At 45.8% G+C, this 84,290-nt stretch carries 80 protein-coding genes and 1 tRNA gene (1 of these 81 cut by a window edge); 53 read left to right on the top strand and 28 right to left on the bottom strand.

Going from position 1 to position 84,290, the window contains the following annotated elements:
• The first annotated feature begins 29 nt into the window (after positions 1-29).
• A tRNA-Trp gene (locus VNE01S_RS08020) sits at positions 30-106 on the top strand.
• Positions 107-688: 582 nt separating this feature from the next.
• Here the strand turns inward: VNE01S_RS08020 and suhB are convergent.
• Positions 689-1,492, bottom strand: coding sequence for an inositol-1-monophosphatase (gene suhB, locus VNE01S_RS08015; RefSeq protein ID WP_053395351.1), 804 nt, complete (start codon positions 1,490-1,492; stop codon positions 689-691).
• 177 nt (positions 1,493-1,669) lie between these two features.
• Between suhB and trmJ the strand changes: the two genes are divergently transcribed.
• The 12 genes from trmJ (at position 1,670) to fusA (ending at position 12,418) form a co-directional block, all read left to right on the top strand.
• Complete coding sequence (trmJ, locus tag VNE01S_RS08010; RefSeq protein WP_053395350.1) at positions 1,670-2,398, top strand: tRNA (cytosine(32)/uridine(32)-2'-O)-methyltransferase TrmJ; 729 nt, start codon at positions 1,670-1,672, stop codon at positions 2,396-2,398.
• Positions 2,399-2,513: 115 nt separating this feature from the next.
• Complete coding sequence (iscR, locus tag VNE01S_RS08005) at positions 2,514-3,020, top strand: Fe-S cluster assembly transcriptional regulator IscR (protein ID WP_053395349.1); 507 nt, start codon at positions 2,514-2,516, stop codon at positions 3,018-3,020.
• Between the two features lie 29 nt (positions 3,021-3,049).
• Positions 3,050-4,264, top strand: coding sequence for an IscS subfamily cysteine desulfurase (locus VNE01S_RS08000; protein WP_053395348.1), 1,215 nt, complete (start codon positions 3,050-3,052; stop codon positions 4,262-4,264).
• Positions 4,265-4,315: 51 nt separating this feature from the next.
• Positions 4,316-4,699 (top strand): Fe-S cluster assembly scaffold IscU, encoded by a 384-nt coding sequence (iscU, locus tag VNE01S_RS07995; protein WP_053395347.1) that lies wholly within the window; start codon positions 4,316-4,318, stop codon positions 4,697-4,699.
• Between the two features lie 68 nt (positions 4,700-4,767).
• Positions 4,768-5,091, top strand: coding sequence for an iron-sulfur cluster assembly protein IscA (gene iscA / locus VNE01S_RS07990; protein ID WP_053395346.1), 324 nt, complete (start codon positions 4,768-4,770; stop codon positions 5,089-5,091).
• 59 nt (positions 5,092-5,150) lie between these two features.
• Positions 5,151-5,666 (top strand): co-chaperone HscB, encoded by a 516-nt coding sequence (gene hscB, locus VNE01S_RS07985; protein ID WP_053395345.1) that lies wholly within the window; start codon positions 5,151-5,153, stop codon positions 5,664-5,666.
• Positions 5,667-5,685: 19 nt separating this feature from the next.
• A complete protein-coding gene (hscA, locus tag VNE01S_RS07980) occupies positions 5,686-7,539 on the top strand; it encodes a Fe-S protein assembly chaperone HscA (RefSeq protein WP_053395344.1) in 1,854 nt (617 codons plus the stop codon).
• Between the two features lie 13 nt (positions 7,540-7,552).
• Positions 7,553-7,891, top strand: a complete 339-nt coding sequence (fdx, locus tag VNE01S_RS07975; protein ID WP_053395343.1) for an ISC system 2Fe-2S type ferredoxin — start codon at positions 7,553-7,555, stop codon at positions 7,889-7,891.
• A 65-nt stretch (positions 7,892-7,956) separates the two neighbouring features.
• On the top strand, positions 7,957-8,151 hold the full coding sequence (gene iscX / locus VNE01S_RS07970) for a Fe-S cluster assembly protein IscX (protein ID WP_053395342.1): 195 nt from the start codon (positions 7,957-7,959) through the stop codon (positions 8,149-8,151).
• Positions 8,152-8,313: 162 nt separating this feature from the next.
• Positions 8,314-9,612 carry an aminopeptidase PepB gene (gene pepB, locus VNE01S_RS07965; protein WP_053395341.1) on the top strand — a complete coding sequence of 433 codons (1,299 nt, stop codon included), beginning with the start codon at positions 8,314-8,316 and terminating at the stop codon, positions 9,610-9,612.
• 60 nt (positions 9,613-9,672) lie between these two features.
• Entirely contained in the window at positions 9,673-10,098 is a 426-nt protein-coding gene (ndk, locus tag VNE01S_RS07960; protein WP_053395340.1) for a nucleoside-diphosphate kinase, read from the top strand.
• Positions 10,099-10,327: 229 nt separating this feature from the next.
• Positions 10,328-12,418: an elongation factor G gene (fusA, locus tag VNE01S_RS07955; protein ID WP_053395339.1), complete on the top strand. Its 2,091-nt coding sequence runs from the start codon at positions 10,328-10,330 to the stop codon at positions 12,416-12,418.
• An 84-nt stretch (positions 12,419-12,502) separates the two neighbouring features.
• Here the strand turns inward: fusA and VNE01S_RS07950 are convergent, their stop codons facing one another.
• A complete protein-coding gene (locus tag VNE01S_RS07950; RefSeq protein ID WP_053395338.1) occupies positions 12,503-13,435 on the bottom strand; it encodes a LysR substrate-binding domain-containing protein in 933 nt (310 codons plus the stop codon).
• Positions 13,436-13,531: 96 nt separating this feature from the next.
• On the opposite strand from VNE01S_RS07950, the gene VNE01S_RS07945 reads away from it, so the two are divergent.
• Complete coding sequence (locus tag VNE01S_RS07945; RefSeq protein WP_053395337.1) at positions 13,532-13,738, top strand: DUF1127 domain-containing protein; 207 nt, start codon at positions 13,532-13,534, stop codon at positions 13,736-13,738.
• Here VNE01S_RS07945 and VNE01S_RS07940 read toward each other — a convergent pair.
• The 3 genes from VNE01S_RS07940 to VNE01S_RS07930 all read right to left on the bottom strand — a co-directional run bounded on the left by VNE01S_RS07940 (position 13,735) and on the right by VNE01S_RS07930 (position 17,283).
• Positions 13,735-14,640 (bottom strand): LysR substrate-binding domain-containing protein, encoded by a 906-nt coding sequence (locus VNE01S_RS07940; protein WP_053395336.1) that lies wholly within the window; start codon positions 14,638-14,640, stop codon positions 13,735-13,737. The genes VNE01S_RS07945 and VNE01S_RS07940 overlap by 4 nt on opposite strands.
• A 94-nt stretch (positions 14,641-14,734) precedes the next feature.
• Entirely contained in the window at positions 14,735-16,420 is a 1,686-nt protein-coding gene (locus VNE01S_RS07935; RefSeq protein ID WP_053395335.1) for an AMP-binding protein, read from the bottom strand.
• A gap of 131 nt (positions 16,421-16,551) precedes the next feature.
• On the bottom strand, positions 16,552-17,283 hold the full coding sequence (locus VNE01S_RS07930) for a helix-turn-helix domain-containing protein (protein WP_053395334.1): 732 nt from the start codon (positions 17,281-17,283) through the stop codon (positions 16,552-16,554).
• 280 nt (positions 17,284-17,563) lie between these two features.
• Between VNE01S_RS07930 and VNE01S_RS07925 the strand changes: the two genes are divergently transcribed.
• The 14 genes from VNE01S_RS07925 to VNE01S_RS07860 are packed head-to-tail and all read left to right on the top strand — an operon-like array spanning position 17,564 to position 29,961.
• Entirely contained in the window at positions 17,564-17,752 is a 189-nt protein-coding gene (locus tag VNE01S_RS07925) for a Flp family type IVb pilin (RefSeq protein WP_053395333.1), read from the top strand.
• A 12-nt stretch (positions 17,753-17,764) separates the two neighbouring features.
• Positions 17,765-18,325, top strand: coding sequence for an A24 family peptidase (locus VNE01S_RS07920; RefSeq protein ID WP_053395332.1), 561 nt, complete (start codon positions 17,765-17,767; stop codon positions 18,323-18,325).
• A gap of 57 nt (positions 18,326-18,382) precedes the next feature.
• Positions 18,383-19,735: a DUF8689 domain-containing protein gene (locus VNE01S_RS07915; protein WP_053395331.1), complete on the top strand. Its 1,353-nt coding sequence runs from the start codon at positions 18,383-18,385 to the stop codon at positions 19,733-19,735.
• Positions 19,732-20,481: a Flp pilus assembly protein CpaB gene (gene cpaB, locus VNE01S_RS07910; RefSeq protein ID WP_053395330.1), complete on the top strand. Its 750-nt coding sequence runs from the start codon at positions 19,732-19,734 to the stop codon at positions 20,479-20,481. Before VNE01S_RS07915 ends, cpaB begins: the two co-directional genes overlap by 4 nt.
• 8 nt (positions 20,482-20,489) lie before the next feature.
• Positions 20,490-21,959 carry a type II and III secretion system protein family protein gene (locus VNE01S_RS07905; RefSeq protein WP_053395329.1) on the top strand — a complete coding sequence of 490 codons (1,470 nt, stop codon included), beginning with the start codon at positions 20,490-20,492 and terminating at the stop codon, positions 21,957-21,959.
• Between the two features lie 10 nt (positions 21,960-21,969).
• Positions 21,970-22,233: a hypothetical protein gene (locus VNE01S_RS07900; RefSeq protein WP_053395328.1), complete on the top strand. Its 264-nt coding sequence runs from the start codon at positions 21,970-21,972 to the stop codon at positions 22,231-22,233.
• Between the two features lie 15 nt (positions 22,234-22,248).
• Positions 22,249-23,382, top strand: coding sequence for a Tad domain-containing protein (locus VNE01S_RS07895; RefSeq protein WP_053395327.1), 1,134 nt, complete (start codon positions 22,249-22,251; stop codon positions 23,380-23,382).
• Positions 23,383-23,814, top strand: coding sequence for a TadE/TadG family type IV pilus assembly protein (locus tag VNE01S_RS07890; RefSeq protein ID WP_053395326.1), 432 nt, complete (start codon positions 23,383-23,385; stop codon positions 23,812-23,814).
• The gene (locus VNE01S_RS07885; RefSeq protein WP_053395325.1) at positions 23,811-24,290 is read left to right on the top strand and encodes a TadE/TadG family type IV pilus assembly protein; all 480 of its coding nucleotides are present in this window, start codon (positions 23,811-23,813) and stop codon (positions 24,288-24,290) included. Before VNE01S_RS07890 ends, VNE01S_RS07885 begins: the two co-directional genes overlap by 4 nt.
• A 12-nt stretch (positions 24,291-24,302) precedes the next feature.
• Complete coding sequence (locus tag VNE01S_RS07880; protein WP_053395324.1) at positions 24,303-25,526, top strand: CpaE/TadZ family protein; 1,224 nt, start codon at positions 24,303-24,305, stop codon at positions 25,524-25,526.
• Between the two features lie 16 nt (positions 25,527-25,542).
• Entirely contained in the window at positions 25,543-27,006 is a 1,464-nt protein-coding gene (locus VNE01S_RS07875; protein WP_053395323.1) for a TadA family conjugal transfer-associated ATPase, read from the top strand.
• 9 nt (positions 27,007-27,015) lie between these two features.
• Positions 27,016-27,984, top strand: a complete 969-nt coding sequence (locus tag VNE01S_RS07870; protein ID WP_053395322.1) for a type II secretion system F family protein — start codon at positions 27,016-27,018, stop codon at positions 27,982-27,984.
• 3 nt (positions 27,985-27,987) lie between these two features.
• Positions 27,988-28,935 (top strand): type II secretion system F family protein, encoded by a 948-nt coding sequence (locus tag VNE01S_RS07865; RefSeq protein ID WP_053395321.1) that lies wholly within the window; start codon positions 27,988-27,990, stop codon positions 28,933-28,935.
• Between the two features lie 6 nt (positions 28,936-28,941).
• Positions 28,942-29,961: a tetratricopeptide repeat protein gene (locus VNE01S_RS07860; RefSeq protein WP_053395320.1), complete on the top strand. Its 1,020-nt coding sequence runs from the start codon at positions 28,942-28,944 to the stop codon at positions 29,959-29,961.
• Positions 29,962-30,054: 93 nt separating this feature from the next.
• On the opposite strand, the gene chrA is transcribed toward VNE01S_RS07860, so the two are convergent.
• Entirely contained in the window at positions 30,055-31,197 is a 1,143-nt protein-coding gene (chrA, locus tag VNE01S_RS07855; RefSeq protein WP_053395319.1) for a chromate efflux transporter, read from the bottom strand.
• A gap of 112 nt (positions 31,198-31,309) precedes the next feature.
• Here chrA and VNE01S_RS07850 point away from each other — a divergent pair, with 112 nt between their 5' ends.
• Positions 31,310-32,218, top strand: a complete 909-nt coding sequence (locus tag VNE01S_RS07850; protein ID WP_053395318.1) for a LysR family transcriptional regulator — start codon at positions 31,310-31,312, stop codon at positions 32,216-32,218.
• A 57-nt stretch (positions 32,219-32,275) separates the two neighbouring features.
• On the opposite strand, the gene VNE01S_RS07845 is transcribed toward VNE01S_RS07850, so the two are convergent.
• Entirely contained in the window at positions 32,276-32,836 is a 561-nt protein-coding gene (locus tag VNE01S_RS07845; protein WP_053395317.1) for a gamma-glutamylcyclotransferase family protein, read from the bottom strand.
• A gap of 220 nt (positions 32,837-33,056) precedes the next feature.
• On the opposite strand from VNE01S_RS07845, the gene VNE01S_RS07840 reads away from it, so the two are divergent.
• On the top strand, positions 33,057-34,241 hold the full coding sequence (locus VNE01S_RS07840; RefSeq protein WP_053395316.1) for an NnrS family protein: 1,185 nt from the start codon (positions 33,057-33,059) through the stop codon (positions 34,239-34,241).
• A 64-nt stretch (positions 34,242-34,305) separates the two neighbouring features.
• On the opposite strand, the gene glpD is transcribed toward VNE01S_RS07840, so the two are convergent.
• From glpD to VNE01S_RS07815, 5 genes are all read right to left on the bottom strand, one after another.
• Positions 34,306-35,850: a glycerol-3-phosphate dehydrogenase gene (gene glpD / locus VNE01S_RS07835; protein WP_053395315.1), complete on the bottom strand. Its 1,545-nt coding sequence runs from the start codon at positions 35,848-35,850 to the stop codon at positions 34,306-34,308.
• Positions 35,851-36,031: 181 nt separating this feature from the next.
• Positions 36,032-36,802 carry a DeoR/GlpR family transcriptional regulator gene (locus tag VNE01S_RS07830; RefSeq protein ID WP_053395314.1) on the bottom strand — a complete coding sequence of 257 codons (771 nt, stop codon included), beginning with the start codon at positions 36,800-36,802 and terminating at the stop codon, positions 36,032-36,034.
• 191 nt (positions 36,803-36,993) lie between these two features.
• The gene (gene glpK, locus VNE01S_RS07825) at positions 36,994-38,511 is read right to left on the bottom strand and encodes a glycerol kinase GlpK (RefSeq protein WP_061781635.1); all 1,518 of its coding nucleotides are present in this window, start codon (positions 38,509-38,511) and stop codon (positions 36,994-36,996) included.
• A 44-nt stretch (positions 38,512-38,555) separates the two neighbouring features.
• On the bottom strand, positions 38,556-39,407 hold the full coding sequence (locus VNE01S_RS07820; protein ID WP_053395312.1) for an MIP/aquaporin family protein: 852 nt from the start codon (positions 39,405-39,407) through the stop codon (positions 38,556-38,558).
• Between the two features lie 435 nt (positions 39,408-39,842).
• Complete coding sequence (locus tag VNE01S_RS07815; protein WP_053395362.1) at positions 39,843-40,364, bottom strand: TetR/AcrR family transcriptional regulator; 522 nt, start codon at positions 40,362-40,364, stop codon at positions 39,843-39,845.
• 110 nt (positions 40,365-40,474) lie between these two features.
• Here VNE01S_RS07815 and VNE01S_RS07810 point away from each other — a divergent pair, with 110 nt between their 5' ends.
• Positions 40,475-40,693 (top strand): hypothetical protein, encoded by a 219-nt coding sequence (locus tag VNE01S_RS07810; RefSeq protein WP_053395311.1) that lies wholly within the window; start codon positions 40,475-40,477, stop codon positions 40,691-40,693.
• Positions 40,654-41,169, top strand: a complete 516-nt coding sequence (locus VNE01S_RS07805; RefSeq protein WP_053395310.1) for a DUF2867 domain-containing protein — start codon at positions 40,654-40,656, stop codon at positions 41,167-41,169. Before VNE01S_RS07810 ends, VNE01S_RS07805 begins: the two co-directional genes overlap by 40 nt.
• A gap of 28 nt (positions 41,170-41,197) precedes the next feature.
• Here the strand turns inward: VNE01S_RS07805 and dapD are convergent, their stop codons facing one another.
• The gene (gene dapD, locus VNE01S_RS07800; protein WP_053395309.1) at positions 41,198-42,229 is read right to left on the bottom strand and encodes a 2,3,4,5-tetrahydropyridine-2,6-dicarboxylate N-succinyltransferase; all 1,032 of its coding nucleotides are present in this window, start codon (positions 42,227-42,229) and stop codon (positions 41,198-41,200) included.
• Between the two features lie 337 nt (positions 42,230-42,566).
• Positions 42,567-43,178 (bottom strand): peroxiredoxin C, encoded by a 612-nt coding sequence (locus VNE01S_RS07795; RefSeq protein WP_053395308.1) that lies wholly within the window; start codon positions 43,176-43,178, stop codon positions 42,567-42,569.
• 199 nt (positions 43,179-43,377) lie between these two features.
• Between VNE01S_RS07795 and VNE01S_RS07790 the strand changes: the two genes are divergently transcribed.
• The 3 genes from VNE01S_RS07790 to aceA all read left to right on the top strand — a co-directional run bounded on the left by VNE01S_RS07790 (position 43,378) and on the right by aceA (position 47,966).
• Positions 43,378-44,283, top strand: coding sequence for a hydrogen peroxide-inducible genes activator (locus VNE01S_RS07790; RefSeq protein ID WP_053395307.1), 906 nt, complete (start codon positions 43,378-43,380; stop codon positions 44,281-44,283).
• 600 nt (positions 44,284-44,883) lie between these two features.
• Positions 44,884-46,512, top strand: a complete 1,629-nt coding sequence (aceB, locus tag VNE01S_RS07785) for a malate synthase A (protein ID WP_053395306.1) — start codon at positions 44,884-44,886, stop codon at positions 46,510-46,512.
• A gap of 140 nt (positions 46,513-46,652) precedes the next feature.
• On the top strand, positions 46,653-47,966 hold the full coding sequence (gene aceA, locus VNE01S_RS07780; RefSeq protein WP_053395305.1) for an isocitrate lyase: 1,314 nt from the start codon (positions 46,653-46,655) through the stop codon (positions 47,964-47,966).
• Positions 47,967-48,135: 169 nt separating this feature from the next.
• Here aceA and cscK read toward each other — a convergent pair whose 3' ends face one another.
• The 3 genes from cscK to VNE01S_RS07765 all read right to left on the bottom strand — a co-directional run bounded on the left by cscK (position 48,136) and on the right by VNE01S_RS07765 (position 52,131).
• The gene (gene cscK / locus VNE01S_RS07775; RefSeq protein WP_053395304.1) at positions 48,136-49,059 is read right to left on the bottom strand and encodes a fructokinase; all 924 of its coding nucleotides are present in this window, start codon (positions 49,057-49,059) and stop codon (positions 48,136-48,138) included.
• 236 nt (positions 49,060-49,295) lie between these two features.
• Positions 49,296-50,666: a PTS transporter subunit EIIC gene (locus tag VNE01S_RS07770; protein WP_053395303.1), complete on the bottom strand. Its 1,371-nt coding sequence runs from the start codon at positions 50,664-50,666 to the stop codon at positions 49,296-49,298.
• Between the two features lie 16 nt (positions 50,667-50,682).
• Entirely contained in the window at positions 50,683-52,131 is a 1,449-nt protein-coding gene (locus VNE01S_RS07765) for a glycoside hydrolase family 32 protein (protein WP_053395302.1), read from the bottom strand.
• 201 nt (positions 52,132-52,332) lie between these two features.
• On the opposite strand from VNE01S_RS07765, the gene VNE01S_RS07760 reads away from it, so the two are divergent.
• On the top strand, positions 52,333-53,334 hold the full coding sequence (locus VNE01S_RS07760; protein WP_053395361.1) for a LacI family DNA-binding transcriptional regulator: 1,002 nt from the start codon (positions 52,333-52,335) through the stop codon (positions 53,332-53,334).
• Between the two features lie 84 nt (positions 53,335-53,418).
• Here VNE01S_RS07760 and VNE01S_RS07755 read toward each other — a convergent pair whose 3' ends face one another.
• Positions 53,419-53,874: a CBS domain-containing protein gene (locus VNE01S_RS07755; RefSeq protein WP_053395301.1), complete on the bottom strand. Its 456-nt coding sequence runs from the start codon at positions 53,872-53,874 to the stop codon at positions 53,419-53,421.
• A gap of 281 nt (positions 53,875-54,155) precedes the next feature.
• On the opposite strand from VNE01S_RS07755, the gene queA reads away from it, so the two are divergent.
• The 9 genes from queA to VNE01S_RS07710 all read left to right on the top strand — a co-directional run bounded on the left by queA (position 54,156) and on the right by VNE01S_RS07710 (position 62,430).
• On the top strand, positions 54,156-55,208 hold the full coding sequence (gene queA, locus VNE01S_RS07750; protein ID WP_053395300.1) for a tRNA preQ1(34) S-adenosylmethionine ribosyltransferase-isomerase QueA: 1,053 nt from the start codon (positions 54,156-54,158) through the stop codon (positions 55,206-55,208).
• Positions 55,209-55,388: 180 nt separating this feature from the next.
• Complete coding sequence (tgt, locus tag VNE01S_RS07745; protein ID WP_053395299.1) at positions 55,389-56,525, top strand: tRNA guanosine(34) transglycosylase Tgt; 1,137 nt, start codon at positions 55,389-55,391, stop codon at positions 56,523-56,525.
• 158 nt (positions 56,526-56,683) lie between these two features.
• Positions 56,684-57,013, top strand: a complete 330-nt coding sequence (gene yajC, locus VNE01S_RS07740) for a preprotein translocase subunit YajC (protein ID WP_053395298.1) — start codon at positions 56,684-56,686, stop codon at positions 57,011-57,013.
• A 21-nt stretch (positions 57,014-57,034) separates the two neighbouring features.
• Positions 57,035-58,891, top strand: coding sequence for a protein translocase subunit SecD (gene secD / locus VNE01S_RS07735; protein ID WP_082331670.1), 1,857 nt, complete (start codon positions 57,035-57,037; stop codon positions 58,889-58,891).
• 14 nt (positions 58,892-58,905) lie between these two features.
• Positions 58,906-59,853 (top strand): protein translocase subunit SecF, encoded by a 948-nt coding sequence (secF, locus tag VNE01S_RS07730; RefSeq protein ID WP_053395296.1) that lies wholly within the window; start codon positions 58,906-58,908, stop codon positions 59,851-59,853.
• A 65-nt stretch (positions 59,854-59,918) separates the two neighbouring features.
• Positions 59,919-60,458 (top strand): hypothetical protein, encoded by a 540-nt coding sequence (locus VNE01S_RS07725; RefSeq protein WP_053395295.1) that lies wholly within the window; start codon positions 59,919-59,921, stop codon positions 60,456-60,458.
• 116 nt (positions 60,459-60,574) lie between these two features.
• The gene (locus VNE01S_RS07720) at positions 60,575-60,907 is read left to right on the top strand and encodes a DUF1904 domain-containing protein (protein ID WP_053395294.1); all 333 of its coding nucleotides are present in this window, start codon (positions 60,575-60,577) and stop codon (positions 60,905-60,907) included.
• Positions 60,908-60,921: 14 nt separating this feature from the next.
• Positions 60,922-61,788, top strand: a complete 867-nt coding sequence (mepA, locus tag VNE01S_RS07715) for a penicillin-insensitive murein endopeptidase (protein ID WP_082331669.1) — start codon at positions 60,922-60,924, stop codon at positions 61,786-61,788.
• A gap of 333 nt (positions 61,789-62,121) precedes the next feature.
• Positions 62,122-62,430, top strand: a complete 309-nt coding sequence (locus tag VNE01S_RS07710; protein WP_053395359.1) for a hypothetical protein — start codon at positions 62,122-62,124, stop codon at positions 62,428-62,430.
• Between the two features lie 41 nt (positions 62,431-62,471).
• On the opposite strand, the gene VNE01S_RS07705 is transcribed toward VNE01S_RS07710, so the two are convergent.
• The 4 genes from VNE01S_RS07705 to rdgC form a co-directional block, all read right to left on the bottom strand.
• A complete protein-coding gene (locus tag VNE01S_RS07705) occupies positions 62,472-62,726 on the bottom strand; it encodes a YfhL family 4Fe-4S dicluster ferredoxin (protein WP_053395293.1) in 255 nt (84 codons plus the stop codon).
• A gap of 20 nt (positions 62,727-62,746) precedes the next feature.
• On the bottom strand, positions 62,747-64,147 hold the full coding sequence (trhP, locus tag VNE01S_RS07700) for a prephenate-dependent tRNA uridine(34) hydroxylase TrhP (protein WP_053395292.1): 1,401 nt from the start codon (positions 64,145-64,147) through the stop codon (positions 62,747-62,749).
• A 148-nt stretch (positions 64,148-64,295) separates the two neighbouring features.
• On the bottom strand, positions 64,296-64,829 hold the full coding sequence (locus VNE01S_RS07695; RefSeq protein ID WP_053395291.1) for an Ail/Lom family outer membrane beta-barrel protein: 534 nt from the start codon (positions 64,827-64,829) through the stop codon (positions 64,296-64,298).
• A gap of 236 nt (positions 64,830-65,065) precedes the next feature.
• Positions 65,066-65,980, bottom strand: coding sequence for a recombination-associated protein RdgC (rdgC, locus tag VNE01S_RS07690; protein WP_053395290.1), 915 nt, complete (start codon positions 65,978-65,980; stop codon positions 65,066-65,068).
• A gap of 208 nt (positions 65,981-66,188) precedes the next feature.
• Here rdgC and phoB point away from each other — a divergent pair, with 208 nt between their 5' ends.
• Genes phoB through VNE01S_RS07675 form a run of 3 tightly spaced genes read left to right on the top strand, consistent with a single transcriptional unit; the run spans position 66,189 to position 69,169 of the window.
• Positions 66,189-66,878, top strand: coding sequence for a phosphate regulon transcriptional regulator PhoB (gene phoB, locus VNE01S_RS07685; RefSeq protein ID WP_053395289.1), 690 nt, complete (start codon positions 66,189-66,191; stop codon positions 66,876-66,878).
• 18 nt (positions 66,879-66,896) lie between these two features.
• Positions 66,897-68,195 carry a phosphate regulon sensor histidine kinase PhoR gene (phoR, locus tag VNE01S_RS07680; protein ID WP_053395288.1) on the top strand — a complete coding sequence of 433 codons (1,299 nt, stop codon included), beginning with the start codon at positions 66,897-66,899 and terminating at the stop codon, positions 68,193-68,195.
• Positions 68,195-69,169 carry a PstS family phosphate ABC transporter substrate-binding protein gene (locus VNE01S_RS07675; protein WP_053395287.1) on the top strand — a complete coding sequence of 325 codons (975 nt, stop codon included), beginning with the start codon at positions 68,195-68,197 and terminating at the stop codon, positions 69,167-69,169. The genes phoR and VNE01S_RS07675 overlap by 1 nt, the downstream gene beginning before the upstream one ends.
• Positions 69,170-69,259: 90 nt before the next feature.
• Here VNE01S_RS07675 and ppx read toward each other — a convergent pair whose 3' ends face one another.
• Both ppx and ppk1 read right to left on the bottom strand, forming a co-directional pair.
• Positions 69,260-70,783 (bottom strand): exopolyphosphatase, encoded by a 1,524-nt coding sequence (gene ppx, locus VNE01S_RS07670; RefSeq protein ID WP_053395286.1) that lies wholly within the window; start codon positions 70,781-70,783, stop codon positions 69,260-69,262.
• On the bottom strand, positions 70,755-72,866 hold the full coding sequence (ppk1, locus tag VNE01S_RS07665) for a polyphosphate kinase 1 (RefSeq protein WP_053395285.1): 2,112 nt from the start codon (positions 72,864-72,866) through the stop codon (positions 70,755-70,757). The genes ppx and ppk1 overlap by 29 nt, the downstream gene beginning before the upstream one ends.
• A gap of 198 nt (positions 72,867-73,064) precedes the next feature.
• Between ppk1 and VNE01S_RS07660 the strand changes: the two genes are divergently transcribed.
• The 4 genes from VNE01S_RS07660 to phoU are packed head-to-tail and all read left to right on the top strand — an operon-like array spanning position 73,065 to position 78,468.
• On the top strand, positions 73,065-75,248 hold the full coding sequence (locus tag VNE01S_RS07660) for an ABC transporter permease subunit (protein WP_053395284.1): 2,184 nt from the start codon (positions 73,065-73,067) through the stop codon (positions 75,246-75,248).
• A 26-nt stretch (positions 75,249-75,274) separates the two neighbouring features.
• On the top strand, positions 75,275-76,921 hold the full coding sequence (pstA, locus tag VNE01S_RS07655; RefSeq protein WP_053395283.1) for a phosphate ABC transporter permease PstA: 1,647 nt from the start codon (positions 75,275-75,277) through the stop codon (positions 76,919-76,921).
• 2 nt (positions 76,922-76,923) lie between these two features.
• Positions 76,924-77,742 carry a phosphate ABC transporter ATP-binding protein PstB gene (pstB, locus tag VNE01S_RS07650; RefSeq protein WP_053395282.1) on the top strand — a complete coding sequence of 273 codons (819 nt, stop codon included), beginning with the start codon at positions 76,924-76,926 and terminating at the stop codon, positions 77,740-77,742.
• Positions 77,743-77,769: 27 nt separating this feature from the next.
• Entirely contained in the window at positions 77,770-78,468 is a 699-nt protein-coding gene (gene phoU / locus VNE01S_RS07645) for a phosphate signaling complex protein PhoU (RefSeq protein WP_053395281.1), read from the top strand.
• 5 nt (positions 78,469-78,473) lie between these two features.
• Here phoU and ppk2 read toward each other — a convergent pair whose 3' ends face one another.
• The 4 genes from ppk2 to VNE01S_RS07625 form a co-directional block, all read right to left on the bottom strand.
• Positions 78,474-79,256 carry a polyphosphate kinase 2 gene (ppk2, locus tag VNE01S_RS07640; protein WP_053395280.1) on the bottom strand — a complete coding sequence of 261 codons (783 nt, stop codon included), beginning with the start codon at positions 79,254-79,256 and terminating at the stop codon, positions 78,474-78,476.
• 83 nt (positions 79,257-79,339) lie between these two features.
• Positions 79,340-80,086: a copper homeostasis protein CutC gene (locus VNE01S_RS07635; RefSeq protein WP_053395279.1), complete on the bottom strand. Its 747-nt coding sequence runs from the start codon at positions 80,084-80,086 to the stop codon at positions 79,340-79,342.
• Positions 80,087-80,242: 156 nt separating this feature from the next.
• Complete coding sequence (locus tag VNE01S_RS07630) at positions 80,243-80,542, bottom strand: YebG family protein (RefSeq protein WP_053395278.1); 300 nt, start codon at positions 80,540-80,542, stop codon at positions 80,243-80,245.
• Between the two features lie 101 nt (positions 80,543-80,643).
• Positions 80,644-81,537, bottom strand: coding sequence for a LysR substrate-binding domain-containing protein (locus VNE01S_RS07625; protein WP_053395277.1), 894 nt, complete (start codon positions 81,535-81,537; stop codon positions 80,644-80,646).
• A 228-nt stretch (positions 81,538-81,765) separates the two neighbouring features.
• Between VNE01S_RS07625 and recC the strand changes: the two genes are divergently transcribed.
• On the top strand, positions 81,766-84,290 hold the 5' portion of the coding sequence (gene recC, locus VNE01S_RS07620) for an exodeoxyribonuclease V subunit gamma (RefSeq protein WP_053395276.1). It continues 934 nt past the right edge of the window; only the first 2,525 of its 3,459 coding nucleotides appear in the window; its start codon is at positions 81,766-81,768; its stop codon lies off the right edge, out of view.

The following is an 84,290-nucleotide window of genomic DNA, read 5'->3' as shown; positions in this document are numbered from 1 at the left end:
CGAGAGTCGTCTCACTAAACACGAACTACAGGGGTGTAGCTCCAATTGGCAGAGCAGCGGATTCCAAATCCGCGTGTTGGGAGTTCGAATCTCTCCACCCCTGCCATATTTAAGGCTCTAGTCGAAAGACTAGAGCCTTTTTCATTTCATGAGGTTTCAAATTTTAATTAGCAGAGCTGCGGATTACCCGACTTACCAAAAAACAGTGAGTATTGAGGCGAAGCTTTGAATCTCTGGATTGCCAACTCGGTCCACCCAGCCATATATAAAGCCTCAGTCGAAAGGAAGGCTTTTGTAGGTTGGAGGCGTCTTAGTTTAATTACATCGCTATGTCACTATTATAGCCTTCAAATTTCACACCAACCTCATTGACAAAGGTTTTCCCAAAATACTGGCTCCATCACCAGTCTATCCTCGGAAGTGTTTTCTTTTATTCGCTTCAAATCTCATCTATATCTAATGTTCTCTACTTCTCTATACAGAATGTTTCCCGTTTACCTATAGTCGTTTATGACTAGTTTTGCTTGAAGGCCCTAGCGATTTTCTGAGTTAGGATCAGAACGCTTCAAAGCTTAGTCGAGAACTCTGTGACTGGTGGAGTTATTAATGTTTGCAATTAGGCCGTAGTTATTTAGATACAAAAAAAGCCCACTCGAAGAGTGGGCTATTCAGCTGTGACGGAGCTAGATTATTTAAGCATTGCTTCGTTACCGTTTTCACGGATGTGCTTAAGCATGCTTTTAACGCCGCGAGCACTAGAGGCTACAACGTTGCCAGATTTCATGTAATCAGTACCGCCTGCAAAGTCAGTAATGATAGCACCAGCTTCACGTGCAATCAGCTCACCAGCAGCGATATCCCAAGGCTTAAGACCTAGTTCGAAGTAACCATCTACACGGCCTGCTGCAACGTAGCATAGGTCCAGTGCTGCAGAACCTGTACGACGGAAGTCAGAGCAGTCAACGAATAGTGAAGACATGATCTTGAAGTAAGACTCAGAGTGTTGCTTCTGCTTGAATGGGAAACCTGTCGCTAAAACAGTACCTTGAAGATCTTTAAGTTGCTTCACGCGAATACGAGCGTTGTTTAGTTGAGCGCCAGAACCACGCTGTGCTGTGAAGAGCTCGTTCTGCATAGGGTCGTATACACAAGCTACTTCGGTTTTACCTTTAAAGCGAACCGCGATAGATACAGAGAAGTGAGGCAAACCTTTTACAAAGTTTGTTGTGCCATCCAGTGGGTCGATGATCCATTGTACTTCTTTATCTTTACCTTCAATAACACCATTTTCCTCTGCAATAATGCAGTGCTCAGGGTATGAGGCTTTAATAGTGTCAATGATGATAGCTTCTGCTTCTTTGTCTACATTAGTAACAAAGTCGTTCGTGCCTTTTTGAGTAGATTCGATCTTCTCAACATTTTCTAAAGATTTAGCAATATGGTTGCCAGCTTTTCGTGCAGCACGAATAGCGATATTAAGCATTGGATGCATACTAATTTCCCAACGGATGTTAAAGAACAGAAAAACGGGCGGCAGTATAACAGATTAATCCCTAAATGGAAGTGGTGGTTTTTTGAACTTTTAATTTTATTAGTAGTAAGGACCTGACCATTTTACTCAGGTATATGGTAATATCTTGCAGCTCATTTTTTGTCTTGGAAATCATCAATGCTAAACAATGTAAAGGTCGTACTAGTTGGTACCTCACACTCAGGAAATATAGGCTCAGCAGCAAGGGCAATGAAAGTGATGGGACTAACGAATCTGGTACTTGTCGATCCACAATGTGAAGTTGATGAACAGACTCTTGCGTTAGCGGCTGGTGCTGCTGACATCGCAGAAAACGCCATTATTGTTAAGACTCTGAATGAAGCTGTAGCCGATTGCAGCTTAGTTGTTGGTTCAAGCGCACGTTCTCGCACTCTAGAGTGGCCTATGTTAGAGCCTAGAGAGTGCGGCCAAAAATTTGTATCAGAAGGGCAAAGCTCCCCGGTGGCTTTAGTGTTTGGCCGCGAGCGTACTGGCCTGACAAATGAAGAGCTGCAAACTTGTCATTACCACGTTTGTATTCCTGCGAACCCTGATTACAGCTCTTTGAACCTAGCCATGGCAGTTCAGACACTAAGCTATGAAATTCGCATGGCTTATCTAGAGCGTCAGCACAGCCAATACACAGTTGAAGAAGAAAGTGTGTATCCGAGACATAAAGAATTGGAAATGTTCTTTGAACACCTTGAAAAAGTGGCAATTGATACGCAGTTTATTAACCGTGAACAACCGGGCCAAGTGATGAATAAACTACGACGTTTATTCCACCGCGCTCGCCCTGAATCGCAAGAGTTAAATATTCTGCGTGGTGTTTTGAGTTCAATCGAAAAGCGTATCTCTAGCAAATAGAGCCATACTTTTTGTAAGGATGAATACCTGACTAATTTAGTCAATTAAATACTTGACCATTTTACTCAAGTATGAAAAACTTCATACCACATAAACGATGTGGATATGGTGTTATATGAGACTTACATCTAAAGGAAGATACGCAGTGACAGCCATGTTAGATGTGGCTCTGCATTCACAGAAAAGCCCAGTACCGTTGGCTGATATCTCAGAGCGCCAAGGTATTTCTTTGTCTTACCTTGAGCAGCTTTTTTCGAAATTGCGTAAAGCTGGCTTAGTTGCAAGTGTACGTGGACCAGGCGGTGGTTATCGTCTAGGTGCAGAAGCACATACCATTGCTATTGGTACAGTAATTGCGGCGGTAGATGAGTCTGTAGATGCAACCAAGTGTAATGGTAAAGGAGATTGCCAAGGTGGCTCTCGTTGCCTAACACACACATTATGGCGTGACTTAAGCTCACGTATTAGTGACTTCCTGAATAACATCACTCTTGGTGAGTTGATGACTGACAATGAAGTACTAGAAATTTCAGACCGCCAAGATATTGATCTTGCGGTAAACCATGGGTTTACGAACAAGAATACAAGCACCGCACCCATCGGTGTAAACGTCCGCTCTTAAGCGGTCTGCCTGTTACATTGGAGTAGAGAATGAAACTGCCTATTTATTTAGATTATTCAGCGACCTGTCCTGTTGATCCTCGTGTAGCTGAAAAGATGGTTCAGTACATGACTATGGACGGCACATTCGGTAACCCAGCATCACGTTCACATCGTTACGGCTGGCAGGCAGAAGAAGCAGTAGACACTGCGCGTGAGCAAATTGCTGATCTACTAAATGCAGATCCACGTGAAATCGTGTTTACGTCTGGCGCAACAGAATCTGACAACCTTGCAATTAAAGGTGCGGCTCATTTCTATTCAAAGAAAGGTAAGCACATCATTACTTGTAAAACAGAACACAAAGCAGTTCTGGACCCATGCCGTCAGCTAGAGCGTGAAGGTTTTGAAGTCACTTATCTAGAGCCAGAAGCAAACGGTATCATCGATCTTAAAAAGCTTGAAGCTGCGATGCGCGAAGATACAGTTCTTGTGTCCATCATGCACGTAAACAACGAAATTGGTGTAATCCAAGATATCGCATCTATCGGTGAACTGTGCCGTGAACGTAAAATTATCTTCCACGTAGACGCTGCTCAATCAGCAGGTAAATTGCCAATCGACGTGCAAGAGATGAAAGTAGATCTTATCTCACTGTCGGCGCACAAAGTATACGGCCCTAAGGGTATTGGCGCACTTTACGTTCGTCGTAAGCCTCGTATCCGTCTTGAAGCACAAATGCACGGTGGTGGTCATGAGCGTGGTTTCCGTTCAGGCACACTAGCAACTCACCAAATTGTGGGTATGGGTGAAGCGTTCCGCATCGCGAAAGAAGAGATGCAGAAAGATCACGACCACGCATTGGCACTGCGTAACCGTCTACTTGATGGTGTTAAAGATCTTGAAGCGGTAACGATCAACGGTGACCTAGAGCAGCGTGTCCCACAAAATCTAAATATCAGTTTTGCATTCGTAGAGGGTGAATCTCTACTGATGTCACTAAAAGACCTAGCAGTTTCTTCTGGTAGTGCATGTACATCTGCAAGTCTAGAGCCTTCATATGTTCTTCGTGCACTTGGCTTGGATGATGAATTGGCTCATAGCTCAATCCGTTTCTCATTCGGTCGTTTTACAACAGAAGAAGAAATTGACTACGTAATTGAACAAGTACGCGTAGCGGTTAATAAACTACGTGACATGTCTCCTCTATGGGATATGTACAAGGAAGGAATCGACCTGAGCACAGTTGAGTGGGCACACCACTAATCTAAGCGGTTGTTTCTAAGGAATTTAATAGAGGATTCGAGGTAAAATATTATGGCATACAGCGAAAAAGTAATTGATCACTACGAGAACCCACGTAACGTAGGTTCATTTGACAAAGAAGACCCATCGGTAGGTAGCGGCATGGTTGGCGCTCCAGCTTGTGGCGACGTAATGAAACTTCAAATCAAGGTAACACCAGAAGGTATTATCGAAGATGCGAAATTTAAAACTTACGGCTGTGGTAGTGCAATCGCATCAAGCTCACTAGTAACTGAATGGGTTAAAGGTAAGAGTGTTGATGAAGCAGCAGCAATCAAAAATGCTGAAATTGCAGAGGAACTAGAATTGCCTCCAGTGAAAGTTCACTGTTCAATTCTTGCGGAAGATGCAATCAAAGCAGCTGTAGCTGATTACAAGAAAAAACACCAAGAATAAGTAATCTGTATATAATGGGAGTTCAGTACTCCCATTCCATTCGCTAATTAAACAAACTAAGGTGCAGTATGGCCATCACAATGACAGAAAACGCGGCAAGTCGCGTAAAAACATACTTAGAAAACCGTGGAAAAGGTATCGGTTTGCGCTTGGGTGTGAAAACGACTGGTTGTTCTGGCATGGCTTACGTCCTTGAGTTCGTTGATGACCTTAATGAAGAAGACGAAGTGTTTGATTTCTCAGGCGTAAAAATCATTATTGATAAGAAAAGCCTAGTGTATCTCGATGGCACAGAACTCGATTACGTTAAGCAAGGGTTGAACGAAGGCTTTGAGTTCAACAACCCAAATGCGAAAAGTGAATGTGGTTGTGGTGAGAGCTTCAACGTTTAATTGATAGCACCTGCGAGTAGCCACTATTCGCAGGTTGATTACCAAGGACCGAATTCTCCATGAATTACTTTGAATTATTTGGGCTACCAAGTCAGTTTAATCTGGATGGTAGCCTTCTTTCTTCACAATTCCGTGAACTTCAAAAGCGTTTCCATCCTGATAACTTTGCGAGCGGCTCAGAGCGTGATCGTCTGATGGCTGTGCAGAAAGCGTCTGAAATTAATGATGCTTATCAGGTGCTTAAGAACCCAATTTCACGTGCTGAATACATGTTAGCCGAAAATGGGGTGGATATACGCTCAGAGCAGCAGACGATGCAAGATCCTATGTTCTTGATGGAGCAAATGGAGTTACGCGAAGAGTTAGAAGAGATCCCAGGCAGTTCAGATCCTGAAAGTGCACTGTTTGATTTTGATAGTAAAGTCAGCAAAATGTACAAACAGCACATGCAGTCTGTAGAAGAAGAACTTAATAATAACCTTTGGGATCAAGCAGCAAACCGCGTGCGTAAGCTGAAATTTATAGCCAAATTAAAACATGAAATTGAACTGGCCGAAGACAAACTACTTGGCTAGCGAATAACAAGGACCAATCATGGCGTTACTTCAAATTGCAGAACCGGGTCAAAGCTCGGCACCACATGAGCATAAACTGGCGGCAGGTATCGATCTAGGCACAACCAACTCATTGGTTGCTGCTGTTCGAAGCGGCAGTGCCACAACTTTGCAAGATGAACAAGGTCGCAGCATCTTACCTTCAATAGTGCATTACTCTGATGATGCTAAAGAAGTCGGCTATGATGCGAAAGCGAAAGCGGAACTTGACCCGAAAAATACCATCATTTCGGTAAAACGTCTGATCGGTCGCTCTTTAGACGACATTCAATCTCGTTATCCCAACCTCCCTTACCAGTTTAAATCTAGCGATAACGGTCTTCCGGTATTGCAAACAGCTTCAGGCGATAAGAATCCTATCGAAGTCTCTGCGGATATCCTAAAGTCTCTGAACAAACGAGCTGAAGATGCATTAGGTGGTGAGCTTTCTGGTGTAGTTATCACAGTTCCTGCGTATTTTGACGATGCACAGCGCGCAGGCACAAAAGATGCGGCTAAACTTGCGGGTTTGCATGTACTGCGCTTGCTCAATGAGCCAACAGCCGCTGCAATCGCTTACGGTTTAGATTCGGGTCAAGAAGGTGTTATCGCCGTTTATGATTTAGGTGGTGGGACATTTGATATTTCTATCCTTCGTTTGTCGAAAGGTGTCTTTGAAGTATTAGCGACTGGCGGCGACTCTGCTCTTGGTGGCGATGATTTTGATCACCTACTGGCTGATCATCTAATCGAAAAGGCGGGACTGTCTAGCCAATTGAGTGCAGAGCAGCACCGTATGTTGCTTAATGTAGCAACGGAAACCAAGATAGCCTTCTCCGAAAAAGAAGTCGTTGACGTTAATGTTCTTGGTTGGCAAGGCAGTGTGACTCGCGACGAGTTTGAAGATCTGATTCGACCATTAGTTAAAAAGACACTGATGTCTTGCCGCCGTGCTTTGAAAGATTCAGACGTAGACGGTGAAGAAGTGCTTGAAGTGGTTATGGTCGGTGGCTCGACTCGTACCCGTCTTGTGCGAGAAATGGTCGGTGATTTCTTTGGCCGAACACCGCTAACCAGCATTAACCCAGATGAAGTTGTCGCGATTGGTGCAGGCATTCAAGCTGATATCCTAGCGGGTAATAAGCCTGATTCAGAAATGTTACTACTGGATGTTATTCCGCTGTCTTTAGGCATCGAGACTATGGGTGGATTGGTAGAGAAGATCATTCCTCGTAATACCACTATTCCTGTGGCTCGCGCGCAAGAGTTCACCACCTTTAAAGATGGCCAGACCGCGATGAGTGTTCACATCGTTCAGGGCGAGCGTGAGATGGTCGATGATTGTCGTTCACTAGCACGCTTCTCATTGAAAGGCATTCCACCAATGGCTGCAGGTGCGGCTCATATTCGAGTGACTTACCAAGTGGATGCGGATGGATTATTGTCCGTAACAGCGATGGAAAAGAGCACTGGCGTACAGTCTGAAATTCAGGTGAAACCTTCTTACGGCCTGAGCGATGATGAAGTGGCGAACATGCTGCGTGATTCTATGGATCACGCCAAAGATGATATGTTGGCCCGTGCGTTAGCTGAGCAACGTATTGAAGCTGACCGTGTTATTGAAGGGTTGCTTGTAGCAATGCAGGAAGATGGCGATGAGTTGCTGTCTGAACAAGAAAAGCAAGCTCTGGTTAAAGCTATTGAGTCTTTAATTGAGCTACGCAACGGTGAAGATGCAGACGCGATAGAACAAGGTATCAAAGATACTGACAAAGCGAGTCAGGAATTTGCATCACGTCGTATGGATAAATCGATTCGAGCTGCTCTGTCAGGTCAATCAGTAGATGATATTTAAGAGATAAGAAGTTATGCCTAAGATTATTGTATTACCGCATGAAGAGCTTTGCCCTGAAGGCGCTGTCCTAGAGGCGAATTCCGGTGAAACGGTTCTTGATGTAGCGCTTAAAAACGGTATTGGTATTGAGCACGCTTGTGAAAAATCATGTGCTTGTACAACTTGTCACGTGGTTATTCGTGAAGGCTTCGACTCCCTTGAAGAGAGCGACGAGATGGAAGATGACATGCTGGATAAAGCCTGGGGTCTTGAGCCTGAGTCTCGTTTAGGTTGCCAAGCTAAAATCGCTGATGAAGATTTGGTTGTTGAGATCCCGAAATACACGCTAAACCTCGCTTCAGAAGATCACTAATTAAATAGTGGCGTAAGCTGTGGTATTCGATGAAAAATCGCAATAATTAAAAAGGAAGGTGAGCAATGAAATGGACAGATTCAAGAGATATCGCTATTGAACTGTGTGATAAGTTTCCAGAAGTCGATCCAAAAAACGTTCGTTTTACCGATTTGCATCAATGGATCCTTGATCTAGAAGAGTTTGATGACGAGCCGAACCGATCTAACGAAAAAATCCTAGAAGCAGTGATTTTATGCTGGATGGATGAAATGGACTAGTTTGCTCTGCTAAAAACCATCGCAGTTAACAAAATTTACTAAAAATAACGGACCTAAGGGTCCGTTTTTTGATCAACTTGACAATTTCATCGTACAAAATGCTAACATTCTGACGTTTATAGAATAAGGCGTAGGCAGCGCCGCTTAAGACAAGGAGAAACCATGTCTACACAGATGTCAGTATTTATTAGTCAAGAACCCGCCTCTCCTCAGTGGGGTGAAAAAGCCATTCTTTCTTTCTCAGAAAAAGGCGCAACGGTTCACTTGGGTGAAGGCCATGATTTAGGTGCTATCCAGCGTGCATCTCGAAAACTAGAAGCGCAAGGCGTGTCTTTTGCCTCTCTAGAAGGCGAAGGTTGGGATTTAGAAAGCGTTTGGGCGTTCCACCAAGGCTACCGTGATCCAAAGAAAAAGAATCAACTTGTTTGGCAACCTCTAGCTGAAGCAGACCAGGCAGAGCTTGAAGCGCGTATTAAAGCGACAGAGTTTACTCGCGACATTATCAACAAATCAGCGGAAGAAGTTGCGCCTCGCCAACTGGCAACAATGGCGGCTGAATTTATCAAGTCGGTCGCGCCAGAAGGCACAGTGACAGCGCGTATTGTGAAAGATAAAGATCTTCTTTCGGAAGGTTGGGAAGGCATTTATGCCGTAGGTCGTGGTTCGGAGCGTACTTCGGCAATGTTGCAGCTAGACTTCAACCCAACGGGTGATGAAAACGCACCAGTTTACGCGTGTTTGGTTGGTAAAGGCATCACATTTGACTCTGGTGGCTACAGTATCAAACCTTCTGGTTTTATGGCTGCGATGAAAGCTGACATGGGCGGCTCTGGTACTGTTACTGGTGGTTTAGGTCTTGCGATCATGCGCGGTTTGAACAAGCGCGTGAAACTGATCTTATGCTGTGCAGAAAACATGATTTCTGGCCGAGCGCTTAAGCTGGGCGACGTCATCACCTACAAAAACGGTAAGACCGTAGAAATTTTAAATACAGACGCGGAAGGCCGTTTAGTGCTGGCTGATGGTCTAATTTACGCGAGTGAGCAAAAACCGGAACTTATCATTGACTGCGCAACACTGACAGGTGCAGCGAAAAATGCGCTGGGTAATGACTATCACGCACTGATGAGTTTTGATGATGAGTTAGCACATCAAGCACTGAACTCTGCACGTGAAGAGAAAGAAGGCCTATGGCCGCTACCTCTGGCAGATTTCCACCGCGGTATGCTGCCTTCGAGCTTCGCTGATCTGGCAAATATCGGTAGTGGTGACTACTCACCTGGTGCTAGCACGGCTGCGGCATTCCTGTCTTACTTTGTTGAAGACTACAAAAAAGGCTGGTTACACTTCGATTGTGCTGCGACATACCGCAAAACACCGGCAGATAAATGGGCGGCAGGTGCGACAGGTGTTGGTGTTCGTACACTAGCTCGTGTACTGTTGGATCAAGCTCAAAAATAATCTAATAATTCGAGGCCGAAAGGCCTCTTTCAATAATTAATACAAGAGAAAGGACACCCTATGGCTCTAGAAAGAACTTTTTCGATCATTAAGCCTGACGCAGTAGAACGTAACCTTATTGGCGAAATTTATAACCGTATTGAAAAAGCAGGCCTTAGTATTATCGCAGCTAAAATGGTTCGCTTAACAGACGACCAAGCTAGTGGCTTTTACGCAGAACATGAAGGCAAAGAGTTTTTCCCACCACTGAAAGAATTCATGACATCTGGACCGATTATGGTGCAGGTACTTGAAGGTGAAAATGCGATTGCTCGTTATCGTGAACTGATGGGAAAAACCAACCCAGAACAAGCAGCATGTGGTACGATTCGCGCTGATTATGCACTAAGCATGCGTCACAACTCTGTTCATGGTTCTGATAGCCCTGAATCGGCAGCCCGTGAAATTGAATTCTTCTTTCCTGAGTCAGAGATCTGCCCAAGATAAAGGGTGATAACTGATAGCTCCAATTCGGTGCTGTTTACTTTCTAGTAAACAGCATTTTTTATTGGCACAAAGCTAAAATAGGCAATAAAAAATCACAGGAAACTAGAATATTTACTGCTAGTATTGGTGAGGCAAGTTTTTTTTAGCGCAACCGCACGCAAGGGTATCAGTATTGACAGAATGTGATATACTCTGCGCGCACTTTATACCTTATTAACAGAGTAAGACAATGACTGATTTATCAAAATACAGAAACATTGGTATTTTTGCTCACGTAGACGCGGGTAAAACTACCTCTACAGAGCGTATCCTTAAGCTAACTGGTAAAATCCATAAAATGGGTGATACGCACGACGGCGAATCAACTACTGACTTCATGGAGCAGGAAGCTGAGCGTGGTATTACAATCCAGTCTGCAGCAACAACTTGTTTCTGGAACGATCACCGCCTAAACATCATCGATACTCCTGGACACGTTGACTTCACTATCGAAGTTTACCGTTCTCTAAAAGTACTTGACGGTGGTATCGGTGTATTCTGTGGTTCTGGTGGTGTTGAGCCTCAGTCAGAAACTAACTGGCGCTACGCTGACGAATCAAAAGTATCTCGTCTAATCTTCGTTAACAAACTAGACCGCATGGGCGCAGACTTCTACAAAGTTTGTGACCAAGTACAAAACGTACTAGGCGCTACTCCACTAGTGATGACTCTACCTATCGGTATCGAAGATGATTTCTCTGGTGTTGTTGACGTACTAAGCCAAAAAGCTTACGTATGGGATGACTCTGGTCTTCCAGAAAACTACGAAATTCAAGACGTGCCTGCTGATATGGCAGACAAAGCGGCTGAATACCGTGAGATGCTAATCGAAACTGCTCTAGAGCAAGACGAAGATCTAATGATGGCTTACCTAGAAGAAGGCGAAGAGCCATCTCTAGAAGACATCAAGCGTTGTATCCGTAAAGGTACACGTGACCTAGCATTCTTCCCAACTTACTGTGGTTCAGCGTACAAGAACAAAGGCATCCAGCTTGTTCTTGATGCGGTAGTAGATTACCTACCATCTCCGACAGAAGTTGACCCACAGCCTCTAACTGATTCAGAGACTGGTGAACCAACTGGTGAAGTAGCAACTGTATCTGCAAGCGAGCCACTAAAAGCGCTAGCGTTCAAAATCATGGACGACCGCTTCGGTGCACTAACCTTCATCCGTATCTACTCTGGTAAGATGAAGAAAGGTGATACTGTTCTTAACTCTGCAACTGGTAAAACAGAACGTATCGGCCGTATGGTTGAGATGCACGCAGACGAGCGTAACGAGATCGATTCAGCACAAGCTGGTGACATCATCGCTGTAGTTGGTATGAAGAACGTTCAAACTGGTCACACTCTATGTGATCCTAAGCACGAATGTACTCTTGAACCAATGATCTTCCCAGAACCAGTAATCTCTATCGCTGTTAAGCCTAAAGATAAAGGCGGTTCTGAGAAAATGGGTATCGCGATCGGTAAAATGGTTGCAGAAGATCCATCATTCCAGGTTGAGACTGATGAAGATTCAGGTGAAACTATCCTGAAAGGTATGGGTGAACTTCACCTAGACATCAAGGTAGATATCCTTAAGCGTACTTACGGCGTTGAGCTAGAAGTAGGTGCTCCACAGGTAGCTTACCGTGAAACTATCACTCAGCCAGTTGAAGATAGCTACACGCATAAGAAACAGTCTGGTGGTTCTGGTCAGTTCGCGAAAATCGACTACCGTATCAAACCAGGTGAGCCAAACTCTGGCTTCAAGTTCTCTTCATCAGTTGTTGGTGGTAACGTACCTAAAGAATTCTGGCCTGCAGTAGAAAAAGGCTTCGAAGGTATGATGGAGAACGGTGTTCTAGCTGGCTTCCCTACGCTAGACGTTGAAGTTGAGCTATTTGACGGTGGCTTCCACGCAGTTGACTCATCAGCAATCGCGTACGAAATCGCTGCGAAAGGCGCATTCCGTCAATCTATGCCTAAAGCTGGCGCGCAACTTCTTGAGCCAATCATGAAAGTTGACGTGTTCACTCCAGAAGATCACGTTGGTGACGTAATCGGTGACCTTAACCGTCGTCGTGGTATGATCAAAGACCAGCAAGCTGGTACTACTGGCGTACGTATCAAGGGTGATGTACCTCTATCAGAAATGTTTGGTTACATCGGCTCACTACGTACAATGACATCTGGTCGTGGTCAGTTCTCTATGGAGTTCTCTCACTACTCAGCGTGTCCAGCAAACGTTGCTGAAACAGTAATCGCAGAAGTTAAAGAGCGCAACGCTAAGAAGTAATTCTTTAAGTTGACTCAATAGCTCGAAAGCCTCTGAAGTGAAAGCTTCAGGGGCTTTTTTATGGCTGCTACATAACGCTGACGTTTACCTTGGGCTGCGTGTATCAATGATCTCGCAATCAAGAATACAAGACGATCGGCTTCCCTCGACTTGATTGAATATCCACTCACAGAAATTTCGAATCTTCTCGCGTTTAAAATAGGCGCTTGGGGCGCAGAGAAAGTAATTGTAATCTGTTCGCTGGGCAAGGTTCCCAATCCTCACTAATTTACCTTCTTCGATATACCGTTGAGCTAGAGTATGTTTTGCTAGTGCTACCCCTTGTACCGCGAGTGCTCCTTCTAGCACAAAATGTGAACCATTGTATTTTAAGGTAGGTTTGTGAGCCTTGTACCCAACATTTTGTAGCCAGATGCCCCAATCAATATCGCGCCAGTAGTCCTCAATTAAATCTGCACCCGTTAAATCACTTAAGTCATAAATTCCGTGTTGTTGCTGATAAATAGGGTGGCACACAGGATAAAGCAACTCTTCCATCAGGAGCTTTGTTTCAACATTTGGGTAGTGTCCTGGCCCATAGCGGATACAAAGATCGAGGTTAGAGTTTTGGAAGTCAACCAGCTCGCTGGTGGGCTCAATCATTAACTCTTGCTCGGGGTTGAGCTCTCTAAAATGGCCAATGCGAGGAACTAGCCAATGCTGTGCAAATGAAGGCAAAGTAGAAATAGACAGCTGGTTTGGGTTTGGGTCTTGGTTGATTTGCCTGACCCCTTGATGCAAATGCTCGAACCCTTTTTGAGCATGCTGGAATAACAGCGTCCCTTCCTGGGTTAACGCCACTTTTCTGTGTTGGCGTACAAACAGATCCGCACCTAGAAACTCTTCTAGCTGCCTTATTTGCTGGCTGATCGCCGCCGCAGTCACAAACAATTCGTTCGCTGCCTGCTTAAAGCTGCCAAGCTTTGCTGCTGTGTAGAAATAGTATAACCCTTGTAGAGGGGGCAATCGTTCTTTCACTTAAGTTTTCCTTAACTGACTGTTAGGTACTATCGTTTGAGACTTATCCTATCATAGCCGATTATTTACTCATCAAACGCAAAGAGAGTAAAGAAAATGGAAACTTCAGAATTCGGTTACAAAGTGAAATTAACACACACACTTGTTTGGAATAAGAAAATATTAACTAAAGCGAAAAGATGGTGGAGAAATTTCACGACGAGAAAAGACCTGACTCATTTATCAGATCGTCTTCTTGATGATGTAGGCTTGACACAAGAGCAAGCTCATCAGGAGAGTATTAGAACCTTTTGGGATGGTTAAGCTTGCTCAGAGATTTCCTGATGCAGCCAATTGGAAAAAGCGGCAATGCGTTTTCTGCGGGGGGACTCTTCATCATAAATAAGGTTGAAGCGTATACCAGGCGTCATTCCAATATTGAATGGTTTGATGAGTAACCCCCTTTCAATATAGTCGGCAGCTAAAGAGTCAGATGCGAGACAAGCACCGTGACCGGCCATTACGGCATTCATTGCGTGATCGAAAGTGCTGACTTCCATCCACTGTACCGATTCTCGATTCATTGTTACGCCAGCCTGCGCAAACCAGCTTTGCCAAGGGTACCCACCGGATTCATAATGAATAAGCCAGCAGCTTAACAACTGTTCTGGTTTCGTTAAATGGATCGCTTGTGCGAGGTGAGGTGAGCAAAAAGGGTAGATAGTTTCTTCAAAAAGAAACTCTTTGTGGAGTTTTTCAATACCGCTAACTTCTAGATCTTCACCTTGCCAAATGGCGAGGTCAGCTGCACCTTGTTTTAAATTCGGCGCGTCGCAACTGGTTAAGATCCTGATCGGGATGTTTGGATGCTGCGTGGAGAACTTCCATAAACGTGGCAGTAGCCAGCGAGAAGCGAATGACGGTGTAGAACTGACGCAAAGCAAGCCCTCGACGGGTTCACTTTGGATCTGGTTAAGTCCGGTGACGATCTGAGATAGCCCCAGAGAGACATTTTTATAAAGAATTTTGCCTTGCTCAGTTAAGCGCATTTCTCGTCCTTCACGGACAAATAACTTACAGCCTAACCCATCTTCAAGCTGGCGAATTTTTTGGCTAACGGCAGCTTGGCTGACAAACAATTCCTCAGCCGCACGGCTATAACTATTGAGCCGTGCTGCAACTTCAAAATATCGCAGGCCTGGTAAGTGGTGCAGCCTAGAATCCATTCTTTTGCCTTCTTCCCTGATTGATTTGGAGTAGCATCATAAAGGCTATGGTGAGAAAAACAAAGGAGAGCGAAAGGCTCTCCATCGATATCGATCACTCTTCCCAAACAACTAATTTGTCTTTTGGCCAATTGTGTCCGGTTTCATGGTACTTCTGTTCTAACACATGGCGTTTGATTTTGAGTGTTGGTGTCAAAATACCATTCTCAATCGTCCAAGGATATTTGATCATCAGCACACCTTTGATTTGCTCGTGAGACTCTAGCTCGGCATTTATTTTCTCTATCACTTTCTTTGTGGTGCGTTCATAGCGAGCGCGATCAAAGTTAGGAAAATCGTGCGGTACGACCAAAAGAATCGGAGCAGGCAGCCCAAGCCCAATTAAGCACATCATTTCAACGCGACTGTATTCAAAGAGTTTTTTCTCAATCGGAACGGGAGAAACAAATTTACCCTTGGCGGTTTTGAACGTGTCTTTTTTACGGCCTTGAATTGTGAGGTAGCCTTCGGAGTCAATGGCGCCAATGTCTCCCGTATGTAGCCAGCCTTCGGAATCAAAAGATTCCTGAGTAGCGATGTCATTTTTATAGTAACCGTTAAACAGCCCTTGGCTACGAACCATGATCTCATCGTCGTCTGCGATTTTTAATTCGACGCCAGGCCCTGCATTACCCACGCTTCCTATTTTATCCGCTCTAAACGGATAGTTCAGTGTGCTATAAGCGAACGACTCCGTCATCCCCCAAGCTTCGGTGATATTTAGCCCTACACTGTGGTACCACTCCAATAACGCGGGTGATACAGGAGCGGAGCCGCAGCCAAGTACGCGTGCCTTGTCCAACCCGAGTCCATCAGCGAGTTTCTTTTTAATCAGCGTATTAACAAAAGGGATCTTCAGTAAGAAATTGAGCTTTTTCTGTGGCAGTTTGTCCTGGATACGTTGTTGAAACAAGGTCCATAATCTCGGTACGGAGATAAACAGTGTAGGGCGCTGCATTTTGACATCTTCGATAAAGGTATCGAGAGACTCAGGAAAGGCCGTTGGAACACCTCCCATAATCGAGGAGCCGAAAATATACACACGTTCGGTGATATGGGCTAATGGAAGATAAGAAAACAGACGGTCGTCTTCTTGAATGCCGATATGGTTAATCAGTTGCTGCGCTGACCAACTAAATGCACCGTACGTGAGCATCGCGCCTTTAGGCAGCCCTGAGGTACCAGAGGTATAAACCAGTGACATGAGCTTATCATCATAGTGCTGAGGTCTTTCGGTACTTGGTTCTACGTCCGCAATTAACTCTTCATATTGATACTGGCATTTGGCCGCAGAGTCATACGGTAAGGCAATACTGATAATGTCGCTAAGTTGATCCAGAACTTGCGTAGTAGCCATCGCATCATCCAGTTTTCCCACGATCAGTGCCTTACTTTCACTATGGGTTAAGCAGTACTCGATAGTCTCGGCACCCGCGGTAGGGAAAATGGGCACGCTGACGTAATCACCAAGCATTAAAGCCAAGTCAGTGATGAACCATTCAGCACAGTTTTTGGAGATCAGGGCGACTTTGTCACCGGGCTCTATGCCTAAGCTTCGTAACGCACTCACCAGCCTTAGAGCTTGGTCTGCAACGTCTTTGTATGTGAACTCGACAAACTTTCGATTGATAATTTGTCTTAGGTAGACCTCGTTAGGGCGTTCCTGTGCCCATTTTAAGATCATTTCGTTTGGAGGCGGGAGAGCGCAACCAGCAGGTGTATTTTGTTTTGGCTGATTCATGTGAGTGACTCCATGTCATTGGGTGGTTTTATATTTATAGTTGTTAATGCATTGTTAAATTTAGCATGTTTTATATTGAGAAGGGAATGACATGATGAAAATAGCGTGGCTTTATACTCCAATGGCGGGTTTTATTTCCCTTTGAGAATGCGTTGTCGATAGGTAGCAGGAGTCAGGCCAATGCGTTTTTTAAAAATGCGGGCAAAATAGGAGATATCTTGATAACCACATTGATAAGCGATGTACGCAATTTTCACATTTGGCTGCTCTTCTAATAGCATTTTAGCTAAAGTGAGCCTCTGCTCTATTAGGTAATCTCTAAAGCACACCTCCATATGTTTATGAAAATAACGAGAAAAGTAGGTTGTTGAGTAGTGACACATGTTGGCAACGTCGTCTTCTCTGATCTCTCGGTGCAGGTTTTTTTGGATATAGCGCAAGACTTTTTCTATATCATCTGGCAAGAGAGGATTTTTACGGCTTGGCTTATCATTGAAGCCTAAGAAAGGGGCTCGTGTAGAGAAATATTTGTTTTGCACTTGGTTTAACCACAAGGTGAAGCTCTCTGGATCAAAGGTATAGACTTCATCCGTGACTGACTTATCTGGTAATTCCGCCTCACTATCAGCGGTGATCAGTACGATCAATCGTTTGGTCAAATTTTTACACAGTGTGCTAATACATTGTGATGAAACCGCGTTATTCCCCCCAACAAAAAAGATACAAACGTGAACATTGGGATCGCTAAGAATAGAGATATCGTCACCGTACTCTACGATGTTGAACTGCTCTGTAATCCTACTTGAGCATGAACTAGGTAAATCTTTAACTGGTCTTCCTAACCAGTGAATCTGCGGGCTCACCTTTTTACTCCCATTCCATTAGATAGTCTACATGGTTAACAATTGTTCTTTAATAAATGTAGATGAAAAAGAGCGAATTAGTAGCGCCATACATTAGGAGTTTTGAATATTCTTAGTGTTTCAGTGCACAAAAATAAAAGGATCAAAACAATCCTACAAAAAGACAAAAAAGTCCTAACTAACAATTTAAATACTAATCTACCTTTAATTTGTGACTTCGATCTAAAGGATGAAATCACTTAACCAAGTAAAACCTTTAATAGGATGAAGGGGAAAGGAAATGGATAAGTTTACTAAAGTAGCAAAAGAGTTCTGGAATGACGAAGAAGGTCTAACTGCGGTGGAATATGCGGTAGCAGGGGCTTTGATTGTGGCTGGGCTAGCAGCTGCTTTTGGAACATTAGGTGACAGAGCGGAAGCCGTAATCCAGAGTATTGCTGATGAGCTTCCAGAAGCTCCTGCTGGTTAATAAGGACCGATAATGCACATATCAATGACTACTCTCTTCCTTTGGTCTGTGCTGCTTGTTATTGGTGTATCCGATGCGCGTGAGCATCGGATACCTAATAAACTGTTGCTGGCACTGCTTGTCATCGCAACACTGGATGTGTTGTTTACACCACGGTTTGAACAGTGGTCTGAGGTGTTTACCGACAAAGCAACCAGTTTTGTCTTGTGCTTTGCAGTCGGTTTATTGCTTCATTTCATGCGAGTTATGGCAGCAGGTGATGTCAAATTAATAGCGGTTTTAGGGTTTCTTTTGGGTTTAGAGCCACTGACCGATTATTTGTTTTATACCTGTGTCTCAACGGTATTTGTGGGCTCAATGTATTGGGCGTTAAACAAATTACCCTCAAATTTGGGTTCTTTTACTGGTTATAAAAATAGAGGTGACTTTAGTTTGCTTAGTGTATCAGCGGCGGCTTATGTGAGTGGTGAGAAAATCAAGCATACGGTGACCACCCAACAAGGTTTGACCTACATGCCATTTGCACCGGTGCTGATCATCGGTTTAGCGATGTACCAATATTTTTCTTATTAGCACCAGCCACTTTTGGGTGCTTGCTATCATTTTGGAATCGGGGCTAAGGAGTTTGCTATGGCAACAACGGCTCAATCTTCATATCACAGGGACGCGTTAGTACCACAAGCGGAAGCTCCGAGAGTACCAACCTCGGTCGATGAATTGGGTATTCCTTTTGTTGTGCTGGAAAACTTACTTCTGAAACATCTTTCTGCGTATCCGAAATCGGACATTCTTCAACTTACCCGCTTTATGGCGATTGGTAGCCACATGGTGGAGGATGCGCTCGCGAGTTTACGTAAGAAATCACTAGTGGAAGTGTTTCAAGCGGAAACCAACCAATACTACCAAACCGACAATACAGGACACGTAAGATATGGCTTATCGGAAGCCGGATTGTATCAAGCGGAATTAGCCTTTAAGAAAGACGCGTACCTCGGTCCTGCACCAGTCTCTTTGGGGGATTATGAATCCATGGTCCAGGCGCAAGATGTACGTGCTCAACTTATTACCAGACCAGATGTAACGTACGCGATGCGTGATGTGTATGGCGCAGAACGTATGACATCGGTGCTGGGGCCAGCTATTAACTCAGGTCGAGCCTTATTGCTTTATGGTGATGCTGGTACAGGTAAAACCTATGTCGCAACGCGATTACTTAATTCACTCAACACTTCCGTTTATGTTCCTTACGCGGTTTATGCGGCGGGTAATATTATTAAAGTGTTTTCTAAGCAACACCATAAACCGGTTGTTAAGAGCGAAGGAGAAGAAGCGCTTTCTTATAAAGATCAGCATGATAAGCGTTGGGTGTTGTGTGAACGCCCAAGCATTCAGGTCGGTGGTGAGCTGACGATGGAAATGCTAGAGGTGAACCATAGCGAGCATAATCGCGTTTGGATGGCACCTCTGCAAATGATGGCAAATAACGGCATCTTTATTATTGATGACCTGGGGCGCCAACCTATTCCGGTCGATACCATACTAAACCGTTGGATAGTTCCGATGGAGTATTGCTTTGATTACCTCTCGCTACCTAATGGCCAACAGATCACCATACCATTTGTTTTAACCTTGGCTTTCTCTACCAACTTAAACCCAGAAAAAATCAGCGATCCCGCTTTTTTACGTCGCCTTGGCTACAAAATTCAGTTTCATCCGCTAGAGCAAAACGAATACCACGCTTTGTGGGATGAAATGGCTTCAACCAGAGATGTAACCATTCAGTCTGAATCTTTCGAAGAACTTTATAACCTTCATCGTCAACACCAAGTAGGTTTTTACCCTTGTTTACCGAAAGATTTAATAGGAATCAGTCGAGACATCATTGCCTTTGAAGAAATTACTCCTGTCGTCACGCCAGAGATTGTTAAACGTGCTTGGGAGGTGTACTTCACCGCTGATGGCAAAGGAGGAGGTGCGCGATGAGCCGCAGTCAAATTATTTTACTCATACTACTATCCGTCATATTTGGTTTAGGTGCCGTATTTTTTGCCAAACAGTGGATGGATAGCCAAACCCAACCAACAACAGAAGTTGAGGTGGTTGAAAGGCAGCCTGTCGTTGTCGCTGCGTTAGAGATATTGCCTGGTACGGTGATAGAAGAGCAGCATCTCAGCACCAAGCTGCTAGAAAAAGCGTGGACAACTGAGCATCAATTTACGGCGCCTGAAAACGTGTTAGGCAAAGTGGCTTCAACCACTATTTACCCAAACGAGATACTGCTCAATCAAAGGCTAAGTGTTCCTGGTGAGGGGGCCACATTGGCTGCCATTATTCCTGAAGATAAACGTGCTGTTACCATTCGGGTAAATGATGTTATCGGGGTCGCAGGCTTCTTGCTTCCAGGCAACAAAGTCGATGTGTTGAGTACGGTGAAATACAACAAAAACTCAGCAAATACTCTGACGGTGCTTAAAGAGATCAAAGTGCTGGCAGTAGACCAAACCGCAAGAACGAACGACAACAAACCCGTTATTGTACGTGCCGTCACCTTAGAAGTTACGCCTAAAGAAGCAGAAAAACTGCTGACGGCCAAAAGTAAAGGTGACATTCAACTAGCATTGCGTAACCCGCATACCATTGATGAGAAAGTGGTTCGTCGGTATGTAGCACCACCAAGAGTCACCATTATTAAGGGGACAAATTCATCCAGTGTCCGTGTCAGGGAGTGAGGTAAATTATGAAAAGAATAATCACAATATTGGCACTATTTCTGACTTGCAGCAGTTGGGTTATGGCCGCTGCGCAAAGTGGAAAAACAGTGACTGTGCCTCATCACAAATCGACCTTTGTTCAACTTCAAGGAAAAGCTAAACGCGTTTCGTTAGGGGATCCGGAAGTACTAGACATTGTGATGATCAAATCGAACGAATTATTTTTAATCGGTAAGAAGTTGGGTTCAACGAACTTAATGGCTTGGGATAGACGCGGTCGTTTAATTGAATCAATCAACATTGATGTTACTCATGATGTAAACAGCCTAAAAGCGAAGTTGTATGAGTTTTTGCCTAACGAAAAGGTAGCCGTGCATAGCTCTCAAAACCGTTTGATTCTAAGTGGCCAAGTTAGCTCACAAGAGAAGATGAACTTAGCTCTACGCTTAGCTGAAACGTATGCTGCGGGTGAGTCAGCTGATAAAGGGACCGACTCGAGAAATAAAGAAGCCGAAGATACAGGGGTAGTCAACCTGATGAGCATCGGCGGTGCACAGCAAGTGATGTTAGAAGTCACCGTCGCGGAAGTGCAGCGCAGTCTGGTCCGCCGTTTTGACTCTAATTTCCATTTCTTTGAGGGTAACGGTAGCTTCTCATGGGGCGGCACATCTGCTGGTGGTTTCATTGACGATTTGGTCGGTGGTGGTGTTGGTCCTGTATTTAACGTTCCAACCATTGAAAGCACTGGGTTACTTTCCACCTTTATTGATGGGGATACCTTGTTCACTTTAGCGCTAGATATTGCGAAAGAAAATGGTGTGGCCAAAGTGTTGGCTGAACCGAATTTGACCGCACTGAGCGGAGCGAAAGCTGAGTTTCTTGCAGGTGGCGAATTCCCAATTCCAGTGCCAGACGATGATGGCATCACCATTGAATACAAACCTTATGGTGTAGGTTTGAAATTCATACCGACAGTATTGAGTGACAAAAAAATCAACCTCAACCTAGCAGTTGATGTCAGTGAAATTGCTAGCTCAACCACATTGACATTCACACCAAGTGGCTCTAACGCGGCGTACTTTATTCCACCAATCACCCGTCGCAGCGCATCATCAACATTAGAGCTGGCTGACGGTCAAACAATAGGTATTGCAGGGCTGTTGAGTGAAAACGTTCGTGATTCTATCTCAAAAATGCCTGGTTTAGGCGAGATCCCACTACTTGGCCAGCTATTCAACAGCCAAGAGTATATCTCGGGAGAAACTGAGCTGGTGATATTAGTGACCCCACGCTTAGCAAAACCGATAGACCGAGAAAGAGTGACGCTGCCAACCGATGCCTTTGTAAAACCGAACGATCTTGAATACTACTTGCTTGGACGTGGTGCATATTTAGCGAAGCCAACCGATGTTGAGCGTAAGCAAATGAACTCGAAAGAGATGAGAACGACAACGGGTGTCGGAGGAGCTGAAGGCTCATTTGGACATGATCTTTAAGGAGAGCACCATGAAAATGTATCTAACTATAGCGGCTGTTTCGACATTGGTGTTTCTTGGCGGTTGTGCCAATGAGCCAGAAAGCAGTTTGGGTTACCACATGGCGAAGGTCAAAAGTGAGCAAACCTACAACCCCAACGCAACCAGAGACAACATGCATGTGATTCCTGATGGTAATGGTGAACGGATGGAGGATGCCTACAGCTTTTACACTGGTAAAAAAGGTGAAGAGTTGAAAGGCAGTTCGACCAGTCAAGTCATAAAAGGATTTTAGATAGCTGAGGTTACTATGAAAACACAACGCCCACTTCGAGGTGCACACAAGGAACGAGGTTTGGTGGTTGTGATTGTTACCATTGCAATGCTGGTTATTCTTGGTGTTACAGCACTCGCGATTGATATCAACCACGCTTATATGAACCGAACTAAGCTACAAAATGGCGTCGATGCCGCAGCTTTGGCTGCAGCTGTGATACTTGATCAAAGCGGTACAGAGGCACAGGCCGAGACGGCTGCCAATGCGGCATTAACCAAGATGTCAGGCTCAGAGGGCAATGCAGAGCTGGATATGACTACCGCAGATATCAGTGTGACCTTCAATAACAGTTCTGATTTCTCAGGAGGAGCCTGTGTGGTTGGTAGTGATTGCTATGTTCGCGTGGTGGCGACCAACTTAGACCTGAACAGTTTCTTTATGCAGATGTTTAGTGATACCAAACAGGTTGGTGCAACGGCGGTAGCAGGGCCAAGTGCTGGAGGAAATTCGTGTAACGTTGTACCGATGGCAATTTGTGATTTTGATGAAGATTCAGAGGAAGAATTTACTAATGGTAGTAAATATGACCTTAAGTTGTCATCGAATACATCAGAGATGGGGGCGGGTAACTTTCAATTACTTGATTTTGATGTCGATGAAAGTGAAGTCCAAGGAAACAAAGATGATCATATTCGCCATCAGCTTGCTGGCAGTTATGCACAATGTCTTGAGCAAGGAGATATTGTAACCACTAAACCAGGGGGCACCGTTGGTCCTGTTGGACAAGGGTTAAATACTCGTTTTGGTGAGTATAAAGGTGGTGGTTTGAGTAGTTCAGAGTACGACTCTGATGAGGATACCGTGTCGTCAAACTACGAAGATTACATTGGAGAGGTGCACGGGATCGGGAATCTACGTCGAGTTGTCAATGTTCCTATCATTGACTGTTCAGATGCAGCAACCGGTCACCAAGATTTTGAAGTGGTTGAGTTAGGGTGTTTTTTTCTCGTGGATAAGGCACCAACGAACAATAGCGGCAAAGAGGCAATAGTAGGTGAATATTTGTCCGATTGTCCGATTAGGAACAGCAGAAATAATGGTGCTAGTTCTACTGCAGGCCCGTATCGCATTGTTCTCTACAAAGATCCATTTAACGAGGACTCATAAATGAAATATGTGCAACGAAAAGAATCAGGTATTGCTGCGGTTGAATTTACCATTGTTCTGCCGTTGCTGCTGCTATTTCTTGTGGCGATTGGTGAGTTTGGTAATGCGTTTATTCGTTACAATACCTTGAGCAAAGCGGTACAAAACGGTGCGCGCTTTGCTGTCTCAGAAGTTTATGGAACCGCGAAAGCTGAGAATATTGCACCCACGAGTGAAATTCAAAATGCCGTTATGTATGGAAGTCCGAGCCCGGCGGATGGAGCGACGCCAGTGTTGGAATCGTTAACCGTGAATGTGTCTTACGATGATGTGAATAATTACGTGGTGGTGACAGCTGCGTATCCTTACACGCCGATAGTGGGCGCATTTCTGGGAGATGCGCTATCTGACGTGACGTTGACAGCATCGTCAGTGATGAGGGTCGCGCCATGAAAAAAATGAAACGTAGCCAAGCAGGGATAACGTTGGTTGAGTTCACAATTGTCGCTTCTGTGTTATTCCTGATTTTATTTGCCATCATTGAAATTGCCATTTTTGCCTACTCGCTCCAGTCGATGAATGACATTAGCCGCCGTACTGCTCGAATCGCTGCCGTATGTGTAGTCAATGATGCCGATATACGCACTTTAGCGTTGAGTGAAGGCGCACCAAATGGATTTGCCGCAGACAATATTGAAATTGCTTATTTAGATGCGTCTGGTTCGGCTATTGCAGACCCTGTTACTAATCACGTCAACATTCATTATGTGCGTGCGCGGATAATTGATTTTGATTACGGTTTTTCAGGGTTACTTAGCTTTTTAGGAGACAGCGGAATTGTCCCTGTTCCTGACTTTCAAACTATTTTACCAGCGGAATCGCTAGGGGTATTAAGATCTAATGACCCCACAGCTAAGACCGATTGCTAAGGGAGAAGAGCCATGGGTGAAACAATACAGTTAGCAAGAGGTGACAGCAGTCATATACGGCTCAAAACTAACATTTTAATTTGGGTGCTTTACTCAAGTGAGAAGTTTAAGCTCCATATGCAATCGGAACTCTCTCTTTGTGCGAGTATTAGCTATGAAGCAGTCCCTCTTAACGATGCTATGTCCGAGAAAGTAAAAAGCTTGGCGCTACCTGATCTGATTTTTGTTGAGACAGGGCCAGGTTGGGCACAAAAGGTTGTTGAGTTGCAGCAGGGATCGATTCCTGAAATGGCTGAGAGCGAAGCGAATACATCACTGGTGGTGTTTGGTGACGAAAACGACAATGGAGCGCTGAAAATTGCGTTGCGTATAGGGGCCGTTGACTTTGTGTCTGATCGAGCAGAGTTGAATGACTTGGCACCTATACTTAAACACAGTGCTGAGGAAAAAGTCGCAACGAGACAATCCGGACAACTTTTTGTGTTTGTTAATACCAAAGGCGGCTCTGGTGCCACAACTCTTGCGCTAAATACAGCAGTCGAAGTCGCCAGCCAAAATAAGAAAAAAGTGTTGTTGCTTGACTTAGATATCCACTTTGGCGTCGTGGCCGATTATCTCAATGTGAGTCCTACCTACAGCATTAATGATGCCATCGTAAATGCTTCAGATTTGGATGAAATGTCCTTACAAGGACTCGTGACTAAGCACCCGTCGGGGTTGCATATTCTGAGTTTTAAGCACGAAAACCACAACGAGAACTTTGATAAAGCAGCGCAGTTGGGAGCTTTGTTACCAACATTGCTTGAGTTCTATCCTTACGTGTTTGTCGATTTATCCACTGGAGTGGATCGTATGTTTGCTCCAGTGCTTTCACAAGCATCTAAAATATTTATGACCACTCAGCAAAATCTCGTCAGCGTGAAGAACGCGACGCGTATTTTACGTTCATTGATGATGGATTATGGTGTTGCAAAAGATCAAATTGAGTTGATCGTGAATCGTTTTGATAAAAGCCAACAGATAAAAATGAGCGACATCGAAAATACGCTACCCGAGCTTAAGGTTCACGTTATCCCTAATGATTTTAAAGCGGCAATAGAAAGCGCCAACTTGGGTAAGCCGTTTGTTGAAGTGAAGCGAAATAGTGCGATGACGAAATCAATCATCGAATTGTCTCAAATATTAGCGCCAGAAACGCAAGAGCGGAAAGGATGGCTCAAGCGTTTATTTTCCTAAGGAATAGGAGGGTGGTATGTTTTTCAAAAGAAAAAACATCAATGTAGAGTTTCAAGACCAAGATGTTAAAGAAACGCTTGTTTCGCTTGATGACAGTAGTGAAAGGAAAGAGAACGAACTCGTAGATGTAGATAATGAAGCGCTACTAGAGCGTAAACTGCGAGAAGCAGAAAATAAAAACCGCGTTATTGATGATGCGCGTAAACAGCTAGAGCAAGAGCTAGCAGTTAAACACTATTTTCATCAGCGCTTGCTTGAAACTCTCGATTTAACTCTTTTATCGAGCTTAGAAAAAGAACGCGCCAAAAAAGATCTGCATGATGCCGTTGTACAGTTGATGGCCGACGACCAAACCCACGCTTTGAGTGCGGAAGGACGAAAACGCATCATCAAGCAGATTGAAGATGAGGTTTTTGGTCTCGGCCCGTTAGAGCCGCTGCTGCATGATTCCACGGTATCTGACATCTTGGTCAATGGCCCGAAAAGCGTCTACGTAGAACGTAAAGGTAAGTTAGAGCGAACGCCATATACCTTTCTTGATGACCGTCATTTACGCAACATTATTGACCGTATCGTTAGCCAAGTTGGTCGCCGTATTGATGAAGCTTCGCCAATGGTCGATGCGCGTTTGGCTGACGGTTCGCGTGTGAACGCGATCATTCCACCTCTGGCACTGGACGGTCCTTCGGTTTCTATTCGTCGCTTTGCGGTCGACAAGTTGACGATGGATAATTTGTTAGATTTCAACTCCATTTCTGAACCGATGGCGCGTTTCGTTGAAGCGGCGGTGCAAGGTGAGCTTAATATCCTTATATCCGGTGGTACGGGTTCAGGTAAGACTACTACTCTAAATATTTTCTCAGGGTTTATTCCTGTAGAAGACCGCATTATCACCATTGAAGATTCGGCCGAGCTGCAACTACAACAGCCTCACGTGGTGCGCTTAGAAACCCGCCCTGCCAACCTTGAAGGCAAAGGTGAAATTACTCAGCGTGAATTGGTCAAAAACTCACTGCGTATGCGCCCTGATCGTATTGTTCTCGGTGAGGTAAGGGGCAGTGAAGCGGTGGATATGTTGGCGGCAATGAACACGGGTCACGATGGTTCATTAGCAACTATCCACGCGAATACTCCGCGTGATGCATTGAGTCGGGTTGAAAATATGTTTTCAATGGCTGGCTGGAATATCTCTACCAAAAACTTACGTGCGCAGATTGCTTCTGCGATCCATATTGTTGTGCAAATGGAACGCCAAGAGGACGGTAAGCGCCGCATGGTCAATATATCCGAAATTAATGGGATGGAAGGGGATGTCATTACCATGTCTGAGATCTTTAGATTTCAGCGCCAAGGGATTGATGAAGAAGGCAACGTATTAGGATATTACACCGCGACGGGTGTTATTCCACAGTGCCATGATTCGCTATCCAAACGTGGGCACCCTTTACCGTTCGAACTGTTTAATGAGACGCACCGTTAGGAGGTCTCCATGCAAGAGTATTATGTGTACTTCCTTGGGCTTTTGTTTATTGCGGTATTTCTTATATCCCAGGCATTTCTATTGCCTACAGCGGGAAGAAAAGCCAAAAGTACCGCGATTGCGAAGCGTTTGAAGGCCAGCCAATCCAACTTGGATCTTGAAAGCCGAACTTTGCTCAATGAGCATTATTTGCGTAGTTTGTCACCCATTGATCGCAGATTGGTTCGTTGGTCATTCTTTTCAAATATGAAAAAAAACTTAGAGCTAGCGGGTTTGGATTGGTCTTTAACCCAAGTAGTCTCAGTACTTGCTATCTTGCAACTTTTAACCGTGATTATTTTTGTGTTGTTTTTGCAACCGATATATATCGCAGTATTAGCTTCGTTTATTTGGTGGCCGATGCTGTACTTTTACACTGTTAAAAAAACTGCTGCGCGTTTAGCGACTTTTGAAGAGCAGTTTCCTGAAGCGTTAGACATAATGAAACGTATGTTGCTTACAGGTAACCCAATCACTCAAGCGTTCAATGAGGTAGGCAACCAACTTAATGATCCTATAGGGGGTGAGTTTAAGAATACCTTTAACCTACTTAACTACGGTTACGATTTGCGTTTAGCGATCATGCAAATGGTGGAGCGTAACCCTACCGTCTCCATGTTTGCTTTTTCTAGTGCAGTGTTATTACAGAAAGAGACAGGGGGCAATCTTGCGGAAAACCTAGACAAGGTATCGCAGGTACTTCGTTCTCGCTTCAAATTATCACGCAAAATAAAGACACTCTCGGCGGAGAGCCGATTATCGGCTTGGATACTACTCCTAGTTCCTTTTGCGGTGTTTGTGATGCTCAATGTTGTTAATCCGGATTTTGTTGCACCGCTTTACGATGATCCTAGAGGTATAAAAATGATCTTGGTTGGTGTCACGGGTATTGCTATCGGGGCGCTGTGGATCAGAAAAATCATCAACTTTGAGGTATAGCATATGGATACGATATTAACGTTTATTCAAAGCGCTACACTTACGGAAGAGACGCTGATCCTTTCGATGGTTTTGCTGTCTACGGTGACGATTGTTGTTGCTGTGTTTTTAGTTGCTACTGGCAGTAGAACGGAGCTAAGGAAAAGGTTAGACACACTACCAGCGACCGGAACCGAAGGTGCCAAGAAAGAGGCATTGCATGACAAGGTTCACTCTCTGTCTCCACTGCTCACTCCTAAAAATGCCAAAGAGCGAGAGGATGTTCGCTTGAAGTTAATTCAAGCAGGATTCCATCATGAGAGTGCCATATCTTATTTTTACGCCATTAAAATTTTTGCGATGTTTTTAGGGTTACTTATCGCTGCTATCTATTATTTGTTTTCTGGCTCCGATTCTAGCTTATTGATTGTGGCTGGCGTTGGTGCTGGGGTTGGCATGTTCTTACCCAATATTGTTCTCGGCCACTTAGTGAAAAAACGTCAATTTCGAATTAAACGCGGTGTGCCCGATGCACTGGACCTTTTGGTGGTGTGTACTGAGTCGGGCTTGGGCTTGAATATGTCGCTTAATAGAGTGGCAAAAGAGCTGTTCATCTCTCACCCTGATTTGGCAGACGAATTAGATACGGTGTGTTTGAAGATCAAAGCGGGTTATGAAATGCCATTGGCATTCAAAGATATGGTCGAGCGCACAGGTGTGTACGAGCTGTCAGGGTTGGTTGGAATGCTCTCCCATGCTTCAAAGCTGGGTGGTAGTTTGGCCCAGACTCTGCGTGACTATACTGAAGACTACAGGGATAAACGAAATCAGGAAGTCGAGGAAATTGCTGCGAAAATCCCAACTAAAATGGTATTTCCAATGCTAGTGTGTATTTGGCCAGCGTTTTTCATCGTCGTTGTTGGTCCAGCCGCACTTGGTTTGATTGATACATTTAGCTCATTGGGCAATTAGGGAGAGATGCTTATGAACAAACTTTTAGTGATTTGCTCAGTGCTGTTGTTAAGCGCTTGTGCAAACAATAATACTCAGCAGAATGCGTTTGATAGTGAGCTATATGATGGCCGCCCTGTGGAAACCTTTAACACAGATACCGCGCCGACCACCGAGGTAGAAGCGATTAAACGTGGCGATTATGCATTAAATAGTCAGAATACCGATTTAGCGTTGTATGAATATATTCGCTCACTAGAGTTTGAAAACGCCGAGTACAAAGATAAAACGCTTTTCACTATCGGCAGAATTCATCAGTCACGAGGCAACTTAGCACTATCAGAAAAAGCCTATTTACTCGCACTGGAAGCGAACCCTAATAATATTCAAGTGCTTCAGCAATTAGGCTCGAATTACAGTAAGCGAGGAGACGTTGAGCAAGGGGCAAGTTACTTTGTGAGGGCCATCAATGCGGATCAGCTCCGTTTGGCCAGCCGTGAAAAAATCAATCAAGGAGATGTCACGGTCGATGCAATTAATAAGCTCAGCAGTGACACACAATCGCCTGCATTAGCGTATACAGGGTTAGGCGTACTATACGATGTCAAATCTAAGCCTGATATTGCACAAGCCTTTTATGAGCATGCATTGAACATTGAGCCTAACTCAAGTAAAGCGTTAATGAATTTGGGTTACTCTTACTATATGAATGGCGATTATGAGAGCGCCAAACGCTACACTTTGCGAGCTATCGAAAAAGATGGCAACAATGAAAAAGCGCAGAATAATTTGGCTTTGATTTATTTAGCTCAAGATGATGATCAGCGTGCGCTGAATGTCTTTATGCGTTTTATGGGCGCGCCGGAAGCATTGAACAACGTTGGGTATTTTTTGATGTTGCAAGGAAAACCAGAAAAAGCAGTGGCATACCTTCAGCAAGCGATCGATAAAAAACCGACTTACTATAAAGTAGCAAATGAAAACTTAGAGCGAGCGTTATTAGAAGTCAGAGCGAACTCTGCTGATTTGAGAGTGCGTACACAATAGAATTGCTCGATAGAATAGTATTAAAGCCTACCTTTCGTATATGCATCCATTTGAATCATCAAGGAAAGGTAGGCTTTTATTTGTGTCCGAACGCTAGTTAACGTAACCGATTAGGCCTCCGGAAAGAACAAAGAACCCTATCATCCAAAGAATGGATAAATTGAGCTTTTTGAGTAAGTAAAACCCTGTAATGATCAGCGCAACATCTATCGGCGCTGCTACGGCACTGCTAAATACGGGCTGATAGAGTGCTGCAAGCAAAAGGCCGACAACCGAAGCATTAACCCCATTTATCGCGCCTGAAACGATAGGCTTATTCGCTAAGGCTTGCCAGTTTTTGAGTACTCCGAGAAGCAACAAAAAACCCGGAAGAAATACAGCAGCAGTTGCAACCAATGCTCCTAAAATCGGTGTATCGGACAACTCATAACCAATAAAAGTCGCGAAGGTAAACATTGGGCCGGGAACGGCTTGGGCAGCAGCATACCCCGTTAGGAATGCGTCTTGACTCAGTTGATCTCCCACGATGTTCTGCAAAAGTGGTAGCACGACATGGCCGCCACCAAACACTAAGCTACCTGCTTGGAAAAAGTCACTAAACAGACCCAGCATTGGAAGGGTATGGGCAACCAGTGGTAAACCAAACAGTAGAACCGCAAACAATGCCAGCGGCGCGACGGACGGTTTAAATGCATCTGTGTGTTCGGTGGATTGGCTTTTCAGCCATTGCATACCAATCAAGCCCGCGATGACTAAAACAATCATCTGAGTGGCAATACCCGGCGCAACAAGCAGTGCGATGGCTGTTGCGACACACAAGCCCGCCGACAGTTTGTTCTGGCAGAAGTTTTTGTACATTCCCCACGTGGCATCAGCGACCACAACCACCGCCAGTAGCTTCAAGCCATGAACGATACTTTGGAACAGGCTGGTATCGGTAATTTGGCTGCTTGCCGCGGCTAAAGCGAGCATGATCAATACCGAAGGGAGCGTGAAGCCTAAGAATGCCGCGCAAGCACCTCCTAAACCACCACGTTTGTAACCTAACGCAAAGCCAACCTGACTAGAGCCCGGCCCAGGGAGAAACTGGCTAAGCGCGACGATTTGGGCGTACTCACTGTCATTTAGCCATTTGAGCTTCTCAACGAAGGTCTGGCGAAAGTAGCCTATGTGGGCGGCGGGGCCACCAAAACTAATCCAGCCAAGCCAGAAAAACGTTTTGAAAATAGAAAACATTGCTTACTACTCATATCAACCAATTTGCTTGAAATGTACGCAAAAACAGTAAATGACTCAAATTGATAATTTCGATACCCTTTATGAATCAAATGGGATTGGAAAATTCAAGATGAAAGAATTCAATTGGAAAGGGGTAGATTTAAACCTGCTGGTGGCATTTCAGGCGTTGTATCGTGCCAAGAGTGTTAGCTTAGCGGCCGAGCAATGTCACGTCAGCCAGTCTGCAATGAGCCATACGCTGCAACGAATGCGTACCTTATTTGATGATCCGCTCTTTGAGCGTGTTGGGATAAAAATGGAACCCACGCGGTATGCTCAAGAGATAGCTCCCACCATTGATCTGCTACTGGGTTGCATAAAGAATGATTTGTTGAGCAAAAAGCACTTCTCGCCGGACGACTACAGCGGAGTATGGAAAATAGGCCTGACTGACTACGCAGAGCAGCTCTTTGCCCCGCAGATTTATGATGCCATTAAGCAGCACTCGCCTAATGCTCAAGTTAGCTTTTATAACGTTAACCGCAGTAATTACTTAGAGATAGCGGAAAATGAAAAACTGGACGCCATTATCGGTAGCATTGAAAACTTAAATCGACGTTTTCTTTGCGAGCATTTGTATACCGAGCAACACTTATGCCTGTTTGATCCGCAAAGTGTTGCGTTCGATCTGCCGTTAACGCTTGAGCAATTCGTTAAGGTGGAGCATGCCTTAGTGAGCCCTGATGGAAGTTTAAAAACGCAAGTTGATAAGCTGCTTGCTAAGAGAGGGTTAGAGCGTCGCGTTGGTGTCGCATCGCGTCATTTTCTGACCATCAGACGTTTACTGATAGGAAGAGAACTGGTGTGTATTATTCCCAAACGCTTTGCTGAGTTAGAACTGTACAGCCATACGCTCGCGGCCGTTGCCGCACCGATAGAAGTGCCTGATTTTGATATTCGCTTACTGTATTTCAAGTCCAACCAATATGAAGAGAAGAGTGTGTGGATTCGAAAGCTAATCTCGCAGATTGTTAAGTAGATGAACTGGTATCGCTGACCAGTTCATCATCAATCAGTGAGCATAATCGACAACATACTAGGCCACGACATTACCAATCAGTTTATCTATTTGTGCATGGTGTTCTGGCCTGACTCCCGCAAGGTTGCCATATTTGGGCGCGTGGCGATCATTTACCAACGGGTGGTGCCAACCCAGCGTGCTGTCAACAAATTGTTTGGCAAACTGTTCTGAAATTTCCAAGCAGCCTGCTAAAACGGTATCGACGTATGTTTGGACGATAGGGCTTAATTTACAGGGTGGCTCTGGGCTATCTTTAATGTACACCCAGACTTGATCGTCTTTCGTTATATGAAGATCACAGTCAATGTCTGAGGCAGGAACCAGCACGCGATGGTAGCCACGTTCACGGATGTCGAATTCAGCTAACCCTGCTTCATTTACTTGCAGCAAAACACCATTCACGGAACCATGGCCTTTATCGACAACAAGAGGAGAGAGTGTGTAGCTGCTGTCGATTTTACCCCAATGGCGCTGAAACCCAGCTACGATTGCGGGGGTGGCTGCTGAAGTTTGCCCGGTTAATTGGCGGGATGCAGAGTTCATCAAACTGCCATAACCAAAAATATACGTCGTCATCCTGATCTCCTTTAAGTTGATGGTTCTAAGCTACCTATTTAACCGCTAAAAGAGAAGAGTTACCTTTTTACTCTTTGTAGTCTTTTTGACATTATTTTGGGTGTCATTTTGACTCTTTTTTGTGGTTGTTATGTTCGTAAGGTGCTGAAAATAAACGATTGATGAGTTGGACTGAATCTTGCTGTACTTCTATTAGTATTTCGTTATTTGGGGGCAGACAGTGCTCAATATTACAGACAAAAAAGTAGAAGAAGCGATTCCACCACTACTACGTTTAGGCTTTAGACCATTCTTTCTTTTCGGTTCTCTTTATGCGGTTATCGCCATTGTCCTGTGGGTTTGGATGTTTCAGACAGGCCAGCCTTCCATACTTAAAGTCCCTGCACTTTGGTGGCATGTGCATGAAATGTTGTTCGGCTTTGCTATGGCAATCGTGGTGGGCTTTGTTCTGACGGCGGTGCAGAATTGGACCGGCATAAATGGCACAAAACAAGCTCGGTTAGGGCTTTTAGTCGTGCTTTGGCTTTTGCCTAGAATCCTGTTTTGGACGCCTGCGCCACTGTGGTTGATCTCCAGTATTGAAGCGTTGTTTCTTGCCTTTACCGCGTTTGAAGTCGGCACTCGGGTGATTAAAGCAAAAGGGTGGCGAAACCTATTTTTTATCCCACTATTTATTTTGGCGATTATCGCCAATTTCGCTAGTTACGCGACGATCAAAGGTATGCCTCCTTTCCCAGCTTCGGCAGTATGGCAAGCGATGCTATGGTGGTTCACCTTGCTACTGTCAGTAATGGGTAGCCGTGTCATCCCATTTTTTACCGCCAGACGATTCAACTTTGAGAAGCCCCAACCACTGATGGTACTGGAGTGGGCCGCTAACCTGCCGTTAGTGGGATTGTTTGTGCTCAGCTTCTTCCCGATGACGTTTGAACAGTTAGGACAACCCTTGATGCTCGCTTCAGGAATCGCACACTTGATCCGCGTGCTCAGATGGCAGCCTTGGCGCACTTTGAGTGAGCCATTGGTTTGGTCATTGCATGCCGCGTATTTGTGTATTCCAGTCAGCTTGTTGTTGCGTGGGGTGATTGATAATCCGTTTGCAAGCCACAATATGATCCACCTGTTTGCGATTGGTGCGTTAGGGGGCTTAGTTCTCGCGATGATCGCGCGTGTGACCATGGGGCATACCGGACGTGCGATTTACCAAGGGCCAAATATGGCACTCGCATTTTCCGCGCTTATTCTAGCTGCTTTGATTCGTGGTCTTGGCGTTGCGTTCATGCCTGAACATCTGATGATGTGGGTGAATGTTAGTGCAACGCTGTGGGTGTTTGCGTTTGGTATGTACTTATGGCGCTTTGGCTACATGTTAATGACGCCAAGAGCTGATGGGCACCCAGGCTAAATACCTGTTATTGTGTAAAGAGAAAAATCCCTCGATTAGCGAGGGATTTTTACGTTTTGGGGTATTAGCTGGCGGCGGATAAGCGAACCACCTTATCCTTGGGGTGCTTTGCTGCGATATAGTCAGCGATGGCGGTTTGGGTTTGACCATCCAGATACAGCCCCAACTTGGTTCTTCGCCATAACAGGTCATCGATGGTTTTGACATGCTCATGGTCGATCAAATAATCAATTTCACATTGATAAACGCCGTCTGCGAATTGCTGCCCCATTTCTTCTTCAGATCCGATATTGCTGAGCAATTTATGCGTGTAAGTACCAAATTGACGCACATAGCGCATCGCTAATTTATCTGATAGCCAAGGGTATTGCTCAGTTAGCGATCTGACTAATTGCTCACGAGAGCAACTGAAGTTCCCTCCTGGTAAGGCTTGGCTGTCTGTCCAAGGTTTACCCATAGCCGAGAAGAAAGGCTCGAGTTTCTTCATCGCCGCTTCGCCTAACTTACGGTACGTGGTGAGTTTACCGCCGAAGATTGAAAGCAGAGGCGCTTGATCTAGCTCTTGTTCAAGCTCTAAGGTGTAATCACGCGTGATCGCTTGAGGAGAGTCCGACTCATCATCGCATAGCGGACGCACACCGCTGTATGTCCAGACCACATCGTTGGATGAGATCTGTTTAACAAAGTGTTGGTTAACGATATCGACCAAGTATTCCACTTCATCATTGTCAATCGCCACATCGCGAGGATCACCCTGGTATTCCACATCGGTGGTACCAATGATCGAAAAGTCATCCATATAAGGAATAACGAACACAATACGGTTGTCTTTGTTTTGCAGAATATAAGCTTGTTCCTCATCGTGCACCTTTGGCACCACAATGTGTGAACCTTTGATCAAACGAATATTGCGTGGCGATGGGGTGTCTAAGCTATCATCAAAGAACTGCTTAACCCAAGGGCCCGCTGCGTTCACTAACGCTTTTGCTTTTCGTTCAAATTGCTCGCCAGTTAACTGATTGGTGATGGTGATTTTCCAGATCCCTTGTTCACGCACTGCACCATCCACTTTGCAGTAGTTAGCGACTTCAGCACCGTTTTCTTGTGCCGCTAAGATATTGAGCAGCACTAAACGCGCATCATCGACCCAGCAATCCGAATATTCAAAGCCGACTTTCATTTCTTCTTTGAGCAAGCCCGATTTGGCGAGGTTAACCATGTGGCTTGAAGGTAATGTCGTGCGCTTACCCAAGTTATCGTATAGGAACAGACCACAACGGATCATCCACGCTGGGCGAAGGTAAGGGCGGTGAGGTAGACGAAAACGCATCGGCTGAGCGACATGCGGCGCTTTTTTCAATATCACCTCACGCTCGGCGAGTGCTTCCGAAACCAAACGAAACTCATAATGTTCAAGGTAGCGTAAACCGCCGTGAATCAACTTTGAACTGGCTGAAGAAGTGGCTGAAGCAAAGTCATTAGCTTCAAAAAGGGCAACAGACAAGCCGCGTCCTGCAGCATCTGCCGCGATACCTGCACCATTGATGCCACCACCAATGACGAGTAGATCCAACACCTGAGAGTCTTTGTTTTGTTTCTTTGTATACATAGTCACTGACCTAGCTAAAATTGAGCGAACGAACATTTAACAACATAAATAAACTGTAGCTCAACTTTCGTTTTTGGTCATTATTTATTTTCGATAATGTTCGTTTTGTGTGATTTGTGCATAAAAAAACCTCTCCTTGTTGGAGAGGTTTCAGTTTCAATGACTAAACGAGCAAGCTCGCTTAAAGGGGAGATGCGATTTCCACCGGGATCTTATGTTCTTTTAAAATGTCCTGAATCTCGTCTGGTGGCAGCTGGTCGGTGAACAGTGTGTGGATTTGCGTTATGTTGCCCAGCTTCACCATTGCGTTGCGACCAAACTTAGAGTGATCGACTGCTAAGAACACGCTACGGCTGTTTTCTATGATCGCCTGTTTAACGCGAACCTCGTGATAATCAAAATCCAATAAAGAACCGTCGTAATCGATACCGCTGATACCGAGAATGCCGAAATCGAGCCTGAACTGTTTCACAAAGTCGAGTGTTGCTTCGCCGACGATACCGCCATCGCGGTTTCTGACTTCGCCGCCCGCTAAAATCACGGAAATATCGGGGTTAGGCAGCAGAATGCTGGCAACGTTTAAGTTATTGGTGACTACGCGAAGTTGTTTGTGATCTTCACTCAGTGCTCTGGCCACCGCTTCGGGAGTCGTTCCGATATCGATAAACAGTGTTGCACCATTTGGGATATGCTTAACCAGCTCTTCGGCAATCAAGTCTTTTTCGGTGAAGTTCTGCGACTTTCGAGTCGAATAAGCGGTGTTTTCCGAGCTGAGTGGTACGGTAGCCCCACCATGATAGCGTCGGATTTGGTTGGCATCTGCGAGTTCATTTAAATCGCGGCGGATGGTTTGCGGGCTGACATCAAATCGTTCTACGAGCTCTTCGGTGCTGACATAGCCTTGTTTTTTAACCAGTTCAATAATCTGCTGATGCCTTGGGATTTGTTTCACACATGACTCCTTGATGTGTTCGGAAGGCTAAAAAGAACCTTCGAAAATGCGCACTTACGCTATTGTGCGTCAATTTAGGAGCACAGAGAAGCAGCAATCGGCGGGAATCAGGCGTTAGACAGAAAAAAAGAGCATTCTTAGAATGCTCTTTTGCTCATTTTCATGGATGAAGTGGCTAAGTCGTTGTTGTCTTAGTCGTCCATGTCATGCAGTTCTGCCCAAGTTTGCGCACATTTCACCGCACGCTTCCAGCCTTTGTAGCGTCGAGCGCGCTTTTCTTCATCGTGATGAGGGTTAAAGGTGCGATCGAGCTCTGCTTTGTCTTTTAGCTCATCAATGCTATGCCAGAAATCCACGGCCAAACCCGCCAGGTAAGCGGCACCTAATGCAGTCACCTCAGTGACTTTCGGGCGGTGAACTTCGGTATCGAGTACGTCAGATTGGAACTGCATTAAGAAGTTGTTCGCTACTGCACCGCCATCGACGCGAAGGTTGGCCAGTTTTATTCCTGAGTCAGCTTGCATCGCATCCAACACATCGCGAGTCTGATAAGCAATACCTTCCAATGTTGCACGGATAATATGGTTAGAGTTTACGCCTCGGGTTAAGCCAACAATGGTTCCGCGTGCATACGCATCCCAATATGGCGCGCCAAGACCTGTAAAGGCTGGTACTACATACACGCCGTTAGAGGTGTCAACTTTGGTTGCAAAGTATTCAGAGTCTTTCGCATCTGCTAGCAGTTTCATTTCGTCGCGCAACCACTGGATAGACGCGCCACCCATGAATACCGCCCCTTCTAGAGCGTAAGCCGGTTCACCCGCAGGTCCACAAGCTAGCGTGGTCAACAAACCATTGTGGGAGGTAACTTTTTCTTCGCCAGTGTTCATTAGCAAGAAACAACCTGTACCGTATGTATTTTTCGCCTGGCCGGCTTCGACACACATTTGGCCGTAAAGTGCCGCTTGTTGGTCACCGGCAATCCCTGCGATTGGAATACGCGTACCGCCTTTACCACCAATGTTGGTTTTGCCGTACACTTCTGATGAACGTTTTACTTCCGGCATCATTGATGCAGGAATGTTGAGTTCTTTCAGTAGCTTCTCATCCCAGCACAGGTCGTTGATGTTAAACAGCATAGTACGTGATGCGTTGGTGTAGTCGGTCACGTGGACGCGGCCTTGAGTCATTTTCCATACCAGCCAAGTATCCACAGTACCAAACAACAGCTTACCGGCTTCCGCATCTTCACGTGCCCCTTCCACGTTGTCTAGAATCCACTTTACTTTTGTGCCCGAGAAGTAAGGGTCAAGCACTAGGCCTGTGTTATCACGCACATAGTCTTCCAGTCCACGCGCTTTTAAATCTTCACAAATGTCTGCGGTGCGGCGACATTGCCATACGATCGCGTTATAAACAGGTTTGCCGGTTTCTTTGTTCCAAACAATCGTGGTTTCACGCTGGTTAGTAATACCAATTGCGGCAACTTCATCACTGCTGATACCAGATTTATTTAACACTTCCACTAATGTTAAGCTTTGTGTTGCATAGATTTCCATCGGGTCATGTTCAACCCAGCCTGCTTCAGGATAAATCTGAGTGAATTCACGTTGTGAAACGGCAACGATGTTTGCATCGTGATCTAAAACGACAGCGCGTGAGCTCGTGGTACCTTGGTCAAGAGCAACAATGTATTTCGGGTCGGTCATGGTCAGATCCTTTTAGTCTCGTTCTTTATATTTTAGTTAATTGATTAAGCGCGAACTTCTGTCGCTTCTTCCGTTTCGTCACATTGGTTAGGAATAGTACAGCCTTGACCTGTTTGTGGCAGGTAAGCGGCGATTGCTTTCGGGTATAACCAGCCCCCAAAGCATGCACCAGCGATCGGTGCCAAAATTGGTACGATAAAGTAAGGGATATCTTTTGCTCCGCTCAAGGCGTAGTCCCAGCCAGCAAAGTATGCAAACAGCTTAGGGCCAAAATCACGTGCAGGGTTCATCGCAAAACCTGTCAATGGACCTAATGAACCACCGATCACTGCGATAAGAATACCAATCAGAAGTGGGTTCATTGCACCACGAGAGGCGCCATTATTCTCATCACCTAATGCTAGGATGGCGAACATCAGCACAGCCGTAATGACAAACTCAACCGCAAAAGCACCAGAGAAAGACAGTGCGGCATTCGGGTAAGTAGAGAAGATGCCTGCGGTTGCTAAACCTTCTTGGCTTGAACGCACAAAGTTGTGCGCGATTTCGTATTCGCTAAATAAGTTGGCGTATAAGCTGTAGACCAGCGCTGCAGAGCTGAAAGCACCTAAAAGTTGAGCAAGAATGTAAGGGATAACTTTCGCTTTATCAAAACCGTGGAATGCCGCCAACGCAATCGTGACTGCTGGGTTAATGTGTGCGCCGGATACGCCCGCCGTACAATAGATCGCGATAGTGACGCCAAGGCCCCAAACGATACTGATTTCCCATTGGCCAAATTGAGCGCCAGTCAGTACTAGAGCTGCGACACAGCCGACGCCAAAGAAGATTAATAATCCTGTGCCGATGAATTCGGCTAAGCACTCTCCAAAGAGAGTGGGTTGTTTATTGTTCATAGTGAGAGTCCTTAAGTTCCATTTATACGTGTTATCTGTAGTGGTACAACGCACATTCTGCATATCTAAATTCATTCGAAAATAGAAATGCGACAAAAATGAGCGTTCGAGCATCATTTTGATAATGGAAAGTGGTTTTTTTGTTAAATGAGTCATCGTTTTGATGCTTTTGTGAGCGGTTGTGATGTCTGGGCGGAAAGTAAGTGGTCTCAGGGGTAATGCGCAGATGATGATTTGTGAATGAATATATAACTATATGTATAAGCTACATTTTATTAACCATTCTATGCGTGACTTGTTGTTGGTATGTAAGTTTTAGGTGGGGAAGGACAACAATCGTTTGCTGCTATTGATTTTGTTTTATCTGGTCATACCAAATAGAAAGTAATTGAGCGAACGGGATTATGGTGAGTGAATTCGCTCAATAAACGGTCATTATTTATTTAGGATGAGCTGAAGCTTTTCTTCTAGTTCTTGTAAGGCCTCATTCACACAGGGTAAAGGTTTACTCAGGTGGTGGATCAAGGTCATAAAGTAGCAATCCATTAGCAACGGGATTTTGGGGATCAAGTCACAGGGTAAGTCGACAGACTCAAACAGCTGCTGATTAAAATCTTGGTAATAATCGAGATCCCATATCACTTCTTTTAGCAGCGCACGACTCAAATCCACATTGTTAAAGTAGAAGTGGTAATACGTACTGACTAAGTGTTTTCCCAACGCTAAATCACTGTGAGCGCTTTCTTCAAGCGTTTGTTTACTTAGCTGAGCAAGTTGACTCAGCATCCCTTCGCGTAGCATTTCGAGTTTAGTCGGAAAGTGACTGAATACAGTCCCATCGGCCACATTGGCGTGGCGAGCGATTTGCCTGGTTGTGGTCTCTTCATAGCCGTTTTCAGCGAATAATGCCCAAGCGGCGTTGAGAATTCGTTCTCTGGTAATTTGTCGTTTATTCATGGTTAATCCCGCAAATGATTCGCGCTTGATCATACCGTTAGCCGACATATTTGACAAACTGAGCGCGCTCAATTATAAAAAATGAGCATGCTCAATTTAAGGAAAGTCGAATGAAGTATTTAGAGAAGTTGGCGCAGCTCATCATCTTTGCCCCTGCCATTTTTTGTTTTTCGTACGTGTTGAGACCCGTGTTAATGGTGATCTTGATCCCTGGAGGGTTGGTGTTTTTGGCCATCATTGGCGGAAAAGAGGTGAGAAAGGAACTGATTCAGATGATTAAGGAACAATTATGGTCAAGCCAGACAAGCTCCCGCAAGGCAGCGAATTAGTCAGTAAAGTGCATCAAACCGATTTTTGTGATGCGTTAACTTTTGTGATCTCTGAGGAGGGGATGAGCCCGGCGCAGGTTTATGTGGCCATTTTTGGTCAGTTACCTTCGTTTGTGCAGCAACTGATGTCGGTAAGAAACCGGATCGTGAAACCGTTTGGTTTTAAAGTCCAAGATGTTCAAATCTTGCAGTCTGTAGAGTCATTCAAGACAAGTGAAGGGGAGGGGTTATATCAAGTTCAACATATGGATGAACAAGAAATTATTTGTTCCAGTGAAGAGCAGCATATGCAAGTCTGGCTGTCTGTTTTTAAACATTCCGAGTGCCAGTTTACGGTATCAACCATGGTTGCGACGCGTTCGACACTGGGTAAATACTACCTGAAGGCGGTGATTCCTTTTCACAAGGTCGTCGCGATGGCGAGCGTAAGAGCGATGCTAAAAACACCCAATGCAAAACAAGAGCAGGGCAGTTAACCCAGCTCTTTACACTCAATAGGTGATATTAGTTGTTGCTGTGCAGCTCGCTGTTTAGTTCAACGGCGGTCTTGTTAGCCAGACACTCGATTTGACCAGTTACAGAGTTGCGACGGAATAGAAGATCTGAAACACCCGCAAGATCACGTGCTTTCACAACTTCTACTTCGTTGCCGTCTGAATCAAGCATACGAACTTTAGAGCCCGCTGTTACGTAAAGGCCCGATTCAACCGTACAGCGGTCACCTAGAGGGAAGCCAAGGCCAGCGTTTGCGCCTAGCAGTGAGTTTTCACCGATAGAAACGACGACTTTACCGCCGCCAGATAGCGTACCCATAATAGATGCACCACCGCCGATGTCTGAACCGTCACCGACCATAACACCCGCAGAGATACGACCTTCAACCATGCTTACGCCAGTTGTGCCTGCGTTGAAGTTGATGAAACCTTCGTGCATAACGGTAGTGCCTTCACCTACGTGTGCGCCCAAGCGTACGCGAGAGGTATCAGCAATACGGACACCAGCAGGAACCACGTAGTCGACCATTTTCGGGAACTTGTCGACACAGTCTACAGATAGTGCGCGACCTGCTAGGCGAGCTTCGATTTGACGATCGGCGAGCTCAGGTAGATCGATAGGGCCTTCGTTTGTCCACGCGATGTTGTGCAGCAGGCCAAAAATGCCGTCTAGTACTGTGCCGTGTGGCTGAACTAGGCGGTTAGAAATTAATTGCAGTTTTAGGAAACCTTCAGCAACAGACTGTGGTTGCTCGTCGCTTGCAAGAATAACCAAAACTAAAGGTTGAGCAGATTCAGCCGCTTTGTTTGCGAAAGACGCGTTCGCTGCATCACCGTTTGCTTCGAAGGCTGCCGCAAGTTCAGCACTTTGCGCCGCAGAGATCTCGATAGCTTGGTTGCCTTGTTCGTAACCCGCTACTTTTGCTACCGCTTCAACCAAAGCGTCGGAAGGGTTAAGAACTGGATTTGGGAAAAATGCTTCAATGATTTTTCCATCACGGTTTTTGGTTGCCGTACCGAAGGCTAGTGAAAAGTAAGCCATGTTGAATCTCCATGTATGTTTAATCTGTAAAGAGAGAATAATGCGCTCTCATCTGATGTTGATTTCATCATAAAGAGAGCCTTTTCGACTTTAAAGAGCAGAGCTGGATAAAGTCCGTAAGACGATATGTTTTGTCTCTTTGCCGATATCTTGTCTTTTTAGGTATATCCAATCAAGAGAGCCTGACCAGAATGAAAAAAGCCCGAAGCGGTGCTTCGGGCTTTTGAGACTTTACTTAGAACTGATTGGCGCTGTGCTGTGCACTGAGTGCTTTTGTATAATTAGCTTTATATCGTCCAACCATAACACCCGGATGAGCTAGGGTGTGTTAAGCAAATTACTTCTTGCCTAGGTCTTCTGCGTGCTCAGATAGGAACGCTGCAACACCTTTTGGAGATGCGTCCATACCTGCTTTACCTTCTTCCCACTGTGCAGGACATACTTCGCCGTGCTTCTGGTGGAAGTTAAGAGCGTCAACCATGCGTAGCATTTCGTCGATGTTACGACCTAGTGGTAGGTCGTTAACTACTTGGTGACGAACTAGACCGTCTTCGTCGATTAGGAAAGAACCACGGAAAGCAACGCCTGCTTCTGGGTGCTCAACGTCGTAAGCTTTACAGATTTCGTGCTTAACGTCTGCAACTAGTGGGTACTTAACTTGACCGATACCGCCATCTTCGATAGCAGTGTTACGCCATGCGTTGTGAGAGAACTGAGAATCGATAGAAACACCGATTACTTCAACACCTTTAGCTTGGAAATCAGCTAGACGGTTGTCGAATGCGATTAGCTCAGATGGGCAAACGAAAGTGAAATCTAGTGGGTAGAAGAATACTACTGCTTTCTTACCTTTAGTGAACTCTGCAAAGTTGAAGTTTTCAACGATTTCACCGTTACCTAGAACAGCTGCTGCAGTAAAATCAGGGGCTTGACGACCTACTAGTACCATTTTTTTGCTCCTAAAAAGTATGGTTAGTTCCAAACCAAATTCAGTGTGATTGGTTTGGTTCGTGTTTGTACAAGACAAACTATAGTACAGGTTGTAGTATGGAAAAAAGCGAATTAAATAGATTAAGTTAATCGAAAAAAGCGATAAGCGTAAAACTTTTAACTTGGTCAAACTCTCGACAGGTGTAGAAAGTAAAACTATGAATAAATGGCCCAGTCTCAAACAGTTACATTATCTAGTGACTTTGCATGAAACGCGTCATTTTAGTGAAGCAGCAGAAAAGTGTTTCGTTAGTCAATCTACCTTAAGTAAAGGCATCCAAAACCTCGAAGAGCTGATAGGTTGTCCTTTATATGAAAAGAAAGATAAAAAAAGCCCATTGGTGTTTACTCAAACTGGCGAAATGGTTGTACAGCAAGGCCGAGAGTTGCTGGCTAAAGGACAGGATTTGGTTGAGCTGGGCCGACTATGCCAAGGCAGTGAAATGCAAGGGCAGTTAAAAGTAGGCTGTATACCAACCATTGCGCCTTTCTTGTTAAGTAACCTGGTCCAAGAGGTCAACACCCGTTTTCCTCAACTCAACATGTTATTAAGAGAAGACACCACAACCAATTTGCTTGCGGCGCTGCGTCAGGGCGAGTTGGATGTGTTGATTCTGGCGTTACCCGTCAATATCGATGGTATGGAGAGCCGCATTGTAGGGACGGATCCGTTTCGTATGGTGATCAGTCGTAACCAGGCTGACGCGATTAAAGTGCCTATCCGCTATGCTGACTTACCCAATGAGTCTGTGTTTCTGTTAGAAAATGAACACTGCTTAACCGAGCATGCGGTTTCTGCCTGTCAGTTGACGGATAAAGAGAAGATTAACCCATTTTCAGCGACCAGTTTGCACACCCTTGTTCAGATGGTCGCTAATGGCTTAGGTACGACTTTTATCCCACAGATGGCTATCGACCATGGTCTTATCAATAACCAAAATTTAGTGGTGGTGGATCCCCCTGGTCAACAAGCTCACCGACATATTGGTTTAGTTTGGAGGCCGAGTTCATCAAGGGTTAGCACATTTAATCAATTAGCGGATGTCGTGTCAGAGCTACTTTAGCTATTAGTATTAGTCGTCACTTTCCTATTAAGCAGTAAAAAGCACACTAGTTTTGGTGTGCTTTTTAGCATTTTATACTGCCGGTTAACTTTGACTTGTAAAATTTTACAAGTAAATTTTGATGAAGCTTTCATTAAATTGTGAAATTTCACAATGTCAATTTTACAGCTTTCGCAGAGTTGGCTGTTTAATCATCCCCATCTCATTCTCTTGCAAAGTATATAAATAAAGGCCTATGCCATCTTGCTATGTGTTTAAACGCGTGTTTGAAACACTTTTACAGCATGAATTTCACTGTAATTAAATTACGTAACTAGTTACATTTTTTTGGTCATAATAGGGTGTTTTAGCGTTGCGGAATAAAACTTCGAATTTAACTTTTTGTTTACTTGTGGGGTTTTTAATCAGGCGTGGTTGGTATAGCTTAAATACAAGCTTTTTAAGACCTATGTCTAGATTGCAAACCATAACCAGGTTGGCGAAAGTAGAGCCACAGACAGGATAAAGCCGGACACGAGCAACGATTAAGTAGGAAGTTTGATTGTTGTTTGATACTTACAAATGTAACCCGGCGTCAATTACGCTAGTAAGGAAAAAATTATGCTTGCTCAAACACCAGATAGAGAAACAGCAACAGAAGCCCAGGAAGGCAAGCTTGAAGTGATGGGGACCCTTTCACCAGAGCATCAAGCCATTTTCCCTGTTGAAGCCCAAAACCTACTGTCTCTTCTGTGTGCGAAGTTTGCAGGACGCATCGACGGTCTGTTGGCGGCTCGAGAAGAGAAGCAAGCCGCTATCGACGTAGGCGAACTGCCGGACTTTCTCGAAGATACGCAAGATATCAGAGAAGGGAGCTGGAAAATCCAGGGGATCCCACAAGATCTGCAAGATCGCCGAGTCGAAATCACTGGCCCGACGGATCGCAAGATGGTTATCAATGCGCTGAACGCCAATGTGAAAGTATTCATGGCGGACTTTGAAGATTCGATGTCTCCTGCTTGGGAGAAAGTGCTGGATGGCCAAATTAATCTGCGTGATGCAGTCAATGGTGACATTAGCTACACCAATCCGGGCAACGGTAAGCAATACCAGCTAGAAGATGATCCAGCGGTGCTGATCTGCCGTGTACGTGGCTTACATCTAAAAGAAAAACACGTGACGTTTAACGACCAGATCATCCCAGGCGCATTGTTTGATTTTGCACTCTACTTCTACAACAACTACAAAGCGTTGTTGAAAAAAGGCAGTGGTCCTTACTTTTACATTCCGAAACTGCAATCCCACAAGGAAGCACAGTGGTGGAGTGATGTATTCCACTTTACTGAAGATTACTTTGGCTTAGATACAGGCACGATTAAGGCAACGGTATTAATCGAAACATTGCCAGCGGTCTTTGAGATGGACGAGATTCTGTTCGCCCTCAAAGAACACATTGTGGGTCTGAACTGTGGCCGCTGGGACTATATCTTCAGCTACATCAAAACCCTGAAAAAACACCCAGATCGCGTTCTACCGGATCGCCAAGTGGTGACCATGGATAAACCGTTCCTAAATGCATACTCGCGTTTACTTATCCGCACTTGTCATAAACGTGGTGCGTTCGCTATGGGAGGTATGGCCGCCTTCATCCCAGCGAAAAGCCCGGAAGAGAACCAAAAAGTGTTGGATAAAATCTTTAACGATAAATCACTGGAAGCGAACAATGGCCACGATGGCACATGGGTAGCGCACCCTGGTCTGGCTAACACGGCGATGGAAGTATTCGGCAGTGTCTTGGGAGAACGCTCGAACCAACTGGATGTCTCTCGCGAAGAAGATGCACCCATTACGGCCAAAGAGCTACTTGAGCCATGTGACGGTGAAAGAACCGAGCAGGGGATGCGCCATAACATCCGCGTCGCATTGCAATACATCGAAGCGTGGATTTCAGGTAACGGTTGTGTGCCTATCTACGGTCTGATGGAAGATGCCGCGACCGCAGAAATCTCGCGTGCTTCAATTTGGCAATGGATCCAGCACGGCAAAGCATTAGACAACGGCAAGGTGGTGACGAACGAATTGTTTGAACAATACCTGGCTGAAGAAATTGACGTTGTAAAACAGGAAGTCGGAGAAGAACGCTACAACGCAGGCCGATTTGAAGAAGCCGCTGAGTTGATGGCGAAACTGACCACTAGCGAAGAGCTGACCAACTTCTTAACTGTTCCGGGTTACGACTACCTAGATTAAACGTTCACTCGTAAAAATATTATTAGCTAACAACCAATAACGTAAACATTCCAAGGCGGATAAGGATGTACCGCCGAAGAAAAGGAAAATCAGCGCCCACTACTGACAAAAAGAGGCGCTCATCTAAAGAGGGATAGACCATGACTACATTAACTCGCCGCCAACAAATCGAAGCTCTGGAAAAAGACTGGGCAACTAACCCACGCTGGAAGAACGTTAAGCGTCCGTATACTGCTGAAGAAGTCGTAGATCTACGCGGCTCACTGGTTCCGGCTAACACAATTGCACAACGTGGTGCTGATAAGCTGTGGTCACTGGTCAACGGCGATGCGAAAAAAGGCTACGTAAACTGTCTTGGTGCACTAACGGGTGGTCAAGCGGTACAGCAAGCGAAAGCAGGCATCGAAGCTATTTATCTATCTGGCTGGCAGGTAGCAGCGGATAACAATACCGCTTCAACCATGTACCCAGACCAATCACTTTACCCTGTCGACTCTGTACCATCGGTGGTTAAGCGCATTAACAACTCTTTCCGTCGTGCAGACCAAATCCAGTGGGCGGGCGGTAAGTCAGCAGAAGATGAAGGTGGTATCGATTACTTCCTACCTATCGTAGCGGATGCGGAAGCAGGCTTCGGTGGTGTACTTAACGCTTACGAACTGATGCGTTCGATGATTGATGCAGGCGCGGCAGGCGTTCACTTTGAAGACCAGCTAGCTTCAGTGAAGAAGTGTGGTCACATGGGCGGTAAAGTACTGGTTCCAACTCAAGAAGCGGTACAAAAACTGGTAGCGGCACGTCTTGCTGCCGACGTTTCAGGCACAACAACGCTAGTTATCGCTCGTACGGATGCGAACGCAGCAGACCTACTAACATCAGATTGCGACCCATACGATAAAGACTTTATTGAAGGTGAACGTACTCAAGAAGGTTTCTACCGCGTACGTGCCGGTATCGATCAAGCGATCTCGCGCGGCCTAGCGTATGCACCATATGCAGACCTTATCTGGTGTGAAACAGCAACACCATGTTTGGAAGAAGCGCGTAAGTTTGCAGAAGCTATCCACGCTGAATACCCAGACCAGCTACTGGCTTACAACTGTTCACCATCGTTCAACTGGGAGAAGAACCTAGACGCTGAAACTATCGCTAAATTCCAGCAAGAACTTTCAGACATGGGCTACAAGTACCAGTTCATCACGCTGGCGGGTATCCACAACATGTGGTTCAACATGTTCGAGCTAGCGCACGACTACGCGCAAGGTGAAGGTATGCGTCATTACGTTGAGAAAGTACAGCGTCCAGAGTTCCAGGCTGCTGAGAAAGGCTACACATTCGTAGCGCACCAGCAAGAAGTAGGTACTGGTTACTTCGATAAGATGACCAATACGATTCAGGGCGGTAACTCTTCGGTAACAGCACTAACAGGCTCAACTGAAGAAGACCAATTCTAATCCCTAGCCTTAGTACCACGTTGGCGAGTCTAGGAATGCAGGCCTTGGACTCGCCCCTATTTTGGTATTGATATTCTGTTTTAGGCATAAACTTTGACATGCTTTTGAGCGGTGCAGACCGCTCTTTTTTATGCTTGTCTGAAGTTAATCACCTCACGAAAAAGCCGCTTCAGTTTAAAAAATGTTGAAGCAACTGTTCCTTAGTGGGTAGTGCTGTCATCGCCCCTTTCTTGGTGGTCGCTAATGCCCCGCAGTGATTCCCCCACCTAACGGCTTCTAGTATCACTTCTGTATTATTCCATTGCTCATATTGATATAAGTAAGCCAGTAGTCCACATACGAAGGCATCGCCAGCCCCGGTGGTATCTACGGCTTGTACTGGTGAACTCGCAACGCTGTGCTGTTGCCCCAAAAATACAGCCAGCGAACCTTTGGCTCCTAATGTAACCAGCACTAAAGGGAGGTTGAGTGGCTCCAGTGCCGTTAAACCACTTTGTAAAGAGGAGGTGTCAGTCAAAAACAACAACTCTTCTTCAGAGAACTTCACCACGTCTGCCATGGCAATAGCTTGCATCACTACCGGACGAATCTCTTCTGGATTAGCCCACACTTCGTCCCTCAAGTTAGGGTCAAAACTGACGAATCCGCCTGCATGTTTGAGAGCGTTCATTGCGTTTAGCGTGGTACTTCTGCTTGGCTCGTTGGCTAAGGCTATTGAGCAACAGTGCAGCCATTCCCCGTGCGAAAAATTGGGCACATCTTCTGGCTGGGTAAATTGATCGGCACTTGGCTTTACCATGAAGGTAAAAGTACGCTCACCATCGCTATCTAAATCGACTAACACGGTTGAGGTGCGGTGATTGTCATCCAGAGTAAGAAAGCGTGTGTCGACGTTTTCTTCTTTCAATCGATGTTGCATGAAGCGACCGAACGGATCGTTGCCAACTCGACCAAAAAATCCGCAATCACCGCCCAAGCGCGCAATACCGACCGCAACGTTGGCAGGGGCACCACCCGGGCATTTCAGGTATGTATTTGCGCTGTCGGGAATCAGGTCGACAACCGCGTCGCCGGTTAACCACACTTTGTTCATTTTCTGTTTCCTCAAAATCTTTACAAGATGCCGCATTGATGTGTTTAAAAGAGACACCCACCAGAACAGCCTGGTGGGTGGGTGCAGAGTCAGGGTGGGGGGACTCTACCGTTATACCTATCTTCGTAATTATTTATTTAACCTTGGTTGCTAAACGTCGTGATAAGTTTGTCTTTAATTTCATGATCCTTTAGGCGGTGGTTACTCACTTAATCACGATGATTGGTATGAAAGTGCTAAGCGCGCTTAATCGGGTTATACACACGGGTTAAACAAAATGCAGTGGCAAATGCGCTGGCGATTACGGTTAGGTAGCCAAGTACCGATGTTAGCGATTGTGAGTAAAGCAGCACACCAGGAATAAACGTGATGCCCATGCCTGTTGCGCTAATACCGAGTAGGTAAGTCACCAGTCCACCGACCGCTCCCCCTGCCATACCAAAGACAAACACTTTGCCGTATTGTAGGTTGACGCCGAAGAGTAGCGGCTCGGTAATACCAAACAGAGTCGACATTGAAGCGCTGTACGCATTCCCTTTTTTCACTTTATCTTTAAGCAGAGTGGCAACGGCAATCGCTGCGCCAAATTGCCCAGCCATTGATGCGGTCATCAGTGGTTGAATTGGGTTCACACCAGTCTCGTTCAGTAGACCGATTTCAATTACACCCAAAGCGTGGTGCAGGCCAGTAATCACAATCATCTGTTGCAGTGCACCAAACAAGATGTAACCGATGCCCATTGGCAGTTCCAATGCCATGCGAACCAGGGAGGTACAGCCGTGCTCAATGCTTTGTAGAATAGGACCAAAACCAAATAGGATGACAAAAACGGCGATAGTAATGGTTAAAAACGGGGTAAAGACTAAATCCATCATAGCCGGGACAAAGCGTCTTAGGTTACGTTCAAGATAAGAGACAAACCAGCCAGCGAAAATGGCAGGCAGAACGGTACCTTGGTAGCCAATCAGAGGGAAGTCGATACCAAATAGCGACACCATCATCGGCTCTGCGCCGCCACTCGCAACGGCCCATGCATTAGGCAGTTGTGGTGCAACCATCATTAAGCCGACTACGATAGCAATAATGGTGTTACCACCAAACTTTTTCGCTGCCGAGTAGGTGATCAAAACGGGTAAAAAGGCGAAGGCGGTGTCGGTGAGCATGCTAAACAAAGCCAGCAACTCAGGAGAGAACTGCGCACCAGAGTGAAGTAGCATGCCACGCAGCCCCATCAACAAGCCTGTGGTCACAAGAGCTGGGATCAGTGGGATAAGAATATCAGCGAGTGTGCGCACTAACTTTTGGCTTAACGTCATATCGGCAAACGCGTCTTGTTTGAAGTCTTGTGATTCAAACTCGCCCCCCAGTGCTTGCTTTAGCGTGTTGTAGACATGAGAGACTTTACCTGTGCCAATGATAAATTGATGCTGCCCAGATTGGTAAAAGTACCCGCTGATCTGTTCAATATCTTTCGCTTTATCACTGTTTACTTTGTCGTTGTCTTTTAGGATCAGACGTAGTCTCGTCGCGCAGTGCTCTGCGTTACGAATGTTGTCTACTCCACCGATACTGTCGAGTATCTCGTTGACGGTTGCTTGATAGTTCATTCTGTTCACCATTTTATTATATTGTAAGGTACTTAAATTCGATATCTAGTGGTTTATTTTTATCTGAAGAAACCTCGATTTGATGGTCTGTTTCGTCAGGGAAAAATAAACAAGTGAAAACATCCATTCCATCGTTGATGTAGACTTCCAGAATACTTTCATCACTAATTATCTTGATGTTGTTGATTTCGTAATTGGTATCTAATTGACGTTCGTTACCAAACTTCCAATCTGAATTATGGTGGTCATAATTTTTTCTATTTAATATCACTCTATTTTTATTGATTGATATATTGATCTCTCTTCCCTTCTTGTTATTTAAAGAAATGGAAAAATCATTTTGATTAGAATTGACCATCAAATAAAAAGAGAGGTTACTTAACTCAATGGATTGATTGGTTACGTCTTGGAAATTTAATTGATGGTGACTATTCGCAGCATTAAATAGCTGATCTGGAAATTGGCAAAGGCGATGGTTTTTGACTGATAAACGTCTAGGTAGCGTTAAGCAATGAATCCAGCCTAATTCCATACTCGGCAGTTCTTCGTCGGTTCCGGCCCATGCGATTAATGTTGGGCTGTCTGGTGTGTTTGCCAGAGTTTGAGGGGCGTAAAAATCAAACCCTCTATCGAGCTCATCCCAGTGTTTGACTGTGAAAGTCAGTGAGTCAAAATCAATTTGGCCTAAACAGTAGATGACATTAAATTTGTTGTGGAAGCGAAACTCGTTAGGCTCAACCCCTTGCGGAGAAAAGATCAACACATCATGACCGTCAACCTGGAGCAGATCTGGGCACTCAAACATATAGGCGTGTAAGAATGGGGCTGTGACTTTAATGTCTAGTTCGCCTTTAAATACCCAATCAATCATATCATTCGATTGGTAGACAATAATGCAGCCTTGCATGTCTGCTTCACGTTGAGCGCCGAGCAGCATAACGTAGCCTTCACCGTGTTTGACCACTTTTGGATCTCGAACATGTCCGGTATAACCTTGTGGTACCGATTTGATCACCGGGTTGCCCGCGTATTTCGTCACGCTGTTATCCGCGTTTAATAGTGCTAAGCATTGATTGGCATCTCGGTCTGAGTCTAATTTTATATTTCCGGTATAAAATAAAAATGCTTGTTCATCTTCTACAACGGCGGCGCCAGAATAAGCCCCGTGTGACTCGTAGCTTTCTATGGGTGTTATTTTTGAACCGTGTTCTTGCCAATTACAAAGATCGGTTGATGTTAAATGCATCCAGTGCTTCATTCCATGAAAAGTATCGAATGGAAACCACTGGTAAAATAAATGGTATTGATTATTAAAATAACAAAAACCATTCGGGTCATTGAGCAGGCCATGAGGTGGTGTAATATGAAACTTAGGTCGATATTTTGATTTTTCTTTGATTTTTTCAAAATTATCAAAGTCATATTCTGAAGCTAAGTTGATGGTTTTATATTTAAGCTCTTGCACGGTCGGCTACCTAAAAATGTTGCGTTGGAAAAATCATAGTATTTGACCTTTAGAGAGAAAATAGAGGTCGAGTTGTAATCACCTTATTAGTGAGCCAAATAGCTGAATAGGATTTGATTTGTGATGTAACACTAAGTCTTGTTACATGGGTAAGAGCTAAACTTAGCGGGAGATGAATTTTCAGTATGAATGGGTTGCAGTGTGACGATTAGAGAAGTGGCCAAACGCGCTGGCGTGTCGATTGCGACGGTGTCGCGTGTACTCAATAGCAGTGAACGCGTGTCGAGTGATGCCAAGCAAGCGGTTGAATTGGCGATACAAGAACTGAACTACCAGAAGCCTACCGCTAAACGGAAAAAGGCAACCAAATTGTTTGCTGTGGTTGTTCGTAATATGTCTAACCCGTTTTTTGCTCAGTTGATTGATGTATTGGAACAAGAAGCTTACAAGCATGGCCGCAGTATCTTACTGTTCAATAGCCGTAATAACTTGCAGTTAGAGAAGACTTTTTTATCGGAGTGCGTCAATCATAAGGTGGATGGGGTCTTTTTGATCCCTCGTTCACTAAAGCAAGAGCACCTGAGCGAACTGGGTAAGCTGCCTTTTCCTGTCGTACTTCTGACAACCACGATCGCGGGAATGGCGAGCATCGGCACTAATCATAAGCACGGGGGCGAGCAGGCCGCCGAGCACTTTATTAAATGTGGTTATCGTAGGGTCGGATTCATCGGTGCCAGCGATACAGTGTCTGAACGATTTATTGGATTTAGAGACAGACTGGTCCAGAAAGGGATTGAGTTAGCAGAAGAGCGAATTTTAGCGCCTTACACGCTGAAGCAGTTGCAGAGTTACATGCAAGCCAACCTAGTAGAGGCGTCCAATCCAATCGAAGCGGTATTTTGCTCGGATGATATTGCAGCGGGTCATGTCTACAACGAGCTAAAAGTGCTTGATAGTCGAGATACGCTCGCCATCGATCTGGTTGGCTTTGACGATACGGTGATCGCCCAGTCACTGGGATTTTCCAGTATCCAACAGCCTATCAAACAAATCGCGTTGCTGGGTTTTGATACCATGATCGCGGCGCTTAATGCTGGTCAATTAGAGCAGGCTCCCACCTTGTTGGAACCTTCGCTGGTGGTACGTCATGCACCGAAAATCGGTCAAGTTGAACGTACACCGGAAATATTACGGAACGAGTAACCCTTATCGTCATGCGCTATACGAGCATGCCAAGCTCTACAGGAGAGAACGTGATTCTCTCCTTAATCTCACCGGAGGAGGGGATCAATCCATTTCTTCTGGTTCAATCTCTTCAGGTTCCACTTCTTCTTGCAGTTCTAGCAAACTAATAGCAATGGAAACAAAGTCGGTGTCAGTAATAATGCCGACTAAACAGCCTTTATCGACGACAGGTAGACAGCCTACTTTGTGTTTTTGCATGTAGATGGCGCTTTCTTTTAAACCCGCCAGTGGCGACACCGACATAACGCTGTTTTTCATCACCTCCGAAAGAGGTGTGTTGAGTGTATAAGATTGGCTTTCTGGTAATTTTTGCAGACTGGATTCTTGAGCGGCCAGTACATCACGGTGCGACACCACACCGAGGAGTTTTTTCTCGGCATCAACGATAGGCACATGGCGAATATCCTGGGCCTCCATCAAAGTTTTGGCATCAGATAGGTGTTGAGAGCGAAGCAGCGTGTGGGGATTACGCGTCATCATATCTTCGACCTTAATCATGGCAGCCTCCTGAGTTATTATTTTATCCTCTTTTAATATAGTAACTTTTTCCCCCATAGTTTGAGAGCTAGGCGGTCTTTTATCGCTCATCACCCAAAAATTTGTTGCGAATCATGAAAGGTCTGTTTTTCTCACTGGGTAGGGTTTTTTTACGCCGCATGCCTTAGGGATTACAATAATTCACATCTCTTTTCTTGCTATTGCGACGGTGCGACATATACTAGTCGGCTGCGAAAAACGCGCCCTTTTATCGACACAGACCACAGCAGAAGACTAGGAACATGCAAGTATCAGATTTCCACTTTGACCTGCCTGATGAGCTTATTGCTCGTTACCCTCAACCTGAGCGTACCGCGAGCCGCTTGCTACAACTTGATGGCAATACTGGTGAGCTGGTTGATGGCTCCTTCACCGATGTCCTAAGCCAAGTACAGCCAGGCGATTTGGTTGTTTTTAACAATACTCGAGTGATCCCTGCTCGTATGTTTGGCCGTAAAGAGTCAGGTGGCAAACTTGAAGTCCTTGTCGAGCGCATGCTGGATGAAAAAAGTATCTTAGCGCATGTTCGCTGCTCGAAATCACCAAAACCAGGCTCAACAATTATTGTTGGTGAAAATGATGAATACGCAGCAGAAATGGTGGCTCGCCATGACGCACTATTCGAGCTGAAGTTTAAATCGGACAAAACGGTTCTGGAGATTTTGGAAGAGATTGGCCACATGCCACTTCCTCCATATATTGACCGCCCGGATGAAGACGCAGACAAAGAACGCTACCAAACGGTGTACAACCAAAAACCGGGCGCCGTTGCCGCACCAACAGCAGGCCTGCATTTTGATGATGTTCTATTAGAACAAATCAAAGCCAAAGGTGCTGAGTTCGCTTATGTCACCCTTCACGTTGGTGCCGGTACATTCCAGCCAGTGAAAGTTGAGAACATTAACGATCACCATATGCACGCCGAGTACGTTGAAGTGCCACAAGAGGTAGTAGAAGCCATCAATGCGACTAAGGCGCGTGGCGGCCGAATTATTGCGGTTGGTACAACGTCTGTTCGCTCACTAGAGAGTGCCGCTCAAGACGCCTTGAAAAATGGCACTGAGCTTAAACCATTCTTTGGTGATACCGAGATCTTCATTTTCCCAGGTTACGAATACCAGTTGGTGGATTGCTTGATCACTAACTTCCACTTACCAGAATCAACGTTGATCATGTTGGTGAGCGCATTCGCTGGATACGACAATACCATGAACGCCTACAAGCACGCGGTGGAAAACCACTACCGCTTTTTCTCGTACGGCGATTCAATGTTTATCAAAAAGAAAACTGACTAGCGCGTTTGTCGTTAGTCGGCTTGTTGTAGACACAGAAAAAATTTACGAGTGCTAGCAGTAGGCTAGGAAGCAAAGCAGTACGCTGTTTTGCCTCTCGCATGGATAGGCGACCGCTCCTCAGTAGAGCTTGAAGGCTCTGAATTAACCGTCAGACTGTTTCTCTGACACCCCGGAGGCATCGTGAAATTAAAATTCGATCTTAAAAAGAAAGATGGTACGGCTCGTCGTGGTCAATTGACTTTCGAACGTGGCACAGTACAAACCCCTGCTTTTATGCCAGTAGGCACTTACGGCACAGTAAAAGGCATGACGCCAGAAGAAGTGAAAGGCACAGGTGCTGAAATTCTTCTGGGTAACACATTCCACCTTTGGCTACGCCCTGGTCAAGAAGTGATGAAAATGCACGGCGACCTGCACGACTTTATGAACTGGCAAGGTCCTATCCTGACTGATTCAGGCGGTTTCCAAGTCTTTAGTTTGGGTGATATTCGTAAGATCACAGAAGCCGGTGTGCATTTCCGTAACCCGGTAAACGGTGACAAGATTTTCATGGACGCAGAAAAGTCGATGGAAATCCAAAACGACCTAGGCTCTGACATCGTCATGATCTTTGACGAGTGTACGCCTTACCCAGCGACTCACGCAGAAGCGAAGAAATCGATGGAAATGTCACTGCGTTGGGCACAGCGTTCACGCGACCATTTCAACAAACTAGAAAACCCGAACAACCTATTTGGTATTGTGCAGGGTGGTGTTTACGAAGATCTGCGTGATGTTTCTGTTGAAGGCCTAACTAAGATTGGCTTTGACGGCTACGCGGTAGGTGGCTTGGCGGTTGGTGAGCCTAAAGAAGATATGCACCGCATTCTAGAGCACACTTGTCCTCAGCTTCCAGAAGATAAACCACGTTACCTGATGGGCGTAGGCAAACCTGAAGACTTGGTTGAAGGTGTTCGCCGTGGTATCGACATGTTTGACTGCGTAATGCCAACGCGTAACGCGCGTAACGGTCATTTGTTTGTGACTGGTGGTGTGATCAAGATCCGTAATGCGAAACATAAAACAGATACAACGCCTCTAGATCCGCATTGTGACTGTTACACTTGTACCCATTACTCTAAGTCTTACTTGCACCATTTAGACCGTTGTAACGAAATCTTAGGTGCTCGCCTGAATACCATTCATAACCTACGCTACTATCAGCGTTTGATGGAAAGCATTCGTAAGGCGATTGATGAAGATCGTTTTGATGAGTTTGTACAAGAGTTTTATGCGCGTCGTGATCGCGAAGTGCCACCACTAAGTAAAGCAGAATAATTTTAAAGCCTTTGGTATTCGCCAAAGGCTTTTGCTAATAAAGTAAGCGGATGCGCGGAATTTTTGAGAGTGTGCTCTCTAATAATGAGCTCGGCTCTTGAATATAAAGTGCAAAAGCCCCATTTGGATTATTAATAATAAATAATGAGGATATTTTAATGTTTATTTCTCAAGCTCATGCAGCAGCAGAAGGCGGGCCAGCAGGCGGCGGTTTTGAAATGCTAATCATGCTAGGTATGTTTGCGGTAATTTTTTACTTCATGATCTACCGTCCACAAGCTAAGCGTGTAAAAGAGCATAAGAACCTAATGGCTTCTATGGGTAAAGGTGACGAAGTGCTAACAAGCGGTGGTCTTGTGGGTAAAATCACTAAAATCGCAGAAGACAACGATTTTGTTACTATCGAGTTGAACACCAACAACGAAGTAGTGATCAAGAAAGACTTCGTAACTGCAGTGCTACCAAAGGGTACGCTTAAGTCTCTATAAAACAGCAAAAGGGTCATCGCTGTGCTAAACCGCTATCCATTGTGGAAGTATCTGATGGTGGTGTTTACCATCGCTATCGCAGCACTATATGCACTTCCAAATATTTACGGTGAAGATCCGGCTATTCAAATTACAGGGGCGCGTGGCGCCTCTGTCGATATGTCAACGCTGGATACTGTCACTCAAGCTCTTGATAAACAGAGCCTATCTCATAAATCCATTGCTCTTGAAAATGGATCCATTCTTGTCCGTTTTAACGACACTGACACGCAAATCAGTGCCCGCGACATCATCAATGAAGCATTAGGCAAAGACAACATTGTTGCCCTTAATCTTGCTCCATCTACTCCTGACTGGCTGGAATCTATTGGCGCTGCGCCAATGAAATTGGGCTTGGACCTTCGTGGCGGTGTTCACTTCTTAATGGAAGTGGATATGGATGCTGCAATGGACAAACTGGTTGGTCAGCAGGAAGAAGCGTTCCGCAGCGAACTGCGTGAAGAAAAGATTCGTTATCGTTCTATTCGCCCTGTGGGGAAAGACTCTGTCGAAGTGGTTCTTCGTAGCGAAGAGCAGCTGGAACAAGCAAAAACGCTGCTGCGCAAGAACCACCCAGATATGACGTTTGTTGAGTCTGGTTCATCAAGCCGCTTTGCTCTAAAAGCAACATTTACTGAGCAACGACTAACTGAGATTCGTAACTACGCCGTTGAGCAAAACATTACCATTTTGCGTAACCGGGTGAACGAGTTGGGTGTGGCTGAGCCTCTAGTACAACGCCAAGGCGCAAGCCGTATTGTTGTAGAGCTACCGGGTGTACAAGATACTGCTCGAGCAAAAGAGATTCTGGGTGCAACTGCAACGCTTGAGTTCCGCGAAGTCGATGCAAGTGCTGACTTAGCAGCTGCGGCAAGTGGTCGTGCGCCAGCGGGCAGTGAAATCAAACAAGACCGTGATGGTCGCCCTGTGGTACTTAAGAAACGTGTTATTTTAGGCGGTTCAAGTATTACTGATGCAAGTTCAAGTGTGGATGAATATGGCCGTCCTCAGGTGAATATCTCGCTAGATAGCGAAGGTGGCAGCAAGATGTCAACGTTCTCTAAAAAGAACATTGGTAAGCTGATGGCTACGGTATTTGCTGAGTACAAAGACAGCGGTCGCCGTACACCTGAAGGTAAAGTGATTCTGTCTAAGCATGAAGAAGTGATTAACCAAGCCACGATCCAATCTGCGCTTGGCCGTAACTTCCGAATTACGGGTATCGACTCTGCAGCAGAAGCACACAACCTAGCACTGCTACTTCGTGCAGGTGCCTTGATTGCACCGATTTCGATTGTTGAAGAGCGTACTATCGGTCCATCAATGGGTCAGCAGAATATCGATATGGGTATTCAAGCGTGTATCTGGGGCATGGTAGCCGTAATGCTATTTACGCTGCTTTACTACCGTAAGTTTGGCTTTATCGCCAACATGGCTCTAATGGCAAACCTGGTATTGATTATTGGTGTGATGTCGATGATCCCTGGTGCGACGATGACGTTGCCAGGTATTGCCGGTATTGTTCTGACGGTCGGTATGGCGGTCGATGCCAACGTGTTGATATTTGAGCGTATTCGTGAAGAGCTACGTGATGGGCGCAACCCGCAGCAAGCGATTCACCAAGGTTATGCTAACGCATTCAGCACTATCGCCGATGCGAATATCACAACACTGATTACCGCGATTATCCTATTTGCGGTTGGTACAGGCGCGATCAAAGGTTTCGCGGTGACGTTATCAATCGGTATCTTAACCTCAATGTTTACAGCCATTATTGGTACACGCTGCGTCGTGAACCTAGTGTATGGCGGTAAACGTGTAAATAAACTGTCGATCTAAGGCTGGGAATTAGTATGCATCAAATTCTAAAGGCAGACAAAACGATCGGCTTTATGCGTTGGTCGAAAGTTGCATTTGCATTTTCACTCGTAATGATTGCGACAGCGATCTTCACTTTGTCTACCAAGTGGCTGAACTGGGGTCTAGACTTCACTGGTGGTACCTTGATTGAAGTGGGCTTTGAACAGCCTGCTAATCTGCAAGATATCCGTAGTGCTTTGGAAGCGAATGGTTTTGGCGATGCTACCGTGCAAAACTTTGGCAGTGCACGTGATGTTATGGTTCGCTTACGTCCTCGTGATGATATCGCGGGCGAGACACTAGGCAATCAGATCCTCGCTGCTATCCAAGAGGGTACGGGCAAAAGCGTTGAAATGCGTCGTATCGAGTTTGTTGGTCCAAACGTCGGTGATGAGCTTACAGAAGCAGGCGGCTTGGCTATCTTAGCGTCTCTGATCTGTATTCTTCTGTACGTATCAGTCCGATTTGAGTGGCGCCTGGCTGCGGGTGCGGTAATGGCACTAGCGCACGATGTCATTATTACACTTGGTATCTTCTCGATAATGCAAATCGAAGTGGACTTGACGATCGTTGCGGCATTGTTGACCGTTGTCGGTTACTCGCTCAACGATACGATTGTTGTCTTTGACCGTATTCGTGAAAACTTCCGTAAGATGCGTAAAGGCGAACCTGCGGATATTATGAACAGCTCGATCACTCAGACACTGAGCCGTACATTAATCACCTCTGCGACTACCTTGTTCGTAGTGATTGCACTGTTTACTCAAGGCGGTGCGATGATCCACGGTTTTGCTACCGCGCTTCTACTGGGTATCACTGTAGGTACTTACTCATCTATCTACGTTGCTTCGGCACTGGCTCTAAAACTGGGTATTACCAAAGAGCACTTGATGCCACCTCAAGTAGAAAAAGAAGGTGCAGAATTCGACGAGATGCCTTAAATTGCGTTGAAATCTAAATGAAAGCCGCTGCTCGTCAGCGGCTTTGTTTTATCTGGAGGTATGTATTGTTTGACCGTATTCGAGCCACCGCCGCTCTTTTCGCTTTAGCAGTGTCATGGCCTGCGTTGTCCAGTATCTATTCGTTGGCGAACCTGACACCGGAGCAATTGCGCCTAGAGGCGAAAAACGGCACTTGGTATCACTGTTCAGAAAGCAACTATGCATCGACTTGGTGCATGGATGAATTGCGTTACTACAAGCAGACCTATTTTGCTGAACTAGCGACAGAGTCAAACCAAGTACAGCTCACGCTTTTGAAAGCTTACTCACCATTAACGCTGGTCGATTTACAGCTATATCTACGACAAGATGGATTTAAGCTAGAGTACGTAAATATTAATGGTGATGCGTTTGACGTAGAAGGGCGGCTTCTAAAAAACACCAGTGAGACCGAAACCCTTAAGCTAGATAAAGAGCTGATTCTCTTTCTAAATAGCTACCCACAAAGCGCACATCGGCACATGGTTTGGGGTAACAGAAACTGGAGAGTGGATCTTACGAGCGATGGTGAGATGGTAGAAGTAAAACTACATAGCCAGTATTGAATCAAAGAGTAGGGTGGTTAATTTCTGCGCACCACGTTTTAGTTACCGCTATCTAGGCAAGACATCATCGCGTAACTTGGTATGATGACATCAAACATAAAAAAGGAAGCAAAGTTATGCCGCATTTACGTTTTCGAGCTGTAGAGCCGCAAATTGTTCAGAGCCTTTCTAAGTCTTTGATTGATGAGCTCCAGCCACATATGGACTGTCCTCGTGAGGACTTTACCTTTGAGTATATTTACACTACGTTTTACTACGAAGGCGAAGTAAGCCCGGCGTATCCGTTTGTCGAAGTGCTCTGGTTTGACCGTGGGCAGGAAACTCAAGACGCGGTTGCCAGCATCATTACCCAGCAAGTGCGAGGCATGTTTGGCGAAGATGTTGATGTTGCAGTTATTTTCACTGCACTGAATGCAACTGGCTACTATGATAATGGTGAACACTACTAAATAAGGATAAGCCAATGAGAAAGATATTTAGAAACCCCTACCGACATATATCTTTCCTATTATCCTCACTGTTGTTTGCTCCCCTGGCTGTTTCAAGTCCATGGGAGCAAGTTAAAATCCCCTCTACTCAAGCTCCTCAATCCATAGGGAGTTATGCCAATGGCTGCTTAGCTGGTGCGGCTTCCTTGCCACTGCACGGTGAAGGTTATCAAGTCTTACGCAGCGAACGGCTAAGATATTATGGGCATCCAAGTAGCGTAAGTTTTATTCAGCGCTTGGCTGCACTCACCTCTAAACAGCTCGATACCACCCTACTGATTGCCGATATGTCTCTGCCAAAGGGAGGGCGTTTCTCTACGGGACACCGTAGCCATCAAACCGGGTTAGATATTGATATTTGGCTTAAGCTTGCAGACAAAAGGTTATCTGCTCAACAACTCAGTAACCCAAAGCCTCTGAGCGTCGTAAACCTCAAGCAGTATAAATTGCTGAAACAGAACTGGGACTTACGCCACTTTGAATTGATTAAACTGGCCGCCAGCGATGAGGGTGTCGCGAGAATATTTGTTCACCCCGTTATTAAGAATAAACTCTGCACGACTGAAAATGCGGGGGATCGGGAGTGGCTGCGTAAAGTTCGCCCGTGGTGGGGGCATCATTCTCACATGCATGTGCGCCTAAGGTGTCCGGCAGGCAATGACGGGTGCGTAGAGCAAGCGCCGCCACCGAAAGGCGATGGTTGTGGGGCTGAACTGCAAAGCTGGAGGCCGAAACCAGTACAAGCAAAAGCGAATAAACCGAAGTCAAAACCCACAAACAGAGTAAAAAAGAAAAAAGTGATGCCGGAGCAATGCCTACAACTCATCAGACAACAGAGTTAGAAGCGATCGGGCTTTACTGATTTTATGACAGGCTTCTCCTTACTGCTTTCGTTTATTGATTGGATTGTCGTTATGAAACTGGAGAAACATGACTCTATTGTCTAAAGTGATTATTAGACGTAGCAAACTGAAGTTATCTCAGTATCACACTATGGAAGTGCCGCTTGATCAGTCGATTATGAATGTTCCTCTGTTTATGTGAGAACGCATGTGTCGAGTCTTGATACTTGAACTTCCGAGTGAAACCTCGTTGAGTTGGTGGAGTAATCACAACATAAATAAACGGTAAAGTGGGCTGCCATGCCTACTGAAACGTTAATCAAGGACAAGACCATGACGATGATTTGTGCAAAAGAATTTGCAGGGTGGTTGAGACATAGGTTTAGCAGTGAGACAACTGGTGTATCCATCTCTCGAGAAGACATCACCCATCTGACGGGACGGCAGAGACTTGACCCAGGGTTTGTTTCTGATGTGCATTATGAATTGATGCAGTATGGGATGGCATTTGTGACGGATACAAGCCGTGAAAACTTTTACCTTATTCCTGTTTCGGAGGCCTTAAACTGGCGGGAACGACTGGAATACAATTTCGAGAAAGATCTATTTTGCAATATCTATCCGATGGAAAAATCAGGTTAAAAAAAGGTCCAACTTATCTTTAAAGTTGGACCTTTTTATTTTTATGCTAAACCTTGAATAATAACGAATTTTTCCAGCAATTCTTCATCGGTTTCGACATGATTTGGGTCAGTGATAATGCACTTAGTAATTGGACAAACCGACTGACAAGTGGGTTTGTCGTAGTGACCTTTACACTCGGTACATAAGTCCGGGTCGATCTCAAAGATAGAGTCACCCATAGAAATTGCACCATTTGGGCATTCAGGGTCACACATATCACAGTTAATGCACTTATCAGTGATCAGCAGAGCCATTTCTTTTTCCCAAGCAAAGGTTACTTGCCAGTAGGGTTACGAGTATCCTGACCAGCATTTAGGTTACGCATTAGAAGGCCGTATTCTAGATCCATATCTTCTGGAACTGGAATAAACACAAAGTGGCCGTTGCCTTTTGCATCTTCAATCGACTCTGACTTGCGGTTTTCCATTGCTTCTAGGGTGAAGACAACATTACCTTTTGGCGTCATCAGCTCTAGACTGTCACCAACAACGAATTTGTTCTTCACTTCAACTTCTGCCATGTCGCCACGACGTTTGCCAGTGAACTCACCAACGAACTGTTGCGCGTCAGATACTGAGTAGCCGTAGTCGTAGTTTTGGTACGCATCGTGTGTGTGACGGCGTAGGAAACCTTCGGTGTAACCACGGTGCGCTAGGCTTTCTAGCGTACCCATTAGGTTTTCATCAAATGGCTTGCCTGCAACCGCGTCGTCGATCGCTTTACGGTAAACCTGAGCAGTACGTGCACAGTAGTAGAAAGACTTAGTACGGCCTTCGATTTTCAGTGAGTGAACACCCATCTTGGTCAGACGCTCAACGTGTTGAACTGCACGCAGGTCTTTTGAGTTCATGATGTAAGTGCCGTGCTCGTCTTCGTAAGCCGCCATCTTTTCTTCTGGACGATGAGCTTCAGAAAGTAGAACCACTTCATCCGTTGGTTTGCCACGACCGATAGTGGTTTCAGGGCGCTCGTCTTGAACTTCGACAGGCTGCGCTTCAGTTGGGTCAAATTTCTCAACGATGTCGCCAGCGTCGTTTTCTTTGCCTTCTTCAACTTTGTATTCCCAACGACATGCGTTTGTGCATGTACCTTGGTTAGGGTCACGTTTATTGATGTAACCAGACAGTAGGCAGCGGCCAGAGTAGGCCATGCATAGAGCACCGTGAACGAAAACTTCGAGTTCCGTTTCAGGACAGTGCTCACGAATTTCTTCGATTTCTTCTAGAGAAAGCTCGCGAGACACAATCACACGCTCAACGCCGTTTGCCGCCCAGAACTTAACCGTAGCCCAGTTTACCGCGTTTGCCTGTACTGATAGGTGAATTGGCATGTCAGGGAAGGCTTCACGAACCATCATGATCAGGCCAGGGTCAGACATGATTAGCGCGTCTGGGCCCATTTCTACCACGGGTTTTAGGTCACGGATGAAGGTTTTTAGTTTTGAGTTGTGCGGCTGAATGTTGCAAACCACGTAAAGCTTTTTGCCTTGGGCATGAGCTTCGTTGATACCAATTTGTAGGTTTTCGTGGTTGAACTCGTTGTTGCGTACGCGAAGGCTGTAGCGAGGTTGGCCTGCGTATACCGCGTCTGCGCCATAGGCAAATGCGTAACGCATGTTTTTAAGGCTACCTGCTGGTGACAGTAGCTCAGGTACGAATGCTTTCTCAGTAGTCATGTATAATTCTCTTAATCTGATCTCAAGTCAGGGCTATTCCACCACATGGAATAGGGGCGCAAATTTTACGTTAAAACGTGACCTGTGACTACTCGAAATAAGAGAAAGATAAAAAAGCCTGCAGATCAGCAGGCTTAAAAAGTGCAGGTTAGAATCGGTATCCCAACGCTAGAGAGTAGGTCAAGGTACGAGATTCGCTGAGGTGCTCGGTGTATTCCACCCCCGTATTGACCGCAAACGAGCGAGTCACGTTAAACTCAAAACCACCACCAATGGCGAAGTTTTCGTCTTCAATTTTTGATGTGCCTGCACCTACCACTTTGCTCTCGATAGTAAAATCAGAGTAGCCAAGTGTCGCGTACGAGCTGACTAATGGGTTGAAACGGAATGTTGGACCAACATGGATACTGCTGTAGCTACGTGTGGTTTCAGAGACGGTGGTTAGCGTTGGACCTGGATCAACACGTGAAAAGGTATCCACGTCAGCAGTACCTGTCCAACTTGCGATGAACCCAACGGGGCTGTGGCCTTCATATCGATATTTTAATGTCACACCATGCAGTGGATCATTGAATTGTTTGATGTCTGTTTGCGCGTAACCAAGGCTAAAGGTGTGGTCCGCAGCTTGAGCATTAAAAGTCGCTGCGCTGATCAGTGCAGCAAGAGTCAGTATTTTTTGCATTGTTATTCTTGTCTTTAAAAATGAATCAAGATAGTGAGAAAACTATCGCTGATGATCATAAGGCGACAAATAAATGTGACCAATACCTCATATGGTAAAAGTATTGTAATAGTCTTTGAGCAGGGGTTATTACTAACTGATAATGATAACAAGTTTCATTTGTTGGCTGTCAATGTGTAACAGAATTAGTGTAAATATACAAAAACGCCCTCAGGCAGAGGGCGTTTTAAAACAGGTTAAGCGTTCGGGTTTGGCAGGCCGCCGAGTGCTTCATAAAGACTCGGCAAAAAGGCACTTAACTCTCCGCACATAAGCGAAAAGTCCGCATCAAAGCGAGCGGCTTGATCTTCACGGGGAATGTCATCGTTTTGATCTTTTAAATCATCTGAAAATTTAAGACGCTTGATGCTGCCATCTTCAGCCAGAATAAATTCGATGCGCTCTTGCCACCACAAAGACAGCTTAGTTACCATCTTGTCAGCTTCAATATGACTGCGAATTTCATCGGCAGTCAGTTCTTGCTTCTTACAGCGGATCACGCCACCTTCTTCCAGCACCGATTTTAGCTCGGCTTCGTCTAGCATTTGGATGCCAGCAGGTGTATTGCCGGTTTTCACCCATTCCGTCAGAGTCGTTTCAATCGCTTTTTCTGGAATAGCAGGTACCACAGGAAGGCTGCCCATCGTTTTACGCAATAGCGCCAGTACGTCTTCGGCTTTCTTATAGCTGCTCGCATCAACCAGAATGAAACCTTCTTTTGGCAAGATCAGCACGTAAGTGTGGTTGCTACGGCTAAATGCGCGTGGCAGCAAATCCATCACGATGTCTTCTTTCAGGTTGTCTTTCTCTTTCTTTTTCAGAGGGCGACCTTCCTGTGCTTCCATCGCATCAACTTTCGCGTTGAGTGATTCTTTGATCACCGATGCTGGAAGCATTTTTTCTTCTTTTTTAGCGCAGATAAGAATGCGGTTATCAGACACGTGCGTCATCATGTCACCGTGTTTACCCATCGCGGTGACCCAGCCAAATTTTTGCTTATCTTGGCTGCCACAAGGAGTAAAACGAAACTCTTCGAGCTGTTTTTCTAATTGGTCTGCGTTGAATTCGATATCACGGTTAAATCGGTAAACCAGACAGTTTTTAAACCACATATTCTTTCTCTATACCTTAACTTAAGTTGCCAATCATAAAGACTTTTCATGCCGATGTCTTAACCTATCCGCACAATAGTGGGATGAAAGTTATATGAAAATTTGTTTTCAAAGGTCACAAAAGTGTCATAATTGCTAGTGATAATGCTTACCGTTGCACAGGCCTAATGCGCCTTAAATAATTAAATTAACATAAGGTTATTCAATTATGTCTAGAAGGATTCTAGTTGTTGAAGACGAAGCTCCAATCCGTGAAATGTTATGCTTTGTTCTTGAACAGAAAGGTTACCAAGCGGTAGAAGCGGAAGATTATGATACTGCGGTAACTAAACTGGCTGAACCCTTCCCTGATCTCGTGCTTCTCGATTGGATGCTGCCAGGCGGCAGTGGCATTAACTTCATCAAACATATGAAACGTGAAGAGCTAACGCGCAATATTCCTGTTGTGATGTTAACGGCTCGTGGTGAAGAAGAAGATAAAGTACGTGGATTGGAAGTCGGTGCGGATGACTACATCACCAAACCGTTCTCCCCGAAAGAGCTGGTGGCGCGTTTAAAAGCGGTCATTCGTCGAGTGACTCCAACCGCCTTAGAAGATGTCATTGATGTACAAGGCTTAAAGCTAGATCCGGTTTCTCATCGCGTAACGGCCAATGATTTGCCTTTGGAGATGGGACCAACAGAATTCAAAATGCTGCACTTTTTTATGACGCACCAAGAGCGTGTGTATAGCCGAGAGCAGTTGCTTAATAACGTGTGGGGCACCAACGTCTATGTGGAAGACCGTACCGTTGATGTCCATATTCGTCGTTTACGTAAAGCGCTAGAAAATGCAGGTCACGATAAGCTGATCCAGACCGTACGTGGTGCTGGGTATCGCTTCTCTGTTAAGTCGTAATAGCGAGTGGAGAGGTAAGTGGTAGAACGGTTAACTTGGAAAAAGCTAGCCTGGGAGCTGGCTTTTTTTTACACCCCTTGGATAGTGGTCGGGTGGATATTTGGCTACATGCCTTGGCTTTTGTTGGCGGCAACGGTTATTCAGTTGGCTTGGCATCTGAACAACCAAATACGTTTTTCAGCGTGGTTGTTAGATGAAAAAAGGCTGACCCCACCATCAGGCACCGGAAACTGGGAATCGCTGTTTAATGGTATTTATCGAATTCAGCAGCGACAGCGTAAAAAGCGCAAAGAGCTAACCAATCTTATCCGCCGGTTCCGCAACGGTGCGGAATCATTGCCCGATGCGGTGGTGGTGTTTCGCAGCGAAGGCAACATTGTTTGGTGCAATAAACTGGCACAAGACTTACTCGGCTTTCGCTGGCCAGACGATTCTGGTCAACCAATCTCCAATTTAATCCGTACACCTGATTTCATTAAATACCTCAATAAAAGAGACTTTTCTGATCCGCTTGAAATGCGTTCTCCGCTCAACGTAGAACGTATGCTTGAGCTGCGTATCGTGCCTTACACGGAAGGCGAGCATTTGATGGTTGTACGTGATGTCAGCCAACTTAAGCAACTGGAAGGTATGCGCCGTAACTTTTTCGCCAACGTGTCACACGAACTGCGCACGCCAATGACGGTATTGCAAGGTTACCTGGAAATGACCGAAGACCCTGACATGGTGGTAGGGCCAATGTGGACGAAAGCGCATGGCGTGATGACCGAGCAGCTGAATCGCATGAACAGTTTGGTGAACCAGTTGCTGACCTTGTCGAAAATCGAAGCCGCGCCGATGCATGAGCTGGATGAAGTGGTGAATGTGCCTGCGATGCTCGATGTGCTGGAAAAAGAAGCCGCGAGTTTGAGTGGTGAGCAAAACCATCAACTGAGCTTTGAGGTGGATGAACAATTACGCGTTTTCGGCGATGAAGATCAACTGCGTAGTGCGATTTCCAACTTGGTTTACAACGCCGTTAAGTACACCCCAGCGGGCGCTGAAATCAATGTGCGCTGGTATGAAACGCCACAAGGAGCGTGTTTAGAAGTTGAAGACAGTGGTGATGGTATCGAGCCGCAACACTTGCATCGGTTAACTGAACGTTTCTACCGCGTCGATAAAGCGCGTTCACGAGATACTGGCGGCAGTGGTTTGGGGCTGGCGATTGTAAAACACGCGCTCACTCACCATGACTCTCATCTGAATATTCACAGTGAAGTTGGTGTAGGCAGTAAGTTCTCGTTTGTTTTGCCCAAGCGTTTGGTGGTGTACTAATGAGAAAGTTAGTACTTACTACAGCTATCATTTCCTCAATATCGAGTTTTTTTGCTCATTCAACTGAGATGCCAGAGTATCAGAAGGTGACTGGGGTGACAGGGACTTTAACCAGTGTGGGGTCTGATACGTTAGCGGGCATGACCACGCTTTGGTTTGAAGAATTTAAACTGCTTTACCCAAGTATCAATGCTCAGGTACAGGCGTCAGGCTCTTCAACCGCGCCGACCGCTTTGACGGAGAGAACCGCGCAGTTTGGCCCGATGAGCCGCGCTATGCGCAACCGTGAAATTGAGGCGTTCGAGCAAGAACACGGCTACAAGCCGACAGCGTTACGTGTGGCCATCGATGCGATTGGTATTTTTGTGCATCGTGATAACCCCATTAAAGGCATTAACTTTGCTCAGATAGACAGTGTTTTTTCGGCAACCTTGCGCTGTGGTGCAAATGCGCCCGTTTCTACATGGGCAGAGCTAGGGCTCAATTATCGCTGGGCGAAACGCAGTATCCAGCTTTTTGGTCGTAACTCGGTCTCAGGCACATATGGTTACTTCAAGAACAATGCGCTGTGTGGCGGTGACTTCAAAAACAATGTCAATGAACAGCCGGGATCGGCGTCGGTGGTTCAGTCTGTGGCATCGGCGATCAACACCATCGGGTATGCAGGGGTGGGGTATCAAGTTTCTGGCGTTAAACTGTTGTCCGTCGCCGAGGTAGGCGATCAGTATGTTGAGCCAAGCAAAGAACATATTTTGTCTGGTGAGTACCCACTATCCCGTTATTTATATGTGTACGTTAATAAACACCCGTCAAAGCCACTTTCACCGATTGAAAGTGAATTTATACGCTTTATTTTCTCTGCTCAGGGCCAAGCACAAGTGACAAAAGAAGGTTACATCCCCATTTCTCCTGAGATTGCGCATCAAGAACTAGAAAAAGTAGGCTTAGCAATACCAGCAGGCAAAGGCGACTAGCGTGCAGTCGAGTCGGCTCAAAAACTAAAAAGCCGCTAATAGTGCTTTGAGCGCTGCCAGCGGCTGAATAGTTTACTGCTAAATGCAGCCCTATTCTGTTAGGTTAAAGCGTTGTAGATCTAATTCCCATCCAGCACTTTTCCAGTACTCTTGCTCTGTGAGTAAGTCGGCATATAGCAGTTTGTTGTGCTCCAGCCAGTCCTCTTGATCTGAAGTGAGTGTCCACTTATCTCCTTCAACCGAAAGCGACAAGGGCGGTAATGGGTCTTCATTTCGCTGGCCATTGACCAAAATAGCCAGCCGCAAGATGCGAATTAGGCCGACGATGTACTTTTTCTTATAAAGCGTAAAATCTTCCATTTCGTTCAGCTTGAGGGCTTTGCGCTGGAAACGGACCAACATCGCCAACACGCGTTGTTGCTCACGGTTAAAGCCGGGCATGTAAGTGTGACGCAAAATATACGCGGAATGACGATGGAATGCTTGCAAGCTGATGCTCAAACCGACTTCATGGAGCAGAGCACTCCACTGCAGCAGGTCTAAAAGTTCAGAGCTTTTCTTGATGCTTAAATCGGAGTGAACTTGCTGGAAAAACTCCGTTGCTTGCCCTTTGATTTTAGCTGCATGCTCAAGGTCGACTACATGCTTGCTGGCCAGATTTTCTGTAGTGCGCATGCGGATATCAGAGCGCTTGAAGGCATCTTCCATTTCAAACAGGAGCCCTTCGCGTAAGGCTCCTTCAGAAAAATGCATTTCTGTCACTTTCAGATCTTTGATAATGGCGGCCAGAATCGCCACTCCTGCAGCGAAAACGGGTTTACGCTCAGGGGTTAGTCCCACTAGCTCAATCTCGTCGATGGTTTGCCACTCACACAGCTTTTCTATCAGCTTATCTAGGCGTTTAGCCGTGATGATGCCATCGTCAAAGCCTAGACCAATGAGTACTTCGCGTATTGCTTTGATGGTGCCCGAAGAGCCAAACGCGGTGTCCCAGCCTTTTTTGCGATAACTGTGTGCAATGGACTCAAGCTTTTGCTCCGCAGCTAACGTGGCGTGAGCAAAGTTCTTTTTGGAAAGTTTGCCATTTGCAAAGAATCGGTCAGTGTAACTGACACAGCCCATTTGCTTACTGTTGATAAGCTCGGCCTCAAACCCTCTGCCAATGATCATTTCCGTACTGCCGCCACCGATATCAATCACCAGCTTAGAATCGGACTCCGGCTGTGTATGAGCAACACCAAGGTAGATCAAACGTGCTTCTTCGACACCAGGGATGATTTCGATCGGAAAGGGTAACACTTCCTGCGCACGCTGAAGGAAAATATGCGCATTATTGGCTTGCCGCAAGGTATGTGTCGCAGCAATGCTGACGTTTCCTTCCTCGAAGCCTTGCAGGCGCTCTGCAAACATGGCCAGGCACTCCAGGCCACGTTCGATGGACGCATTATCTAAGTTATTCTGTTCGTCTAACCCTGATGCAAGCCGAACTCGTTGCTTGTGTCGGCTGACGAGTTGCAAGTCTTGGTCAACGACTTTAGCAACGACCATATGGAAGCTGTTAGAGCCAAGATCAATCGCGGCTACATCACGAATCTGCGGAGATTGATTGTTCATATATCGGCTGTTCTTTACGTTTGCGAGTCTGCTTTTCTATATTTTTAAGATAGTCGTAAATAGCAATCTGCGAGCGAACTTTCTTACGGTTGCCGCGGGGAACGTAGCTATTGCTCATTTCTTTGTCTATCCAGCGAGCTTTAACTGTATCGGTAAAGTGGATATTAATGATATCAATAATGCGCTGTTTTAGACGTTCATCACGAACAGGGGCCGTGACTTCAATTCGATTATCGATATTTCGCGTCATCCAGTCGGCCGAAGAGATATACACCTGAGGATCACCATCGTTATGCGTAATCAGCACGCGCGGGTGCTCTAGGAAGCGGTCAACGATACTAATGATCTTGATGTTGTCGCTAACACCTTCCACACCTGGCACTAACGAGCACATTCCTCGAATAATCATCTTAATTTCAACACCAGCGGCACTGGCTCCGTAAAGCTTATTGACTAGCCCTTTGTCGACAAGGTTATTGACTTTCAATGTAATCGAGGCCTTTTTACCTTGCTTAGCATTGGCGATTTCACTATCGATGATGCGGTACAGCTGCTTGCGTGAATTACGCGGCGAGACGATCAAGTGATTAAATCGCACCGGGCGGTATGGGTTTTCGATGTAGCCGAAGACATTACGTACCTCTTCGGTGAGTTCCGGGTCCGCGGTCAGCAGTGAGAAGTCGGTATAAATTCGGGCTGTTTTCTCGTGGAAGTTACCCGTACCAATATGAGCGTATCGGACGATCTCGTCGTCTTCTTTTCGGCTGATCAGCAGAAGTTTTGAGTGAATTTTCAGGCCAGGAGCACCAAAAATAACGTGTACTCCTGCCTCGGTCAAAATACGTGACCACTCTATGTTTGCTTCTTCATCGAAGCGAGCCTGAAGTTCAACTACCACAGTGACTTGTTTACCATTATGAACCGCATCAATCAGCGAGTTCATTAAGCGAGAGTCTTTGGCAACGCGGTAGATGTTGATTTTGATGGCGAGAACTTTTGGGTCAAAAGAGGCCTGTCTGACTAACTCACTGATGTGCTCAAAAGTGTGGTAAGGGTAGTAGAGTAAGATATCCTGATTTCTGATCGCATCAAACTTGTTGGCGTAGCCTTCAAAATCCGCACACTTCATCGGTGGTAGGGGCTTATTTTCTAAGTAGTCGCGCCCAACGTTCGGAAAGCCGATAAAGTCTTTAAAGTTGTGGTAGCGCCCGCCAGGAATTAAGCTGTCGTAGTTCGAAATCTGTAGTTTTTTGCACAAGATACGCAGCATTTCTTGCGGCATATCTCGCTCATAGACAAAGCGCACTGGCATCGCGGTTAAACGCTGGCTTAGTCCTTCTGACATCTGTTCCAGCAGGCTGTGTTCTACTTCGTGGCTTAGGTCGTATTCGGCATCACGTGTCATTTTCATCGCGTAGCCGTTGAGCGATTCATAGTCGAAAAAGCCACTGAACAATTCATCCAAGCAATAGCGAATAATATTATCGAGCAAGATAATGGTTTTACGGCGTTTGCCTTTTTGCTCCGGAACCATAACAAAGCGCGGTAAATGATCGGTTGGGATTTCGAGCAGTGCGTAATGACTTTTGTCCTGATTTTTAAGATCAACCGCAATATAAGCGTATTCGTCTTTTAAAAATTCGAGCACATCTATATCGTCTCGCAAAAAAAGAGGCGTGATGTGGGGAAGGACTTCATTGTGAAAGTATTTTTTTATCCACTTTTGTTGCGTTTCACTTAGCTGAGTCTCATTGACCAAAAAAATGCGGCGACGTGCCATTTCACGGATCAGTTCTGCGTACAGTTCGTCAAAGCTCTCGTTTAACTTGAGTGCTTTGGTTTGCATTTTAGTCAGTAGGTGTTTGGAATTGCCGTTTCCACCTTGCTCTTGATTGATCAAAATACGGCGTTTGACATCAGCGAATCTAACTTTATAAAACTCATCTAAGTTGTTGGAAAATATACCTAAAAAACGAATTCTTTCGATGAGTGGAACACTTTTATCTGCTGCTTCTTGTAATACTCGCTCGTTGAATGATAACCAGCTGAGCTCTTTTTCTATATACAGCTTTTCTGCGCTCATGTTTTAACCTTCTTAACGTGACTGACGATGTGTAAAGGATCAAATTAGCCTTACAAGCGTAGCAAACTAAGTTCTTTTTATGACACTTTTATTGCATTTATTTATTACATTGTTTTCAGCTGTTTAATGAGATCTGTAATATAATTGTCACTTAATCGAAATATTATACACTCGGGTTAATTTAGGTAAGAGAGACAAATGGCTAAAGCCGAATTTTCATTGCGTGAACGTGATCGAAAGCGATTGATCAAAGATCGATTGATTCGGCTTGCGGTGTCGACTGGTGGGGTAGGGGTCTTGGCAGCTTTGGTGCTGATATTCCTCTATCTTGCCATGATGGTGTTACCCCTGTTTTCTGACGCGAAACTGACGCCTAATGTTGCCGAGCAAAGCATTTCTGTTGCTGATCCTGTTGCGTTGGGGATAGATGACCACGGTGAGCACGCGTATGTGATTGCTCAATCGGGTACGGTCGATTTTTTAGAATTACGCTCTCCGAACGCACAGTCACCCCACCGAGTTGAACTAGGCAACCACTTTACGCTGTTTGCCAAGAGTATTGCATCTGAAGGGTGGTTTGCATTGGCGACCCAAGAGGGAGAGGTTAAGTTATTCCGCCCTAAAATGACGAGCGTCGTTAATGGGAGTAAGCGGACATTTTCTCCCTCTGTAGAGCAGCGAGACCTTAAGCAAATGCTTGCCGGTGATACACCGCTGGTGGACTTCCAGTTTGCCACTGGCGAACAACTCACATTGGCTGGCTACTACCAAGACAAACGAGTCCGAGTGGTTTGGCAAGATCGATTGGGTCAGCAGCAACAGTATGAATTCAGTCAACCGTTCGAACAGCTTAGCCAGATGATTCTTACGCCTAATGGCGAAACATTATATTTGCGCAGTGGCTCTGAGTTGGTGATTGCCAAAAAAACGCAGCAAGGTTTTGTCGTTCGTGAGTTGGTGGATTTGAGTTTAGGGCGTGAAACACATGTTGTTTCCAATATCACCTTACTGTCTGGTGCATACTCTTTATTGGTGAGCTATCAAGACGGCTTAGTCTCGCAATGGTTTGATGTGTTGTCTGAAGAGCAACGTTCCCTGACTCGTATTCGTGACTTTCAGTTAGCCTCAGAACTGCAATTTATCTTGCCGGATACTTACCGAAAAGGCTTCTACAGCTTCTATATTAATGGCACGGTGCAAAACCATTACACCACCAGCGAGAAGTTGGTGATATTTAATCGCGCCTACGATAAAGCGCCAAGCATGGCGGCGATGTCAAACAATGAAAAGTACCTGTTGGCGCTCTCTGATTCAACTCTCACGTTGGCAGCGATAGACAACCCATTCCCAGAAATCTCTTTGTCCTCTCTGTGGCAGAAAGTGTGGTATGAAAGCTACCCAGAGCCCGCTTATGTGTGGCAAACCACCTCTGCCAATAATGAGTTTGAGGCTAAGTTCAGCTTAGTACCGATTGCTTTTGGGACATTAAAAGCCGCGGCGTTTGCGATGTTGTTTGCCGCGCCGATAGCGGTGTTAGGCGCCATTTATACCGCCTACTTTATGACGCCGAGCATGCGTCGTATCGTTAAACCATCGATAGAGCTGATGGAAGCACTGCCGACGGTGATTATTGGCTTTCTGGCGGGGTTATGGTTTGCACCAATCGTTGAGAGCAACCTTGCTGCGATTGTCGCTTTAATGCTGTTTTTGCCCGTTTCCACCATCTTAGTCGGAGCTATTTGGCATAAGTTACCTAAGGCTTGGATCAATCGTTTCGCAAACGGATGGCATGCGGCGATCTTGATGCCAGTGATTGTGCTGGTCTCCATGCTTATCTTGTCTCAAAGTGGCGCTATTGAGCAGTGGTTATTTGAGGGTGATGTTCGAGTTTACCTAGCTGAACATGGCATTGGTTTTGACCAGAGAAACGCGTTGGTGGTGGGCTTTGCCATGGGCTTTGCGGTGATCCCAACCATATTTACGATTGCAGAAGACGCCATATTCTCTGTGCCAAAACACCTTTCTGACGGTTCTTTAGCGCTGGGAGCCACACCGTGGCAAACGCTCATTTATGTGGTGTTGCTGACCGCCAGCCCAGGTATATTTTCTGCCATTATGATGGGCGTAGGGCGAGCAGTGGGCGAAACCATGATTGTGCTGATGGCAACAGGTAACACCCCAGTCATGGATTGGAATATCTTGGAAGGCATGCGAACCCTTTCCGCCACGATTGCCGTTGAAATGCCAGAGTCTGAAGTGGGCAGTTCTCACTATCGTTTATTGTTCCTTTCTGCCCTCATTTTGCTGGTGTTTACGTTCGCCGTGAACTCGGTAGCAGAATGGGTAAGGCAAAGGTTAAGAGAGAAATACCGTGCGCTGTAATCAAGTTGTATTAGGAAAAAAGTTTCGTGTTTAAGTGGTTTAAGTCTGGAGCACCTTGGATTTGGTTAACAGGCGGTGCGGTTAGCATCAGCTTGTTGTCTGTGCTTGGGCTATTGCTGTTGATCGGTTGGAAAGGCCTTTCTTATTTCTGGCCCGCGCCTTTGTACCAGTGGCAAACGCCACAAGGAGAGATTTTAGTCGGGCAGTTATATGCAGAAGAGTATGTAAAGACCAGCCACTTAAAAGAGATGTCACAGGAGCTTCCTCAAGAGTTAAAAGAGGGGGAGTTGGTCAAACGACTGAGCATTAAGATCGCAAACCGGGATATTTATCCGGCGGACTTTGTTTCTTTGCTTGAAGTCGAGCTGTTGGAGCGCAGCACGCCACAAGGTTGGGCTGTGGTAGAGCGTAATAGAGGCGGTGATTTTTATGGCGTGCCTCAGGGGTACTACCTTGCCGATGGCACCGTATTAAGCGACTACGATACAGAAATGGAGCGTGGGTTAGCCTTTGCCGAACAAGTGCGTGATGACATCGACCGTCTGGTGAGTAAGCAGATCCGTGTATTGAGTGCTCAGGCGGAGAAATTAAGGCTAGATCTGCGCAAACGAGAGCTTAATGGCAATTTGGATCAGGCATTTATCACGCGTTACGATACTCAGACAAGCATTCTCAGTCAGCAATTGATCAGTATGGAAGACGAGTTGGGTCAACTGCGCGCCCAACTTGAACAGCAAGGACTGTTAATCCAAGACATGAAGGGGCAGCAGTACAAAATCCCGTTGAGTAATGCCTTGGATATCTGGTATCCGAACCAGATGAGCTTGATAGATAAATTTATCCACTGGAGCCAGCAAGGTTGGAAGTTTCTCTCGCAAGACCCGCGAGAGTCTAACTCCGAAGGCGGGGTGTTCCCTGCCATGTTTGGTACCGTTCTGATGGTACTTATCATGTCGATCATCGTGATGCCGCTTGGGGTGATTGCCGCGATTTACTTGCATGAGTACGCGAAAAACAACGCATTGACGAGAATTATTCGCGTGGCGGTGATTAACCTCGCCGGTGTTCCTTCTATCGTTTATGGCGTATTTGGGCTAGGCTTTTTTGTGTATACCCTTGGTGGTTCTATCGACGCCTTGTTTTACGAAGAGCGGCTACCTGCCCCTACCTTTGGTACTCCTGGGTTATTGTGGTCTGCACTGACATTGGCGGTGTTAACCTTGCCCGTTGTCATTGTCGCGACAGAAGAGGGATTAACCCGCATTCCGAGTTCGGTGCGCCACGGCTCGTTAGCGTTAGGCGCGACGCAGTTTGAAACTATGTGGCGAATTGTATTACCGATGGCGAGTCCGGCGATTATTACTGGGCTGATTCTGGCGGTTGCACGCGCCGCGGGTGAAGTGGCGCCGCTGATGCTGGTGGGTGTGGTGAAGTTGGCTTCCAGTCTGCCTGTTGATAGTCAATTCCCGTTTTTGCACTTGGAGCGAAAGTTCATGCATTTAGGCTTCCATATTTATGATGTGGGCTTTCAAACGACCAATATTGAAACCGCAAGGCCGTTGGTATACGCCACGTCATTTTTGTTGGTCAGTGTTATTGTCGGGCTTAACCTGACCGCCATTAGCATTCGAAATAACTTACGCGAAAAGTATCGGACTTTGGGACAAGATTAGAGATGTTTTCAGTAGATCAAACGCTGGGTTACCCAGCTCCATTAGATGTTAATAATCTGAGTGACGAGCAAACTGCGATTGCTATCGAAGAACTCAACTTGTTCTATAAAAACAGTCAGGCACTTAGCGATATTTCTATGCGCATACCGAAAGGTCACGTAACGGCGTTTATCGGCCCGTCGGGGTGCGGAAAATCGACATTGCTGCGCTGTATCAACCGAATGAATGATCTGGTCGAGGGTTGTCGTGTTGAGGGTAGGGTTAAACTGCATAACAAAAATGTCTACCACTCAGATGTAGATGTGGCGACACTTCGCCGCAGAGTTGGAATGGTGTTCCAACGTCCGAACCCTTTTCCTAAATCGATTTATGAAAACGTGGTTTACGGCCTGCGTTTACAAGGTCTAAAAAACAGCCGTGTGCTGGATGATGCAGTAGAGCGAGCACTTCGAGCCGCTGCACTGTGGGATGAAGTCAAAGACCGCTTACACGAAAATGCATTTGGTCTCTCAGGAGGACAGCAGCAGCGATTGGTGATTGCCCGTGCTATCGCCATAGAGCCAGAAGTGTTGTTGCTCGATGAGCCAACCTCGGCATTGGACCCTATTTCTACCTTAACCATTGAAGAGCTGATCAACGATCTGAAAACCAAATATACTGTCGTTATCGTTACGCATAATATGCAGCAGGCCGCTAGGGTGAGTGATCACACTGCGTTTATTCATATGGGTAAGCTGGTAGAGTACTCAGATACCGATTCCATTTTTACATCGCCATTGAAAAAGCAAACCGAAGACTACATTACAGGTAGATACGGTTAATAACACTATAGGAATTAGAGACACTTCATGAATTTTGGTCGCCACATATCAGGTCAGTTTAACGTCGAGTTAGAGTCTATTCGTACCCATGTACTAACCATGGGAGGCTTGGTTGAGCAGCAGCTATCGTTTGCTATGCAGGCTTTGCATAAAGAAGACACCGAACTGGCGCGTAAAGTGGTGCGTGACGATCACAAAGTCAACGCGATGGAAGTCTCTATCGATGAAGCTTGCACGCGTATTATTGCAAAGCGCCAACCCACGGCGAAAGATTTACGCTTGATTATGGCGATCATCAAGACCATTACCGACCTTGAACGTATCGGCGATGTGGCGACAAAAATGGCGTATGTGGCGATTGAAAGCCCTTCTTCCCAAGAACGTCAGTTCCAAGTTTCGCTCGAGCCGCTATGCCGTGAAGCAATTACGATGCTACACCAAGTGTTGGATGCATTTGCACGTATGGATGTGGATGCTGCCGCGGAAGTACACAAACTAGACGATAAAATTGACGCAGAATACGAAGCGGTGATCCGTCAGTTGATGACGTATATGATGGAAGACCCGAAGAATATCCCGAATATTTTACAAGTTATGTGGTCTGCTCGTGCTATCGAGCGCGTGGGGGATCGCTGCCAGAACATCTGTGAGTACATCATCTACTTCGTTAAAGGCAAAGATGTTCGCCACTTGGGCGAACAAAGCATTGATGACGCACTCAAGTAGCTGGGTTAATACCTTTGCGGCACAAAGGTTTGTTCTTCTATTGGGGCTCTGATATAGCCCTCTTTATTCAGCTCAGGCAATTCAATCTCTGGGTAATGCACATCTTGATAATCGATTTGACTCAGTAAATGGCTGATGCAGTTCAAGCGGGCGCGCTTTTTATCATCTGACGGTACCACCCACCAAGGACAATGTTTGGAATCGGTGTGTAAAAACATCTTATCTTTTGCCTCTGAGTATTCAATCCAACGGCTGCGAGACTCTAGATCCATCGGGCTGAACTTCCAGCGTTTGATTGGCGTGTGAATGCGCTCTAAAAAGCGATGCTCCTGCTCTTCATCGGAAACAGAAAACCAGTATTTGATTAAAATAATGCCCGAGCGTTGTAGCATAAGCTCAAATTCTGGGCAGGAGCGCAGAAACTCGTCGTATTGCTCGTCAGTGCAAAAGCCCATTACCTTTTCTACGCCCGCACGGTTATACCAACTGCGATCAAACAGCACGATTTCTCCTGCGGCTGGCAGGTGAGCAACATAGCGTTGAAAGTACCACTGTGTTTTCTCTTTTTCTGTCGGCGCTGGCAGAGCAGCAATGCGACAAACACGCGGATTCAGTTTTTCGGTAATACGCTTAATGACCCCACCTTTACCTGCGGCATCGCGCCCTTCAAAGATCACCACTACCTTAAGGCCTTCTTGCTTAACCCACTCTTGAAGCCTAACCAGTTCTATCTGCAGCTTTTCTAACTCTTTTTGGTAGAACTTCTTATTCAACTTCTTATGGTTCATACAGCGCTCCTAGGCAGGTCGGTTCAGGTAATCTAAAGTTATCAATATGTTACCATTTGCAAGGTGCGGAGTATGGACGGAGCTTAGGAACTGAGAACTTTTACCACTTTTCGTATTGCCTCAGGATTAGTCACGGGGATCGCGAAATCATCAATCGAGCTACTGCCCATTTTGGCGTCGGCGGAGATGTTGGCCATCTGGCTATTACGCACCGATTTTCCAGACAGGTGTACTTCTTTCACTCCGGTTTGATTGACGATTGCTAGAGCATTCTCTGCGTTCAGACCTGCCCCCGCCATGATGGAAATGCGACCACCAGAGAGCTTGACCAGATCAGTAAGAACCTCTACGCCCTGTTCGACATTCGCAGCTAGACCAGACGTCAACACGCGTTTGCAGCCCAGCGTTATGATGTCTTCGAGTGCTTGCTGATAATCCACACATTGATCAAACGCGCGATGGAAAGTAACCCCTAGGCCATAAAGCTGGGCTCTCTCGACCAGTTGCTGAGTAAAGTGCATGTCCACTTGGGCTTTGCTATTTAAAGCGCCTAACACAACGCCTTGCAATCCGGCTTCTGCAGCGGCTTCAATGTCCAGCAGCATGGCGTCAATATCCTCTTGGTGATAAAGAAAATCGCCTTGGCGAGGGCGGATCATGGCGTAGGTGGGAATGGTCGCTATTTCCGCTGCTTTCTTCATAAAACCAAAGCTTGGCGTCAGGCCTCCTAGGGCCAGAGAGGAGCAAAGCTCAATACGGGTCGCACCACCTTCGATGGCGTTGTGCAGGGATTCTAAGTTGTCGATGCAAACTTCAATGTGGTAGGTCATGGTGTCTATTCAAAGGTAAAAGGTTGAGCTTAGTGTAGCCTGTCAGAGAGGAGGGGATTAGGGAAAACCCTCGGATTTTCTTTTCCCTAAAAACAAAAAACCTCAGCGTTTGCCGAGGTCTTAAATGTTTGTGACTTGCACATAAGATGAAAGCGATTAAGCCGCGTCTTCTTGATCAGCGTTTTTGTCTGTTACCGCTTCTACCTTTGCTTTTTTAGGCGCTGGCTTACGTTTTGCGCCCAGTGCATAAAGGACTTCATCTTTATTTTGCGCTAGGAACATCGCTAAGTCTTCTTGCTTACCGTCGTCTTCTAGCAACTCACTTTTACCTAGTAGCTCAAACAGCTCGTCCGCCATATCAAGCATTTTGTCGTATGCGTCAGCTTCCGCTTTAGAGGTAAAAGTCATTTTCTCTTCTCCATTGCGTTCTACCACGTACTTGACGATTACAGCCATGGTTGGTCCTCTAGTTAAATTTGCCCAAGTGATTACTGGCTGTTTATACAGTTTTTAATCAATTAAGTCCAGCCACGCCCCGGTTTCTGAGAGCCATGTGGTTACTCTTTATTCCACTGTTCACAAAATTCTATGAACGCTTTCAGCAGCGGGCTTTGGTACTTCTCTTTGTGGACCAAAAGCCAGTAACGGCGTTTCATATCGAGCGGTAATGTCAGCTCTCGAACTCGGCCATCTTTGATGGCGGGTTCCGCGGCTAAGCGAGACAAACACCCTAAGCCTAAACCCGCTGAAACACTGTTGATCAAGGCTTCGGTGGTGTTGAGCTGGAAGGCTTCTTGCCACTGCTCAATTCTTGGCGCAACCACGCGTAGGAAAAACTCCCGCGAGCCAGAGCCTGCTTCGCGCAATATCCACTCGCTGTTTTCGAGCTTTCCGATGGTGAAGTTTTCCATGTGGACCAAAGGTGAGGAGGGCGAGCAAATCACGCACATTTCATCTTGGCTAAACTGCTTAGAAATCAGCTGAGGGTGTAGGGTTTTCCCCTCAATCAGTGCGATATCCAGTTCATAGTCGACCAGTTTCTCGCAGATCAAAGCAGAATTAGAGATAAATAAGCTTTGGGACTTGTGTCCGGTGCGGTGTCGAAACTCGCTTAATAAGTACGGCGCAACCTGATTGCCGATCGTATCACTGGCACCAATTTTTAGTGCCCCAGTTAATGTTTGGTCGTCACTAAATAGCTGCTCGATGTTTTGCGTACGCTGGATCAGCTCATCGGCCAGTGGCAGCAGCTTTTGCCCTTCTTGATTGAGAATTAATCGATTATTGACGCGATCAAACAGAGAGTGGCCGATCTGCTTTTCAAGCTCAGACAGAGACATACTGACCGCGGCTTTGGACAAACAAAGCGCGTCTGATGCCGAAGTCAGCGTGTCATGTTGTGTGATCGCGATAAACACTCGCAGTTGTTTAAGAGAGATATTGGCGGCCATAGGTACGTTTAGTTTAGCTGAACAGTAGCCATCATTGTTTGGTTATGCTTAAACGTTTAGCAAGAGAAAAGCGCGAAAAACTGCAGGAACTGTGATGTTTCTGGGACCCCTTACCCTAAGTGAGCAATGGGTAACCTTTTGACTCATTTGAGGCGCATATTCCTCCGGAATGTTATGCACTTATGCTAATCTCATCGCTAACTGCGGCAAAAATAGTGTGAGTGCATTTTGTTTACTGTCTACCATTCCAATCAGGTTGATATCCTTAAATCTCTGTTGGTCGAACTTGTTCGACTTAATCCGCTTGAGAATCCATTTGAGCCTGAACAAATCTTAGTTCAAAGCCCAGGTATGTCTCAGTGGCTCAAAATGGAGCTGGCAAAAGAGTTTGGTGTAGCGGCAAACATCGAGTTCCCGCTACCCGCGACCTTTATCTGGAACATGTTTACCGAAGTGTTGCCAGATGTACCCAAGCGTAGTGCTTTTAACAAAGAGTCGATGACTTGGAAGCTGATGCACTTACTGCCAAGTATGCTTGATAGGCCTGAATTCGAAGCACTAGGCCGTTATTTAGAAAATGACCAAGACGCCAGTAAGCTGTATCAGTTGTCAGAAAAAATCGCCGATATTTTTGATGGTTACTTGGTCTATCGTCCAGAGTGGATCGCGGCTTGGGAGGCTGGCCAAGAAGTCGCTGAACTCGAAGGCGAGCACGCGTGGCAGCCGATATTATGGCACGCGCTGTATGAGCATACCCTTGAATTGGGTCAGTCACGTTATCACCGTGCCAACCTATATGAAGATTTTATTAAGGCGCTAGAGCGTCACGCTGGCAATTTTGAACATTTGCCTAAGCGATTGTTTGTATTTGGTATTACCTCGTTACCGCCGCGATATATGGATGCGTTGAAAGCAATTGGTGAACACATTGATGTCCACCTGATGTTTACCAACCCGTGCCGTTATTACTGGGGCGAAGTGCGTGACAGAAAATACCTAGCGCGGCTAGCGGCAAAACATCGTAAACACGTGGTTTGGCAGCAAGACCATTCCGAGCAACAGGGCGAAAGCGCGCTACTCAAAGGTACTATCGAAGAAAACCTCGCCGATGAACTGCATACCGATGTGGTCGGCAATAGCTTGCTGGCGTCAATGGGCAAACTTGGGCGCGACAACATGTATCTGTTGTCTCAGCTTGAATCACACGAAATAGAAGCCTTTGTCGACGTTGAGCGCGACTCGTTGCTTCACCATCTTCAGGCGGATATTTTAAACCTAGAAGAACACCAGCAAGACGATGAGCTTGAGAGCAGCTTTCATAAGCAGGTGATCCAGGCCGATGATCACTCACTGACGTTGCACGCCTGCCACAGCCCAATGCGTGAAGTGGAAGTGCTGCACGATCAATTACTGGCGATGTTCGATGCCGACCCAAGCCTAAAACCACGCGACATCATCGTAATGGTGGCCGACATCAATGCCTACAGCCCTGCGATCCAAGCCGTGTTTGGTAACGCACCGGGCGAGCGTTTTATTCCCTATTCGATTTCGGATCGCACCGCCGATCAAGAAAGCCCGATTCTAAATGCCTTTATGCAGTTGGTGAGTTTGCCCAATACACGTTGTTTGGCCTCTCAGCTGCTTGAGTTACTGGAAACACCGGCGATTTTGGCGCGCTTTGACCTCAGTGAAGGTGAGTTCATCCAAGCCAAACAGTGGGTAGAAGAGTCGGGCATTCGCTGGGGGCTGAATGAGTCGACGGGGTGTGAGTTTGACCTGCCAGAAACCGCGCAGAATACTTGGCAATTCGGCATTCAAAGAATGCTGCTCGGTTATGCCATGCCTGAGTCTGCGGGGCTGTTTGACTCGACTTCTGGCGCATTGTCGCCATATAACGAAGTTCAGGGTATGGGAGCGGAGCTAGCCGGAAAACTGGCGCACTTTATTGAAACGGTAGATACCTACCGCGGTAAGTTATCACAAACACAATCCATCGACAGTTGGCGTGAGGTGTTAACGCACCTTCTGGACGATTTCTTTAGTGTCGAGCTGGAAGGAGAAGCCGCGCTTAAGTCCATTCGGGATACGCTTGCTGCTCTTAAAGAACAACTCACGGACGCGGCATTTGAGCACCTGCTTGCCCCTACCATCGTGGCGCAGTACTTACAAAATAAATTGTCTGGCACCCGCGTTAGCCAGCGTTTTCTCGCAGGGCAAGTGAACTTCTGTACCTTGATGCCGATGCGTTCTATCCCGTTTAGAACCGTGTGCTTGCTGGGCATGAACGACGGTATTTATCCGCGCTCTGTGCCACCGGAAGGGTTTGACCTCATGAATGGTCGGGCCAAACCAGGCGATCGCTCGCGTCGAGATGATGACCGCTACCTGTTCCTTGAAGCGATGCTCTCTGCGCAGCAAACCCTTTACATCAGCTATGTGGGGCGCTCCATTCAAGACAACACCGAGCGCGTACCTTCGGTGCTGGTCTCCGAGCTGATGGAGTATTGCCATCAAAACTACTGCCTGCAAGGTGAAGAAGCGCTGACATGTGATGAGTCAGGTGCGAAATTGCTCGAGTCATTGACCTCTCATCATCCTATGGTGCCTTTTAGCCCATCTGCGTTTTCGTGTGAGTTACCGAGCTATGCCAAAGAGTGGCTACCAGCAGCTAATCGGCAAGGTCAAAGCAGTGGTGAGTTTAATCGCCAGTTAGCCGACTACCTTTCGGATGCGACCTACCCACTTGAGCTGGA

The organism is Vibrio nereis NBRC 15637 (genome assembly GCF_001591105.1).
Classification (GTDB): Bacteria; Pseudomonadota; Gammaproteobacteria; order Enterobacterales; family Vibrionaceae; genus Vibrio; species Vibrio nereis.
Note: the sequence above shows the minus strand (reverse complement) of the source record. Positions and strands in the feature narration are given on the sequence as shown.

What these genes read in the sequence shown, in the direction of transcription:
- suhB (WP_053395351.1), bottom strand. Translation starts at nt 1,492, where the DNA reads ATGCATCCAATGCTTAATATCGCTATTCGTGCTGCACGAAAAGCTGGC.
- trmJ (WP_053395350.1), top strand. Translation starts at nt 1,670, where the DNA reads ATGCTAAACAATGTAAAGGTCGTACTAGTTGGTACCTCACACTCAGGA.
- iscR (WP_053395349.1), top strand. Translation starts at nt 2,514, where the DNA reads ATGAGACTTACATCTAAAGGAAGATACGCAGTGACAGCCATGTTAGAT.
- VNE01S_RS08000 (WP_053395348.1), top strand. Translation starts at nt 3,050, where the DNA reads ATGAAACTGCCTATTTATTTAGATTATTCAGCGACCTGTCCTGTTGAT.
- iscU (WP_053395347.1), top strand. Translation starts at nt 4,316, where the DNA reads ATGGCATACAGCGAAAAAGTAATTGATCACTACGAGAACCCACGTAAC.
- iscA (WP_053395346.1), top strand. Translation starts at nt 4,768, where the DNA reads ATGGCCATCACAATGACAGAAAACGCGGCAAGTCGCGTAAAAACATAC.
- hscB (WP_053395345.1), top strand. Translation starts at nt 5,151, where the DNA reads ATGAATTACTTTGAATTATTTGGGCTACCAAGTCAGTTTAATCTGGAT.
- hscA (WP_053395344.1), top strand. Translation starts at nt 5,686, where the DNA reads ATGGCGTTACTTCAAATTGCAGAACCGGGTCAAAGCTCGGCACCACAT.
- fdx (WP_053395343.1), top strand. Translation starts at nt 7,553, where the DNA reads ATGCCTAAGATTATTGTATTACCGCATGAAGAGCTTTGCCCTGAAGGC.
- iscX (WP_053395342.1), top strand. Translation starts at nt 7,957, where the DNA reads ATGAAATGGACAGATTCAAGAGATATCGCTATTGAACTGTGTGATAAG.
- pepB (WP_053395341.1), top strand. Translation starts at nt 8,314, where the DNA reads ATGTCTACACAGATGTCAGTATTTATTAGTCAAGAACCCGCCTCTCCT.
- ndk (WP_053395340.1), top strand. Translation starts at nt 9,673, where the DNA reads ATGGCTCTAGAAAGAACTTTTTCGATCATTAAGCCTGACGCAGTAGAA.
- fusA (WP_053395339.1), top strand. Translation starts at nt 10,328, where the DNA reads ATGACTGATTTATCAAAATACAGAAACATTGGTATTTTTGCTCACGTA.
- VNE01S_RS07945 (WP_053395337.1), top strand. Translation starts at nt 13,532, where the DNA reads ATGGAAACTTCAGAATTCGGTTACAAAGTGAAATTAACACACACACTT.
- VNE01S_RS07940 (WP_053395336.1), bottom strand. Translation starts at nt 14,640, where the DNA reads ATGGATTCTAGGCTGCACCACTTACCAGGCCTGCGATATTTTGAAGTT.
- VNE01S_RS07935 (WP_053395335.1), bottom strand. Translation starts at nt 16,420, where the DNA reads ATGAATCAGCCAAAACAAAATACACCTGCTGGTTGCGCTCTCCCGCCT.
- VNE01S_RS07925 (WP_053395333.1), top strand. Translation starts at nt 17,564, where the DNA reads ATGGATAAGTTTACTAAAGTAGCAAAAGAGTTCTGGAATGACGAAGAA.
- VNE01S_RS07920 (WP_053395332.1), top strand. Translation starts at nt 17,765, where the DNA reads ATGCACATATCAATGACTACTCTCTTCCTTTGGTCTGTGCTGCTTGTT.
- VNE01S_RS07915 (WP_053395331.1), top strand. Translation starts at nt 18,383, where the DNA reads ATGGCAACAACGGCTCAATCTTCATATCACAGGGACGCGTTAGTACCA.
- cpaB (WP_053395330.1), top strand. Translation starts at nt 19,732, where the DNA reads ATGAGCCGCAGTCAAATTATTTTACTCATACTACTATCCGTCATATTT.
- VNE01S_RS07905 (WP_053395329.1), top strand. Translation starts at nt 20,490, where the DNA reads ATGAAAAGAATAATCACAATATTGGCACTATTTCTGACTTGCAGCAGT.
- VNE01S_RS07900 (WP_053395328.1), top strand. Translation starts at nt 21,970, where the DNA reads ATGAAAATGTATCTAACTATAGCGGCTGTTTCGACATTGGTGTTTCTT.
- VNE01S_RS07895 (WP_053395327.1), top strand. Translation starts at nt 22,249, where the DNA reads ATGAAAACACAACGCCCACTTCGAGGTGCACACAAGGAACGAGGTTTG.
- VNE01S_RS07890 (WP_053395326.1), top strand. Translation starts at nt 23,383, where the DNA reads ATGAAATATGTGCAACGAAAAGAATCAGGTATTGCTGCGGTTGAATTT.
- VNE01S_RS07885 (WP_053395325.1), top strand. Translation starts at nt 23,811, where the DNA reads ATGAAAAAAATGAAACGTAGCCAAGCAGGGATAACGTTGGTTGAGTTC.
- VNE01S_RS07880 (WP_053395324.1), top strand. Translation starts at nt 24,303, where the DNA reads ATGGGTGAAACAATACAGTTAGCAAGAGGTGACAGCAGTCATATACGG.
- VNE01S_RS07875 (WP_053395323.1), top strand. Translation starts at nt 25,543, where the DNA reads ATGTTTTTCAAAAGAAAAAACATCAATGTAGAGTTTCAAGACCAAGAT.
- VNE01S_RS07870 (WP_053395322.1), top strand. Translation starts at nt 27,016, where the DNA reads ATGCAAGAGTATTATGTGTACTTCCTTGGGCTTTTGTTTATTGCGGTA.
- VNE01S_RS07865 (WP_053395321.1), top strand. Translation starts at nt 27,988, where the DNA reads ATGGATACGATATTAACGTTTATTCAAAGCGCTACACTTACGGAAGAG.
- VNE01S_RS07860 (WP_053395320.1), top strand. Translation starts at nt 28,942, where the DNA reads ATGCTTATGAACAAACTTTTAGTGATTTGCTCAGTGCTGTTGTTAAGC.
- chrA (WP_053395319.1), bottom strand. Translation starts at nt 31,197, where the DNA reads ATGTTTTCTATTTTCAAAACGTTTTTCTGGCTTGGCTGGATTAGTTTT.
- VNE01S_RS07850 (WP_053395318.1), top strand. Translation starts at nt 31,310, where the DNA reads ATGAAAGAATTCAATTGGAAAGGGGTAGATTTAAACCTGCTGGTGGCA.
- VNE01S_RS07845 (WP_053395317.1), bottom strand. Translation starts at nt 32,836, where the DNA reads ATGACGACGTATATTTTTGGTTATGGCAGTTTGATGAACTCTGCATCC.
- glpD (WP_053395315.1), bottom strand. Translation starts at nt 35,850, where the DNA reads ATGTATACAAAGAAACAAAACAAAGACTCTCAGGTGTTGGATCTACTC.
- glpK (WP_061781635.1), bottom strand. Translation starts at nt 38,511, where the DNA reads ATGACCGACCCGAAATACATTGTTGCTCTTGACCAAGGTACCACGAGC.
- VNE01S_RS07820 (WP_053395312.1), bottom strand. Translation starts at nt 39,407, where the DNA reads ATGAACAATAAACAACCCACTCTCTTTGGAGAGTGCTTAGCCGAATTC.
- VNE01S_RS07815 (WP_053395362.1), bottom strand. Translation starts at nt 40,364, where the DNA reads ATGAATAAACGACAAATTACCAGAGAACGAATTCTCAACGCCGCTTGG.
- VNE01S_RS07810 (WP_053395311.1), top strand. Translation starts at nt 40,475, where the DNA reads ATGAAGTATTTAGAGAAGTTGGCGCAGCTCATCATCTTTGCCCCTGCC.
- VNE01S_RS07805 (WP_053395310.1), top strand. Translation starts at nt 40,654, where the DNA reads ATGGTCAAGCCAGACAAGCTCCCGCAAGGCAGCGAATTAGTCAGTAAA.
- dapD (WP_053395309.1), bottom strand. Translation starts at nt 42,229, where the DNA reads ATGGCTTACTTTTCACTAGCCTTCGGTACGGCAACCAAAAACCGTGAT.
- VNE01S_RS07795 (WP_053395308.1), bottom strand. Translation starts at nt 43,178, where the DNA reads ATGGTACTAGTAGGTCGTCAAGCCCCTGATTTTACTGCAGCAGCTGTT.
- VNE01S_RS07790 (WP_053395307.1), top strand. Translation starts at nt 43,378, where the DNA reads ATGAATAAATGGCCCAGTCTCAAACAGTTACATTATCTAGTGACTTTG.
- aceB (WP_053395306.1), top strand. Translation starts at nt 44,884, where the DNA reads ATGCTTGCTCAAACACCAGATAGAGAAACAGCAACAGAAGCCCAGGAA.
- aceA (WP_053395305.1), top strand. Translation starts at nt 46,653, where the DNA reads ATGACTACATTAACTCGCCGCCAACAAATCGAAGCTCTGGAAAAAGAC.
- cscK (WP_053395304.1), bottom strand. Translation starts at nt 49,059, where the DNA reads ATGAACAAAGTGTGGTTAACCGGCGACGCGGTTGTCGACCTGATTCCC.
- VNE01S_RS07770 (WP_053395303.1), bottom strand. Translation starts at nt 50,666, where the DNA reads ATGAACTATCAAGCAACCGTCAACGAGATACTCGACAGTATCGGTGGA.
- VNE01S_RS07755 (WP_053395301.1), bottom strand. Translation starts at nt 53,874, where the DNA reads ATGATTAAGGTCGAAGATATGATGACGCGTAATCCCCACACGCTGCTT.
- queA (WP_053395300.1), top strand. Translation starts at nt 54,156, where the DNA reads ATGCAAGTATCAGATTTCCACTTTGACCTGCCTGATGAGCTTATTGCT.
- yajC (WP_053395298.1), top strand. Translation starts at nt 56,684, where the DNA reads ATGTTTATTTCTCAAGCTCATGCAGCAGCAGAAGGCGGGCCAGCAGGC.
- secF (WP_053395296.1), top strand. Translation starts at nt 58,906, where the DNA reads ATGCATCAAATTCTAAAGGCAGACAAAACGATCGGCTTTATGCGTTGG.
- VNE01S_RS07720 (WP_053395294.1), top strand. Translation starts at nt 60,575, where the DNA reads ATGCCGCATTTACGTTTTCGAGCTGTAGAGCCGCAAATTGTTCAGAGC.
- mepA (WP_082331669.1), top strand. Translation starts at nt 60,922, where the DNA reads ATGAGAAAGATATTTAGAAACCCCTACCGACATATATCTTTCCTATTA.
- VNE01S_RS07710 (WP_053395359.1), top strand. Translation starts at nt 62,122, where the DNA reads ATGACGATGATTTGTGCAAAAGAATTTGCAGGGTGGTTGAGACATAGG.
- VNE01S_RS07705 (WP_053395293.1), bottom strand. Translation starts at nt 62,726, where the DNA reads ATGGCTCTGCTGATCACTGATAAGTGCATTAACTGTGATATGTGTGAC.
- trhP (WP_053395292.1), bottom strand. Translation starts at nt 64,147, where the DNA reads ATGACTACTGAGAAAGCATTCGTACCTGAGCTACTGTCACCAGCAGGT.
- VNE01S_RS07695 (WP_053395291.1), bottom strand. Translation starts at nt 64,829, where the DNA reads ATGCAAAAAATACTGACTCTTGCTGCACTGATCAGCGCAGCGACTTTT.
- rdgC (WP_053395290.1), bottom strand. Translation starts at nt 65,980, where the DNA reads ATGTGGTTTAAAAACTGTCTGGTTTACCGATTTAACCGTGATATCGAA.
- phoB (WP_053395289.1), top strand. Translation starts at nt 66,189, where the DNA reads ATGTCTAGAAGGATTCTAGTTGTTGAAGACGAAGCTCCAATCCGTGAA.
- VNE01S_RS07675 (WP_053395287.1), top strand. Translation starts at nt 68,195, where the DNA reads ATGAGAAAGTTAGTACTTACTACAGCTATCATTTCCTCAATATCGAGT.
- ppx (WP_053395286.1), bottom strand. Translation starts at nt 70,783, where the DNA reads ATGAACAATCAATCTCCGCAGATTCGTGATGTAGCCGCGATTGATCTT.
- ppk1 (WP_053395285.1), bottom strand. Translation starts at nt 72,866, where the DNA reads ATGAGCGCAGAAAAGCTGTATATAGAAAAAGAGCTCAGCTGGTTATCA.
- VNE01S_RS07660 (WP_053395284.1), top strand. Translation starts at nt 73,065, where the DNA reads ATGGCTAAAGCCGAATTTTCATTGCGTGAACGTGATCGAAAGCGATTG.
- pstB (WP_053395282.1), top strand. Translation starts at nt 76,924, where the DNA reads ATGTTTTCAGTAGATCAAACGCTGGGTTACCCAGCTCCATTAGATGTT.
- phoU (WP_053395281.1), top strand. Translation starts at nt 77,770, where the DNA reads ATGAATTTTGGTCGCCACATATCAGGTCAGTTTAACGTCGAGTTAGAG.
- ppk2 (WP_053395280.1), bottom strand. Translation starts at nt 79,256, where the DNA reads ATGAACCATAAGAAGTTGAATAAGAAGTTCTACCAAAAAGAGTTAGAA.
- VNE01S_RS07635 (WP_053395279.1), bottom strand. Translation starts at nt 80,086, where the DNA reads ATGACCTACCACATTGAAGTTTGCATCGACAACTTAGAATCCCTGCAC.
- VNE01S_RS07630 (WP_053395278.1), bottom strand. Translation starts at nt 80,542, where the DNA reads ATGGCTGTAATCGTCAAGTACGTGGTAGAACGCAATGGAGAAGAGAAA.
- VNE01S_RS07625 (WP_053395277.1), bottom strand. Translation starts at nt 81,537, where the DNA reads ATGGCCGCCAATATCTCTCTTAAACAACTGCGAGTGTTTATCGCGATC.